The sequence below is a fragment of the Nocardioides acrostichi genome (genome assembly GCF_015319165.1).
GTDB classification, from domain to species: Bacteria; Actinomycetota; Actinomycetes; order Propionibacteriales; family Nocardioidaceae; genus Nocardioides; species Nocardioides acrostichi.
In genome coordinates this window covers 57,158-141,143 of the sequence record NZ_JADIVZ010000010.1, presented here as the reverse complement: position 1 = coordinate 141,143, position 83,986 = coordinate 57,158, and the positions used below count along the sequence as shown (strand labels likewise).

The 83,986-nt window shown below is 72.1% G+C and carries 73 protein-coding genes and 1 tRNA gene (1 of these 74 only partly in view); 29 read left to right on the top strand and 45 right to left on the bottom strand.

The annotated features are described in order from the left end of the window. Positions 1 to 444 precede the first annotated feature (444 nt). The 3 genes from cobF to ISG29_RS16635 form a co-directional block, all read right to left on the bottom strand. On the bottom strand, positions 445 to 1,275 hold the full coding sequence (gene cobF, locus ISG29_RS16645; RefSeq protein ID WP_328829575.1) for a precorrin-6A synthase (deacetylating): 831 nt from the start codon (positions 1,273 to 1,275) through the stop codon (positions 445 to 447). Further along, positions 1,272 to 4,904 carry a cobaltochelatase subunit CobN gene (gene cobN, locus ISG29_RS16640; RefSeq protein ID WP_194504566.1) on the bottom strand — a complete coding sequence of 1,211 codons (3,633 nt, stop codon included), beginning with the start codon at positions 4,902 to 4,904 and terminating at the stop codon, positions 1,272 to 1,274. Before cobN ends, cobF begins: the two co-directional genes overlap by 4 nt. A gap of 171 nt (positions 4,905 to 5,075) precedes the next feature. Further along, a complete protein-coding gene (locus tag ISG29_RS16635; protein WP_328829573.1) occupies positions 5,076 to 5,822 on the bottom strand; it encodes a (2Fe-2S) ferredoxin domain-containing protein in 747 nt (248 codons plus the stop codon). Between the two features lie 148 nt (positions 5,823 to 5,970). Between ISG29_RS16635 and ISG29_RS16630 the strand changes: the two genes are divergently transcribed. Beyond that, positions 5,971 to 6,660, top strand: coding sequence for an SDR family NAD(P)-dependent oxidoreductase (locus tag ISG29_RS16630; protein WP_194504565.1), 690 nt, complete (start codon positions 5,971 to 5,973; stop codon positions 6,658 to 6,660). A 24-nt stretch (positions 6,661 to 6,684) separates the two neighbouring features. On the opposite strand, the gene ISG29_RS16625 is transcribed toward ISG29_RS16630, so the two are convergent. Further along, a complete protein-coding gene (locus ISG29_RS16625; RefSeq protein WP_194504564.1) occupies positions 6,685 to 7,518 on the bottom strand; it encodes a helix-turn-helix transcriptional regulator in 834 nt (277 codons plus the stop codon). Positions 7,519 to 7,619: 101 nt separating this feature from the next. Between ISG29_RS16625 and ISG29_RS16620 the strand changes: the two genes are divergently transcribed. Then, the gene (locus tag ISG29_RS16620) at positions 7,620 to 8,300 is read left to right on the top strand and encodes an SDR family NAD(P)-dependent oxidoreductase (RefSeq protein WP_194504563.1); all 681 of its coding nucleotides are present in this window, start codon (positions 7,620 to 7,622) and stop codon (positions 8,298 to 8,300) included. 97 nt (positions 8,301 to 8,397) lie between these two features. Here ISG29_RS16620 and ISG29_RS16615 read toward each other — a convergent pair whose 3' ends face one another. After that, positions 8,398 to 9,060 carry a TetR/AcrR family transcriptional regulator gene (locus ISG29_RS16615; protein ID WP_194504562.1) on the bottom strand — a complete coding sequence of 221 codons (663 nt, stop codon included), beginning with the start codon at positions 9,058 to 9,060 and terminating at the stop codon, positions 8,398 to 8,400. A gap of 64 nt (positions 9,061 to 9,124) precedes the next feature. On the opposite strand from ISG29_RS16615, the gene ISG29_RS16610 reads away from it, so the two are divergent. Continuing rightward, positions 9,125 to 9,958, top strand: a complete 834-nt coding sequence (locus ISG29_RS16610; RefSeq protein WP_194504561.1) for an alpha/beta fold hydrolase — start codon at positions 9,125 to 9,127, stop codon at positions 9,956 to 9,958. Positions 9,959 to 9,974: 16 nt separating this feature from the next. Here ISG29_RS16610 and ISG29_RS16605 read toward each other — a convergent pair whose 3' ends face one another. Then, positions 9,975 to 10,484, bottom strand: coding sequence for a MarR family winged helix-turn-helix transcriptional regulator (locus ISG29_RS16605; RefSeq protein ID WP_207793245.1), 510 nt, complete (start codon positions 10,482 to 10,484; stop codon positions 9,975 to 9,977). A gap of 41 nt (positions 10,485 to 10,525) precedes the next feature. Here ISG29_RS16605 and ISG29_RS16600 point away from each other — a divergent pair, with 41 nt between their 5' ends. Together ISG29_RS16600 and ISG29_RS16595 are read left to right on the top strand one after the other, a co-directional pair. After that, entirely contained in the window at positions 10,526 to 12,601 is a 2,076-nt protein-coding gene (locus ISG29_RS16600) for an MMPL family transporter (RefSeq protein WP_194504560.1), read from the top strand. Beyond that, a complete protein-coding gene (locus ISG29_RS16595; protein ID WP_194504559.1) occupies positions 12,598 to 13,146 on the top strand; it encodes a hypothetical protein in 549 nt (182 codons plus the stop codon). Before ISG29_RS16600 ends, ISG29_RS16595 begins: the two co-directional genes overlap by 4 nt. On the opposite strand, the gene ISG29_RS16590 is transcribed toward ISG29_RS16595, so the two are convergent. From ISG29_RS16590 to ISG29_RS16580, 3 genes are all read right to left on the bottom strand, one after another. Then, positions 13,058 to 14,287 (bottom strand): multidrug effflux MFS transporter, encoded by a 1,230-nt coding sequence (locus ISG29_RS16590; RefSeq protein WP_194504558.1) that lies wholly within the window; start codon positions 14,285 to 14,287, stop codon positions 13,058 to 13,060. The genes ISG29_RS16595 and ISG29_RS16590 overlap by 89 nt on opposite strands. Positions 14,288 to 14,356: 69 nt before the next feature. Further along, positions 14,357 to 15,937 (bottom strand): aldehyde dehydrogenase family protein, encoded by a 1,581-nt coding sequence (locus ISG29_RS16585; RefSeq protein ID WP_194504557.1) that lies wholly within the window; start codon positions 15,935 to 15,937, stop codon positions 14,357 to 14,359. After that, positions 15,934 to 17,538, bottom strand: a complete 1,605-nt coding sequence (locus ISG29_RS16580) for a GMC family oxidoreductase (protein ID WP_194504556.1) — start codon at positions 17,536 to 17,538, stop codon at positions 15,934 to 15,936. Before ISG29_RS16580 ends, ISG29_RS16585 begins: the two co-directional genes overlap by 4 nt. 109 nt (positions 17,539 to 17,647) lie before the next feature. Here ISG29_RS16580 and ISG29_RS16575 point away from each other — a divergent pair, with 109 nt between their 5' ends. The 7 genes from ISG29_RS16575 to ISG29_RS16545 all read left to right on the top strand — a co-directional run bounded on the left by ISG29_RS16575 (position 17,648) and on the right by ISG29_RS16545 (position 25,376). Then, positions 17,648 to 18,262: a TetR family transcriptional regulator gene (locus ISG29_RS16575; protein WP_194504555.1), complete on the top strand. Its 615-nt coding sequence runs from the start codon at positions 17,648 to 17,650 to the stop codon at positions 18,260 to 18,262. A 96-nt stretch (positions 18,263 to 18,358) separates the two neighbouring features. Further along, entirely contained in the window at positions 18,359 to 19,552 is a 1,194-nt protein-coding gene (locus tag ISG29_RS16570; RefSeq protein WP_328829565.1) for an acyl-CoA dehydrogenase family protein, read from the top strand. Next, positions 19,549 to 20,580: a phosphotransferase family protein gene (locus tag ISG29_RS16565; RefSeq protein ID WP_194504554.1), complete on the top strand. Its 1,032-nt coding sequence runs from the start codon at positions 19,549 to 19,551 to the stop codon at positions 20,578 to 20,580. The genes ISG29_RS16570 and ISG29_RS16565 overlap by 4 nt, the downstream gene beginning before the upstream one ends. A gap of 269 nt (positions 20,581 to 20,849) precedes the next feature. Continuing rightward, the gene (locus ISG29_RS16560) at positions 20,850 to 22,031 is read left to right on the top strand and encodes a sugar ABC transporter substrate-binding protein (protein ID WP_194504553.1); all 1,182 of its coding nucleotides are present in this window, start codon (positions 20,850 to 20,852) and stop codon (positions 22,029 to 22,031) included. A 45-nt stretch (positions 22,032 to 22,076) separates the two neighbouring features. Then, positions 22,077 to 23,642, top strand: coding sequence for a sugar ABC transporter ATP-binding protein (locus tag ISG29_RS16555; protein WP_207793244.1), 1,566 nt, complete (start codon positions 22,077 to 22,079; stop codon positions 23,640 to 23,642). Continuing rightward, positions 23,639 to 24,766 carry an ABC transporter permease gene (locus tag ISG29_RS16550; protein WP_207793243.1) on the top strand — a complete coding sequence of 376 codons (1,128 nt, stop codon included), beginning with the start codon at positions 23,639 to 23,641 and terminating at the stop codon, positions 24,764 to 24,766. Before ISG29_RS16555 ends, ISG29_RS16550 begins: the two co-directional genes overlap by 4 nt. A 13-nt stretch (positions 24,767 to 24,779) precedes the next feature. After that, the gene (locus ISG29_RS16545) at positions 24,780 to 25,376 is read left to right on the top strand and encodes a VOC family protein (protein ID WP_194504552.1); all 597 of its coding nucleotides are present in this window, start codon (positions 24,780 to 24,782) and stop codon (positions 25,374 to 25,376) included. Positions 25,377 to 25,464: 88 nt separating this feature from the next. Here ISG29_RS16545 and ISG29_RS16540 read toward each other — a convergent pair whose 3' ends face one another. From ISG29_RS16540 to ISG29_RS16530, 3 genes are all read right to left on the bottom strand, one after another. Beyond that, positions 25,465 to 26,235 (bottom strand): SDR family NAD(P)-dependent oxidoreductase, encoded by a 771-nt coding sequence (locus ISG29_RS16540; protein WP_194504551.1) that lies wholly within the window; start codon positions 26,233 to 26,235, stop codon positions 25,465 to 25,467. 96 nt (positions 26,236 to 26,331) lie between these two features. After that, complete coding sequence (locus ISG29_RS16535; RefSeq protein WP_207793242.1) at positions 26,332 to 27,123, bottom strand: enoyl-CoA hydratase-related protein; 792 nt, start codon at positions 27,121 to 27,123, stop codon at positions 26,332 to 26,334. A 78-nt stretch (positions 27,124 to 27,201) separates the two neighbouring features. Beyond that, positions 27,202 to 28,086: an SMP-30/gluconolactonase/LRE family protein gene (locus tag ISG29_RS16530; RefSeq protein ID WP_194504549.1), complete on the bottom strand. Its 885-nt coding sequence runs from the start codon at positions 28,084 to 28,086 to the stop codon at positions 27,202 to 27,204. A 96-nt stretch (positions 28,087 to 28,182) separates the two neighbouring features. Here ISG29_RS16530 and ISG29_RS16525 point away from each other — a divergent pair, with 96 nt between their 5' ends. Continuing rightward, positions 28,183 to 30,024 carry a flavin-containing monooxygenase gene (locus tag ISG29_RS16525; protein WP_194504548.1) on the top strand — a complete coding sequence of 614 codons (1,842 nt, stop codon included), beginning with the start codon at positions 28,183 to 28,185 and terminating at the stop codon, positions 30,022 to 30,024. Further along, positions 30,021 to 31,529 (top strand): aldehyde dehydrogenase family protein, encoded by a 1,509-nt coding sequence (locus ISG29_RS16520; RefSeq protein ID WP_194504547.1) that lies wholly within the window; start codon positions 30,021 to 30,023, stop codon positions 31,527 to 31,529. The genes ISG29_RS16525 and ISG29_RS16520 overlap by 4 nt, the downstream gene beginning before the upstream one ends. Positions 31,530 to 31,614: 85 nt before the next feature. Here ISG29_RS16520 and ISG29_RS16515 read toward each other — a convergent pair whose 3' ends face one another. Beyond that, positions 31,615 to 33,273, bottom strand: coding sequence for an FAD-dependent monooxygenase (locus ISG29_RS16515; RefSeq protein WP_194504546.1), 1,659 nt, complete (start codon positions 33,271 to 33,273; stop codon positions 31,615 to 31,617). Between the two features lie 150 nt (positions 33,274 to 33,423). On the opposite strand from ISG29_RS16515, the gene ISG29_RS16510 reads away from it, so the two are divergent. From ISG29_RS16510 to ISG29_RS16500, 3 genes are all read left to right on the top strand, one after another. After that, on the top strand, positions 33,424 to 34,518 hold the full coding sequence (locus ISG29_RS16510) for a Zn-dependent alcohol dehydrogenase (protein WP_194504545.1): 1,095 nt from the start codon (positions 33,424 to 33,426) through the stop codon (positions 34,516 to 34,518). 28 nt (positions 34,519 to 34,546) lie between these two features. Next, positions 34,547 to 36,034 (top strand): aldehyde dehydrogenase family protein, encoded by a 1,488-nt coding sequence (locus ISG29_RS16505; RefSeq protein WP_194504544.1) that lies wholly within the window; start codon positions 34,547 to 34,549, stop codon positions 36,032 to 36,034. 64 nt (positions 36,035 to 36,098) lie between these two features. After that, a complete protein-coding gene (locus tag ISG29_RS16500; protein ID WP_194504543.1) occupies positions 36,099 to 36,767 on the top strand; it encodes a GntR family transcriptional regulator in 669 nt (222 codons plus the stop codon). Positions 36,768 to 36,778: 11 nt separating this feature from the next. Here the strand turns inward: ISG29_RS16500 and ISG29_RS16495 are convergent, their stop codons facing one another. The 16 genes from ISG29_RS16495 to ISG29_RS16425 form a co-directional block, all read right to left on the bottom strand. Further along, entirely contained in the window at positions 36,779 to 37,999 is a 1,221-nt protein-coding gene (locus ISG29_RS16495; RefSeq protein WP_207793241.1) for a CaiB/BaiF CoA transferase family protein, read from the bottom strand. After that, positions 37,996 to 39,093, bottom strand: coding sequence for an acyl-CoA dehydrogenase family protein (locus ISG29_RS16490; protein WP_194504541.1), 1,098 nt, complete (start codon positions 39,091 to 39,093; stop codon positions 37,996 to 37,998). Before ISG29_RS16490 ends, ISG29_RS16495 begins: the two co-directional genes overlap by 4 nt. After that, positions 39,093 to 40,244, bottom strand: a complete 1,152-nt coding sequence (locus ISG29_RS16485) for an acyl-CoA dehydrogenase family protein (RefSeq protein WP_328829556.1) — start codon at positions 40,242 to 40,244, stop codon at positions 39,093 to 39,095. Before ISG29_RS16485 ends, ISG29_RS16490 begins: the two co-directional genes overlap by 1 nt. Beyond that, entirely contained in the window at positions 40,241 to 41,161 is a 921-nt protein-coding gene (locus tag ISG29_RS16480) for an isocitrate lyase/PEP mutase family protein (protein ID WP_207793240.1), read from the bottom strand. Before ISG29_RS16480 ends, ISG29_RS16485 begins: the two co-directional genes overlap by 4 nt. A 94-nt stretch (positions 41,162 to 41,255) precedes the next feature. Next, positions 41,256 to 41,846: a carboxymuconolactone decarboxylase family protein gene (locus ISG29_RS16475; protein WP_194504540.1), complete on the bottom strand. Its 591-nt coding sequence runs from the start codon at positions 41,844 to 41,846 to the stop codon at positions 41,256 to 41,258. A 52-nt stretch (positions 41,847 to 41,898) separates the two neighbouring features. Next, positions 41,899 to 42,624: a GntR family transcriptional regulator gene (locus tag ISG29_RS16470; RefSeq protein ID WP_235960188.1), complete on the bottom strand. Its 726-nt coding sequence runs from the start codon at positions 42,622 to 42,624 to the stop codon at positions 41,899 to 41,901. Positions 42,625 to 42,726: 102 nt separating this feature from the next. After that, complete coding sequence (locus tag ISG29_RS20530) at positions 42,727 to 42,990, bottom strand: hypothetical protein (RefSeq protein ID WP_207793239.1); 264 nt, start codon at positions 42,988 to 42,990, stop codon at positions 42,727 to 42,729. Next, complete coding sequence (locus tag ISG29_RS16465) at positions 42,987 to 44,954, bottom strand: hydantoinase B/oxoprolinase family protein (RefSeq protein WP_207793238.1); 1,968 nt, start codon at positions 44,952 to 44,954, stop codon at positions 42,987 to 42,989. Before ISG29_RS16465 ends, ISG29_RS20530 begins: the two co-directional genes overlap by 4 nt. Beyond that, positions 44,929 to 47,061, bottom strand: a complete 2,133-nt coding sequence (locus ISG29_RS16460; protein ID WP_194504538.1) for a hydantoinase/oxoprolinase family protein — start codon at positions 47,059 to 47,061, stop codon at positions 44,929 to 44,931. Before ISG29_RS16460 ends, ISG29_RS16465 begins: the two co-directional genes overlap by 26 nt. Positions 47,062 to 47,344: 283 nt before the next feature. Next, a complete protein-coding gene (locus ISG29_RS16455; protein WP_194504537.1) occupies positions 47,345 to 48,286 on the bottom strand; it encodes an alcohol dehydrogenase catalytic domain-containing protein in 942 nt (313 codons plus the stop codon). 112 nt (positions 48,287 to 48,398) lie between these two features. Then, positions 48,399 to 49,187 carry an enoyl-CoA hydratase/isomerase family protein gene (locus ISG29_RS16450; protein ID WP_194504536.1) on the bottom strand — a complete coding sequence of 263 codons (789 nt, stop codon included), beginning with the start codon at positions 49,185 to 49,187 and terminating at the stop codon, positions 48,399 to 48,401. Further along, a complete protein-coding gene (locus tag ISG29_RS16445; RefSeq protein WP_194504535.1) occupies positions 49,184 to 49,594 on the bottom strand; it encodes a nuclear transport factor 2 family protein in 411 nt (136 codons plus the stop codon). Before ISG29_RS16445 ends, ISG29_RS16450 begins: the two co-directional genes overlap by 4 nt. 7 nt (positions 49,595 to 49,601) lie before the next feature. Further along, complete coding sequence (locus ISG29_RS16440) at positions 49,602 to 50,198, bottom strand: cysteine hydrolase family protein (protein WP_194504534.1); 597 nt, start codon at positions 50,196 to 50,198, stop codon at positions 49,602 to 49,604. Positions 50,199 to 50,408: 210 nt separating this feature from the next. Further along, entirely contained in the window at positions 50,409 to 51,680 is a 1,272-nt protein-coding gene (locus ISG29_RS16435) for a sugar ABC transporter permease (RefSeq protein WP_194504533.1), read from the bottom strand. Continuing rightward, a complete protein-coding gene (locus tag ISG29_RS16430; RefSeq protein ID WP_194504532.1) occupies positions 51,677 to 52,480 on the bottom strand; it encodes an ATP-binding cassette domain-containing protein in 804 nt (267 codons plus the stop codon). The genes ISG29_RS16435 and ISG29_RS16430 overlap by 4 nt, the downstream gene beginning before the upstream one ends. After that, a complete protein-coding gene (locus ISG29_RS16425) occupies positions 52,480 to 53,598 on the bottom strand; it encodes a substrate-binding domain-containing protein (protein ID WP_328829550.1) in 1,119 nt (372 codons plus the stop codon). Before ISG29_RS16425 ends, ISG29_RS16430 begins: the two co-directional genes overlap by 1 nt. 207 nt (positions 53,599 to 53,805) lie before the next feature. Here ISG29_RS16425 and ISG29_RS16420 point away from each other — a divergent pair, with 207 nt between their 5' ends. Together ISG29_RS16420 and ISG29_RS16415 are read left to right on the top strand one after the other, a co-directional pair. Beyond that, complete coding sequence (locus ISG29_RS16420; RefSeq protein ID WP_194504531.1) at positions 53,806 to 55,008, top strand: ROK family transcriptional regulator; 1,203 nt, start codon at positions 53,806 to 53,808, stop codon at positions 55,006 to 55,008. Position 55,009: 1 nt separating this feature from the next. Beyond that, a complete protein-coding gene (locus ISG29_RS16415) occupies positions 55,010 to 55,285 on the top strand; it encodes a DUF2470 domain-containing protein (protein ID WP_194504530.1) in 276 nt (91 codons plus the stop codon). Positions 55,286 to 55,355: 70 nt separating this feature from the next. Here ISG29_RS16415 and ISG29_RS16410 read toward each other — a convergent pair whose 3' ends face one another. Continuing rightward, entirely contained in the window at positions 55,356 to 56,030 is a 675-nt protein-coding gene (locus tag ISG29_RS16410) for a TetR/AcrR family transcriptional regulator (RefSeq protein ID WP_194504529.1), read from the bottom strand. Positions 56,031 to 56,158: 128 nt separating this feature from the next. On the opposite strand from ISG29_RS16410, the gene ISG29_RS16405 reads away from it, so the two are divergent. Both ISG29_RS16405 and ISG29_RS21870 read left to right on the top strand, forming a co-directional pair. Next, positions 56,159 to 57,667 (top strand): MFS transporter, encoded by a 1,509-nt coding sequence (locus ISG29_RS16405; RefSeq protein WP_194504528.1) that lies wholly within the window; start codon positions 56,159 to 56,161, stop codon positions 57,665 to 57,667. 396 nt (positions 57,668 to 58,063) lie between these two features. After that, entirely contained in the window at positions 58,064 to 58,369 is a 306-nt protein-coding gene (locus ISG29_RS21870) for a Fic/DOC family N-terminal domain-containing protein (protein ID WP_194504527.1), read from the top strand. Positions 58,370 to 58,659: 290 nt separating this feature from the next. Here the strand turns inward: ISG29_RS21870 and ISG29_RS16395 are convergent. Next, positions 58,660 to 58,732, bottom strand: a tRNA-Thr gene (locus ISG29_RS16395). A 324-nt stretch (positions 58,733 to 59,056) separates the two neighbouring features. Between ISG29_RS16395 and ISG29_RS16390 the strand changes: the two genes are divergently transcribed. Together ISG29_RS16390 and ISG29_RS16385 are read left to right on the top strand one after the other, a co-directional pair. Continuing rightward, positions 59,057 to 62,512 carry an SCO7613 C-terminal domain-containing membrane protein gene (locus ISG29_RS16390; RefSeq protein ID WP_194504526.1) on the top strand — a complete coding sequence of 1,152 codons (3,456 nt, stop codon included), beginning with the start codon at positions 59,057 to 59,059 and terminating at the stop codon, positions 62,510 to 62,512. Between the two features lie 55 nt (positions 62,513 to 62,567). Then, positions 62,568 to 63,071, top strand: a complete 504-nt coding sequence (locus tag ISG29_RS16385) for a TspO/MBR family protein (protein ID WP_194504525.1) — start codon at positions 62,568 to 62,570, stop codon at positions 63,069 to 63,071. Between the two features lie 7 nt (positions 63,072 to 63,078). Here ISG29_RS16385 and ISG29_RS16380 read toward each other — a convergent pair whose 3' ends face one another. Next, positions 63,079 to 63,258 carry a hypothetical protein gene (locus tag ISG29_RS16380; RefSeq protein WP_194504524.1) on the bottom strand — a complete coding sequence of 60 codons (180 nt, stop codon included), beginning with the start codon at positions 63,256 to 63,258 and terminating at the stop codon, positions 63,079 to 63,081. Positions 63,259 to 63,359: 101 nt separating this feature from the next. Between ISG29_RS16380 and ISG29_RS16375 the strand changes: the two genes are divergently transcribed. Together ISG29_RS16375 and ISG29_RS16370 are read left to right on the top strand one after the other, a co-directional pair. Continuing rightward, a complete protein-coding gene (locus ISG29_RS16375) occupies positions 63,360 to 64,298 on the top strand; it encodes a LysR family transcriptional regulator (protein WP_194504523.1) in 939 nt (312 codons plus the stop codon). A 4-nt stretch (positions 64,299 to 64,302) separates the two neighbouring features. Continuing rightward, positions 64,303 to 64,719: a limonene-1,2-epoxide hydrolase family protein gene (locus ISG29_RS16370; RefSeq protein ID WP_194504522.1), complete on the top strand. Its 417-nt coding sequence runs from the start codon at positions 64,303 to 64,305 to the stop codon at positions 64,717 to 64,719. 20 nt (positions 64,720 to 64,739) lie between these two features. Here the strand turns inward: ISG29_RS16370 and ISG29_RS16365 are convergent, their stop codons facing one another. Genes ISG29_RS16365 through tmk form a run of 3 tightly spaced genes read right to left on the bottom strand, consistent with a single transcriptional unit; the run spans position 64,740 to position 68,204 of the window. Further along, a complete protein-coding gene (locus ISG29_RS16365) occupies positions 64,740 to 66,374 on the bottom strand; it encodes an alpha/beta hydrolase (RefSeq protein WP_328829543.1) in 1,635 nt (544 codons plus the stop codon). A gap of 4 nt (positions 66,375 to 66,378) precedes the next feature. Next, positions 66,379 to 67,539, bottom strand: a complete 1,161-nt coding sequence (locus tag ISG29_RS16360; RefSeq protein ID WP_194504521.1) for a DNA polymerase III subunit delta' — start codon at positions 67,537 to 67,539, stop codon at positions 66,379 to 66,381. After that, on the bottom strand, positions 67,536 to 68,204 hold the full coding sequence (tmk, locus tag ISG29_RS16355; RefSeq protein WP_194504520.1) for a dTMP kinase: 669 nt from the start codon (positions 68,202 to 68,204) through the stop codon (positions 67,536 to 67,538). Before tmk ends, ISG29_RS16360 begins: the two co-directional genes overlap by 4 nt. Before the next feature lie 104 nt (positions 68,205 to 68,308). On the opposite strand from tmk, the gene ISG29_RS16350 reads away from it, so the two are divergent. After that, complete coding sequence (locus tag ISG29_RS16350; protein ID WP_194504519.1) at positions 68,309 to 70,117, top strand: S15 peptidase family protein; 1,809 nt, start codon at positions 68,309 to 68,311, stop codon at positions 70,115 to 70,117. A 115-nt stretch (positions 70,118 to 70,232) separates the two neighbouring features. On the opposite strand, the gene topA is transcribed toward ISG29_RS16350, so the two are convergent. Next, positions 70,233 to 72,992 (bottom strand): type I DNA topoisomerase, encoded by a 2,760-nt coding sequence (gene topA / locus ISG29_RS16345; RefSeq protein ID WP_194504518.1) that lies wholly within the window; start codon positions 72,990 to 72,992, stop codon positions 70,233 to 70,235. A gap of 220 nt (positions 72,993 to 73,212) precedes the next feature. Here topA and ISG29_RS16340 point away from each other — a divergent pair, with 220 nt between their 5' ends. After that, positions 73,213 to 74,004 (top strand): hypothetical protein, encoded by a 792-nt coding sequence (locus ISG29_RS16340; protein ID WP_194504517.1) that lies wholly within the window; start codon positions 73,213 to 73,215, stop codon positions 74,002 to 74,004. A gap of 53 nt (positions 74,005 to 74,057) precedes the next feature. On the opposite strand, the gene ISG29_RS16335 is transcribed toward ISG29_RS16340, so the two are convergent. The 4 genes from ISG29_RS16335 to ISG29_RS16320 form a co-directional block, all read right to left on the bottom strand. After that, positions 74,058 to 75,566, bottom strand: coding sequence for a DUF7059 domain-containing protein (locus tag ISG29_RS16335; RefSeq protein ID WP_194504516.1), 1,509 nt, complete (start codon positions 75,564 to 75,566; stop codon positions 74,058 to 74,060). Next, complete coding sequence (locus ISG29_RS16330) at positions 75,563 to 76,009, bottom strand: SRPBCC family protein (RefSeq protein WP_194504515.1); 447 nt, start codon at positions 76,007 to 76,009, stop codon at positions 75,563 to 75,565. Before ISG29_RS16330 ends, ISG29_RS16335 begins: the two co-directional genes overlap by 4 nt. A gap of 35 nt (positions 76,010 to 76,044) precedes the next feature. Beyond that, positions 76,045 to 78,351 (bottom strand): sodium-translocating pyrophosphatase, encoded by a 2,307-nt coding sequence (locus ISG29_RS16325; protein ID WP_194504514.1) that lies wholly within the window; start codon positions 78,349 to 78,351, stop codon positions 76,045 to 76,047. Positions 78,352 to 78,505: 154 nt separating this feature from the next. Beyond that, positions 78,506 to 78,844 (bottom strand): anti-sigma factor antagonist, encoded by a 339-nt coding sequence (locus tag ISG29_RS16320; protein ID WP_194504513.1) that lies wholly within the window; start codon positions 78,842 to 78,844, stop codon positions 78,506 to 78,508. A gap of 192 nt (positions 78,845 to 79,036) precedes the next feature. On the opposite strand from ISG29_RS16320, the gene ISG29_RS16315 reads away from it, so the two are divergent. Further along, positions 79,037 to 81,403, top strand: coding sequence for a DEAD/DEAH box helicase (locus tag ISG29_RS16315; protein ID WP_194504512.1), 2,367 nt, complete (start codon positions 79,037 to 79,039; stop codon positions 81,401 to 81,403). 10 nt (positions 81,404 to 81,413) lie between these two features. Beyond that, positions 81,414 to 81,719, top strand: a complete 306-nt coding sequence (locus ISG29_RS16310; protein WP_194504511.1) for a hypothetical protein — start codon at positions 81,414 to 81,416, stop codon at positions 81,717 to 81,719. A gap of 70 nt (positions 81,720 to 81,789) precedes the next feature. On the opposite strand, the gene ISG29_RS16305 is transcribed toward ISG29_RS16310, so the two are convergent. From ISG29_RS16305 to ISG29_RS16285, 5 genes are all read right to left on the bottom strand, one after another. Next, a complete protein-coding gene (locus ISG29_RS16305) occupies positions 81,790 to 82,152 on the bottom strand; it encodes an Rv3654c family TadE-like protein (protein ID WP_328829536.1) in 363 nt (120 codons plus the stop codon). Further along, positions 82,149 to 82,541, bottom strand: a complete 393-nt coding sequence (locus ISG29_RS16300) for a TadE family type IV pilus minor pilin (RefSeq protein ID WP_194504510.1) — start codon at positions 82,539 to 82,541, stop codon at positions 82,149 to 82,151. The genes ISG29_RS16305 and ISG29_RS16300 overlap by 4 nt, the downstream gene beginning before the upstream one ends. Beyond that, on the bottom strand, positions 82,538 to 82,726 hold the full coding sequence (locus tag ISG29_RS16295) for a DUF4244 domain-containing protein (protein WP_194504509.1): 189 nt from the start codon (positions 82,724 to 82,726) through the stop codon (positions 82,538 to 82,540). The genes ISG29_RS16300 and ISG29_RS16295 overlap by 4 nt, the downstream gene beginning before the upstream one ends. Positions 82,727 to 82,894: 168 nt before the next feature. Then, the gene (locus tag ISG29_RS16290) at positions 82,895 to 83,623 is read right to left on the bottom strand and encodes a type II secretion system F family protein (RefSeq protein ID WP_194504508.1); all 729 of its coding nucleotides are present in this window, start codon (positions 83,621 to 83,623) and stop codon (positions 82,895 to 82,897) included. Further along, positions 83,620 to 83,986 carry the 3' portion of a type II secretion system F family protein gene (locus ISG29_RS16285; protein WP_194504507.1) on the bottom strand. Its footprint extends 419 nt past the window's final position, so only the last 367 of its 786 coding nucleotides appear in the window; its start codon lies beyond the right edge, outside the window — the gene reads right to left on this strand; it ends in the stop codon at positions 83,620 to 83,622. Before ISG29_RS16285 ends, ISG29_RS16290 begins: the two co-directional genes overlap by 4 nt.

Genomic DNA, 83,986 nt, shown 5'->3' with positions numbered 1-83,986 from the left:
CAGCGACCAGCGCACCCCCGCCGGTGGTTGAGCCGCGAGGAGCGCCAGCGACGAGCGCGTCGAAACCCCGCAAGACTCAAGACCCCGTCCCCGACGCCCCCGACCGCCTGCGGGGGTTTCGACACGGGACTCGCCTGGCGGCTCGCCCGGCTCAACCACCGGAGCGGGGGTTTCGACACGGGACTCGCCTGGCGGCTCGCCCGGCTCAACCACCGGAGCAGGGGTCTCGACACGGGACTCGCCTGGCGGCTCGCCCGGCTCAACCACCGGAGCGGGGGTTTCGACACGGGACTCGCCTGGCGGCTCGCCCGGCTCAACCACCGGAGCAGGGGTTTCGACACGGGACTCGCCTGACGGCTCGCCCGGCTCAACCACCGGAGCGGGGGTCTCGACCCGCCTCCGGCGTCCGGCGGCTCGACCACCGAGCACAGCCCCACCAGCGCCTCACCCACGGGGGGCGACCGCGCCGTCGTCGGGGGCACACAGCAGGTAGAGGTCCATCACCCAGCCGTCGGTCTCGGCGGCCTGCCGCCGCGCCGCCTCGATCTGCCCCAGCACGTCGCCGACCCGCCCGGCGACGCTGCGCTCCCCGGCCGCGCCGAGGTTGGCCGACCACCAGATCGACCACTCCGCGACGTCGAGGTCGGCCAGGTCGAGGCGGCGGTTGAGCAGCACCACCACGTTGCGCTGCCCCTCCGCCAGGGCCTCGGGCAGCCGCCTCGCGGTGGTGACGTGCAGCGGGCGGGCGACCTCGTGCAGCACCACGCGGTGCCGGGCCGCGAGCAGGGCGAGGCTGCTGATGCCGGGCACCACCACGACGTCGAGACCCTCGCCGGGCGCCAGGTGCTCCCCCAGCCGGTCGAGCATGCGCAGCGTGGAGTCGTAGAAGCCGGGATCGCCCCACACCAGCAGACCCACGTCACCGGGGTGCGCGGCGAAGGCCGCGGCCCAGCGCTCCACCCGGGCGCGGTGCCACGCGGCGACCGCCTCGTCGTACTCGGCGTCGGTGAGGCCCTCGCGGCGGTCGCGGGCGGCGTCCGGCACCACGACGAGCCGGACGCCGTGCTCGGCACAGACCGCGCGCCGTACCGCCAGCAGCGGGTCGCCGGACCCGCCCGCCCCGTCGGCCCGCTTGTCGAAGGCCAGCACCACCTCGACCGACCGGAGCGCCGCGACGGCCTCGGCGGTGAGGTGCTGGGGCCCCATGCCCAGGCCGATCACGTGCACCCGGCGCTGCCCCTGCACACGGTGCTGGGCAGGGGGGCCAGGGCTCACGAGCGCTCCTCGAGGTCGCCCTCGGTGTCGAGGTAGACCTGCTGGAGCCGGCCCATCAGCTCGGGGTCGGGCGCGGCCCACAGCCCGCGTTCTGCGGCCTCGTGCAGGCGCTCGACGATGCCGCGCAGCGCCCAGGGGTTCGAGGTTTCCAGGAAGGCCCGGTTGGTGGGGTCGAGCACGTACTCCTGGGCCAAGGTGGCGTACATCCAGTCCTGCACCACGCCGGCCGTGGCGTCGAAGCCGAAGAGGTAGTCGACGGTGGCGGCCAGCTCGAAGGCGCCCTTGTAGCCGTGCCGCTGCATGGCGGCGATCCAGCGCGGGTTCACCACCCGGGCGCGAAAGACCCGGTTGGTCTCCTCCTGCAGGGTGCGGGTGCGCACCGCGTCGGGGCTCGTGGAGTCACCCACGTAGGCCTGCGGGTCGGCGCCGGTGAGCGCACGCACCGTGGCCACCATGCCGCCGTGGTACTGGAAGTAGTCGTCGGAGTCGGCGATGTCGTGCTCGCGGGTGTCGACGTTCTTGGCGGCGACCTGGATGCGCCGGTAGGCGGCGCGCATGTCGTCGGCAGCCGGACGACCGTCGAGGTCGCGGCCGTAGGCGAAGCCGCCCCAGGCGGTGTAGACCTCGGCCAGGTCGGCGTCGCTGCGCCAGTCCCGCGACTCCACGACCTGCAGGATCCCGGCCCCGTAGGAGCCGGGCTTGGAGCCGAAGACCCGGGTGGTGGCCCGGCGCTCGTCGCCGTGCTCGGCCAGGTCGGCCCGGGCGTGGGCGCGCACGTAGTTGAGGTCGTCGGGCTCCTCGAGCCCGGCCACGAGCCGGACGGCGTCGTCGAGCATCGCGACCACGTGCGGGAAGGCGTCGCGGAAGAAGCCGCTGATGCGCACCGTGACGTCGATGCGTGGCCGGTCGAGCTCCTCCAGCGGCACGACGGTGAGGTCGCGGACCCGGCGGGAGGCCTCGTCCCACTCGGGTCGCACACCCAGCAGGGCCAGCACCTCGGCCACGTCGTCGCCGGAGGTGCGCATCGCCGAGGTGCCCCACACCGAGAGGCCGACCGAGCGGGGGTAGGTGCCGGTGTCCTCGACGTGTCGGCGCAGCAGGCCCTCGGCCAGCGCCTGCCCGGTCTGCCAGGCCAGCCGGCTGGGCACGGCGCGGGGGTCGACGGTGTAGAAGTTGCGCCCGGTCGGCAGCACGTTGACCAGGCCGCGCAGCGGCGAGCCCGAGGGGCCGGCGGGCACGAAGCCGCCGTCGAGGGCGTGCAGCAGGTGATCGAGCTCGTCGGTGGTGCCGGCCAGGCGGGACACCACCTGCTCGGCGGCGAAGCGCAGCACCCGCTGCACCTCGGGGTCGTCGTGCAGGTCGACGGCGACCGCGGGATCCCATCCGGCCTCCTCCATCGCCAGCACCAGGCCGCGGGCCCGGGCCTCGACCTCGTCGACGACGCGGGTGGCCTCGTCGGGCTTGAGGCCCAGCGCGGCCCGCAGGCCCGGCACGGCCTGCTCCTGGCCGCCGAAGACCTGGGTGGCCCGCAGGATCGCCAGCACCAGGTCGACGCGGGGCTGGCCGACGGGCGCCTGCCCCAGCACGTGCAGCCCGTCGCGGATCTGGGCGTCCTTGATCTCGCACAGCCAGCCGTCGACGTGCAAGAGGAAGTCGTCGAAGTCGGCGTCCTCGGGGCGCTCGTCGAGGCCGAGGTCGCGGTGCATCTCGGCGGCCTTCATCAGCTGCCAGATCTCCCCGCGCACCGCGGGCAGCTTGGCCGGGTCCATCGCGGCGATGTTGGCGTGCTCGTCGAGCAGTTGCTCGAGGCGGGCGATGTCGCCGTAGGTCTCGGCGCGCGCCATCGGCGGCACGAGGTGGTCGACGATGGTGGCGTGGGCACGGCGTTTGGCCTGCGCGCCCTCACCCGGGTCGTTGACCAGGAACGGGTAGACCAGCGGCAGCGAGCCGAGCACCGCGTCGGTCGCGCAGCCGGCCGAGAGCGCGGCGTTCTTGCCCGGCAGCCACTCCAGCGAGCCGTGCTTGCCCAGGTGCACGAGCGCGTGGGCACCGAAGCCGCCGTCGCCCGGTGCCGACTCGAGCCAGCGGTAGGCGGCGAGGTAGTGGTGGCTCGGCGCGAGATCGGGGTCGTGGTAGATCGCGACCGGGTTCTCGCCGAAGCCGCGCGGCGGCTGGATGAGCAGCACCACGTTGCCGGCGCGCAGGGTGGCCAGCACCAGCTCGCCGTCGTCGTTGCGGAACAGGGTGCCCGGGGCCGGGCCCCACGCCTGCTCCACCCCGGCCATGAGGCCGGGGTCGAGGTCGGCGGTCCAGTGGGCGTAGTGCTCGGGGGTGATGCGCACGTGCGCGTCGGTCAGCTGCGCGGTGGTCAACCACTCCTCGTCCTGGCCGCCGGCGTCGATGAGGGCGTGGATGAGCGCGTCGCCGGCGGCGGTGTCGTCGTCCATCGCCAGGACGTCGTGCACCACGCCGTGGGGCTCGCCCAGGTCGTAGCCCTGGTCGCGCAGGCGGCGCAGCAGCCGCACCGTCGAGACGGGGGTGTCGAGGCCGACGGCGTTGCCGACCCGGCTGTGCTTGGTCGGGTAGGCCGAGAGCACCAGGCCCAGGCGGCGCTCGGCGGGCGGCAGTCGGCGCAGCCGGGCGTGGTTGACCGCGATGCGGGCCACGCGCGCGCACCGCTCGGCGTCGGGCACGTAGTGCGGCAGGCCGTCCTCGTCGATCTCCTTGAACGAGAACGGCGCGGTGATGACGCGTCCGTCGAACTCGGGGATCGCCACCTGGGTGGCACTGTCGAGCGGCGTGACGCCGTCGTCGTTGGCCTCCCACTCGGCGCGGCTGCTGGTCAGGCAGAGCCCCTGCAGCACCGGGATGTCGAGGGCACGCATGCGCTCGACGTCCCACGCCTCGTCGTCGCCGCCGGCGCTCGCCCCGGCGGGGGTGGCGCCGCCCGCGGCGAGGACCGTGACGACCAGGGCGTCCAGCGTGCCCAGGGCGGCGTACAGCTCGTCGGGCGCCGAGCGCAGCGAGCCGGCGAACACCGGCACGCCCACGGCCTCGCCGGTGGCGTCGACCGCCGCCGCCAGCGCGCGGGCGAAGGCGTCGTTGCCGCTGATCTCGTGGGCGCGGTAGTAGAGGACGCCGACGCGGGGCAGGTCGGCGGTGGTCTCCGGGTCGGGTCCGGTCGCCGGCTCGTGCAGGCCCCACTGGGCGACCTCGACGGGCGGCTCGAAGCCCTCGCCGGTGAGCAGCACGGTGTCGGAGAGGAAGGCGTGCAGCTGGCGCAGGTTCTCCGGCCCGCCCTCGGCGAGGTAGCGGTGCGCCTCGGCGGCCACGCCCATCGGCACCGAGGAGAGCTGCATGAGCTCGGCGCTGGGCTGCTGCTCGCCACCGAGCACGACGACGGGGGTGCCGGCGTCGCGCACCCGCTCGAAGCCGCTGCACAGATCCTGCGGGGAGCCGAGCAGCCGGCCCACCACGAGGTCGCAGCCGTCGATGGTCTCGGCCATCGACCGGTGGCCGGGCCGGGCCGGGTTGGCCAGGACGTACTCGGCTCCGCTGGCGCGCGCGGAGAGCAGGTCGGTGTCGGAGGTGGAGAGCAGCGCGATGCGCGTACGACGGGTCTCGGTCACGGTTTCTCCTCGGGGTTCTCGCCCCTGGTCGGCGGAGGTCCCGTGGCCAGTGTCTGGCTGCACGCCCGGCCGTGGCCGAGCGCTCACAGTGGCGGAACCGCCCCGGACTTGACCTGCTGCGCGAGGCAGCGGGGTCGCACCGGGTTCCTGGACGCCACGAGACGTGTGGGGTCAGCCTAGGGCACGCCTCGCGCGTGGCAGCCGGCGCGCGGCGAGGGGTCGGCCGGCGAGGAGGTGCTCGCGCACCAGCTCACGGACAGCCGCGGGGTCGAGGCGGCCGTACCAGACGTCGTCCGGTTGCACGCAGGCCACGGGCGCCTGGTTGCACGGGAACAGGCAGCCGGTGTGGGCCACGAGCACGTCGTCGTCACCGAGGTCGCCGTCGAGGCCGGCCTCGACCAGGGCGCGGGTCAGGGCCTCGGCGTTGCGCTCCGCACCGCGGGCGGTGCACCGCGGCCCCCGGCACACGAGCACCTGATGCCGGTAGGCCGGCACCTGCTCCCACGCCGTTGACGTCGGCGGCGCCTCGCGCCCGGTCACGGTGCGGACGTCGCCGGCCAGCGCTCCGGCCACCGCGTCACCGACCGCGTCGGTGGTGGTGTCGCGCCCCAGCGTCGTCGCCGCCACCCGGACCTCGGGCCGGTGGCCGGATCGTTCGCGCCACCACTGGGCGGCGACCCGCCGCAGCCAGGACGTGCCGACGCCCGGGAAGCCGAGGTCGACCCCGACCAGGGCGACGCCGGCGGCACCCGCGTCGGCCAGTCGGCTCAGCTCGTCGCTCATCGACGGCGACCCGAGCTGCAGGTGGGCCGAGCTCGCCCCGCAGCCCGCGGCGAGCGCCGCCACGCGATCGGGCGGGCCCACCTCGACCCCCAGCCCCACCAGCACGAGGGCCGAGGACGGTGAGGGATCGGGCACCGCCGCACCCTAGCCCCCGCCTGGGCGGTCGGGCCGCTCGGATGCCCGCAGGTCCGGGGTGCGTCGCGAACGAGGGCCGGCACGGCCCACCGGTCCTAGGCATGACCGTGCCTGGCTACGCCCTGCCACCCGGGACGAGGCTGGACCCATGACCACTGTGCTGATCACAGGCGCCTCCCGCGGAATAGGTGCACACGTCGCTCGCGAGCTCGCCGACACCGGGGCCACGGTCTTCGCCGGCGTACGCAGGCCCGAGGGCCTGACCTCGAGGCTCGGAGACTCCGGCGACCTGCGCCCCATCGCCCTGGACGTCACCGACGACGCATCCGTGGCCGCGGCCGTGTCGACGGTGGAGGAGATCACCGACGAGCTCGACGTGGTGATCAACAACGCCGGCGTCGCCGGAACCTGGGCACCGGCTGCCGACGTCGTGCCGTCGGACTTCGCCGACGTCCTCGCGACGAACCTCCTCGGGCCCGTCCGGGTCACCCAGGCCTTCCTGCCGCTGCTGCGGCGCGGCACGAAACCGCGGCTGGTGATGGTCTCCTCCGGGATGGGGTCGCTGACGCTGCAGGGCAACGACTCGGTGTACGCCGACATCGCCCACCTGCCGTACCCGGCCTCCAAGGCCGCGCTCAACATGCTCACCGTCCAGTACGCGAAGGCCCTGCCCGAGATCCTGGTCACCGCCGTCGATCCTGGGCTGACCGCGACCGACTTCACCGGCGCCGTGGGGCAGACGGTGGCCGAGGGGGCGCAGGCGGTGGTCTCCACGGCGTTGGACACGACCAGACCCAGCGGAGGTTTCGTCGACCGCTACGGCACCACCCCGTGGTGATGGCCGGTCGGGCCTCCTGCCGACTCAGCGAGCCGAGACCTCCTCGAGGCCGGTGACTCGGAGCAGGTCGAGCCGCGAGGCGCTCTCGGTACCGGGGACGGTGGTGTAGACGACGATGCGCAGGTCGTTGTCGGGCACTGCGAGGGTGTCGCAGTCGACGGTGATGGGACCCACGGTGGTGTGCACCGTCTTGCGGCTGGCCCGGTGGGAGGCGATCCGGGCGCTGCCCCAGCGCCGGGCGAAGTCGGGCGAGGTGGTGCGGAGCCGGTCGACGAGCGCGGCCAGCTCATGGTCGTCGGGGTAGCGGCCCGCCGCCTGCCGCAGGTCGGCGACGAGGTCGGCGGCGAAATCCTCGGCGTGCTCGTCGTCGTACTCCACACCGCGCTGACCTTCGGTGAAGTGCCGCCACACCAGATTGCGCTCGATGCCCGTGCGACGGGTCTGGTCACCGGACATCGCCGCCCACAGCTCGTTCCACAGCAGGATGTCGTGGCTGGCGGTGAACACGGCGAGCGGCACGTCGCCCAACCGGTCGATGATCCGGCGCACCCCGGGCGAGACGTGCCGTGGCACGACACCCGGGGAGGGGACCGCCGCGCCCGCTACGCGGAACAGGTGGTCGCGCTCGGCCGAGGTCAGCCGCAACGCGTTCGCGAGCGCTTCGAGCATCTGTGGCGACGGGTTCGTCGCGCGCCCCTGCTCCATCCGCACGATGTAGTCGACGCTGACGTTGGCGAGCGCGGCGAGCTCCTCACGGCGAAGGCCGGCGGTCCGTCGTCGAGGAGAGGTGGGCAGACCGACCTGCGCCGGCTGCACGCGGTCGCGCCAGGATCGCAGCGCCTCGGCGAACTCGCTCATCACTGAAGTCTGACCCATCGGGTGCCTGCGACGGTGGTACTCCCGGTCCCACGGTCGAGCACAGCCTGGTCCCTTCCGTCGGCGAGCCCCAGGATCGTGGCATGACGACAACGCTGATCACTGGAGCAAACCGCAGCCTCGGCCTGGAGACCGCGAGACGACTGATCGAGGCGGGCCACTCGGTGGTCGGAGGAGTGCGCGATCCCGCCGGAGCCGATGTGCTTCGGGCCCTCGGCGCGCACGTGGTGCGCATCGACGTCACCGACCAGTCCTCCGTCGACGCCGCGATCGGTTCGTTGGCCGCCCTGGACGTGCTGGTCAACAACGCGGGCGTGCTGGGGGCGGGGCACGACGTCGACGGCCTCGACGCCACGGCGATGGAGAAGGTGCTGGCCACCAACGTCACCGGGCTGGTTCGCGTGACCCAGGCGGCGCTGCCCCTGATGCGCGCGTCGCGCAACCCGGTCATCGTCAACGTCGCCTCCGGCGTCGGCTGGCCGAGGTACCTGACCACGCCCGGTCACGACGAGTACCCCGTGCCGAGCATCCCCTACCCGGCCTCGAAGGCGGCAGTGATCGCCCTGACCGTCCAGTACGCCAAGAACCTGCCCGACTTCCGGGTCAACGCCAGCGACCCCGGCTACACCGACACCGACTTCAACGACCACTCCGGCCATCAGACGGTGACCGAGGGCACCGACGCCACCGTGGCGCTGGCCCAGCTCGGACCCGACGGACCGACCGGCGAGTTCCACGACCGGCGCGGACGGATCCCCTACTGAGCCTGGATCCACCGAAGGTGGCCGTCGCGCAGCAGACGACATGCGGCGGGTCCAGGCGCAGGCCGACATCGTCACGAGGGGGCCAGGTGTGGCGCCTTCATCGACGCGAGCTCGCGGACGAGGGCGGCGTCGTCCGAGCCTCGATGAGCCACCCGGCCACTCGTCGAGCCCGGGCGACCGGGTCCGGGCCCACGCCGAGGGCGATCTGGTTGTTCATGCCCTCGTAGATCATCAACAGGTCGTCGCGCAGGTCGCGGCAGCCGTCGTGGTCACCGGGCTGCCCCGCGGCGCCGGTCTCGTGGGCGCCGGTCTCGTGGGCGCCGGTGAGCTGGAGACCGGCGCACAGCTCATAGAGACGGCGCGCGAGGTGGTCCTTGTGGGCCAACGCGGTCTCTCGCCCCGGGTGTCCGGCGGGGAGTTGCAGCGCCGCGGCCAGGTGCGCGCAGCCACGCTCGGCCGACGTCGTCGAGCACCACCGTGCCGTCGCGGCGAACAGGGCGAGAACGCGCTCGACGGGCTCGTCGGCGCCGGCTATCGCCCTCTCCCACGTCTCGCGCCAGCGCCGGTCGCGTTCCTCGAGGTAGGCCACGACCAGAGCGTCCTTCCCGCCGAAGTTCGTGTACAGGGATCCGGTCGCCACCCCGGCCCGCTCGATCACCGCATCGACCCCGGTGCCGGCGATGCCTTGCGCGTAGAAGAGTTCCTCGGCCGCTTCCAGGAGTCGCTGACGAACCGTGGGCGGTTGTCTCCTCGCTCCCATGCACCTACCGTAGCCGCTATATGAATAGAACGTTCGTTTCAATTCGTTCCCATAAGGAGGGGCCGTGACCTGGACGCTGGAGAAGACGGCACAGCTCCCCGACGGCGAGGTCCGTTGGACCTCGATCGGGGCCGGTGCGCCCGTCGTGCTGGTGCACGGCACGCCGTACTCGTCCTACCTGTGGCGTGACGTGGCGCCGGCGCTGGCTGCGCAGGGTCGTGAGGTGTACGTCTTCGACCACCTCGGCTACGGCCAGTCCGACAAGCGCGAGGGGCAGGATCTGACGCTGGCTGCGCAGGGTCGCCGTTTCGCGGCGCTTCTGCGGACCTGGGGGTTGGAGCGTCCGAGCGTGGTCGCCTGCGACATCGGAGGCGCGATCGTGTTGCGCGCACTGCTCCTCGAGGGGGCACGCTATGCCGATCTCACGCTCTTCGACGCGGTCACCGGTGGCGCGTGGGAGCACGGTCTGTTCGCTCAGATCCGCGAGCACCACGAGGTCTTCGCGCAGCTCCCGGCCTACGCCCATCGCGCGTTGGTCGAGGCCCATCTCGGCAACGGCACGCATGCCGGCTACCGTCCCGGCGCGCTCGAGGTCTACCTCGAGCCGTGGCTCGGCTCAGAGGGACAGGAGGCCTTCTACCGGCAGTACCGCCAGCTCGACCCGGCCCATACCGCGGAGTACGAGCCGTTGCTGGGCACGATCGACATCCCCGTGACTCTGCTGTGGGGCCGCGAGGACCGGATCCTCCCACCCCGGCACGGGGAGTGGCTCCAGCAGCGCGTGCCCCATCGAGGCCTCACGTGGGTCGAGGGCTCGGGCCACCTGATGAGTGAGGACGCTCCTGCCCAGCTCGCTGCCGCACTGATCGCCTCGACGTCCCACCACACCGTGGCCTAACGCGCCGGGGCGGGACTTAGGCGTCGTCGCGAGTCATCGCGGCGAAGGCCTCGGCCGCGCCGTCGAGGTAGCGCGCCACGACGGCGCGCTCGGCCGCGGAGAACCCGGCGTCGAGCTCGGCGAGCCGCGCGAACATGGGCAGGAGGTGGCCCAGCACCTCCTCGCGCCCACTCGCCGTGATGTGCAGGTCGGTGCGCCGCCGGTCGCGGGGGTGGGCGCGCCGCTCGGCATGCCCGTGGGCCTCCAGGCGGTCTCCGACACCGGTCGCGGCGGCCGTCGAGACCTCGAGGTGACGCGCCAGCTCGGCCAGGCCGACCGGCCGCTCGACCAGCAGCTCGAGCGTCGCGAGCTCGGTGACGCTCAGCCCGCTGCGTCGGGTGACCGCGGGGCGCACCCGCCCGGCCTCCCGGACGGCGCGGCGCAGTGCCTCGAGCGACCCCGTCTGCCGCCAGGCGTCGACGAAGCCGGTGGCCGGCCCGCCCGGGTGACCGGCTGCCTCACCTTCGCTGCTATTTTCGCTAATCAAATTAGCTATCAACTTTCTTCGCTATCAGGATCGAGTCTGCCATGACCACCCCGCCGCGCTGGTCGACCTGGACCACCCGCCGCCGCGTCGCCCCCCTCGCTGCCCTCCTGCCCCTGGTCATCGGCGTCCTGCTCATCCTCGGGCTCGGCACCGCCGAGCAGCCGACCTCGAGCACCGACAGCCTGCCAGCCGGCTCCGGGGCCGCCGAGGCGGCGCTGCTCGCCGACCGCCTCCCCGACGACGCCACCTCGACCGCGATCGTGCTGTGGACCGCCGAGCAGGGCAACCTCGACCGGGCCGCGCTGCGCTCGGTGCAGCAGCAGGCGGCCCGGCTGGTCGACGGCGGGCAGGCGGTGCCGTCGGCCGACGGCACCGCCGCCCTGCTGCCGGTCGAGCTGACCCCGGGCTCGGCGTCCGAGGTGGCCGAGGCGGTGCGTGACCTGCGCGAGCGGCTCGACGCCGACGCCCCCGACGGCGTGCGAGCGCAGGTGACCGGGCCGGCGGCCGTGCAGGCCGACCTCGCCGCGGTCTTCGAGGGCGCCGACCTCACGCTGCTGGCCGCGACCGCGACGGTCGTGGCACTGCTGCTCATCATCACCTACCGCAGCCCGGTGCTCTGGCTGGTGCCGCTGCTGGTCGTGGGCGTGGCCGACCGGCTGGCGGCGGTGCTGGCCACCCACGTGCTGACCCTGACCGGAACGGCCTTCGACGAGTCGACCACCGGCATCCTCTCGGTGCTCGTGTTCGGCGCCGGCACCGACTACGCGCTGCTGCTCATCTCGCGCTATCGCGACGAGCTGCGCGCCGAGCCGTCACGACACGTGGCGATGGCGCGGGCGCTGCACCGCACCAGCGAGGCCGTGCTCAGCAGCGCCACGACCGTCGTGGTGGGCGTGCTGACCCTGTTGCTGTCGCTGACCCCGACCACCCGCGGGCTCGGGCTGGCCTCGGCGGTGGGCATCGTGGTCGCCGCCGTCATGGTGCTGGTCGCGCTGCCGCCGGCCCTGGTGCTGTGCGGCCGCTGGGTCTTCTGGCCTCGCGTGCCAAGGGTCGGCTCGGCGGCCACGGTCGAGACCGCGGCGGTGTGGCGCCGCGTGGGGGACGCCGTCGCGCGGCGTCCGCTCGGCGTCGCGGTGGTCTGCCTCGTCGTCCTGACGCTGGCCTCCCTGCCCGCCGTGGGGCTGCGCACCGGGCTCAGCCCCTCCGACCAGTTCCTCGACAGCCCCGAGGCCATCACGGCCGGCGACCGGCTCGCCGAGTCCTTCCCGGCCGGGGCCGCCGAGCCTGCCCGGGTGTACTCCACCCAGCCGGCCGCCCAGATCCTCGCCCTGGTGCGAAGCTCGGCCGCCGTCGACTCCGCGCAGGTCAGGGCCCGGGGCGACGGCGTGGTGCAGGTCGACGCCGTGCTCGACGCCACCCCCGGCACGGAGGCCGCCACCCGCGCCGTCACCCAACTGCGCCACGACCTCGAGGGCCAACCGGACACCTACGTGAGCGGTAGCGACGCCGAGCGCCTCGACGAGACCGACGCCGCGGCCCGCGACCGCCTGCTCGTGCTGCCCCTCATCCTGGTGCTCGTGCTGGTCGCGCTGGCGCTGGTCCTGCGCTCGGTGCTCGCGCCACTGATCCTCGTGGCCACCGTGGTGGCGACCTACCTGGCGGCGCTCGGACTCTCCTGGCTGGTCTTCACCCACGTGCTCGGATTCGCGGCCATGGACGTGAGCACCCCGCTGATCTCGTTCCTCTTCCTGGTGGCGCTGGGCGTCGACTACAACATCTTCCTCGTCACCCGGGCCCGCGAGGAGGCCACCGAGCACGGCACCCGGGTCGGCATCGGGCGCGCCCTCTGCGCCACCGGTGGCGTCATCACCAGCGCGGGCATCCTGCTCGCCGCCGTGTTCGCCACCCTGGGGGTGCTGCCACTCGTGGTGCTGGCCCAGATCGGCATCGTCATCGGGATCGGCGTGCTGCTCGACACCCTGCTGGTGCGCACCGTGCTCGTGCCGGCCCTCGTGCTCGCGCTCGGGGAGCGGTTCTGGTGGCCGCGCGTCGTGCGCCACCACCCCGACGGGCGTCACCCGGACGGGCGACACCGGGGTGCCACCATCGGGGCGTGACCCCCCGCGACCTGCTGACCCTGGCCGTGCGCGGGCTGGCCGCGGGCGTCGCCGGCACCGCGGCGATGACCGCGACGACGGCGCTGGAGCGCCGCGTGCGTCGTCCGCTCGACCACGCCGTCGACTACGACGCCAGCCCTCACGTAGCCGAGGCGGTGGGCACGGTGCTGCACCGGCCGGCCCGGGGCCGCACCGAGCGCGAGGCGTACTTCCTGCTCGCGCACTGGGGGTACGGGCCCGCCGTCGCCGTCGGTCACGAGGCGCTGCGTCGGCGGCTGGGCCCCGCGGCGTCGGCGGGCGTGTTCTTCGTCGGTTGCCAGGCCATGGCCATGACCCTCTTCCCGACCCTCGGCGGCACCCGGGCGCCCTGGCGGTGGCCCGGCGACGTCGTGGCCTCCAGCCTGGCGCAGCACGTGGTCTACGCCGGGGTCGTCGCCGGCACCTCGCGGGCGCTGGCTAGGCGAGCCGGCGGCGCGAGCGCCATCGCGGGCCGAGCAGGACGCCGACGGCCGCGAGGTAGAGCACGGCACTGGCCGCGGCCATGACCACCACGGTCTGCCGCCCGACCAGCCCGGTGAGCGGCAGCGTCAGCGACCCGGCGAGGAAGGTGAGCCCGCCCTGGAGCGCCGAGGCGGTGCCGCCGGAGTGGCGACCGATCTCCTGGGCCAGGGTGGTGGCGGCCGGGATGGTCAGCCCGTTGCCGGCCACGAGCAGCACGAGCAGCACCCAGGTGGGCGCGAGCCCGGGGTCGTCGCCGGCGGTCAGGCCGTAGACGAGCAGGGCGCAGGCCGCGGGGGCGGAGATCGCGAGACCGGCGGCACGCAGCCGGCGGGCGCCGTGGCGCGCCACCAGGTAGCGGAAGCCGAACGTGGCGGCCGACATCACGGCGGCGTTGGTGGCGAACACCGCGGCGTAGGTCGAGGCGCCGATGCCCAGCTGCCCCTGCAGCACGATGGACGAGCCGCCGATGTAGACGAAGAAGCCCATGGTCGCCAGGCACTGCACGAGCACCGTGTGCGCGAAGGCCCGGTCGCCCAGCATGCGGCGCATGCGCACCGCGCTGTGCCGCAACCCATGCCCCTGGCGGCGCTCGGGCGGCAGCGTCTCGGGGACGCCCAGCCAGACCCCGGCGGTCATGACCACCCCGATCAGGGCGAGCACCGCGAACACGTCGCGCCACCCGCCGACGGCGAGGATCCCGCTGCCCACGACGGGCGCCACGACCGGCCCGAGCAGCACGACCGCGGTGAGCGTGCCGTAGCGCGTGGCCGCCTCGACGCCGGCGTAGCGGTCGCTGATGACCGCCCGCCCCAGCGCCACCCCGCAGCCGCCGGCCACGCCCTGCGCCAGGCGCAGCACCAGCAGCAGTCCCACCTGCGGAGCCAGCGCGCACCCCACCGAGGCCAGCGCGAACACCGCCGAGCTCACCAGCACCAGCCGACGGCGTCCGGTGCCGTCGCTGATGGGCCCGAACACGAGCTGGCCCAGGGCCAGGCCCACGATGAAGGTGGTCATCGACAGTTGCGCCCACGCGTCCGACGTCGCGAGGTCACGCCCCACCTCCGGCAGCGCCGGCAGGTAGGCGTCGGTAGCCAGCGGACCGATGCCGGTCAGCAGCACCAGCGCCGGGAACCACGGCTGGCCCGCGAGTCGCCCACGCGGCGCGACAACCTCCCCCCGGACCACCGGCTCAACCTACGCGGCGCCGTCCCCGGGCCCCCGGCGGGTGCGGGCCGGCCGCCGGGGAGCGGCCGCCTACCGCTCACCACCCCGGGAGCGGCGGGTGCGGAGCGCCCGCAGCGGGCGGCGGGGCAGCTTGGGCAGCTGGGTGGCGCGGCCGTGCAGGGCGAGGAGCATCGTCGCGACGGTGGTGTCCTGCTGCGGGGTGCGCTCGAAGGAGGTGAGGTTCATCGGGGGCTTGAAGCGGGTGCGCGTGACCGCCTTGGCGAAGGTGAACTCGCGCAGCCCGTCGGGACCGTGGATGCGCCCGAACCCCGAGTCGCCGACCCCGCCGAACGGCAGCCCGGGCACGGCAGCGAAGGCGATGACGGCGTTGACCGACGTCATGCCGGTGCGTAGCCGTCGCGCGAGCTCCTCACCCCGCTCGGCGGAGAACACCGACGAGCCCAGCCCGTAGCGGCCGGCGTTGGCGAGCTCGACCGCCTCGTCCATCGAGCGCACGCGGCGAACCGTGACGGTCGGCCCGAACGTCTCCTCGCACACGGCCTCGGAGTCCTCGGGGACGTCGACGAGCACCGTGGGCTGCACGAACCGGTCGCCGACGGCCTCGGCGCCCCCGACCAGCGCGCGGCCACCACGCTCGAGCGCGTCGCCGACGTGGCGGCGCACGACGTCGAGCTGGGAGGGCATGGTCATCGGCCCGTACTGCGCCTCGGCGTCACTGCCGGCGTGCACGTCGCGGGCGCGGCGCGTCAGTGCCTCGAGGAAGGCGTCGGCCACCTGCTCGTGCACGTAGACCCGCTCGATGCCGGTGCAGGTCTGGCCGGCGTTGGAGAAGGCGCCCCACGCGGCGGCGTCGGCGGCGGCCGCGATGTCGGCGTCGTGGTCGACCAGCATGGCGTCCTTGCCGCCGGCCTCGATGACCACGGGCGTCAGCCGCTCCGCGCAGGCGGCCATCACCCGCTTGCCGGTGGCCGTCGAGCCGGTGAACGCGATCTTGTCGACACCGGCGCGGCACAGGGCCGCCCCGGTGTCGCCGTACCCGGTGACGACCTGCAGCAGGTCGTGGTCGGGGCTCACCTCGCGCAGGCTGTCGGCCAGCCACGTGCCGACGCCGGGCGTCAGCTCGCTGGGCTTGAAGATCACGGTGTTGCCGGCACCCAAGGCGTAGGCGATCGAGCCCATCGGCGTGAACACCGGGTAGTTCCACGGGCCGATGACGCCCACCACGCCCAGCGGCAGGTACTCCACCGAGGCCGCCTGGTTGGCCATGAGCAGCCCGGGCGAGACCCGCGAACGGCCGAGCGTCTTCTGGGCGTGCTTGGAGACCCACGCGAGGTGGTCGATGGCCAGCGCCACCTCGAGCTGGGCGTCGCCGTGCGGCTTGCCGGTCTCGCGGTGCACGACGTCGACGAGCTGCGCGGTGCGACGGGCGATGACGCCGCGCCACTGGTCGAGCACCTCGGCACGGCCTTCGAATCCGAGCCCGGCCCACCACCCGGACGCCGCGCGGGCGCGGGTGAGCGCCGCCTCGACCTCCGCGGCGGTGTGCACGGGATGGGTGCCGACCACGTCGCCGGTGGCGGGGTCGAAGGAGCTCAGCACGTCGCCCGGCACGTCGGCCGCCGAGGATCGCGTCTCGTCGAGCTGGGTCATCGGGCGCCTCCTGAGCGCAGCAGGTCGGCGGCTCTCTCGCCGATCATGATCGAGGGGGCATTGGTGTTGCCGCGGGTGACCACCGGCATGACGGAGGCGTCGGCGACGCGGAGACCCTCGACGCCGCGCACCCGCAGCTCGGGATCGACGACGGCGCGCTCGTCGCTGCCCATCGCACAGGTGCCCACCGGGTGGTAGAGCGTCTGCGACTCCGCGCGCACGTGGGCCTCGATCTGGGCGTCGGTGGGGTCGGCGCCCCAGCCCTGCATCGTCGGCAGGGTGGGAGCACCGACGTGCTCGGCGAGCGGGCCGGTCGCCACCGTCTCGAGGCAGCGGCGGACCCCGGCGATCATGGCGTCGAGGTCGGCCTGGTCGTCGTAGTAGCCGGCGTCGATGTCGGGATGCCAGTGCGGGTCGGCCGAGCGCAGCCGCACCGAGCCTCGGCTGGCGACGTGCACCAGCGTGGGCGCGACGGTGACGCACCGCTGCGTCGCCTCGTGCAGGGCGTTGTCCCAGAAGCCGCTGGGTGCGACGTGCACCTGCAGGTCGGGGGCGGGCAGATCCTCGCGGCTGCGGAAGAAGCCGCCACCCTCGCCGACGTTGGAGGTGAGCGGGCCGGTGCCGGTGGCCTTGGCCCGCACGAACTGCACGAGCGTGTTGTGGTCGAGCAGGTCGGTGGTGCCGCGGGTGCCGAAGACCAGCGGGAGCGCGGGGTGGTCGTGCAGGTTGGAGCCCACCGGGGGCAGGTCGACGGCGACCTCGATCCCGGTCTCGCGCAGGTGCGCACCCGGGCCGATGCCCGAGAGCATCAGCAGCTGCGGGCTGTTCACCGCCCCGCCGCACAGCACGACCTCGGCCTCGGCGTACGCCGTCTCGACGCGGCCCTGGTGCTCGTAGCGGACGCCGACCGCGCGGCCGCCCTCGAGCTCGATCCGGTGAGCGAGCGCGCCGGTGCGCACCGTGAGGTTGGTCCGCCCGAGCGCGGGCTCGAGGTAAGCCCGGTAGGTCGACCAGCGGCGTCCCTTGCGGCAGGTCACCTGGTAGAGCCCCGCGCCGTCCTGCTCGGCGCCGTTGAAGTCGTCGTTGGGCTTGAAGCCGGCCGCGACCGACGAGTCGACCCACATCGAGGTGAGCGGGTGGGTGTAGCGCCGGTCCTCGACGTGCAGCGGGCCGTCCTGCCCGTGCAGCGGCGCGCCGAGCCGCTGGTTGGCCTCGGAGCGGACGAAGTAGGCGAGCACGTCGTCGTGACCCCACCCGGTGGCGCCGTGGTCGTCGCGCCAGGTGTCGAAGTCGAGCCGGTTGCCGCGGATGTAGATCATCGCGTTCATCGACGAGCAGCCGCCCAGGGCCTTCATCCGCGGCCAGTAGGCGCGGCGGCCTTCGAGCTGCTTCTGCTCGGTCGTCTGGTAGTTCCAGTCCCAGCGGGTCTTGAAGAGGTTCGCGAACGCGGCCGGCACGTCGATCTCGTCGGCCTCCGCCGGCGGCCCGGCCTCGAGCAGCAGCACCCGTGTCGCGGGATCCTCGGTCAGCCGGGCTGCGATCACCGCCCCGGCGCTGCCGCCGCCCACCACCACGTAATCGAAACTCTCCCGCTGTGCCATCAGACCTCCTCGCCGCCCCGTGCGCCACCGATACGGGGCGTCCCCTCCGAACCTAGGACGACGTGACGTGGATCACCAGGGGCAGTCGGCGCGCCACTAGGGTGGGTCCATGCCCGGGAGCAGCGACTGGCGCACCTACGGCCCGCCCGACCTCGACCGGGTGCTGACCGCGGCCCTGGATCTCTTCGCCCGGCAGGGCTTCCACGCCACGAGCATCCGCGACATCGCCGCCGCCGCGAATCTCTCGGTGCCCGGCCTCTACCACCACTACCGCTCCAAGCAGCACGTCCTCGTCGCGCTCGTGACCGCCGTCCTGCACGACCTGCTGGCCCGCAGCCGCGCCGCGCTGGCCTCGGGCGAATCGCAGGATCCGCTGACCCGCCTGGACCTGCTGGTCGAGTGCCTGCTCCGCTTCCACATGGTCCGACGCGACCAAGCGTTCGTGGCCTCCGCCGAGACGCGGAGTCTCACCGGGCCGGACAGAGAGCCCTATGTGGCCCTGCGCGACCAAGTGCAGGATCTGCTCGAGCAGGCCATCCGCGAGGCAGGCGCCTCCGGCCAGGTCGACGTGGACGACGCTCGTGACGCCGCGCGGGGCGTCGCGACGCTGTGCGTGGGCGTCGCCACCTGGTACCGCTCCGACGGCCCCCTCGCGCCCGAGGAGATCGTGCGCCGCCAGCTGGCTCTCGTGCACGGCATGCTGCACGCGGCACCCCGTCCCTGACCGGGTCTCGAGGGCCCGCGGGCCTTGACCACGTTCTCGCGAGCACGTACGTTCCGCGCAGACCGAGCGAGCGCTCGGTCGGTATGAGGAGGCGACGTGCAGAGAGACCACACGGGCGACACTCACGACCTGGCGAGGCGGGTCCGTGCCTTCATCGAGGAGGTGGTCACCCCGCACGAGGACGCTCACGACGGCGACATCGAGGCCGCCGGCGGCGAGTCCCTGCGCCGCGAGCTGCAAGGGCAGGCCCGCGAGCGTGGACTGCTGACTCCCCACGGTCCCCGCGCCCTCGGGGGCCTGGGGCTGGGCATGGCGCAGCGGGCGGCCGTCTTCGAGGAGGCGGGGCGCTCGCTCTTCGGCCCTCTCGCTCTCAACATCAACGCTCCCGACGAGGGCAACGTGCACCTGCTCGAGCACGTCGCGACCGACGAGCAGCAGCGACAGTTCCTGGCACCGCTGGTGCGCGGCGAGACCCGCTCTGCCTTCGCGATGACCGAGCCCTCCCCCGGAGCCGGCTCCGATCCGGCCCAGCTGCTGACCGAGGCCACGCGCGACGGCGACGCCTGGGTCATCGAGGGTCACAAGCACTTCATCACCGGAGCCGACGGCGCGGCGTTCCACATCGTCATGGCGCGCACCGGCGGCGCACCCGGGCGCGCCGGCGGAGCCACGATGTTCCTGGTGCCCGCCGACACCCCCGGCGTACGCCTCGTGCGCCACCTGGGCACCCAGGACCGCTCCATGCTCGGCGGGCACTGCGAGATCCGCTACGAGTCGGTGCGGGTCGGGCACGACGCCGTCCTGGGCGAGGTCGACGAGGGGTTCCGCTATGCCCAGGTGCGTCTGGGCCCGGCCCGGATGACCCACGTCATGCGCTGGACCGGCGCCGCACAGCGCGCCCACGAGGTCGCCGTCCGCTACGCCGCCGGCCGCCGGTCGTTCGGGTCGAGCATCGCCGACCAGGGCCTGGCCCAGCAGCTGATCGCCGACAACGAGATCGACCTCGCTGCGACCCGCGCCCTGCTGGGCGAGGCCTGCCGCCAGCTCGACGCCGGCGAGCGGGCCTCGCACATCACCTCGGTGACCAAGACCTTCGCCGCGGAGGCCCTGCACCGCGTCGTCGACCGCGCCGTCCAGCTGTGCGGCGGCCTGGGCGTGACCTCCGACCTCCCCGTCGCCCGCATCGCCCGCGAGATCCGCCCGTTCCGCATCTACGACGGCCCCTCCGAGGTGCACCGGTGGTCCATCGCCCGCCGCGCGGTGCGGGCCCACGGCCAGACGTCGCCGTGACCTCCCTCGACGAGCGCGAGGTCGTCGCGGTCGCCGAGGCCCTCGCCGCGGCGGGCGAGCACCTCGTCGGACCGCTGGCCTGCGAGCCGATCGCGCGGGGGCGCTCGAACCTCACGTTCTGTCTGGGCGACGGCGAGAGCCGGTGGATCCTGCGGATGCCCCCTCGCGCCGGCCGCTCACCGTCGGCCCACGACGTCCGAAGAGAGCACCGGGTCACCCGGGCCCTGCACGCCAGCGCCGTCCCCGTGCCCCGGGCCGTCCTGCTCGTCGAGGACCCGGCCCTGCTCGGGGCCGAGTTCGCGGTCAGCGCCTTCGTGCCGGGCGCCACGATCCAGAGCCGCGCCGAGCTCGACGCCCTGGACGACGCCCAGGTCGACGCCGCGGTGGCCGCGCTCGTCGGCGGCCTGGCCGACCTGCACCGCGTCGAGCCGGCCGAGGTGGGTCTGGCCGACTTCGCGCGCCCCGACGCCTACGCCGCCCGACAGCTGCGGCGCTGGAGCGGCCAGTGGGAGCAGGTCGGGCCGGCGCGCCTCGCGGGGCTGGCGGGCGAGGTCGTCGCACGTCTGGAGCGCGCGATCCCTCCGCAGCGACGCACCAGCGTCGTGCACGGCGACTACCGCATCGACAACGCCCTGCTGGGTCTCGGCCGGAGCGAGGTCACCTTGAACGCCGTCGTCGACTGGGAGCTGGCGACCCTGGGCGACCCGGTGGCCGACGTGGCGATGATGTGCGCCTACCGGCACCCGGGATTCGACCTGATCGTGGGCGAGCCCGCCGCCTGGACCAGCCCGCGGCTCCCGGACCCGACGGCGCTGGCCGCCGTCTACGAGGCCCGTGGCGGCCCCGAGCTTGAGCACTGGGACTTCCACACCGCGCTCGCCCACTACAAGGTGGCCGTCATCGCCGCGGGCATCGACTACCGGCGCCGCGCCGGCGCCGGTAGCGGGGCCGGGCACGCCTGCGCCGGTGAGGCCGTCGAGCCGTTCCTCCACGCGGCCCTCGGGGCGCCTCAGCGACGCGCTGAGTGATCCCCGCCCCCGGGCCGTCTCGCCCGGCAAGCCGGCCAGAGGGTTGGCAAGCCGCCCGACCGGGCTGGCCAGGTGCGGCGGCGGTGCGCCATCGATCCCTTGACCCTTGTCCGTAAACTGTCAACATTCAAGTGTTGACTATCGTCGATGTGATGCGCTTCACTGGAGCAGCCGGGACGACGACCACGAACGCGTCCACCACGCGTCAGGTCTCGCCGATCACAGCCATCACTCCTCCGCGCCGAGGACACTCGAAAGGGATCCCCGACATGAGCTCCACCGCCCTTCTCCGACGTCCACGCCGGGCGAGCCGGCACCACGCGCGCGGCGCCCTCGCCCTTCTGGCGGCCGGGGCCCTCGCTCTCGCCCTCGCCGCGTGCGGGTCCGGCTCCGACCAGGGCGGCTCGACCGCCAGCAACGCCTCCACCGAGGAGTGCAGCACCGCTGCGCAGAAGCAGACCGACGAGCACCTCGACGTCCGCGACCAGGACTGGTATCCGACCCAGTCCGCACCCGGCTCGTTGGCGCAGGGCAAGAAGTTCTGGGTCATCCCGCTCACCTCGGCCATCCCGACCCTGGCCGACTACGCCAGCGGGTTCGTCGACGCCGGCAAGGCCGTGGGTGCCGACGTGACCGTCTTCGACGGCAAGGCCACCCCGTCCACGATCCAGCAGGGCATCAACTCGGCGGTCGCCGCGAAGGCTGACGGCATCGTCTTGATCCTCATCGACCCCACCTCGGTCGCACCCGCCCTGGCCAACGCCAAGGCCGCGGGCATCCCCGTCCTGGCCGCCAACTCCGGGGAGAACCCGCCCTACACCGAGGGCATCTCGGCCGCCGCCTCGGAGGACGAGGTCGAGCTAGGTGCGTGGCAGATGTCCGCCGCCCTGGCCGCCACCGACTGCAAGCTCAACGCGATGCTCATCACCAGCAAGGGCAACGCCGCGGCCGACGGCACCTACTCGGGCTTCACCAGCACGCTCGACAAGCTGTGCCCGGACACCTGCGAGAGCTACACCGTCGACATCCAGCCGGCCGACGTGGCCACGAAGACCCAGACGCTGGTCCAGAACGCGCTGCGTCTGCACCCCGACACCAACTTCATCCTGATGGTCGCCGACCCCTTCCAGCCCTACGTGCAGAAGGCGCTCGACAGCCTGGGGCAGGACGTCCCGATCAGCACCTCGTCGTCCATGGGCAATCTGGCCAACCTCTCCGAGGGCTCCTCCATCGTGCAGAACGTGCTCTATGCCCCGGGCAAGGTCCACGGCTGGTTCTACATGACCGGCCTGCTCGATCTGCTCGACGGCCAGAAGGAGGTGCAGGTCCAGTACCCCATCGGCCTGGTCAACGACTCCAACTGGGCCAGCGACGACTACTCCAGCTACGACGGGGAGTCCCCTTACGCCGACTACGAGTCGGAGTTCAAGAAGCTGTGGAAGGTCCAGTGAGGTAGGCGGGCCACCGATGCGCCGCCCACGATTGGAGATCACGTGATGTCACAGCCGACCGGCCAGGGTCTGTCCCTGCGGAACATGTCGAAGAGCTTCGGCAGCGTCCCCGTGCTCAAGGAGATCGACCTGGACCTCCTCCCCGGTGAGGTGCACGGCCTGGTGGGTGAGAACGGATCGGGCAAGTCGACCCTGGTGAAGATCATCGGTGGTCTGCACTCCCCCGACCCGGGTGCGCACCTCTCCCTGTGGGGCCGCGAGCTGAGCTTCCCGCTCACGCAGCCGCAGTCGCACGGCATCGCGATCATCCACCAGGATCTCGCCCTGGAGGACACCATGACGGTGGCCGAGAACGTGGGCATCTCCAGCGGCTACGGCACTGCGACCTTCGGTGCCTATCGCAAGCGGCGCGAGCAACGGGCCGCTGCGGCGCTCATCGAGGAACTCGGGCTCCGGATGAGTCCCACCGCGATCGTCGCCACACTCCCCCCGGCTGAGCGCTCGATGGTCGCCATCATGCGAGCCCTGCGGCTGCAGCGGCTCAGCGGCGCCAGCCAGTGCCTGCTGATCCTCGACGAGCCGACCGCGGCACTCACCCAGGAGGAGTCCCAGCGACTCCTCACCATGGTCCGCGGCCTCGCCGCCGCGGGGGCGGCCGTCCTGTTCATCGGTCACCGCCTCCACGAGGTGATGAGCGTCTGCGACCGGCTCAGCGTCCTGCGCAGCGGCCGGCTGGTCTCGACCCTCGACACCTCACAGACCACCGACGCCGAGGTGGTCGAGCTCATGCTCGGCTACGAGCTGGGCGAGTTCTACCCCGAGCGCCACACCCCGAGCACCTCCGAGGTGGCCCTGTCGGTGCGAGACCTCAGCGCCACGAGCGTGAGCGGGGTCTCCTTCGAGGTGCACAGGGGCGAGATCCTCGGCATCACCGGACTCGCCGGGATGGGGCAGGACGAGCTCCCCTACCTCGTCTACGGCTCGGCCAAGCGGTCGGCCGGCGAGGTCGTCGTCGGCGAGCGTGAGATCGCCAACGACGTGCTGGCCGCCCAGGCCGCCGGCGTCGCCTTGGTGCCCGGGAACCGGCAGCGCGACGCCGTGTGGATGGAGGGGTCGGCCCAGGAGAACCTGACGATCCCCTTCCTGAGCAGCTTCCACAGCGGGGGCATGCTTCGCAAGCGTCGCGAACGCACCTTCTCCGCCGACCAACTCCGCCGCTTCGGTGTACGCCCCCACCTGCCCGGCCAGGAGATGCGTCGCTTCAGCGGCGGCAACCAGCAGAAGATCGTGCTGGCGCGCTGGCTGCACACCGAACCCGATGTGCTGCTCCTCCACGAGCCGACGCAGGGCGTCGACGCCGGGGCCAAGAAGGAACTGTTCCACCTCATCCGCGAGGCCGCCGACCGCGGCACCGGGGTCGTCATCTTCTCCTCCGACATCGAGGAGGTCGTCAACATGTGCCACCGCGTGATCGTGCTTCGACACGGCGTGGTCTCCGCGATCTTGGGCCAACACCAACTGACCGAGCAACGCATCATCAGCGAGAGCCAGGGGCAGCGCGCCGCCGACTCCGCCGTGCGCACCCCTGGACGCCTTGAGGAGTCGTCGTGACCACCACCACCCACGAGCCCGCCCACGACTCGGCGCAGCACGCCGCGGATCCGCCGCCGGCGCTGGGCCTGGGCCACCGGGCCCGGCAGATCCTGCCGGAGATCGCGGTGCCCATGCTGCTCCCGCTGACCTTCGTCGTCTTCGGTGCGCTCACCCCCGCACTCTTCCTGACCACCACGAACATCCGGCTGACCCTCATCGCGCAGGCCATCCCGCTGCTGCTGGCGATGGCGGTCACGCTGACGCTGCGGGCCGGCGACATCGACCTCTCCGTAGCCGGGGTCATGATCGCCTCCGGAGCCCTGACCGGCATCGCCTCCGAGCACGGTGCCTCCACGCTGGTGGCCTGTGCCATCGGCCTGGGTGCCGCGTTGCTGGTGGGCGTCGTCAACGCGGTGTTCATCGTGGCCATCGGACTGGACTCGCTCATCGTCACCCTCGGCGTCTTCACCGCTCTGGCCGGCTTCACGAGCTGGCTCACCGGTAGCAACCTGGTCACGACCGTGCCGCAGTCCCTGCAGACCTTCTCGAACCAGCCGGTGGCCGGACTCCCCGTGGTGGTCTGGCTCGGTTGGCTCGTGGCCCTGGTCTTGTGGTGGGTCTTCGAGTTCACCCCGTTCGGCCGCTACCTGCTCTTCATCGGCGGCAACCGCGCCGCGGGCACGCTGGCCGGGCTGCGGGTCGACCGGTTGCGCGTGATGTGCTTCGTCGCGGGCTCCCTCATCGCCGGCCTGACCGGCATCCTGCTGGCAGGATCGCTGGGCTCGGTCGACCCGAGCAGCGCCAACGCCTACCTGCTGGCCCCCATCACGGCCGCGTTCCTCGGCACCACCTGCATCCAACTCGGACGCTTCAACGTCGTGGGCACCCTGGTGGGCCTCTACCTCATCGCCTTCGGCATCACCGGGCTCCAGCTGCTGGGCTACCAGGGCTGGGTCACCGACCTGTTCAACGGCGTGGCCCTGGTCGTCGCCCTCACCTTCGCGCGCTATTTCGAGGTCATGCGCAACGGTCAGCTCAAGCTGGGGCGCCGCCGGGCGGCCCAGCGCAAGCAGCGCTCGGTCGAGCAGGAGGCCGCCCCCACACCACCATCCACCGCAGGAAGCTCACACCCATCCGAATAGGAGAGAGTCACCCATGACCACGAACACCAAGTTCGACTTCAAGGCCATCGACCACCTGGCCATCACCGTCAGCGACATGCAGCGCGCCGTGGACTTCTACCACGGCAAGCTGGGCATGCCGATCCTCTACACGATGGAGTACAAGAACGACGCCGACGAGGTCATCGGCCAGCACTGGTACTTCGGCATCGGCGACGACGGCTCGCACCTGGCCATCTTCTACTGGAAGGACGGCTACCAGACCCTCGAGGGCGAGAAGCCGAAGGACACCCGCAAGCCGGCCAACCCGCGCGCCTACCCCATCGCCGAGCTCATGCACTTCAACCTGCGTGTCGACGCCGAGCGCATCGAGGAGTACTGCGAGAAGCTCAAGGAGGCCGAGATCCCGTTCACGCACACGGTCCGCTACCGCCACCCCGAACGCGACGGCGTCATGACCGTCGACAGTGTGGAGAACGAGTTCCTCCCGGCCCGCGAGGGCGCCTTGATGAGCTCGGTCTACTTCTCCGACCCCGACGGGATCGCGCTCGAGTTCAACGCCTGGTTCCCGACGTTCGCATCGTGGCCCAACGACAAGACGCCGATGTCCGACGCCACGGTCGGTGCCTGACGCATCCCACGACTCGTCATACCGACGCCGGAGGCCGGCACCCCGCGGGGTGCCGGCCTCCGGCGTTTCGGGCGTCGTCCTACTCGGGCTAGATCAAGGCGCTGATGCCGCCGTCGACCATGAGGTTGGCGCCGTTGACGTAGTGCGACTCCTCGGAGGCGAGGAACAGGGCGGCGCCCACGATCTCCTCGGGCTCGGCCGCGCGCCGCTCCGCGGTGCGGTCGACCATCGACTGCACGAGCCCCGGCGCGGCGTCCATGAGCTGCCGGACCGCGGGCGAGGCCACGAGCCCGGGGCTCACGCTGTTGACCCTGATGCCGTGCGGGGCACCCTCGGCCGCCAGCTGGCGCGTGAGGGCCATGACGGCGCCCTTGGCCGCCACGTGGGCGCTCTGCGGGAGGTCACGGGAGCCGTTGACGCCCCCGATCGAGCCGCACATCACGATCGAGCCGCCGCCACGCTCGATCAGGTGCGGCCAGGCCGCCTGTGAGCAATGCCAGCTGATGCCCAGCTCGTTGCGGATGGTGAAGTCGAAGTCGTCGGGGCTGGCCTCGGCGAAGGGGCCGAAGCGCGTGCCGCCGGCGTTGTTGTACAGCACGTCGATGCCCCCGTGGGCCTCCAGGGCCGCCGCCACGAAGGCCCGGGCCCCCTCGGGGCCGCTGAGGTCTGCGGCCGGTGCCAGCGTCATCGTGTGGCCCGCCTCCTCGACCAGCCGTGCGGTCTCCTGGTTGGACTCCTCGTCGATGTCGATGCCCACCACACGTGCCCCGCGGGCCGCGAAGCCGAGCGCGGCGGCTCGGCCGATACCGGTCCCCGTCCCCGAGATGAGCACGACCTTGTCGCGCAGGCTGTCCGTCATGTGTCCTCCTGGTGCGTCGGTGGCGGCTCGCGTCGCGAGTCACCGTCGGTCGGTTACCGCTGGTGGGGTCGGGGAGGCGAGCCCCGACCCGAGATCTCAGCCGCCGCTGCGCGAGGCGGTCCAGCCGGCCTCGCCCTTGCGGCGCAGCGACCACATCTGGACGCCCCGCTCCAGCTCGACGGCTGCGGCCCAGGATGTGGCGTTCGGGCCGAGCTCGAGGTCGGCGCTGTGCTTGATGCGCCGCGACAGCTCGGGGTCGCTGCCGGCGCGAGCCGCGAGCGATCGCGCCTGCTGCTCGATCTCGTGCTCGTCGTAGGTGGCCCATACGAGACCCAGCGACACCGCCTGTTCCCCGCTCACGGGTGCGCCGAGGGCGCCCATGGCCATCGCCTGCGACCGGCTCAGACCCCGACCCAGGAGGCTGAAGTGGCCGCCACCGGGGTGGATGCCGCGCGCCAGGAAGCCCGAGTCCAGCACCGCGGTCGGGGTGGCCAGGACCACGTCGCAGGCGAGGGCGAGGTTCATCCCGGCCCCGACCGCACCGCCGACCATCACCGCCACCGTGGGCACCGGCAGGCGCCCGACGCGCACGAACGACGAGTACACGCGGGTGGTCCGTAGCATCGAGTCGGTGGTCGCGGGGTCGTCCGAGGCGGCTCCCAGGTCACGCGTGTCGGCGCCGCTGCAGAAGTACCCTCCCTCGCCGGCCACGACGACGGCCCCGATGGTCTCGTCGGTGTCGACCCGCTCGCAGAACGCCACAATGTCGGCGGCCATGTCGGCCGTGATGGCGTTCTTGCGGCGAGGGTTCCTCAACCTCAAGGTGGCGACCCCGTCGGTGACCGCGACCTCGACCGAGGGCGCGCCGGCTGCTGGCTGTTCTTCCACGTGCACTTCTCCTCTTGTTTCTCATCGACGTACTCGTCGAGTGGTGGTACGGGTGCTCGACCGGCCCCAAAGGGCCGGTCAGCGTGCGGCCGGATCCAGCCCTGAGACCGCGAGGCCCGGTCCCGCGCCGGGAACCATGAAGAGATCCCCTGCGTGCGGCTGGGCGGCCGCCTCCTCCTCAGTGAGTCCCGCTGCGGCGGTGGTGACGTAGAGGTCCGCGAGCCCCGGGCCGCCGAAGCAGACGCTGGTGGCCTTGGCGACGGGCAGGTCGACCACGGCGAGGCACTCACCCTCCGGGGTCAGCTGACGGACGGCCCAGCCGGCGTACATCGCGACCCACAACGAGCCGTCCGCGGCCACGCACAGGCCGTCGGCGAAGCCCCACGCGGGGTCCACCGCCAGGCTGCTCAGTCGCCGCTCGCACCGGCCGGTGGCCGGGTCGTAGGCGAAGCGGAGGATCTCGTGCGCCCGGCTGTCGACCAGGTAGAGCGTGCGCGCGTCGGGGCTCCAGGCCAGGCCGTTCGCCAGCTGGAAGGGACGGTGAGCTGCCACCGCACCCTGCGGGCCGACCCGGTAGAGGGTCGAGACGTCCGGGGAGAAGTCGCTGGCCATCGAGCCCACCCACAGCCGGCCCCGCGGGTCGCAGCCGGCGTCGTTGAGCCGCTCCACCGGGCTGTCGGACGCGACCTCCACCCACGGGTGCGGGTCGGTGGCACCGAAGCACCCGAGCAGGACGCTGCGTCCGCGCGTGACGGCGAGCTCGTCCTCGCCACCCCGGGAGGTCAGAACCGCCGAGACGGTGCCGCCCAGGTGCCACCGGTCGGTCGCGCCGGTGGCGGGATCGAGCCGCCAGACCTCCCCGGCCGACAGGTCGACACCGAGGAGTCGCGAGGATCGTTCGTCCCAGAAGGGGCCCTCCCCGATGGCACAGCGCAACTCGGCCACGACGATCGCGTCGTCCATGGGTCACCCCGATTCTCGGATCGTAGTCTGTCGCCAGTTGACAATACACGGTTGCCCGCCGATCCTGAGACGTAGGACACAACAGGAAGGACCAGGGTGACCACCACGGCATCGACGTCGACCGACTCGAGCAGGCTCGCGCACTCCGTCGAGGAGTGGGCGAACTGTCTCGACGAGGCACTTGCAGGACCGAACGCAGACCAGCTGCGCGAGCTCTTCCTCGAGGACTCCTACTGGCGCGACCTCGCGTCGTTGACCTGGGACGTCCGCCAGTTCTGGGGCCGCGAGCCCCTCCTGGCCCACCTCGTGGAGCACGCCAAGGTCGCCACGCCCACCGGCTTCACGCTGCAGGCCGACCGCTCGGCGCCGCACCTCGTCGACGAGCAGACGTGCGAGTTCTACCTGACCTACCGCACCGCGACCGGCACCGGCAGCGCGTTCGTCCACGCCGTCCTCGACCCCGAGGGGCCCGGCGGGCTGCGGGCACAGGTGTTGGCCACCACCATCACGAGTGTCGACGGCCAAGCCGTGCCCTCCACCCAGCGCCGCGGCTACACCGCCGCGCGGCCGGGCCAGACCTGGCACCAGCACCGTCGCGAGTCCCAGGGGTTCGAGGACACCGAGCCCGACGTCCTGGTCATCGGCGGCGGCCAGACCGGACTCATCATGGCCTCCCGCCTGGAGCGGCTGGGCGTGACGTACGTCGTCGCCGACCGCAACCCCCTGCCCGGCGACGGGTGGCGATCGCGCTACGACTCGCTGGCACTGCACACCCCGACGGTCGCGAACAATCTCCCGCACGTGCACCAGCCCGAGACCTTCCCGTCGTTCGTCTCGAAGGACGAGTGGGGCAACTATCTCGACGCCTACGCCACGTTCATGAACCTCAACCGGTGGGGCGGCACGGAGGTGGTCTCGGCCGTCTTCGACGAGACCGACCGCCGCTGGGACGTCACGCTCAGCGTCCCGGGCGGCGCCACCCGGATCCTGCGACCCGCCCACGTCGTCACGGCCGTCGGCTACACCGGCACGGAGCCCTACATTCCCGATCTCCCGGGCCTCGACGACTTCGCGGGTCAGGTGATGCACTCCTCGGAGTTCGTCTCCGGCTCGGCTTTCGCCGGCCAGCGCGTCCTCGTGGTGGGCACCGGCACCAGCGGGCACGACATCGCCTTGGACCTCAGCGACCACGGCGCGCAGACGCACCTGGCCCAGCGCGGCCCGACCTGCGTCGTCCCCATCGAGGAGGCCGAGCGCTACAACCTCGACTACGGCGCGCCCGGCATGTCGGTCGAGGAGGCCGACCAGCGTCGCAACTCCATGTTCATCCTGCCCTTGGTCGAGGAGAAGGCGCGGGCCGAGACCCAGCGCACCGAGCGCGAGTACGCGGAGATGTACGACGGGCTGCGCAGGGCCGGCATGACCCTCACCACCGGCGAGGACGGCGGCGGCTGGGTGCTGCGGCTGGTGAAGTCCTTCAGCGGCTACTACCTCGACGTCGGTGCCTCCGCGGCCATCATCGACGGTCGCATCGCCATGGTGCAGATGGCCGACGTCGACCGCTGGGTCGAGCACGGCCTACGCCTACGCGACGGGACCGTCATCGAGCTCGACGCCGTCGTGCTCAGCACCGGCTACCGCAACGTGCGCCACAGCTTGGAGCGCATCTTCGGCTCCGAGGTCGCCGGCCGCGTCGGCGACATCGGCGGGGTGGCCGAGAACGGCGAACACCGCAACATGGCGCGACCGACCCGCCAGCCGCACCTGTGGCTGCTGTTCGGGGGCATCATGGACGCCCGCAAGATGAGCGAGGTGCTCGCCCTGCAGATCGCGGGACAGATCCTGGGCGCCACCCCCACGCTCGTCCGCGACGATCGCGACGAGCTGATCTCCTTGCCCCCGCTGGACGCCGCTGGCGAGGAGGTGGCCGCACGATGAGCACCACCCCACTGCCCACCTCCTTCGCTCCGCGCACCGGCGAGCAGGTGACGGCCCACGAGGCCAGCACCTCCGGGCAGGTCGCCGCTGCCGCGCAGCGTGCGGCCGAGGCCTTCACCGCCCTGCGCACGACCAGTCCGGCGCAACGACGCGACTGGTTGCGCGCGGTGGCGGACTCCCTCGAGGCACACCGCGAGGAGTTGGCCCACCTGGCCGACGAGGAGACCGCCCTGGGCCTGGACCGGCTCACGACCGAGATCGAGCGCACCGTCGGCACGCTGCGCTTCTACGGCGACGTCGCCCGCGAGGGCTCCTTCCTCGAGCTCGCCATCGACGACCAGCCGCCCTTGGCGCGCATCAACCAGGGCATGGGTCCGGTCGCGGTCTTCGGGGCCAGCAACTTCCCGTTCGTGCTGGGCGTCGTGGGTCACGACACCTCCTCGGCCATCGCGGCCGGCTGCCCCGTGGTCGCCAAGGCGCACGACGCGCACCTGGGCCTGAGTCTGCGTCTGGCCGAGCTCGTGGAGAAGGCACTCGCCGACGCGGGGGCGCCGACCGGCACCTTCGGCATGGTCGTCGGATTCGACGCCGGCGTAGAGCTCGTGCGCCACGAGGCCATCAGCGCCGTCGCCTTCACGGGCTCCGAGGCGGGTGGCCGCGCCATCTGGCGCGCGGCGCAGGAGCGCGAGATCCCGGTCCCGGTCTACGCCGAGATGGGCACCGTCAACGCCGTGGTGGTCACGCCCGCCGCCGTGCCCGACCTCGCCTCGATCGCGGAGGGCTTCGTGAACTGCTACACGAACTGCTCGGGTCAGTACTGCAGCAAGCCGGGCCTCTTCTTCGCCCCGCGGGGATCCGACGCCGCCGCGCACGTCGCCCGGGCCCTCGAGGCGGCCAGCCCTCAGCCGATCATGCTGACCGAGGCCATCGCGGACTCGGTGCGAGCCGGCCTGGCGGCCATGTCCGAGGAGGGCGCCGAGGTCGTGCTCAGGGTCGGCGACGACGACCGGGGCTGGTCTGCCCCCGCGGCGGTCCTCTCCACCCCCAGCTCGGCCATCTTCGAGGGCAGCCGACTGCTCGAGGAGACCTTCGGTGCCGTCGCGGTCGTCACCGAGTACGACGACGAGCAGGAGCTCTCCCGTGCCCTCGAGGTCATGCAGTCGGCCCTCATCGCCGCGGTATGGACCCCCGAGACGGGCCCGGACGACCTGGCCCCCCAGGTGATCGAGCAGCTCTCCCGCAAGGTCGGCCGCGTCGTGACCAACGGGTGGACCACCGGCGCCAACGCCAGCTGGGGCATGCAGCACGGCGGCCCCTGGCCGGCGACGTCCAACCCCCAGGGGACGTCGATCGGCGCCGCGTCGCTCAACCGCTTCGTCCGCCCCGTCTCCTTCCAGTCCACCCGCGAGGAGTGGCTGCCCGAGGGGGCCCGCCGCGAGAACCCCTGGCAGGTGACCCGTCGGGTCAACGGGGTGCTGGAGCCCTCGCCGCACGTGGCCCGCTGAGCCCACGCCCACGACACGAAGGGGCCGCCGCTGGTCGTCAGCGGCGGCCCCTCGTGTTCTTCGGCGGTCGTTCGGCAGTCGTTGCTCAGGAGACCGCCGGTTGAGACTGCGCCGAGGACGTCGCGTCGGAAGCGCCGACGGCGTGACCCGTGACGACGCGCCACACGGCAGCGGCGTCCGCCGGGCTCTCGTCGCCGCGCCAGGCCACGTGACCGTCGGGACGCACCAGCGTGAACCGGGTGCGGTAGAGGTCGGCGAGCTCCTGGCCGAGGGCCTCCCGCCGCACGGGTACCCCCATCGCGCGTCCGGTCTCGAGCAGCTCGGCGCTGTCGGCCTCCTCGCTGCCGAGGTCGACCAGGACGAAGCCCTCGCCGTAGAGGTCGAGCACCGACCGGCCGTCGGGCAGCCACGCGTGCGGAGCCCGGTGCCCGGGTCGGTTGGTGGGCTCGTAGACCCGGTAGTCGTCGGCCGGCGCCGGGGATCCGTCGCTCACGCAGATCGGGGAGTCCTCGTAGCGGTAGCCCAGGATCACGCCCTTGGACTCCCACTCCGCCCGCGTGGCCGCCATCAACTCCTCGCCGACCTCTCGGCGCAGCACGTCGCCGTCCTCCCCGGGTTCGAGGAGCCCGCCGAGATCCTTGGTGCTGTACCACCCACGGAAGTTCGAGGTCGCGGCCTGCGTGTTGCGCAGCGCGATCGGTCGGCGCTCGACCTCGTAGGACTCCAGGAGCCCCTGACCGCCCCAGCCGCGCAGGACGGCGTCGAGCTTCCAGCCGATGTCGACCGCCTCGCCGATCCCGGTGTTGGCCCCGAAGCCCCCGGTGGGGGACATCGTGTGGGCGGAGTCGCCCACCAAGAACACCGGCCCGGCGCGGTAGCTGTCGGCCACCAGCTGCGAGCGACGCCACGGCGCGATCGAGAGGATGTCGAACTCCAGCTCCTCCCCCAGCACCCGGCGCATCACGGACTCCACGTCGAGCGCCTCGAGATCGAGCCTCTCCTTGCCCGCCATGTAGGTGAAGCGCCACAGGTCCATGCCGTCGACGACGGTGAGGTTGCCGACCGGACCGTCGGGCGAGATGAAGATGAAGCGGGCAGCCTGGTGCTCGCCGACCTTCTCCAGCAGGCCCGGGCAACGGAAGAAGACGCCCACCGAGTAGTTGAGCAGCTCGATGCCCGACATCTCGATGCCCAGCCGCGTGCGGGTCGCACTGGCCGCGCCGTCGCACGCCAGTGCGTAGCGGGCGGTGACCTCACGCTCCTGCCCCGTCGCGGCGTCCGCGTAGCGCACGAGGACCGTGCCGTCGGCGGCCACCTCGACGTCACCCACCCGCGCGCCGTAGCGGATCTCGACCGACTCCTGGGAGGCCGCGGCCCGCGCCAGGATCGGGTCCATCCACATCTGGGGGCACCGCTGGCGCCGCTCCGGGCTCTCCGGGGGCGTGCCCATCTCGCCCAGCGGCGGGTAGTGCTCGCGGATCAGCTGGTAGCCGCCGAACCCGGTGCTGAACACGATGTCGAGGTCGTAGTCGTCGGGGAAGCCGCAGTTGCGTACGTCCTCGACCGTGCCCCACCGACGATGGAACTCCATGGTGCGCATCGAGATGCCACCGGCTCGGGGGTGGTCCACGGTGCCGTCGCCCTCGTCCAGCACGACGACCGACTGGCCGCGCACCCCCAGTTCCACGGCGCTCGCGAGACCCACCGGTCCCGCGCCGATCACGACTACTGCGGCGTCGAGCATGTGCCTACCCTCCTGAGCGATGTCTGTCTCTGTTGACAGTAATCAGTAGAATGTTTACTGTCTAGGGCGTCACAATGTCGAACGTCACATGCGTGCGCTCGAGTCAAGCTCGCGCCGGTCGGTGACGCAATCAGGAAGATGGCGATCTGCATGAAGGCAGCCCTGTTCACCGGCGACACCGCCAGCCTGACCATCGAGGAGGTCGAGCTGGACGCCGACACGCTGGGCGAGCACGACGTCCGCATCGAGGTCGGCGCCACCGGCGTGTGCCACAGCGATCTCTCGGCCCTGCACGGAACCTTCGGTCCGATGCACAACCCCTCGATCCTGGGTCACGAGGGCGCTGGCCGCGTCGTCGCGGTGGGCTCGGGCGTCTCCCGCACCCGGGTCGGCGACCGCGTCATCACCACCTTCATCCCGGCCTGCGGCGAGTGCTTCTTCTGCGTGCGCGACCAGTCGAACCTGTGCGAGCTCAACGCGGTGCTCCGCGGCCGCGGCATCGGCCGCGCGATCCGCGAGGACGGCAGCGCCGCGCGGGCCTTCTGCAATCTCGGCACGTTCGCCGAGGAGATGATCGTGCACGAGGCCAATGTGGTCACCGTGCAGACCGACCTCCCCGACGAGCAGCTGGCCCTGGTCGGCTGCGGCGTCACGACCGGCGCCTGCGCCGTCTTCAACACCGCGCAGGTGCGTCCCGGCAGCACCGTGGCCGTCATCGGCTGCGGCGGCGTCGGCCAGGCGGTCATCCAGGCCGCCCGCATCTCCGGGGCCGCGCGGATCTTCGCCGTCGACCCGGTGCCGTTCAAGCGCGAGTCGGCCCGTTCCTTCGGCGCGACCGACCTGATCGACCCGGCGGCCGCCGACCCGGTCGAGCAGCTTCGCCAGGCCACCGACGGGCGCGGCGTCGACTACGTCTTCGAGGTCGTCGGACGCCCCGAGACCGTCGTCCAAGCCCACACCGCCGCCCGTTTCGGCGGTGCCGTGGTGCTTATCGGCGCCGGTCTGCCCGGCCAGCAGGTGGCCTTCGACCTGTTCGCCCTGCACCGGGAGAAGAAGCTCCTGGGCTGCGGCTACGGCTCGGCGCAGGTACGCCGCGACATCCCGCGCCTGGTGGCGTTGGCCGAGTCCGGTCAGCTCGACCTGGGCTCGATGGTCTCGCGCACGATGACCCTGGGTCAGGTCAACGAGGCCTTCACCGCGATGTCGTCGGGCGACGTCGTCCGATCCGTTCTCGTCGGCGCCTGAGCGTCGACTCCCCCCGGGAGGAGCACACATGAGCACGCACGAGGGATCCGTCGCCTGGGCGCGCGAGTACGCCGGCCGCGGGCACGGCCACTGGATCGATGCGGCCTGGGTGCCGGCGACCGGAGCCACGCTCGACGTCGTCGACCCCGGTCGGGGCGAGGTGATCGGGGCCATCGCGGCCGGGGACGCCGCCGTCGTCGACCGGGCCGTCGCCTCCGCCCGCGCCAGCTTCGAGGCCGGCTCGTGGGCCGGTCTCTCCGGCACGGCGCGCTCGACGGTGCTGCTGGGCATCGCCGACGAGATCGCCGCCGACGCCGAGAACCTGGCCCACCTCGAGGCGCTCGACAACGGCATGCCCCTGGCCTCGGCCCGGGGCCACGTGGCCAACGCGGTCCAGGCGTTCCGCTACTACGCGGGCATGGCCGACAAGATCTTCGGCCACACCAGCCAGATCCAGGCCCGCGGGCACCAGTTCCTGGGCTACTCCCTCAAGGAGCCGATCGGCGTCGCCGCCCTGGTCGTGCCCTGGAACGCCCCACTGCGCCAGACCGTCTACAAGGTGGCGCCCGCGCTGGCCGCCGGCTGCTCGATGGTGCTCAAGCCCGCCGAGGAGACCTCGCTCTCCGGGCTGCGGCTCGCCGAGCTGCTGCACCGGGCCGGCGTGCCGTCCGGGGTCTTCAACGTCATCACCGGCGAGGGCGTCCCGGTCGGCTCCGGCCTGGCCGAGCACCCCGGCGTCGACAAGCTCTCCTTCACCGGCTCCACCGAGGTGGGTCGCAGCATCGTCGCGGCCTCCGCCGGGAACCTCAAGAAGCTGACCCTCGAGTTGGGCGGCAAGTCCCCGCTGATCCTCTGCGCGGACGCCGACCTCGACCGAGCGGCCCCCACGGTGGCGATGTCCATCTTCGGCAACAGCGGTCAGGTCTGCAGCGCGGCTTCGCGCCTCATCGTGCACCGCTCGATCCACGACGAGGTCGTGGAGCGCGTCTCCGCCTTCGGTCGCACGCTCCGGCTGGGCTACCACGACCAGGAGGTCGACCTGGGGCCGCTGGTCTCGGCCAAGCAACTCTCCCGGGTCAGCTCCTACGTGGACGGCGGCGTGGCCGCCGGAGCCGAGATCGTGGGCGGGCGCCCCGAGGGCGTCCCCGGTGACGGCTACTTCTACGCCCCCACCGTGCTCGCGGGCGTCGAACCGACCATGGCCGTGGCCCGTGAGGAGATCTTCGGCCCCGTCCTCGCGGCATTGGCCTTCGACGAGGTCGACGAGGCCGTGGCCCTGGCCAACGACACCGCCTTCGGCCTCGCCGGGAGCGTGTTCACCCGCGACGTCGGTCGCGCGCATGCCATGGCGGCACGGATCCGCGCTGGCCGCGTCGGCATCAACGTGCACGGCATCACCGACTTCACCATGCCCGGCGGGGGGTACAAGGAGTCCGGCTGGGGCCGCGAGAACGGTCCGGCCGCCCTCGACCCCTACCTCGAGACCAAGGCCGTCTTCACCGCGTTGGACGGCTGATCGTCACGACTCGCGTTACACTCCGCTGACTGACAGGAGTTGATTGTCGACAGCGGAGGTCTGCATGTCCCTGGGTTCGGACGACGTGACGGCCCCCCACGGCCGCCTGACGCGCATGCCCTTGCGCGAGCAGGCGGTCGGGGTGCTGCGCGACATGGTGGTCTCGGGGGTTCTCGGCCCGGGTGACCGCATCAACGAGGCCGACCTCGCCTCCCAGCTCGGCATCAGCCGCGGGCCCCTGCGCGAGGCGATCCAGCGCCTCGGCGCCGAGGGATTCGTGGAGTTCCGCCAGAACCGGGGCGCGTTCGTTCGTTCGTTGAGCCCCGAGGACGTCCGGCACATGTACGAGGTGCGCGAGCTGATCGAGGTCAAGGCCGCCTCCCTGGCCGCCCAGAACGCGACCGAGGAGGGCGTCGAGGAGATGCGTCGACTCATCGCCGCCACCGACGAGGTGCTGCGCACCGACACCACCGGCGCCTACCCCACCGAGTACGACCTGCACGCCTTGGTGCTGGAGCTCTCGGGCAACCCGCAACTCCAGCGCATCGGCACCGACCTGCAGGTGCAGGTGCGGCTGGCACGGGTGCGCTCCGGGCGGTCGCCCGAGCGGGCCCGCGAGGCGCTCACCGAGCACCTGCAGATCATCTCGGCGATCGCCGATCGCGACCCACGCCGAGCCGGTCGCGAGATGCGAGCACACCTGCGGCGCGCCCTGGACACGCTCACGGCCTAGGTCGGTGCCCCTCAGGCAGGCTCCTCCGCAGCGGTCTCGGCCAAGCCCATGGCCCGTAGGACGCGCTCGGTGTCGGCACCTTGGGGCACCGGTGGCATCGGACGCCGCGGCACCGATCGACCGAGGTGGATGGGCACGCCGATGCCTCGGTAGACGCCGTCGTCGATGAAGAGGTCGCGGTGCACCACCTGCGAGGCGCTCATGGCGTCGGGGATCGGGTTGACCGGGCTCGCGGGCACTCCCACGCCGTTGAGCTCCTTGGTCAGCGTCTCGGGATCCTGGGCCGAGATGAGCGGACCGATGATGTCGGCCAGCTCGTCGACGTGCTGCAACCGCGCCACGTTCGAGTTGAAACGGGGGTCCTCGACCACCTCGGGCCGGCCCAGGATCGTCATCAGCGAGCGGAACTGCCGCTCGTTGCCGGCGCAGAGGAAGAACTCGCCGTGCTCGGTCTCGAAGGTCTGGTAGGGAGCCACCGCGGGATGCGCGTCGCCGGTCCGCTTCGGTGCGATGTCGTCCATCGCCCACATGACCGAGTGCGGCAGCAGCAGCGAGACCACCGAGTCCAGCAACGTGATGTCGCAGAACTGACCCCGCCCGGAGGTGTCGCGCTCGCGGAGGGCCAGCAGCACCGCGCTGAAGGCCATGTTGGCCGCCACGATGTCGACGATGGGGACGCCCACGCGCAGGGAGCCCCTGTCCGCGTAGCCGTTGACGCTCATGAGCCCGCCGTAGGCCTGCAGCACGGCGTCGTACCCGGGCAGCCCGCCCATCGGCCCGTCGCCGCCGAACCCACTGATGCGGCAGTACACGAGCCGGGGCGCGCGTGCGGCCAGGATCTCCTCGTAGCCGAGCCCCCACCGCTCCATGGTGCCGACCTTGAAGTTCTCGATGAGCACGTCGGCCTCGTCGATCAGGCGCGCGAGCACCTCACGGTCGCGGGGCGTGCCCAGGTCGAGGACGACATTGCGCTTGTTGCGGTTCAGCCCGTAGTAGTAGCCGCTGGAGGCGCCGTCCGGGGACAAGCGCCCCCACAGCCGGGTGTCGTCGCCCGCGGGGCTCTCGACCTTCACCACCGAGGCCCCGTGGTCGGCCAGCATCTGCCCGCAGTAGGGCCCGGCCACGATGCGGCTCATATCGAGCACCTTGACGCCTTCGAGGATGCCCCGGGCGTCCGGGTCGTCGGGCCAGGCACTGACCCCGGTACGGGTCGCTGCTTCGTCGATGGTCACGTTGCTCTTCCCTCCTGCTCGGGCTCGTCGCTCCCGGTGATCACGGTCCACACGTCGGGACCGGCGGCGACCGTCTCGGCCACCACCTGCGCCCAGGCGGTCTCGTCCCCGTACTCGTCTCGCCACGACCACAACCGCGTCGTGGCCCTCCCCAGCGGGTATTCCGTGGTCCAGCCCATCGCGCCGTGCAGCTGGTGCCCCGCGGCGGCCACCTCGCGCACGGAGGAGGACGCCTCGCAGGCGGCGACCGCGCACAGCAGCGCGGCCCGCGAGTCCTCCGCGTCGAGCGCGGCCGCGGCGGCGTCGGTGACCACGCGCGCCCGGGTCACCTCGCCGGCTACCAGGGCGGTGCGCTGCTGCACGGCCTGCAGAGCGGCCAGAGGCCGTCCGAACTGGATCCGTTCGCGGGTGTAGTCGAGCGTGCGGCTCAAGACAGCGGAGGCGGCACCGGCGATCTGCGACGCCCGGGCCAGACCCGCCAGCCGTCGGACCTCGTCCGGGCCGAGGTCCGGCGCAGGCGCCCAGGCCGTGGCCCGCACGGCCTCGAGGTGCCAGGTGTCTCGGGGTTCTCCCGCCAGGTTGCGACCCTGCTCCAGGTCGTCGGAGGCGGGACTCGCCAGGACGGCCACCAGGCCCCCCGTCCCGGCCTCCCCGGCTACCGAGACCACCACGTGGTCGCTGTCGCGCAGCCAGGGCACCCGCCGCAGTGGCCCGCTCAAGCACAGATGCTCACCCTCGACCCGGACGTCGAGCTCGACGCCGGCGATCGTGGCGGTCACCACTCCCCCGGGCCAGGGCAGTGAGCCCGCGGCCAACAGCGGGGCGGCCAGCATCGCCGCGTCGGCGAGAGGCATGGGGAGCAGGGCACCGGCCCGGACCACGGCCGCGGCCTCGCGCAGGCCGCCTCCCGACCCGCCGAGCGACTCGGGCAGGGCCAGGGACACCAGGCCCAGGTCGCACAGAACCTTCCACGACGACGCGTCGAGTCCGTGCTCGCCCACGGCGGACGGCTGAGCGGGGCCTGCCTGCCCGGAATCGGACCTGGACACCACGTCGAGGACGAGATCCTCGATCTCGAGGAGGTGGTCGCTCATCAGCGCAGCCCCTTGACGATGATCGAGCGGAGCACCTCGTTGGCGCCACCGCGCAGGGTGAAGGCAGGGGCTCGTAGCACCGCCTGCGCCAGGAGCCCCGTCAGGCCGGCGGCATCGGGGTCGAGCTCGGCGTCGACCGCCCGACGCACCTCGTCGACGAGGTGTTGTTCGAAGAGCGTGCCGGAGTCCTTGACCATCGCCGCGGCCACGGCCGGGTCACCGCCGTCTTGGATCACCTCGGCCACCGCGCGCGACATCTCGCGCAACGCGATCACGCGACTGACCACCGGCCCGATCGCGTCGCGAGGGCCTAGCGACGTCGCCTCCCGGCGGCGAGCGGCGTCCCAGGCGCGCAGCAGGGGCATGGTGGTGAGCAGGCGCTCGGGGCCCGACCGCTCGTAGGCGAGCTCGGCGGTGACCTGGGCCCAGCCGGCCCCCTCCTGGCCGAGCAGGGCTGCCTCGGGGATCCATGCGTCGTCGAGGACGACCTCGTTGAAGTGTGATCCGCCGTCGATGGTGTGCAGCGGCTTGACGTGGATGTCGGGGTGCGGCAGGTCGACGACGAACTGTGAGAGACCGGCGTGCCGTGTCTCGGAGTCCGCGGTGCGGGCGAGCACCAGCGCGTTGGTCGCCCGGTGGGCGCCGCTGGTCCAGACCTTCGTCCCGCGCAGTCGCCAGCCGCCGCCCTCGCGACGGGCCCGGGTGCGGATCGAGGCGAGGTCGGACCCGGCATCGGGCTCGCTCATGCCGATGGCGAAGAGGCGCTCGCCGGCGGCGATGCCCGGCAGCAGGCGTTCTCGCTGGGCCGGCGTGCCGTGCTTGAGGATGGCCGGCGCCATCTGTCGGTCGGCCACCCAGTGCGCCGCCACCGGCGCGCCACTGGCCAGCAGCTCCTCGAGCACGACGTACCGCTCGGCCTGGGTGCGCCCGTGGCCGCCGTACTCGACGGGCACGGTCATCCCGACCAGGCCCCGGCCGCCCAGGGCGCGACTGAACTCCGGGTCGATGCCCGACTGCCAGCCGTCCACAGCCGGCACGAACGCGCCGGCCCGGCGCTGCGCCTCGAGGAACGAGCGGACCTCGAGGCGCAACTCGCGCAGTGAGCCCTCCTCGGCCCCGGCGGCCGCCAGGCGTGTGGGTGCGATGCTCACGCCTCACCCAGCCTGAGTCCGGGCTCGTCGGAGAGCAGGCGAGCCGGGCCTCGTGCGTACTCGTCGCTCTTGGAGTCGAACCAGTCCTTGCGCACCAGCGACTGGCGCTCGGTCCAGGAGACGAAGGGCCCGGCCTCGTCGGCACTCCCGTCGGCCAGTGAGGAGAGTGCCGAGCGCACCGCACGGATGCTGACGATGAGCGGCAGGTTCGCGTAGAGAGCGATGCTGAAGCCCAGCTCCTGCATCTCGGCTCGCGTCGGCTCGGGCGTCTTGCCACCCTGCACCAGGTTGAGCACCTTGGGCCCCGGCACCTCCGCGGCGATGGTGCGGATCTCGGCCTGCGACTGGGGTGCCTCCACGAACACGATGTCGGCGCCGGCGTCGCGGAAGGCGTTGCCCCGCTCGATGGCGTCGGCGAGCCCGTGGGTGGCCCGGGCATCGGTGCGGGCCACGATCAGCAGGTTCGGGTCCGAGCGGGCGTCGACCGCCGCCCCCACCTTCTCCAACATCTCCTCGAGCGGCACGATCGACTTGCCCTCGAAGTGACCACACCGCTTGGGGAAGGTCTGGTCCTCGATCTGGATCGCGCTGGCCCCGGCGTGCTCCAGGGTGCGCACGGTGTGCCAGGTGTTCATGGCGTTGCCGAACCCGGTGTCGGCGTCGACGATGAGGGGGATGTCGACGACATTGCTGATCGCCTGCACGTGCATGGCCAACTCGCTGAGCGAGAGCAGGCCGATGTCGGGCATGCCGAGGTAGGTGTTGGCGATGCCGGCTCCGGTGACGTAGCTGGCCTCGAAACCCTCCTCCTCGATCATCCTCGTCGTCAGGGCGTTGGGCCCGCCGGGGACCACGACCGTGCGTCCGGAGTCGACGATCTCTCGCATCCTCGCGCGCATCTGCGCGTAGCTGCTCACCGACGGCTCCGGCCGTGGTCCAGGACGGGGGCTTCCTGGTGGTATCTCATGGTTCGCCTTCCGATCGAGCTGGGTGTGGACGGCGAGCAGCCGCTCAGGGCTGCTCCTGCACGGGCTCGGCGATGTCGTCGTACTCCAGGCGCAGGGCGCGGCACATGGTCGCGGACTGCACGTAGGTGGTCACCATGAACGTCAGCTCGAGCAGGGCAAGGTCGCCCAGCTCCTCGCGCAGCGCCTCGAAGCGGGTGTCGGTGACCCGGCCACCGTTGGCGACCAGGTCGTCGGTGTAGCCCAGGACCATCCGCTCCAGGCGCGAGTAGCACTCGGCCTCGCCCCACTGGCGGACGGGATCGATGCGCTCCTCCTCGACGCCGACGCGACGCAGGAGCTTGCAGTGCTGGGAGTAGACGAAGATCGAGCCGCACAACCAGCCGGTGCGGGCCAGGGCGAGCTCGCGCAGCACCGGGTCGAGGGCGCGGTCCTCACTGAACTGCCAGGCGTGCCTGTCGAGCATCAGCTCGAAGAGCTGCTCGTCGAGGGCGAAGGTGGTCCACCAGGTGCCGGGTGTGCCGCCCTTGGTACCGGGCTGGGCGACCGGGTCGCGATCCTCGAAGTGCTTGGCGTAGGTGGCGAGGACGCGCTCGGAGGTGATGTCCGCACGCGAGGTCTGCTTCAGTCTGGGCATGGGTTGCCTTTCGTCGATCGTGGGTGGCCGGGCACCGGGCCTCGGACACGTCTCATCGGGCGGCGTCGCTCGGACGCGCGCCGAGGTCCGTCTCGGCGGCGCCGAGAGGAAAGAGTTGGGCGAACGAGGCGCGGAGGTGCTTGCGCATCGCCCGGTTGGCTCGGCGGCTGTCGCGGGCCGTGATGGCCGAGAGGATCTCGCGATGCTCGGCCAGCGCCTGGCGCGCCCGGTCGGGGGCTCGTCCCGCCGTCATCCGGGCCAGCTTGACCTGGTTCTGCAGATCGCTGCCGATGCGTCGAAGCTCGGAGTTGTCGGCCATCTCCAACACGAGCTCGTGTAGGTCGAGCTCGGGCGGGTACGCCGCGTCGGAACCCTGACTCAGCAGCTCGTCGGTCACCTGCAGCATCTCCCGCAGGCGCCCGATACCCGTCTCGCTGGCCCGCGCCGCGGCGAGCTCGGCCGCGCGCACCTCGATCAGCTCGCGCACCTCGTAGAGATGCCGGATCTGTTCGGGGCTCATGGTGCGTACGAACGCTCCGCGGTTGAGCCGGAACTCCACGAACCCCTCGGCTCCGAGGCGTTGGATGGCCTCGCGCAGGGGGCCACGACTGATGCCGAGCCGGGCGGCCAGCTCGGCCTCGTTGATGCGCTCACCGCCTCGCAGTGCGCCGGTGACCACCATGTCGCGCAGGACGCCGACGGCCTGGTCACGCAAGGGCAGACGATTGAGCGGCTCGGTCAGCCGAGCCGCCCCCGACCGCTCCTCGTCGAATTGCATGACCACGTCCTGAATGTAAATCGCTGGCACTCATCTGTCAACAGTTTGCTATCTGGTCGCGGGCTCGGGCGACCGTACGGGACCGGGCGTACCCCGCAGCGCTCACGCCGGGACCACCTCGCTGTGGAACGCGGTCCAGCAGTGCGGGCAGTAGGACTGCCGGAACACGACCTTGCTGTCGATCCACGCCGATGCGTCGGCGTAGATCCGCGGGCCTCCCTCGGTGGCCGCCCCGACGTACGCCGGCAGGTGCTCGAGGTAGTCGTCGGCCGTGCCCTCGAGGGCACCCTGGCAGTGGGTGCACCACAGTGCGCCCGCGTCGTCCTGCCGGGCGTTGCTGCTGATGGATCGGGCCTGGGTGCTCATCGCGCTGCCACCGCCTTCTCGCGTCGCTCGTTCTTGATCTGCTCTCGTCGCGCCGTCGTGCCGGCCTCGTCGAGTTCGCCGTCGACCAGCACGACTCCGTAGATGTCGTGCGCCGCCTGCGGTGAGACGCGCAGCTCGGCGACGTCGTGGACCACGAGTCCGGGGTCTCGCGAGACCGGGTCGCCGTAGCCGCCACCGCCCTGCCAGAGCATCACGTGGACGTCACGCGGGCCCAGCACGGTCTCCTCCTCGCAGCTGAGGATCTCGGTGGTGCCGCCCATCTCCTCGACGGCCGCGGGGATCCGTCCCTCGGCGAAGACCCGGGCCAGCTCGCCCTCGCGCACGGCGATGTCGAGCTGGGTGTTGCCCGGGTAGCCACCGGCCAACCCCGTGTTCTGCGAGACCGCCTTGCCCGACCCCGAGACGACCTGCCCCATCGGCACCTCGGTGTTGTGGGGGATGATCGCGAGCGACGCGGTCACGCCGCCGCGGTAGCGCCCGGCGCCACCGGTGTCGGTCTCCTCGCGACGCCACAGGTAGAGGATGGGCGCACTGAACTCCATCATCTCCACGTCGGGCATCCGCCCCATGGGGATGCTGAGGATGCCGCCGGAGTCGGTGCCGTCTCGGTCGACGCCCGCCCCGCATCCGGCACCCATGGCGTCGGTGAGCATGGTGGCGAAGGGCTGTCCCGCGCCGTCGAGCCCGGCCAGGACGCACAGATCCCAGGTGCCGCAGCCCTTGGCGGTCGTGTGGTCGTGCAGACCCTCGGAGCCATCGGTCATCTTCGACAAGCACTCCTCCACCACGTTGATGGTGCAGAAGCTCGCCGCGACCGACGCCTTGCCCACGGCCGCCGGGAAGTCGGCGTTGTTGAGCGTGCCGGGCTCGGAGGTCACCGTGATGGCGCGCCACATACCGCCGGTCGCCCACGGGATGTCGTGGCCGAGGTTCATGATGATGCCCGCCACCAGCGCCCCGTGCAGGCCGGCGTAGGTGCAATTGATCATGCCCGCCTCGGGCGAGGTGCCGGTGAAGTCGAAGTGCATCTCCGTGCCGGTCTTGGTCAGCGTGCACCGCACCTCGTGCAGGTTGCGGTCGCCGGTGTGGCTCTGCTCCTGGAAGCTCGAGGCGGTCCAGGTGCCGTCGGGGGCCAGCGCCAGCTTGGCGCGCAGCTTGGCCTCGGCGTCGTCGAGCTGGCGGGCCATCGTGGCCTTGACCGTGTCGGCGCCGTAGCGCTCGACGAGCTCGAGGACGCGCTCGCGCCCGACCCGGTTCGCGCCGATCTTGGCGCGCAGGTCCAAGGCGACGACCTTGGGCATCCGCGAGCGCCGCAGGTAGACGTCCTCGACGTCGTCTTGGATCTCGAAGTTCCGCACGATGCGCACGGGCGGCGTCGGCAGCGACTCCATGAAGACGTCCTCGGCGCGCGGCGTCCAGCTGCCTGGCGAGGCCCCGCCGAGGTCGATCTGGTGGGCCATCGAGGCGGTCCAGGCGAACAGCTTGCCGTCGTGGAAGATCGGCGCGATCACGGCCACGTCGTTTTGGTGGATCGCCCCGCCGATCCACGGGTCGTTGCACAAGAACATGTCGCCGTCGCGGATGCCGCTCGGGCCGCGGTGCTCCAGGATCCAGCGGATCGCGAGGTCGATGCTCGTGGCGAGTGAGAGCGAGTAGGGACCGACCTGCACCACGTCGCCGATCTCGTTGGTGATCACGACACCGATGTCGTTGCAGTCGGTGACGACCAGCGAGCCGGACATGCGGTTGAGCGCCTGCCCCATCCGCTCGGTGGTCGCCCACAAGCGGTGGCGCACGACCTCGGCCGTGAGCGCGTCGAGCTCGTCGAAGGACGGGTCGTGCTGGTGCAGCTCCAGCGAGTCCGGCAGCGCGGCCAGGACCGCCTCCCGCGAGGCCAGACCTCGCTGGGTGAAGACTTCAGAGCCCGGAACCGGGAACGCCATGGTTCTTCTCCTCGCGGTAGGTGATGACGACGTTGCCGAGGCGGTCCACCGTGGCGGTGGCCCCTCCCGGGACGACGACGGTGGTCGAGGGCGCCTCGATGATGGCGGGCCCCTCCAGTACGTGGCCGGCAGCCAGCGCGGTGTAGGCGTACACCGCGACCTGCTGCCAGCCGGCGCGGGCGTCGAGCATCGCGCGCCGGTGGGTCTTGACCTCCGGGGAGTGCGACTGCGCCTCGGCGGCCTGGGGCAGGTCGGGCTTGTAAGGCAGCACGCCCACGCCGTAGACCCGGTAGGTGATGGCCTGGACGCCCGCGTCGGCGAAGCCGGTGCCACTGCCGTACAGCGTGCTGTAGCGGTCCTCGAAGGCGTCGACGATGCCGCGGACCGACTCCTCGGTCAGCTCGCCGTCGGGGATCGGGGTCGGCACCTCCCAGATCTGGGCCGTGTACCGGACATCGGCCTCGCGGCTCGTGCGGATCTCCTTGTAGGTCAGCCCCTGGGCCTCGAGCTGCTCGCGCACCTCGGCCTCGAGCTCTTGCAGGTGCTTGGTCAGCCGAGCCGGGTCGGCGGGCAGGGCCATGGGGTCGGAGCGTTCCGCGGTGACCAGCACGTCGGCGTTGGCCAGTCCGTAGGCGGAGAAGGTGGAGCTGGTCGGGCCGAGCGGCACCAAGATGCCCTGGGATCGCAGGTCGCGTCCGTAGGCTGCGCAGTGGATCGGGCCCGAGCCGCCGAAGGCGTAGATCATGAAGTCGCGCGGGTCGAAGCCGGCGCCCACGACCTCGGTGCGTACCAGGTCGGCGGTCTGGGCGTTCTGGATCTCGAAGATGGCGGCCGCGGCGTCCTCGACCGAGAGTCCCAGGGGATCGCCGATGTGGGTCGCGATCGCCGCTCGCGCCTTCTCCACGTCGAGGGTCTTCGCGCCGCCGAGGAAGTAGTCCGGGTTGAGGATGCCGAGCACCAGGTTGGCGTCGGTGACGGTGGGCTCCTCGCCACCCATCCCGAAGCACGCCGGGCCCGGCTTGGCGCCGGCGCTGCGCGGACCCACGTGCAGGTTGTTGTTGGCGTCGAGCGAGGCGATCGCGCCACCACCGCTGCCGATCGTGGCCACCTTGGCCATCGGGGTGCTGATGCGGTACTGGTCGAGCACGGTCGAGGACTCCATGACCGGCTCGCCGTCGACCACCATGCCGACCAGGAACGTGGTGCCCCCGATGTCGGTGGAGATGATGTTCTCGTGGCCCAGCTGCGAGCCCAGCTTGCGGGCACCGGCCACGCCGCCGGTCAGCACCGAGCCGATGGTCGTGATCGCCACCTTGGGCGCCTCCGCGGCCGCGATGGTGCCGCCCGAGCCCTGCATGATCAGCAGTGGCCCCTCGAGGCCACGGTTCTCCAGCTCCGCCTGCAGCGGGGCGAGGTAGTCGCGCAGCATCGGCCCCACCTGGGCGTTGAGCAGGGTGGTCACGCTGCGTGGGTACTCGCGGATGCGCGGGCTGATATCACTGGAGAGCACCACGAAGACCTCGGGCGCCATCTCCTCGATGATCTCGCGCACGCGGTGCTCGTGGCTGGGGTTGCGGAAGGACCACAGCAGCGAGACCGCGATCGAGGTGACGCCCTGCTCGAGCAGATCGCGCACGTCGGCGCGCAGGGCCTCCTCGTCGAGCGTGACGACCACCGAGCCGTTGAGGTCGATGCGCTCCACGGCCTCCTTGACCTGGCGCTTGGGAACCAGCGCCTTGGGCTTGCGGGTGCGCTTGACCGCCTGGATCTCCTCGGCGCCCTTGCCGGCGTAGCGACCCTCGATGTTCATGATGAAGATCGCGTCGCGGTGGCCCTTGGTGGTGATGAAGCCGGTGGTGGCGACCGCACCGGTGACCAGGGCGTTGAGGGTCGAGGTGGTGCCGTGGGCGATGTAGCTGGTCTGCCCCAGCAGCTCGGCGGTGCTCACCCCCATGCTGGCGCTCAGGGCGTCGATCGAGTCGAGCACCCCCTGCCCGAAGTCCGGCGGGGTCGACGGCGCCTTCGCCGAGTACAGATTGCCGTCGAGGTCGGCTGCGACGGCATCGGTGAAGGTGCCTCCGACATCGATACCTAGAACGTAGACCACCGGGAGCTCCTCTAGCTGGGATGGTTGTGCCGCTGACTGACGCGCGTGGGGCGCGATCGGAGCCTGATGTGTCCGGCGCCACACGCCAAGGATTTTCTACGCGGTCAACTGCTTTCTGTCAACAGTCTGCGCAACACGTAGGGCCGGGCGTGGTCGACACCTTCTACCGGCGGGCCGACCAACGCCCCCCACCACCCGGGGCCGGGGCCCGCCCGCTGGCGCGCGGGGCGCCTTGTGGCCGCCCGCCACGGCCGGATGGGCGGGGCTCCCTCCCCGCGGTGGGTCAGCCCCGGGGAACCGCCACCAGGCGCCCCAGGATCTCGTGGCGGCGCAGCCGCTCCAGTCCCTCGCCGATCTCGTCGAAGCCGATCTCGGTCACGACCGGGTCCAGGCCCTCCTCGAGCAGCCGCCAGTAGGCCTGCAGATCCTCCGTGGTCGCGCCCTGGTGGCCGCGCAGGGTCACCTTGTAGCGCGTGAGGTGGCCCGTCTTGATCGTGGCCTGGGGCTGACCGGCGCCGATCAGGATCACCGTGCCCTCCTCTCGGACCGTCTCGACTGCGGCCTGGACGGTGCTCTCGAAGCCGGCGAAGTCGCAGATGACGTCGAGGTCGAGGCCCGCGAAGCTGCGCGCGTCCTCGAAGACCTCCGTGGCGCCCCAGCCCGGTGCCTTCTCGTGCAGCACCGTGCGCGGCTCGGCCGCGTAGACCTCCGCACCGAGCCGCTTGGCGATCTGGAGACCGCTGATGCCCAGTCCACCGAGCCCGATGATGCCCATCCTCAGCCCGGGCGCGGCGCCGCCCTTCACCGCCACGGCGTGGTAGGCGATCATGCCGGCGTCGCCGCCGACCGCGAGGTGGCTGAACGGCACGCCCTCCGGCGCCTTGGCCACGTGCTCCACCGGCGCCGCGAGATAGGGCGCAAAGCCGCCCTGGTAGGCGAACGAGGGGCCGAACGCCCCCGAGCGCAGCCCGACGCTGTCGCCGACGGCGAGGTCACTGACACCCTCGCCGACCTCGGTGATCACGCCGGCGATCTCATGGCCCAGCGTCATCGGGATCTCGGCGAGCAGCCCGGCGTCGATCGAGCCGTCGAGGAAGCCCACGTCGGTGTGACAGAGCCCGGAGCCCTTGACCTCGACGACGACCCAGCCGGGGCCGGCGGTCGGCTCCGGTACGTCCTCGTGCGAGATGGGCTCGCCGGGGGCGGTGAAACGCCATGCCTTCATGTTGTGCTCCTACCTTCGGTGCTGCTGGGACTGTGCTGCTGGGAATGTGCTGCGGGTGAGCGTGCTGCCCAGGTCTCGGATTCGCTGCGGGGCCGGCGCTGCGCCGGGTCGGTCACGCGCGCAGGCTCGGCCACACCGGCGCGCGCTTCTCGGCGAACGCCCGGGCGCCCTCGAGGCGGTCCTCGCCCGTGAGGAGTCCGGCGAAGTGCTGGTCCTCGATGTCGAGGGCGAGCTCGAGGGGCCGCCCCCACCCCTCCACCATGGCCCGCTTGGCTGCGGCCAGCGCCGTGGGCGCCCCCGCGGTGAGCTCGCGGGCCAGCGTCCAGGCCCCCTCGCGCGCGTCGTCGACGAGGCGATCGACGACGCCCAGGGCGAGCGCCTGATGCGCGTCGACGCGCCGGCCCGTCATGACGAGCTCGGCAGCCGGGCCCCAGCCCGTGCGCCGGGAGAGCAGCTGGGTGCCCCCGCCGCCGGGAATGATCCCGACCCTCACCTCGGGCAGACCGAAGACGGCCGTGTCGTCGCAGACGATGAAGTCGGCGCCCAGGGCGAGCTCGAAGCCGCCCCCCAGGCAATACCCGCTGACCGCGGCCACGACCGGGATGTCCGCGCGCAGGAAGGAGCGGTAGGCGGCGATCATCGCCGGCCGCGCCGCCTCGAACTGCTGCGCCGTGAGCGCGCCGCGCTCCTTGAGGTCGGCCCCCACACAGAAGGCGCGGGTCGAGGACGACGTCAGCACCAGCACCCGAGCCCGAGTTCGGCGGGCCTGGGCGACGGCATCGGCCAGCGCGTCGAGCATCGGCAGGCTCAGCGCGTTGAGCGCCTCGGGGCGGTCGAGGGTCACCTCGGCGACGCCGTCGTCGACCTCGGTGACGCGCACCTGCGCGGTGCCGACGCTCACATGTCCGCCAAGGTGAGCACGCGTCGCGAGAAGAGCCAGGTGCCCTCGACCCGGACGAGCTCGTCGGCGTAGCCGCCGGCCGCCATGACGACCGCACGGTTCTCGGCGTCCCGGCCGGTGAGCGCCAGGTCGCAGGTCGACTCCGCGCCCTGCGTCGTGGCCACCGGCGCGATGGCGGCGTTCCAGTGCCGACGCCCGTGCACGCCGGCCCGCTGGCCCGCGGCCTCGCGCGCGTGCACGAAGTCGGCGAGCGCCGCTCGACCGGCGACCGTGTCGTCGCCACGAACGAAGGCGCCGTCCTCGACGAAGGTGGCCGCCCAGGCATGGCCGTCACCGGCGTCAATGGCCGTGTTGTACCGGGTGTGGAGATCGATGATCTCCACGATGTCGTCGCTGGAGAGCGCCATGGCGGACTCAGCCGACGGGCTGGTGGAGGGCGAGGGCCTCGCGGGCGGTCATGACGGTGCCCTGCTTGGGGAAGATCTGCTCGACCAGGAAGTCGTGGACGCTCTGGTCGGGGTCGCCGCACAGATCGGAGAGCACGACCACCTCGTAGTCGAGATCGTGGGCCTCGCGGACGGTGGTCAAGACGACGCCGCTCGTGTGCACTCCGGCCAGCAGAACCCGGGTGACCCCCTTGTTGGCCAGCCGCGTGTCGAGGTCGGTGGTGGAGAAGGAGCCGACGCGGACCTTGCGGACGGCCACGTCTTCGTCGGTGGCGCCGAGCTCGGCGCGCACCTGGGTGGTCGGCGCGTCGGCGTGCATGGCCGGGCCGGCGGACTTGATGCGGGCCCCCATCGCGCTGTGGCTCGGGAACCCGTCGAGGTCGGATTCCTTGAAGGCCACCCGGACGAAGGCCACGTGGATGCCGGCGGCGCGGGCGCTCGCCACGGTCTCGGCGCACCGACCTACGAGCTCGTCGGCGTCGGAGAGGCCGCCGAGGATGGAGGGTTGGTAGTCCATCACGAGCAGCGCGGTCTGCTGGGCCTCGAGTGCTTCTGGGGTGGTCATGACGTCCTTCCGGCTCGAACTGCTCACGTGGTCGTGGACCCGGGTCATGGATCACCCCGGGAATGACCAACATAACACTCAACAGTCAACAGTTGTCACCTAGCGGAACCGACATCCGTGCCGCGCTCCCCGTCGGACCGCATGCCAGCGCCGGCGGGGCCACGAGGCCGCGCCGGCGCTGGGGCGCGCGTTGCGGCGCCGCGCAGGGGGCTACCCCCGGCCGCTCGACGACCGCGCCTTGCGCGAGACCGAGTCGATGGTCACCGCGAGCAGCAGCACGGCGCCGGTCACGATGAACCGGATCGAGGAGTCGACGTTCATCAGGTTCAAGCCCGACTGGATCGACTGGAGCACGACGATCCCGAGCATCGCGGAATACGCCGAGCCGCGACCGCCGAAGAGGCTGGTGCCGCCGATGACCGCCGCCGCGATCGCGGTGAGGTTCGTGTCGGTGGTCCCCGAGGCCTGCGAGACGGAGGTGAGCTGACCAGCCAGCAGGATGCCGCCGAGGGCAGCGAACGAGGAGCAGAGCACGAACACCGAGACGTAGATGCCCTGCACCCGGATGCCCGCCCGACGTGCCGCCTCGACGTTGCCGCCGACGGCGAACACGTGTCGTCCCCAGGTCGTGCGCCGCAGCAGGATGTCCATCACCACGACGAGCAGCGCGAAGAGCACCGGAAGGTAGCTCCACCCGCGGGCGATACCCATGTAGTAGGTGAGGTAGCCCAGGCCGATGGCCAGCGCGACCGCCTTGATGCCCAGCAGCACCCCGCTCCCGGGCGTGAGGCCGGCGGCCTTGCGGCGCCGCGCCGTCAGCAGCTGCGACCCCACGAAGAGGACCACGACCAGCGCCACGAGCACGTAGGCCTGGGTGTCGGTGAGGAACTTCTCGCGGGCGAACGCGCGCAGCCCGGAGTCCTGCGGCAGCACGATGGTGCCTTGGGTGCCCAGGACGTAGAGCAGGGCTCCTTGGAAGGCCAGCAGCCCGGCCAGGGAGAACACGAAGCTCGGCACTCCGACGCGCGTGAAGAGCATCGCGTAGACGAGGCCGATCACCGAGCCGACGAGGATCCCGACGATCAGCGCCAGCCAGGGCGAGACGCCCTTGTCGACGATCAGGACGGCCATCGACGCCGCGGCAAAACCCGAGACCGAGCCCACGGAGAGATCGATCTCGCCGAGCAGCAACACCAGCACGATGCCGAGCGAGATGACACCCACGGGCGCTGCGAACTGCGTGATCGAGACCAGGTTGCGCGAGGAGAGGAAGGTCGGCTGGAGCGTTTGGAACACGATCGCGATGACGATCAGCCCGACGACCACGGGCAACATGCCGAGCTCACCGCCGCGCACCCGGTTGACGAACGAGCGCAGCGCATCGGCGAGGGTGACGTTCTGGATCAGCCGCTCGTCGACGGCGTCGGCCGCCTGGCTGCTGGCCGTGGGATCCACTGCGGACTCCTGGGAGAGCTGGGTCATGACAGGCCTCCGGCCGTGCGTTGGGCCCGGGCGGTCACGACGTTGTCGGACGCGCCGGTGATGGCAGCGACGAGCTGCTCGGTACTGGTCTCGGCGGTGCGGAACTCGGCGGCGTTGCGCCCCAGGCGCAGCACGACGATGCGGTCGGCGACCGCCTGCACGTCGGCCATGTTGTGACTGATGAGGATGACGCCGAGCCCGGTCTCACGCAGCCGCTCGACCAGGTTGAGCACCTCCGCCGTCTGCGCGACGCCGAGCGCCGCCGTCGGCTCGTCGAGCATCACCACCTTCGGTGAGCCGACCAGCGATCGGGCGATGGCGACGGTCTGCCGCTGCCCACCGGAGAGACCGGCGATCGGGATCCGCACCGAGGGGATCTTCGCCGAGAGGGTGCGCAGCAGGCGCCAGGACTCCTTCTCCATCTCGATCTCGTCGAGCAGCGCGCCGCGACTCCGCTCCTGACCGAGGAAGAGGTTGGCGACCACGTCGAGGTTGTCGCACAGCGCCAGATCCTGGAAGACCGTGGCGATGCCGAGATCCTGCCGGGCCGACGGGCCGCTGGCGGTCACCGGTGCGCCGTCGAAGCGAATCTCGCCGGCGTCGTGGGCGTAGACCCCCGAGATGATCTTGACGAGGGTCGACTTGCCGGCGCCGTTGTCGCCGACGAGGGCGACGACCTCCCCGGCACCGACGTCCATCGAGACGTCGGTGAGGGCCTGGACGGCGCCGAAACGCTTGTGGATCCCGGTCAGGGAGAGCACGGAGCCCTCCCCGACCGGGCGCTTGGTGAGCTGGGTCATCAGGAGATGCCGGCGGCCTGGCAGGCGTCGGCGTAGTCGCCGGTGCAGATGTCGGAGGCCGAGTAGAAGCCGTCCTTGATCACGGTGTCGGCCACGTTGTCCTTCGTGACCACGATCGGCGTGAAGATGAAGGACTTCACGTCCTGGTAGGTCGACTGGTCGATGCCGGTGTCGCTGGTGGTGGGCACGTCGTTGCCCTGGGCCAGGTCGACCGCGACCTCGGCGGCGGTGTCGGCCTCGATCGGGATGGGCTTGTAGATCGTCATGGCCTGCTCGCCGGTGAGGATGCGCTGGATCGCGGCGATCTCGGCGTCCTGGCCGGTGATGGGCGGTAGCGCGTCGGACTTCACGCCGGCACCGGTGAGGGCCGCGACGACGCCACCGGCCTGGCCGTCGTTGGCGGCGTAGACGCCCTGGATGTCGGCGGGCTGGTACTTGCTCAGCTGGTCGCTGGTCCACTGCTGGGCGTTCTCGGGGCTCCAGTCGGGGTTGTCGTACTCCTCCAGGATCTTCACGCCGCTGTCGTCGAGCACGCTGTGGGCGCCGGCCTTGAACTGCGCGGCGTTCGGGTCGCTGGGTGCCCCGTTGAGCATGAGGATGCTGCCCTGGTCGCCCATGGCCTTCACGAGCGCCTCGGCCTGCATCTTGCCGACCGTCTCGTTGTCGAAGGACATGTAGTAGTCGGCGCCTTGGATGAAGCGGTCGTAGGCGATGACCGGCACGTCCTGGCCTTGGGCCTCCTGCACCATGCCGGTGGCGCCCTCGCCGTTGACCGGGTCGAGCACGACGACGTCGGCGCCGGCGTTCAGCGCGGTGGTGAGCTGCTGGGCCTGCTTGGACTCGTCCTGGTCGGCGTTGTAGTAGTCGACCGTGCAGTCCGAGCAGGCCTTCGAAACGGCATCCTCGAACAGCGGCTTGTCGAACGCCTCGTAGCGGGTGGTCTTCGACTCCGGCAGGAGCAGCGCGATGGTGCCGCCCGAGGCGGAGTCGCCGGACGAGGTGGAGTCGGAGCCGCTGTTGTCGGCCGCTTCGTTGGCGCCGCAGGCGGTGAGGAACGACCCGGCCACGAGAGCGGCTGCCGACCACGTAGCCAGGCGGCGGGAGAGAGAACGGTTCACGGTGGGCTCCTTCGTGGGAAACCGGCGATTGTCGGTGCCGTGATGCCAGTCACACACGGCTTTCTGAGGCCAGATTCTGAAACGACTGCGTGTTATTCGTCAAGAGTTGAATGCCAAACGGTGCAAACTCGTCGTTGACCGCCACTTTCCTTCGTTACTTGTGTTCAACCCTTGACGGTTCATCGCCCGTGCGTCACAGTTCGCCGCATGAGTCTCACCGAGCCGGTGCATGGGCAGACCGCCCTCCGTGCTGCCAACCGGCGCCGGGTGCTCGATCTGCTGCGCGGGAGCTCCGAGCGGCACCCCGTCGTCGCCCCCGGGGCGCCGTCCGGCCCCGACGACACCGGCTTCACCCAGGCGGAGATGGCCAGGATCTCCGGCCTGGCGCCGGCCACCGTCTCCAGCATCGTCAAGGATCTCGCCGGCAGCGGACTGGTCGAGGTGAGCGCGGGCGGCGGCCGCCGCGGCAGCACGGTGCGCCTGGCCGCCGGAGCCGGTCATCTCGTCGCCGTCGACTTCGGCCACAGCCACCTGGCCGTCGCCGTGGGCGATGCGGCCGGGCGCCCGCTCGCCGAGGCGCGGCGTCCGATGCCGCCCGCCCACCCCCACCAGCAGGCCCTCGCCGAGGCGCGCACCATGCTCGACGAGCTCCTCGAGTCCGTGGCGCCCGCTCCGCTGCTCGGAGCGACCCTCGGCCTGCCCGCACCGATCACCGACGACGTGGTGGGCTCCGCCGCGATCTTCCCCGGCTGGGAGGGGGTCAACGCCCGCGAGGTCGGCGAGGCCGCCCTCGGCGTGGCCGCGGTGGTCGAGAACGACGCGAATCTCGGCGCCCTGGCCGAGCAGCGCGTGGGCGCAGCCAGCGGCTCGTCGTCCTGCGTCGTCGTCAAGATCTCCTCGGGCGTCGGTGCTGGCATCGTGCTCGACGGGCACATCTGGCGCGGCGCCACGGGTAGCGCCGGCGAGCTGGGCCACCTCACCTTGGACGAGCAGGGGCCGCTGTGCCGCTGCGGATCTCGCGGCTGCCTCGAGGCCTACGCATCGGTCACCGCCGTGCGGGCCCTCATGGCCGAGCAGCTGCCCGACGCCGACATCGCCCACATCGTCGAGGCCGCCCGTGCCGGTTCCGTGGCGGCTCGCCGCGCATTCGAGGACGCCGGGCTCCACCTCGGCTGGGGCCTGGCCGGCATCGCCACCCTGGTCAATCCCGACGTGCTGGTGATCGGCGGCGACCTCGCCCGCGCCGGGGATCTCGTGCTCGAGCCGGCCCGCACCGGGCTGCGCCGTCACGCCATCGACGCCGTGGCCGGCACCCCCGTGCTGGCCAGCAGCCTCGGTGGCCGCGCCAGCCTGCTCGGCGGCCTCCTCCTCGCCGCGGAGTCGACCGACCTGCTCGCGCTCGAGGGCTGACGTGACGCTGGACCCGAACGCGGCCGCGGCCATCCTCGCCCACATGAACGACGACCACGGTGCCGACAACCTGGCGATCGTCCGCGCGCACGGTCACCCGCACGCGAACGGGGCCGACATGATCGGCGTCGACCTGGTGGGCGGTACCTGGCTGGTGCACGGCCCCACCGGGCAGACGACCGTGCGCGTCGAGTGGCCGGGCGGCTCAGCGGCCGACCGCGCCGAGTTGCGGGCCAAGGTGGTCGAGACCGCGGTGGCCGCCCGGCGTGGCCGATGATGAGGCGGCGATGGCCCGATGACTGCCCCGACGCCTCCCGCCACCGTCCCGGAGCTGGCGAGCTGACGCGCTAGCGACCGAGCCGCGCCTCGAACCCGCGGCAGAGGTGCTCGACGCCGCGCTCCAGCATGGTCAGCGGGTCCGTGAGCCCCGACTCCCCGCCCCGACCCGCGAGCGCCGCGAGATGGGACGGCGGCGTGACGCGATGGATGCCGGCGAGCAGGTCGGCCAGCCCGCCGGCGTCCTCGGCGTCGGAGCGGGTCTGCATGAGCTCCTCGCTCACGGCGGCCAGCGCCGCGCCCTGGATCTGCACCCACACCGTGAGCGCCATCTCGGTGGCCACCTCGACGTCGTCGGTGAGCTCGAGCAGGCCCGCGACCAGCCAGTCCAGGCAGGCCAGGCCCATCTCGCCGAGGCCCAGCCGGGGCGAGGCATAGGCGAGCACGATCCAGGGGTGGCGACGGTAGATCTGCCAGTCGACCTCGACGGCGATCCGGATCCGCTCGCGCCAGGCAGGTGAGGTGTCGAGCGGGTAGGGGAAGCGCTGCCCGACCTCGTCGGACATCGCGGCGAGCAGGGCGTCCTTGTCGCTGATGTGCCGGTAGAGCGACATCGCGCCCACGCCGAGGGCGTCGGCGAGGCGACGCATCGAGAGCGCGGCGATGCCGTCGGCGTCCGCGAGGTCGATCGCGGCGTCCACGATCGCCTCCCGGCTCAGGCCGGGGCTGGTCTTCTTGGCGGCCATGCTCGCGTCGCTCCTCCTGCCTCGATACCGAATTGCGTACACCGTACTCACGATGCTCTACTCGGGTCGTGCGTACGCCGTACGCACCCTGCGCGACCCGCAGCCATGACGAGGGAGGAGTACCCACCATGACCATCGACCAGAGGCTCGAGGTGCGTCGTACGCCTCCCCCGACCTCCCGCGCGCCGTGGCTCGGCGTCGGGGTGCTGACCCTGCCGGTGTTCCTGGTGTCGATGGACGCCTCGGTGCTGTTCCTGGCCACGCCGCGCCTCACCGCCGCGCTGCGGCCCAGCGCGGCCGAGCAGCTGTGGATCCTCGACGTCTACGGCTTCCTCATCGCCGGCCTGCTCATCACGATGGGCAACCTCGGCGACCGCATCGGACGACGCCGCCTGCTACTCGCCGGTGCCACGCTGTTCGGGCTCGCCTCGGTCGTGGCGGCGTTCGCGCCGTCCCCCGAGGTGCTCATCGCGGCCCGGGCGGCGATGGGCGTCGGCGGCGCGACGCTGATGCCCTCGAGCCTCTCGCTGCTCACCAACCTCTTCCCCGACCCCGCCCAGCGCGGTCGAGCCATCGGCGTGTGGACGGCGGCCTTCGCGGGCGGCTCGGCGCTCGGCCCGGTCATCGGCGGGGTACTGCTGCACCACTTCTGGTGGGGCTCGGTGTTCCTCATCAACGTGCCGGTGCTGGCGGTCCTGCTGGTGGCCGCTCCCCGCTGGGTGCCCGAGTTCCGCACCGGCGGCAGCGACCCCTTCGACCTGGTCGGCATCGTGCTGTCGATGCTCGCGATCCTGCCGAGCGTGTACGCAATCAAGCACCTCGCCACCGAGGGCGCCGACCTCTCCGCCATGGCCGTCGGGCTGTTCGGTCTGACGATGCTCGCCGCGTTCGTGGCCTACGAACGGCGCACCCTGTTCCCGCTCCTCGACCTCGGTCTCTTCGCCAACCGCGCGTTCACCGCCGCGATCCTCGTCGCCCTGCTCGGCATGGTCAGCCTGGCCGCGATGTTCTACCTCACGGGCATCTACCTTCAGTCGGTGCTCGGCCAGGACGTCCTCGCCGCCGCCCTGGCCGGCCTGCCCGTCGCCGTCACGGTGGCGGTCGCGTCGATGGGCGCCTCACGCGTCGTGGCCCACCTCGGGGTCGGCCGCGCGTTCGTCGTCGCGCTGCTCGCGGCGGCCGCGGGCAACGGCGTCCTGCTCGGGCTCGGTGTGACACACGGACTCGTGCTTTACATGGTCGGTACGTCGATCGCGGGCGTCGGGTACGGCGTCATGTTCAGCGTCGTCTCCGAGGTCGCCGTGGGGTCGGTGCCGGCCGAGCGGTCCGGCGCCGCCGCGGGCGTCAGCGAGACCTGCTTCGAGCTCGGCAGCGCGCTCGGCCTCGCCGTGCTCGGCTCGCTGGCCGTCGCCGTCTTCCGCAGCCGCGACGACGGGCGCGGCTTCGGCGACACCCTCTCCGCCACGCTGCTCTCGACCCACGACCAGGCGCTCGCCGACGCCGCCCGCGCGGCCTTCGTCGACGGCCTGCACGCCGCCACGCTCGTCGGCGTCGTCCTGCTCGTGCTCAGCGCGGTGCTGGTCGGGCGGGCCCGGCTGACGCTCGCGGGTGCCGCAGAGGGGCACCACGAGGGGTGAAGAGCGGGAAACCGCCCGTCGGGAAGCGATTCAGGGAACGACTACTCAGTGACTACGGACAGCCCGAGCAGTATCCACATGAGCAAAGCCTGGGGCTGCCGCACCAACGGGTAGATTCTCCGCCCAGTTGGGCCAAGAGCCCGAACCAACTTCCTACTGACTCGCCGGCTTCTTTGGAGTGTCCTGAAACGAGTCCAACCAAGATGGGGGTCACGAACGCCATTCCAAGTCGACCCCCTCTTCAGTTGGATCTAAGGGACGAACATCCAAGTCGCGTGGGATCCCGAACACCGAACTTCCAACTCAAACGTCTTTCGGTTGTAGCGTGACGCGGGTGGACCCCCCAAGGTTCGCGGCACCGCAGTTCGGCGAAGCCAGTCGCGAGCCCGGCAACAAGTGGGCGTTCTGGTCCTCAAACCAGCCGCCCTACCGCGCTCGCTCGACCTGACGACCGCGACCATCAAGGCCTTGTCCGAAGCAGATGCCAGTCTCGGGCGCCTCTCGGGTCTCGGCGCTCTCGTCCGCGACCCTCAGCTTCTCCTCGGCCCCTACCTCAGACGTGAGGCAGTCGCGAGCTCGCGCATCGAGGGCACGCAGGCATCCCTCTCAGACGCTCTCCAAGCAGAGGCCAGCGGCACTCCTTCGCCGAATGAGGACGTGGCTGAGGTGGAGCGCTACATCCAGGCGACGCTGCAGGGGTAGGAACTGGTCAAGTCTCTTCCGATAACGCAGCGCCTGATCCTGAACCTCCATCGCACCACCGTTGGCATCACCAACCAGGGGGCACGAAACCTGATCAAGGACGCAGCAAAGCGTGGCTGGCTGCGCGAGGTCGGCGCCATCGGACGCGGCGGGCGCATGTACCGGGTGGCGCAGGATCTCTACAACATCATCGAGGATCCGGTCACCTACTAGCCCACGCTCCGCCAGAACTGTCGAATGCGCCGGGCTCGTCACCGAACTCGCGGATCACACGAGATGGAAGAACGGGGAGCCGCCTGTCGGAATCGAACCGACGACCTAGTCATTACGAGTGACTCGCTCTACCGACTGAGCTAAGGCGGCGTGCTGCTTCGGACGTCGTCCGGGCAACCCGAGGAAGTATAGGGACGACGACCGGATGCGGCGAAACCGGCAGCGAGCGGCGTCGTCCGAGGGCGACGAGGGAGATTCCCGCGCGCCTGGTGCGTGCGAATCTCCCTTGCCGGCGCGCCGGATGGTGGTCGGGTGGGCGACGTGCTTCGGCAGCCGCCGTCCCCGACCCCTCGAGGGACGATTCGCGACCCCTCGCGGGACGATTCGCGACCCCTCGCGGGTGATGGTGAGTGTCGGTACTCATGACCGAGCGGCAAAGGGGGTAGGACGCTGGGCAGCACGCTGCCCAGCCGGGTGAGCGAGACCGACGACGAAGGACCAGCCGTGCCACGCTTGCTCGCCGATCCGACCCGGTGCCCCGAGTGCGACTCCCTGCTCGAGGGAGCCACCACCTGCCGCCGGTGCCGGCTGCCGCTCGACCCGCCCGCGGCGGTCGACCTGTTCGCCGCCCTCACCGAGGCCGACCGGCACCTGGGGCTGCTGCGCGAGGAGCGCACCCGGCGCGACGACCTCGCCCGCGCGCGGGCAGCGGGCGACCCGGCGCCCACCGCCGCCCCGGCACCGGTCGCGGCTCCTGCACCCGCGCCGCTGCCGGTCTACCCCACGGCGACGCCGACGCCCGTGACACCTCGGGAACGTCCCGGCCTGAGCGGGCTCACCGTGCCGCGCATCCTCTTCGTGCTGGCCGCCGCCTCGCTGCTGGTCGGTGCGGCCGTGTTCATGGCGGTCACCTGGACCCACCTCGGGGTCGGCGGTCAGACGACCATCCTGCTGGCCGCCACCGCTGCCGCAGGCTGGGGCTCGCACTTCACCGGACGCCGCGGGCTGCGCGGCGCGGCCGAGGCGCTCGCCGCGGTGACCAGCGGCCTGGCCTGCTTCGACGCCCTCGGTGCCGTCTCGGCCGGGTGGCTCGGCAGCCTCGACGCCGCCGGCGTGGGTGCGGTCGTCTCCAGCGCTCTGGCCGCGAGCGGACTCGTCCTCGGCGCCGCGCAGATCCTGCGTCACACCGGCGACGTCCTCGTCACCCACCAGGTGAGCACGGGCGCCGGCCTCTCGGCCCTGGCGGTGAGCGTCGTCGCCGGCCTCGACACCTACGCCGGGCAGGTGACGACCACGGCCCTCTCGTGCGTGGCGCTCGCCGCACTGTCGAGCCTCGTGGCCGGACGACGCCTCGTCGTCACGCAGACCATCTGGCTCCTCGCCACGACCTGGGCCGGACTCGGCGTGCCGGCGTGCGCCGCCTACGAGCTCGCGCAGCAGCCGTCGTGGACCGGCTGGGCCGCCCGCGGTGGACTCTGGGGACTCGGTGTGGCGGTCGCCGCCACCGTGATCGCCGCGACGCCCCGTCAGCCCCGCGCGCTGCGGGTCGTGGCCGCCGGCGTCGTCGGCGTGAGCGTCGTCCCGACGATCACCGGACCGCTGCTCGCCCACTCCGTCGCGACCTTCGCAGCCGCCCTCGGCGCGACCGTGATCGTCACCGGCGGGCTGCTGCGCGTCGCCGGCGGCCGCGTCCTGGTGACCGCCGGCGGCCGCGCCGCGCTCGCCTGCTGGAGCGTGGTCGTCGCCCTGCCGATGGTGCTGCTCACCGCCGGCACGGCCGCGCTGACCCTCTCGTGGACCACGTGGTGGTCGACGACCAGGATCACCACCCTGCCTGCCGACGACCGCCGCTTCGACGGCCTCACAGCCACCGACCTGACCCTGCTGCTCGTCGGCGTGCCGGTCGCGCTCGCCGTCGGCTGGCTGCTCGTGCTGCCGCGCCGCCGCGGCTGGCTGGTCACGGCGGCCGCCGTCATCGTGCTGCCGCTCACCGCATGGGCGCTGCTCCTGGGCGCACCGTTGCTCCTGGCCTCAACCGTGTGGGCCGTGGTCGCCCTCGGCGCGCTGGCCCTCCAGAGCCGCGGCACCCCAGCCGCCGACCTGCGCACCGCGGCATCCGTGGCCGCCTCGGCCGCAGCACTCGGCATCGGTGTCACCTCGCTCCCGGCGACCCTGCTCGCGAGCTGCGCCGCGCTGCTGGTCGTCGTCGTGCCGCTGCTACGCGGTCGCATCGGTGCCGGGCGCCCCGGGCTCCTCGCGGGCCTCACCGTCGTCCCGCTCACGACCTGGGCGAGTGCCGCGCTGCTCGCGACTCCGGACTCCCCTGCTCCCGCGCCCCTGCATCCCCTGCCCGCGTTCGTCGCCGTCACCTTGGCCGCCGCCGTGCTCATCGGCGTGGCGACGGCGAGGATCGCTCGCCGGCGCGACGGCGAGCGGCGCCGTGGTGCCATCGCGCTGGGCGCCAGCCTCGCGCTGCTCGCGTCGTCCGTCGTCGGGGTGCTCGCCCTGGCCAGTGCCGACCAGTCGCTGCTCACGCTGGCCACCCTCGGCGTCGGTGTCGCCACCGCCGCCGGCTGGGCGGGACGCCGACTCGCGACGTGGGCCTCCCTGTCGATCGCCGCGATGGTGCCGGCGCTCACGCTCACCCGCTTCCTGGTCGACCTGCTGGCGGTCGAGACCTTCGGCTCGGGGCTGGGCGACCGCCTTGCCGTGGCGACCCCCGAGGAGTTCGGGGCGCTGCCGCTCGCGGCGCTCGCCGTGGCTGCCGCGTGCCTGCCGGGCGACCACCTGCGGCACGGCGTCTCCGGCCTCGCCGGTCGAGCCCGGTCCATCGCCGTGCCGACCGTCGCAGTGCTCGATGGCGTCGCCCTGGCCGGCGTCGGGCTCCCCCGTGCGCTGGTCGTGGCCGTGCTCGCGACGACCGCCGTCGCGCTGACCGTGCTCGCGGTGCGTCGCACCACGGGAGCCGCGCTGTTGATCGGCAGCGGCGTGCTCGCCGCCGTCGCCCTGGTGGGTGCCAGTGCCGACCAGTTGCTGCTCACGCTGACGCTCTCGGCGCTGACGGCCGGCGCCGTGGGCGCCGCGCTCGTGGGCGAACGCGCCGTCACCCTCGCGACCGAGGTCGCCGGGGCCGCGGGCGCCGCGTTGGTCACCGCGACGACCCTGGCCTGGTTCGCGCAGGCCGGGCTCCCCGCCCGGTGGGCGGCGCTGCCGGTGCTGGTGCTCGCGGCGGTCGTGGTCGGCGTCGGCGCGACGCGCGGCGGCACCCGGCTCTCGCTGGAGCTGGCCGTGGGCGCGTCGTCCGCCGTGGCCGCGTTCTACTCGATCACCTCGGCACTCGACCTCGGCGGCGAGGCCAACCTCGTCGCCAGCGTCTACCTGGCCGTGGCCGGTGCTGCGCTCTCGGCGCATGCCCTGGCGCACGTGGAGCGCCACGTTCTCGGCTGGGTCGCATCGGCGATGCTCACCGGCTCGACCTGGCTGCGCCTGGTCGACGCCGACATCACCACGCCCGAGGCCTACACACTGCCGGCTGCAGTGGCGCTGCTGGTCTTCGGCGTGCTCAAGATGCGCCAGGACGCGGCGCTCTCCACCCGCCGGGCCCTCAGCGCCGGGCTGGTGCTCGCCACCGTGCCCTCGCTGCTGCTGACCTGGACCGATCCGCTCTCGCTGCGCGCCCTGCTGCTCGGCGCGGCCACGTTCGCGATGGTGGTGCTCGGCGTCCAGAAGCGCTGGTCGCAGCCACTGGTGGTCGGCGCCCTGGTCGGCGGTGCCGTCGTGCTCCGCGAGAGCGCACCGTGGCTGGGCGCCGGTCCGCAGTGGATCCCGTTCGTCTCCGCCGGGCTCGTGCTCGGCGCGCTCGCGATCACCTGGGAGGCTCGCCTCGCCGACGTCCGGCGCGCGGCCGCGTACGTCGGCCGGCTGCGCTGACCGCCGCGCCGATCGGGTGAACGGATCGGTTCCGCCTCGGGGCAGGCTGACGAGCATGACGACATCGCCAGCAACGCCCGTCCGGTCCGGCCCTTCGCGCGACCTGCTGGCCCTGGGCGGTTTCGGCCTCGCGGTGACCGTCGCTGCGGGTGCGGGCGGGCTCGCGGCCGCCAACGCGGGCGCGCAGTACGACCGGCTGGAGCAGCCGCCCTTCGCCCCGCCGTCGTGGCTGTTCGGTCCGGTGTGGAGCGTCCTCTACGTTCTCGTGGCGGTCTCCGGATGGCTGGCCTGGCGAAGCGCCGGCCGCGTCGAGGCGGCCACCTGGTGGTGGATGGCCCAGATCGTCCTCAACGCGTGCTGGACCCCACTCTTCTTCGCCGCGGACCGCTACGGATTGGCGCTGGTCGAGATCGTGGTGCTGCTGGGCGCCGTGGCCGGCACGACGGTGGTGGCCACACGACGCCGCAGGCTGGCCGGCCTGCTGCTCGCGCCCTATCTCGCCTGGGTCGGCTTCGCGACCCTGCTCAATGCGTCGATCTGGTGGCTCAACCGGGCGTGATCCCGCTTCAGGCAGCGGTGAGCGTGCGCGGACGACGCGCGCCACGGCCCGTGACGAGCTGCTGCTCGGCGCCGCACCAGCAGTCGAAGTGCACGACCAGGCCGTGCTCGGTGTTGTCGATGCCTCGCACCATGCTCGAGAAGATGAGCTGGCGCTTGGCGCACGCGGTGCAGACGTGGTCGAACATGGTGGGGAACCTCCCTACGAGCGGTGCGGACTCCTCCATGGTGACCTGCGGGTAGGTAGAGGGGTAGCCTCACTTTCCAGCCGCCGCCCTAGGAAAGACCTATGCTTTCGCTGCACCAGCTGACCTGCTTCCTCGCCGCCTACGAGCACGGTTCGTTCACGGCCGCCGCCGACGAGCTGGGCTACGCGCAGCCGTCGGTGTCGGAGCAGATCCGAGCGCTCGAGAAGTCGCTCGGCGCCCAGCTGTTCCGGCGAGCCGGGCGCGGCGTCGTCCCGACGACGGTGGCCGACACGCTGCGGCCCTACGCCGAGCGGGTGCTGGCCTCCGTCGACGCGGCGCGCTCCGCAGTCGCCGGGGTGACGTCGTTCGAGAGCGGCACGATCCGGTTCGGCATGTTCGGCATCGCCCGGCTCTACGCCGGCGCCGGTCTCATCGCCGACGTGCTCGATCGCTACCCCGGCGTGCGGGTCGAACTGGTGGGCCAGAACTCCACGGAGGTCGCGGAGGATCTGCGCCGCGGCCGGCTCGAGGCCGCGATGCTCGCCGTGCCCACCATCGAGAGCGAGGGCCTGGCGGTCACGCCGGTCGCGCGCGAGGAACTGGTCTACATCAGCGCCGACCCCGCACACCTGGCCGCGCCGGTCACGGCCCATCGGCTCTCGCTGGCGTCGCTGGTGATGCCCGAGACCAGCTACCGCACCGAGGACTCCACCCGACAGACCTTGCGACGGATGCTGCACGGGGCAGGCCGCAACCCCTCCACCCGCATCGAGGTCGAGGATCTGGAGACCGCGGTCGAACTGGTCGGGCTCGGGTACGCCGACAGCGTGATCCCCCGGGGCGCCGCCGAACAGCTGCTGCCTCGACTGGCGCCGTCCGCTGGCTTCGTCTCACTGCGGCCTCGCCAGTTCGACACCTTCGCCATCGTGCATCGCGCCGGCGCCGTGCTCTCCCCCGCCGCTCGGCTGATGATCGAGCTGGCCACCCGGCGCATCCGCGAGATCGCCCTGCCGCTGGAGGGATCCGCCCACCTATCGTGACGCCATGAGCGCTCCCACCGACCCCGTCGCCGTCGTCACCGCGATGCTCGACGCCCTCGTCGCCGGCGATGCCGAGGCGAGCATCGACCTGCTCGACGCCGAGGCCGAGTGGCGCAACACCGGCCTACCCACCCTCCGCGGCCCTCGGGTCGCCAGCAGCCTGCGCGGCATGGTCGAGCGGGGCGTCGGGTTCGAGTACGTCATGCACCACGCGGCCGCCGACAGCGAGTCCCCCGACGCAGTCGTGCTCACCCAACGCACCGACGTGTTGACCTGGAAGCGGTTCCGGGTGGAGTTCTGGGTGCGCGGCACCTTCACGCTGCGCGGGGGCAAGGTCGTGGTCTGGGACGACGCCTACTCCACCGGGCAGTTCGCCGTGCGGTCGATCCTGGGCGCGGTGCGCGCCCTGCTACCCGGCTGAGCCGAGCAGGGTGACCGGCCTCAGCACGAGGTGCCGTCGGCCGGCACCTCGTCGTCGATGAGATAGCCCTCGACCGCCTGGTCGATGCACTGGTTGCCGGAGTTGTAGCCCGTGTGCCCGTCGCCGTCGCGGGTCAGCAGCACCCCGGAGTCGAGCTCCTGGGCCAGCGCCTGCGCCCACTCGTACGGCGTGGCCGGGTCACGCGTGGTGCCCACGACCAGGATCGGCGCCGCGCCCTTGGCCTCGATCGTGGGCGGCTTCTCCTCCGCGCGCAGAGTGAAGCCGCGGCACCCGATGAGGCTCCACGCGAACACGTCGCCCAGCGTCGGTGAGACCTTCTCGAACTCGGGGATCTTGGCGGGGATCTTGCTCGGGGCCACGCTCGAGGGGTCGTCGAGACAGTTGATGGCGTAGATCGCCTCGGCGGAGTTGTCGGAGTAGGTGCCGTCGTCGTTGCGCGAGGCGTAGAGGTCGGCGAGCTTCATCAGCGCGCTGCCGTCGCCGCCGAACGCCTGCGAGAGCGCGGTCGTGAGGTAGGGCCAGTAGTCGCGCACGTACAACGGCGTGATGAGTCCGTAGAAGGCGTTGCCACCCTCGAGTTCGCGACCGTCGGACGTCGGCAGCGGCTTCTGGTCGACCTCGGCCAGGAAGCTCTTGATGCGCGCCAGGCCGGCATCGACGGTGTCGCCGAGCACGCAGTCGCCAGAGTCGACGCAGTCGGTGACGTAGGCGGTCAGCGCCCGGTCGAAGCCCTCGGCCTGCCCCAGCGTCAGCTGCTCGGAGGTGAGCTCGGGGTCGACCGCGCCGTCGAGCACGAATCGGCCGACGCGCTTCGGGAAGAGCGAGGCGTAGGTCGCGCCGAGCTTGGTGCCATAAGAAGCCCCGAAGTAGGTGAGCGTGGACTCACCCAGGGCCGCGCGCAGCACGTCCATGTCGCGGGCGGCCTCGGCGGTGGAGACGTGACTGACGAGGTCGTCGGAGTTCTCGATGCAGCCCTCGAAGAAGTCCTCGAGCGATCCCACCGAGGACCGGATCTCGGCTTGGTCGTCGGGCACCGGGTTCTGGGAGAGGAAGGCGTCGAGCAGGGAGTCGGAGAGGCAGTCGACGGGGTCGGAGGCGCCGGTGCCGCGGGGGTCGAAGCCCACGAGGTCGAAGTGGTCGAGGATCGGCTGGCGGAACACGTTGCCGCGCGCCGCTGCGTAACTGGTGCCCGGGGCACCCGGCCCGCCGGGGTTCACCACGAGCGAGCCGATGCGCTCGCTCGGCTCGGCCGCCGGCACCTTGAGAAGGGCGAGCTGGAAGGTGGCCCCGCCGGGATCCTCGTAGTCGACCGGCACCGTGAGCTCGGCGCACTCGTTCGACGAGCCGTCGTCGCACGAGCCCCAGTCGAGGCTCTGGGAGTAGAAGGGCGCGAGGTCTGCGTCGGGTGCCTCGGTGGCGTCGGGGTCGGCCGAGGTGGGTGCCAGGGAGGGTCTCGACGTAGAGGAGCTGGAGTCTTGGGAACCACCCGTGAGGCCGAGCACGGCGAAGCCCACGCCCGCGACCACGACGGCGAGTACGGCGAGAATCGCGATGAGGACCACCGGCCCCGGCCGAGTCGGCGGACGATTCGAGGGATCGCCCTCACTGAGGTGGTGGTAGAACGGGTCCGTCACGACCTCACCTGTTCTGCTCGGGAACCATCAGGGCCACCATCATGGACTCCAGCGCCAAGGCCGGGGGCACGTTCGACTCCATCATCTGCTGGCGCGCCTCGAAGACCCACGCGATGCGACGCAGGTTGAGTTCGGGGGTCGAGGCGTCGACGACGGCCTGCACGTCGGGCCGGATCTCCTCGTTGACCAGCTCACCGGGCGCTCTCGTGGCCAGCGCGATGGCGTCGCGGTACACCGACACGAGGTCCATGAGGCTGCGGTCGACGACGTCGAGCACCCGGCGGCGCGCCCGCCGCTTCTGGCTCTCGGCGAGATCCTTGAGGGCCGAGGCGTACTCGCGCGGACGACGCCCCTTGTCCTCGTAGCCGAACGCCTGGTCGAGGTCGGCCTTCTCGCGGGCGTCGAGGGCCAGGGTGAGCGCCTCGGCCTCCTCCTTCGCGCCCTCGGCGAGGTTGCTCGCCGCGAGCAGGCACGCACCGAGGCCGGTGAGCTGGGCGGGCAGCGTGACGACCTCGTGGCGGTGGTTGCGGGTGGTCTCGTCGAGCGCGAGCGCCTTGGCGCGGCCGATGTGACCTTGACTCGCGCGTGCGGCGTACGCGGCGAGTGGCGGGCTGACGTCGGCGGTGCGGGTGAGGAACGCGGCGACCTCGGGGGCGGTAGGTGTGGTGAGCGTGACCAGCCGGCAGCGGGAGCGGATCGTGGGCAGGACGTCTTCGACAGTAGGGGCGCACAGCAGCCACACGGTGCGTGGCGCGGGCTCCTCGACCGACTTGAGCACGGCGTTGCCGGAGGAGTCGTTGAAGCGGTCGGCGTCTTCGACCACGATCACCTGCCAGCGATTCGTCACCGGCGCCATGGCGGCCTTGCGCACCATGTCGCGCGCCTCACGCACCAGGAACTGCACCGACTCGGTGCTCACGCGAGTGACGTCGGGGTTGCTGCCGGCCATCGTCGTGCGGCACGGCTCGCACCGCCCGCAGCCGGCGTCATCGGACGGCCCGCGCTCGCACTGGAGGGCGGCGGCGAAGGCGAGCGCGGCGTTGGAGCGACCCGAGCCCGGGGGGCCGGTGAGGAGGAACGCGTGGGTCATGCCACGCCCGGCCGCGGCGGCGCGCAGGGTCTCGATGACCGGCGCCTGGCCGACCAGGCCCTCCCACACGGTCACGACGGCCCCGCCTGGGCGAGCAGCGGCGTCACGCGATCGCGCACTGCGGCAGCGATCTCGTCGACCGGACGTCGGGCGTCGAGCACCAGGTAGTGCGCGTCGTCGAGCCGGGCGAGGTCGAGGAACGCCGCTCGCACCCGCTGGTGGAACCCCAGGGACTCGCCCTCGATGCGGTCGCGCTCGGCGAAGCGGCCCAGCCCCTGCTCGGGCTCGAGGTCGAGCAGCACGGTGAGGTGCGGACGCAGGTCGCCGGTGGCCCACCGCCCGATCTGCTCGACCTCGTGCGCAGGCAGCGTGCGCCCGGCACCCTGGTAGGCCAGCGTGGAGTCGACATAGCGATCGGTGACGACGACCGCGCCGCGCTCGAGAGCGGGCCGCACCACGGTGTCGACGTGCTCGGCCTTGTCGGCGGCGTAGAGCAACACCTCGGCCTTGGGCGCCAGCGCGCCCGTCTCGGGGCTCAGCACGATGCGTCGCACCTGCTGGCCGACGGGGGTGTCGCCGGGCTCGAAGGTGAGCACGACCTCGTGCCCGTGCTGCTCCAGGTGCTCGCGGAGCAGGCGGGACTGGGTCGACTTGCCCGAGCCCTCACCGCCCTCGAAGCACACGAAGACGCCGCGGTCGGCGTACACCCCCGGGTACGGCGCGGGCGGCGGGCTGGTCACGCGTGCAACCTACGGGGCCGGACCGACAAGGGCGAGCGTGGGTGCGGCCTCCCGCGTGGCTACTCGCCCGTAACCCGCCCGCCTCCTCGAGCGTTGGACTGCTCATGCGCCGCTCTGTGATCGCCGTCACCGCCATTCTCGCCGGGGTGCTCCCCGCCGTCGGCCTCTCGCCCAGCCCGGCCCTCGCCGTCCAGCCGACGGATCGGGCGCAGGCGCAGCAGGTCGAGAAGACCCCACTGTGGTTCTCGGTGAGCGTCGGCGGCACCAACGACACGCAATGCAGCATCGACGCCGACATGTACCTTCCGGCGTCGGCCAGCCGCTCGCACCGGGTGCCCGCGATCCTGACCACCAACGGGTTCGGCGGCTCCAAGGACGATCAGGCCGACTTCGCGCAGTACTTCGCCGGGCAGGGCTACGCCGTCCTCTCGTACTCCGGGCTCGGCTTCGGCGGCTCCTCGTGCCCGATCTCGCTCGACGACCGCGCCCACGACGGCAAGGCCGCACGGTTCCTCGTCAGCTACCTCGGCGGGCAGACCGGTCACGCGTTCCTCGACTCCGACCTCACCGAGCCGGCTCCGCGGTTGAGCGTCGTGCAGCGCGACCGCCGCGACCACGAGGGGCACCGCTCGAGCCACGACCCGCGCGTGGGCATGTGGGGCGGCTCCTACGGCGGCGGCGCCCAGTTCGCCGCGGCCGCCGTCGACCCCCGCATCGACACCCTCGTGCCCCTCATCACCTGGAACGACCTCAGCTACTCACTCGCTCCGAACAGCATCGGCCAGCCGTCCCCGAGGAGTGTCACGAGCACCGTCACGGGGGCGCCCAAGCTCTTGTGGGCCGGTGGCTTCTCGGCGCTCGGCGTGGCCGGCGGGCTCACCGGCATCCAGACCGACCAGGCGCGACTGCTGCCGTGCCCCGACTTCCAGCCGTGGGTGTGCCCCGGGTTGGTGAACGCGGTCGCCACCGGCACCATCGACGCCGACACCCGGGCCCGGCTGCACCGCCGGTCGGTGACGTCGTTCATGCGCAAGATCCGCGTACCCGTGTTGCTGGCCCAGGGCGAGGGCGACACCTTGTTCAACCTCAACGAGGCGATCGCCACCTACCGCGCACTGCGACAGCAGGGCAACACCGTGAAGATGATCTGGTCGCTCGGCGGCCACTCGCACGACTACGACCCGGGCGAGATCAGCGCTCCCTACGACCCGAGCACGCAGTACCTCGTGGCGCGGTTCAAGCGCTGGTTCGACCACTACCTCAAGGGACGTCGGGTCGGCACCGGCCCCGGGTTCGCCTACTACCGCGACTGGGTGCCCCACACCGGCAACGCCCGGCCCGCGTACGCCTCGGCCCCCCGGTACTCCGACTCCCGGCGCACCCGCCTCTTCCTCTCCGACGGCACGCTGGTGACCGACCGGGCAGAGGTCGCCGACTCGTCGTCCTCGTTCGTCACGCCGGCCGCCGGACTGCCGACGTCCTACGACATCGCCGACCTCGTCGGCGCCCAGGCGCCCGTCGACAACCAGGATGCCCCGGGCACGTTCGCGTCGTGGACCTCGGCCCCGCTGGAACGTGCCGTGCGCGTCGTGGGCTCGCCGAGGCTCCGGTTGCGACTCCAGGCCCCCGACCTCGACGCCGCCGGCATCACCGTGTTCGTCAAGGTGCTCGACGTCGCCCCCGACGGCTCCGAGAGCCTGATCCGCGCGCTCGTCGCACCCACCCGCGTGATCGACCCGACCGCGCCGCAGTCGATCGTGATGCCCGCCTTCGCCCACCGATTCGCCGCCGGGCACTCGATCCGGCTCAAGCTCGCCGGTGGCTCGATCAACTACCGCGGCAACCTCCAGCCCTCCGCCGTCACCATCACCACCGGTGGCCCGGATCAGGTGCTCGCCCTGCCCGTGCGGTGAGGTCGGCATCCGGGGGAGTTTTATCGGGGAGCCGATGAAACTGCGGGTGCACCGATAAAGCCTCATCGGTGCACCCGAACATTCATCAGGCCCCCGATAAAACTCCCCCGGACGGCTAGGACTTCTTCGCCGCGGACGTCTTGGCGGTGGACTTCTTGGCGGCCTTCTTCGCCGTCGTCTTCGCTGCGGACTTCTTGGCGGTGGACTTCTTGGCGGTGGCCTTCTTGGCGGTGGCCTTCTTCGCCGTCTTCTTCGCGCCCTTCTTGGCCGGACCCCGCTCGCGGCGCTCGGCGAGCAGCTCGGCTGCCCGCTCAAGAGTGATGGCCTCGACGGAGTCGTCCTTGCGCAGGGTCGCGTTGTACTCACCGTCGGTGACGTACTCGCCGAACCGACCCGACTTCACGACCACCGGCTGACCCGAGACGGGGTCGTTGCCGAGCTCCTTGAGCGGCGGCGCCGCGGCCGCCCGCCCGCGCTGCTTGGGCTGGGCGTAGATCTTCAGCGCCTCGTCGAGGGTGATGGTGAAGAGCTGGTCCTCGCTCGCCAGCGAACGGGAGTCGGTGCCCTTCTTCAGGTAGGGCCCGTAGCGACCGTTCTGTGCGGTGATGTCGTCGCCCGATTCCGGGTCGGCACCCACCACGCGCGGCAGCGAGAGCAGCTTGACGGCGTCCTCGAGCGAGATCGTGTCGAGCGACATCGACTTGAACAGCGAGCCGGTGCGCGGCTTGGTGCCCTTCTTCGCGTCGTCGGGCAGCAACTCGGTGACGTACGGGCCGAAGCGGCCGTTCTTGGCCACGACCTGGAGTCCGGTGTCGGGGTGCGAGCCCAGCTCGATCTCCTCACCGGCCGGGTTCTTGAACAGCTCCTCGGCCTTGGCCAGGGTCAGCTCGTCGGGAGGCAGGTCGTCGGGCACGTTGGCCCGCTTGCCGGTGGCGTTGCCGTCGTCGTCCTCGCCGTCCTTCGACACAGTCTCGAGGTAGGGCCCATAGCGCCCCACCCGCAGCTGGATGCCGGAGTCGGCGCCGCCGATCGGGAAGGTCGCGTTGTCGCGGGCGTCGATGTCGCCGAGCTCGTCGACGAGGGTCTTGAGGCCTTCGACGTCGCCGGTACCGAAGTAGAACTTGGCCAGCTCGCTGTTGCGGTCCGCGCGACCGCCGGCGATCTCGTCGAGCACGTCCTCCATGACAGCGGTGAACTCGTAGCTGATCTGCCGCGGGAAGTGCTCCTCGAGCAGCCGGATCACCGAGAACGCCAACCACGCCGGCACCAGCGCGGTGCCCTTCTTGTACACGTAGCCGCGGTTGAGGATCGTGCCGATGATCGAGGCGTAGGTCGAGGGGCGGCCGATCTCGCGGTCCTCGAGCTCCTTGATGAGCGTGGCCTCGGTGTAGCGCGCCGGCGGCTTGGTCTCGTGCCCATCGGCCGTGACGGACGCCGCGGTGACGGCCGCGCCCTCGGCCAGCTGCGGCAGCCGGGTCTCGGAGTCGTCGCTGCGCTTGCCGTCGTCGGTGCCCTCGACGTAGGCCTTGAGGAACCCGTGGAAGGTGATGACGCGGCCGGTGGCCGAGAAGACGACGTCCTCACCCGTGGCCGCGGCGCCGCCGAGCCGGATCGTGACCGACTGGCCGGTGGCGTCCTTCATCTGCGAGGCGACGGTGCGCATCCAGATGAGCTCGTAGAGCCGGAACTGCTCGCCGGTCAGGCCGGTCTGACCGGGCGTGCGGAAGGTCTCGCCGGCGGGTCGGATCGCCTCGTGCGCCTCCTGGGCGTTCTTGACCTTCGAGGCGTAGGTGCGCGGCGCGTCGGGCAGGTACTCGGCGCCGTACAGCTCGCGCACCTGCGAGCGCGCCGCCTCCACCGCCCCGCCCGAGAGCGTGGTCGAGTCGGTACGCATGTAGGTGATGAAGCCGTTCTCGTAGAGCCGCTGCGCCACCGACATCGTGACGCTGGCGCTCATGCCGAGCTTGCGGCTGGCCTCCTGCTGGAGCGTGGTGGTGCGAAACGGCGCGTACGGCGATCGGCGGTAGGGCTTCGCCTCGACCGAGCGGACGTCGAACCTGGTGTCGGCGAGCGCCGAGGCGAGCGCCTCGGCCCGGGGCCGGTCGAGGTGCACGACCTTGCCGGCGGCGGAGTCCTTGAGCACGCCGGCGTCGGTGAAGTCGGAGCCGCGAGCCACGCGCAGCTCGTCGACCGAGTAGACCTTGGCCGGGAACATCCGCACGTCGGCGCCCGACCCGGCGTCGAAGCTGCCCTCGAGATCCCAGTACGAGGCGGCCTTGAACGCCATCCGCTCCTTCTCGCGGTCGACCACGAGCCGGGTCGCGACCGACTGCACGCGGCCGGCGGAGAGGCCGGACATGACCTTCTTCCACAGCACCGGAGAGACCTCGTAGCCGTAGAGGCGGTCGAGGATGCGACGGGCCTCCTGGGCCTCGACGAGGTCCATGTCGAGCTCGCGCGGGTTCTCGGCGGCGGCGAGAATGGCGGGCTTGGTGATCTCGTGGAACACCATGCGGCGCACCGGGATGTTCTTGGGCTTCAGCTCGTCGAGCAGGTGCCAGGCGATGGCCTCGCCCTCGCGGTCCTCATCGGTGGCGAGGTAGAGCTCGTCGGCGTCCTTGAGCAGCGTCTTGAGCTTGGAGATGTGGCTCTTCTTGTCGCGCGGCACCACATAGAAGGGCTCGAAGCCGTTGTCGACGTCGACCGCGAGACGGCCCCACGGCTTGTCCTTGATCTTGGCCGGGGTGTCGGCCGCCGACTGCGGCAGGTCACGGATGTGACCGATGGAGGACTCCACGACGTACCCCTGGCCGAGGTAGCCGCCGATCGTGCGGGCCTTCGCCGGTGACTCGACGATGACCAACTTGTGTGCCACTGGTGCGCTTCCATCCTTCGTGGGTGGGTGCCGAGAGGCCCCGAACAGGGCTCACGGCGAGTCACGGTAGCGCGTGCCCGTGGCCAGCGCTCGCCGGTGTGCGCGTCGGCTGGCTCACAGTGAACTCTCCGGAGCCTGTGGACGACGCCCGCGCGATCGCCTCGGATCGTGGCACCGTGAACCGGTCCTGACCGCACCGAAGGCCGATCTCGGAGGCCCCGTGACGCTGCACGATCTCCTGACCCCGACCCCTGCACCACCTCCCTACGGGGAGTGGGGCGAACCCGAGCGGCTCCGCCACCTCGTGTTCCTCGACGGCCGACTCATCGACTCGTGGTCCGAGCCCGTCGAGGGCACGAGCTGGGCCGCCGAGGCACGTCGGCTCGACCGGTTGGCGGCCCCGGCTCCCGAACCGCCCGCGCCCCCGAGGTGGCAGTTGGCCCTGGACTGGCTGGGTGATCGGGTCGGCGGGGCCGAGGCGGTGGCGCGGCTGCACGGCGAGGCGTTCGACGAGCCCGAGCTTCCCTCCGACTGCCTCCGCCTGGCCCAGCGCGAGCGCATCGGGCACGTGGCCGAGCTTCTCGACGCGGTCGCCGCCCTCCGCCACGACGCCGACCTCGGGGTCGCCCTGCGCCAGGCCTTGGTCGCGCTGTGGCGCAGCGACCCCGACCTCGTCGACCACGCGGTGTCGGCTCGCAGCGTCGCCGGCGGGCTGGCGTGGGCGGTCGGCAAGGCCAACGGACTGCTCCACCCGCAGGGCACCTGGCGGTCCGGGGAACTTCGAGACGCGCTCGGCCTCACCAGTTCGCCTGCCGCGATGGGGCGCTCGGTGCAGGCGGCCCTGTTCGGCCTCCGCGAGCCGGCCCGATGCTCGTGGTGGCGCCCTGAGGGGGAATCCGACCTGCTCGCCCTGGGTCACGCCGAGGTGCTGTTGCCCGAGGTGCGTGTCCGCCTGGTGCGGCTGCGCGACCGGGCGTACGCCGTCCGGGCCGAGGAGGGTGCGACCTCCTAGCAGGTCGCGTGAGAGCCGGCGCCGGTCATCTGCCGACTCGCGGCAGGTCGGCGTCAGATGAGGAAGCCTTGGCGCACCAGGTCGCTGACCACCGGGAGGTAGTCCTCGTGGATGGCGACGGGGTCGAGGTCGAGGAGCTCGGCGAGGGCGTCGAGGATCTGCCCGACGGTGAGGTCGCCGCCGCAGGCACCGACCAGCCCCGCCACCACGGTGTCGGCGGTGCGCGCGCGGCGCAAGCCGGTCTGCTGTCGCAGCACGATCGTCTCCGGATCCTCTGCCCCGGGGGCGCCGAGGGTCTCCTGCACCAGGTCGGCGCGGGCACTGAGTCGGGCGGCGAGCAGGGAATCGTCGTCGACACGACGCTGGGCGGCGCGGCCCCAGTCGGCGATGGCGGGGGCGATCGGCTGCTCGACGTCGTAGGGCCAGGAGATCAGCTCGTGCACGGGGGCACCGGGCTCGGCCCCGGTGCGACGGCGCAGGTCGATCCAGCCGAAGCCGATGCCCTCGACACCTTGGGAGTCCAGCCACGACAGCCAGGTGTCGTAGCGCCGGTGGTACTCCTCGAGGGCGATGGCGCCGGTGGACGGGTGGTGGCCGGAGTCCTTGAGCCACAGCTCGACATAGGCGGCGGGGTCGAGCACCTCGCGCTGCACCGCGAGCGCGTCGCAGGCGTCCTCTCCCTCGGCCGGGAGCCAGGAGCCGAGCCGCTGCTCCCACGGTTGGTCGCGGGCGATCACCCAGTTGGCGAGCACCTGGCACCAGCCGCCTGGGGCGAGGTGGCCGGGGGCGGCTCGCACGATGTGCTCGACCACCTGGTCGCCGGGCAGCCCGGAGTCGCGGTAGACCAGCCGTTCGCCGGTGCCGGGCGAGATGACGAAGGGCGGGTTGGTGGCGATCAGGTCGAAGCGCTCGCCGGCGACGGGAGCGAAGAAGGAGCCGTCACGCACCTCGACCACCGACTCGACGTCGTTGAGAGCCGCGTTGAACCGGGCCAGGCGCAGGGCACGCGCGTTGACGTCGGTGGCCACGACCCGCTCGGCGTGCCGGGCCAGGTGCAGCGCCTGCACGCCGCACCCGGTGCCCAGGTCGAGGGCCGTGCCGACCTGCTCGCGGATCGTCAGCTGGGCCAGGGACGTCGAGGCGGCGCTGATGCCGAGCACGTGGTCGGCGCCGACGCGCTGAGCGGTGCCGTCGAGACCGGGTGTGAGGTCGGAGCACACCCAAAGGTGCTGCTCGTCGCTGGCGTAGGGCCGGACGTCGAGGGCGGCGGCGACCTCGCCGACGCTCTGCGTCAGCAGACCCTCGGCACACATCCGGTCCACGAGCCGCGGCAGTGCCGCCTCGGCGGCAGCGAGCGACACCGGCACCTGGAGCAGGAAGAGTCGGGTCAGGGTCGCGAGCGGCGAGGCCTCGCGGGTGCGGGTCAGGCCAGGCACCGTCTCGTTGCGGGCCAGCGCCTGGTGGGCCAGTGGCCCGAGCAGGTCGGCGACCGCGTCGTAGGTGAAGTCCGCAGCGGTGAGGGCCTCCCGCAGCGCGTGCGGGAGGGGTACGCGAGCGTTCACCGCTCGGCGTCCGCGGCTGCGAGCAGCCCATCGATCAGACCGCCCATGAGCCGGATGAGGAACCGGCGGTAGGGTGCCCCGGTGAGCGGGATCCGCTCGCTGAACTCGCCGGTCCAGCGCACCGTGAGGAGGCCCTGGTCACCGGGCTGGAGCTCGACGAGCGAGGAGTAGTCGCGCACCGGCCACCCGGAGCGGATCACGTAGCCGTGCCGGTGCGGCGGCTCGTCGACCGTGACCTCTTCGCGCATCAGCACCGGCGGCTGGCCGGCGACGCGGACCCGGCCGACGTACGCCGGCCCCTGACCGCCATCGGCCCAACCGGAACGAGGGATCATCCTCCCTGCCCAGCGAGACCACTGGGTGGCGTCGCTGAGCAGGGAGAAGGCCGACTCGACGTCGGCGTGACCGGTCCGTTCGACCGCATAGCTGAACCGTCGTGGCATGGCGCCCAGCCTAGGGTGCGGGCCGGGCGATTGGCTCAGACCTTGGCGGGCTCCTCGTCGGAGATGACGGCCGAGCGCTGCTTGCTGATGTAGACCGCCACCACGATCCCGGCCGTGGCCACCAGACTGACCAGGATCGAGAGCCCGCGGTGCGAGTCCTCGCCCACAGTGAGACTGATGACGGCGCCCACGATGAGCAGCGAGACCAGGTTCATCACCTTGATCAGGGGGTTGATGGCAGGACCCGCAGTGTCCTTGAACGGGTCGCCGACCGTGTCGCCGATGACCGTGGCGGCGTGAGCCTCGGAGCCCTTGCCGCCGTGATGGCCGTCCTCGACCAGCTTCTTGGCGTTGTCCCACGCGCCGCCGGCGTTGGCCAAGAAGACGGCCATGAGCGTGCCGGAGCCGATCGCACCGGCGAGGAAGCCGGCCAGCGCCCCGACCCCCAGGCCGAAGCCGACGGCGATCGGGCTCAGGATGGCGAGGATGCCCGGCGTGGCGAGCTCGCGCAGGGAGTCGCGGGTGACGATGTCGACCACGCGCCCGTACTCCGGGCGCCCGGTGCCCTCCATGATGCCGGGGATGTCTCGGAACTGGCGGCGCACCTCGAAGACCACGGCACCGGCCGCGCGACCCACGGCGTTGATCGCCAGGCCGGAGAAGAGGAACACCACGGCCACACCGATGAGGAGGCCGACCAGCACGTCGGGGCTGAACACCCAGAAGTTCAGGCGGTCGCCGTCCTTGGGCGTGATCTCGTCGAGCTTCTCCACCACGGTGCCGATGTAGGAGCCGAACAGCGCGGACGCCGCGAGCACGGCCGTGGCGATCGCGATGCCCTTGGTGATGGCCTTGGTGGTGTTGCCGACCGCGTCGAGCTCGGTGAGGATCTGTGCGCCGGTCTCGCTCACGTCACCGGACATCTCCGCGATGCCCTGGGCGTTGTCGGAGACCGGGCCGAAGGTGTCCATCGCGACGATGACGCCGACGGTGGTGAGCAGGCCGCAGCCGGCCAGCGCCACGGCGAACAGCGCGATCGACAGCGACCCGCCGCCGAGCAGGAACGCTCCGAAGACGGCTGCGCCGATCACCAGCGTCGTGTAGACGGCCGACTCGAACCCGACCGAGAGACCGGAGAGGATGACGGTCGCGGCGCCGGTGAGCGAGGTGCGGCCGACGTCCTTGACCGGACGGAACTCGGTGCCGGTGAAGTAGCCGGTCAGCGCGAGGATCGCGGCCGCGAGCACGATGCCGATGAGCACGGCCAGGGCCGCGATGAGGGCCGGGTTGCCGTCGGGGGCGGAGTACCCGAAGGTCGAGTCCAGTGCGTCTCCGCTGGCGCGGTTGGCGAGGTCGGCGAAGCTGGTGGGCAGGTAGACGAACGCCAGCACGATGCTGGCCACGGCAGCGATGGCGGCCGAGATGTAGAAGGCCCGGTTGATGGTGGTCAACCCGCTCTCGCCGGCGCGGGGCTGGCAGAGGTAGACGCCGGCCACCGCGGTGAGCGCGCCGATGGCCGGGATGAGCAGCGGGAAGACCAGGCCCTTGTCGCCGAAGGCCTGCGAGCCGAGGATCAGCGCCGCGACGAGCGTGACCGCGTAGGACTCGAAGAGGTCGGCGGCCATGCCGGCGCAGTCGCCGACGTTGTCGCCCACGTTGTCGGCGATCGTGGCAGCGTTGCGAGGGTCGTCCTCGGGGATGTTGTTCTCGACCTTGCCGACCAGGTCGGCACCGACGTCGGCGGCCTTGGTGAAGATGCCGCCGCCCACGCGCATGAACATGGCCAGCAGGGCAGCACCGAAGCCGAAGCCCTCGAGCACCTGGGGCGCCTTGTCCTGGAAGAGCAGCACCACGAGGCTGGCCCCGAAGAGACCGAGCCCCACGGTGAGCATGCCCACCGTCGCGCCGGTGCGGAAGCCGATGTTCATCGCGGGCTCGCGGCCCTCGGTCTCCGCCGCGGCGGCCACGCGCAGGTTGGCCTGGACGGCCAGCGACATGCCCAGGTAGCCGACCGCGGCCGAGAAGCCGGCCCCGCCGAGGAACGCCACGGACCGGAAGATCCGCACGACGGTGTCGTCGGCCGGCAGCAGCAGGAGTGCGAAGAACGCGACCGCGGCGAAGATGCCGAGCGTGCGGAACTGCCGGGTCAGGTAGGCGTTGGCGCCCTCCTGCACAGCTTGGGCGATGGTGCGCATGCTGTCGGTGCCTTCACCGGCGGCTATGACCTCGGAGCGGAACTTCGCCGCCATCGCCAGCGCGCCGAGCGCGATGAGCGCCACGACGATGACCAGCACGAGGTTGCCACCGGAGACCTCAACGACCTCGGGAGTGATCCCCGCCATCTAGTGCCTCCTGGGAGCTAGGGAGAGGAGAGGCGACACCCTGATGTGACGCACATCTCACGCAGACGAGCCGGAGTCTACGCACGGAAGGGCGCACAGCAAGGACCGACGTGACCTCGGTCACGTCGGTCGGGTGGGAAGCGTCAGCGAGCGGTCAGGAGGCCGCGAGCGCCGCGTCAGCGGTCTCGTGGATCACGAAGACCTTGGCCAGACCGGTGATCCGGAAGATCTTGAGCAGGCGGTCCTGGGTGCAGACCAGGCTCAGCGAGCCGTCGTGAGCCCGGACCTTCTTCAGCCCGCCGACCAGCACGCCCAGGCCGGTGGAGTCGAGGAACTCCACGGACTCCATGTCGATGACCAGGTCGTAGGTGCCGGCCGCCACCAGCTCGGTGATCTTGTCGCGCAGCTTGGGAGCGGTGTAGACGTCGATCTCCCCGCCGACGGCCACCACCATGGTGCCGTCGATGTCGCGGGTGGAGATGGTGAGGTCCACGAGTACTCCTTGCTCGGACGCCGGTCGCGGCTGGGACGTGACCGGGGCGGATCGACACGCGAGGCGCCACGGCCGCGCACTATGAAACCACGGCCGAGTGTGCCGCGCACCCGAAAGTGAAGAACCTCCCTCACCGGGCCGCGCGACAGCACGGTGAGCGCCGCTGTGGGTGGGGTTTGCCAGGATCGCCCCATGCCTGCCGACGACCTGGTGCGTGCCCTCGCGGCGCCTGCCTCCCGCGCCGACCGGCTCACCCACGTGCGCGTCGTGCCTGCTCGCGAGGCGCAGCCGGTCGAGTGGCCCGAGTGGACGCCGCCCGAGGTGCGCGCGGCCTACGAGCGACGGGGAGTGCGGCGTCCGTGGTCGCACCAGATCGAGGCGGCCTCCGCGGCGTGGCACGGGGAGCACGTGGTGCTGGCGACCGGCACGGCGTCGGGCAAGTCGCTCGGCTTCGCGCTGCCGGCCCTGAGCGCCGTGCTGGCCGGGCGCGGCGCGCGCGGCAGCCGCGGCGCGAGTGTGCTCTACCTGGCCCCCACGAAGGCGCTGGCCCACGACCAGCTCGGCGCCCTCGGCGACCTGGGGCTCTCGGTGCGCGCCGCGACCCACGACGGCGACAGCGGGCACGAGGAGCGGGACTGGAACCGCGACCACGCCGAGTACCTGCTCACCAACCCCGACATGCTGCACCGCAGCCTGCTGCCCCAGCACGAGCGATGGGCGGGCTTGTGGCGTTCCTTGAGGTTCGTCGTCGTCGACGAGTGCCACCACTACCGCGGTGTGTTCGGGGCGCACGTGGCCCAGGTGCTCCGCCGGTTGCGCCGGGTGGCCGCCGCACACGGCGCCTCGCCCACCTTCGTGCTCGCCTCGGCCACGGTCGCCGAGCCCGAGCAGGCGGCGTACCGGCTCACGGGGCTTCCCGTGCGGGCCATCACGCGTGACGGGTCGCCCCACGGTGCGGTGGCCGTCGGCCTCTGGGAGCCGCCGCTCACCTCGTTCACCGACGACTTCGGTGCACCGGTGCGCCGCTCCGCGGCGTCGGAGACCGCCGAGCTACTCGCCGACCTGGTGACCACCGGAACCCGCACCCTGGCCTTCGTTCGCTCCCGGCGCGGCGTCGAGCAGGTCGCCGCCTCCACCGCGCAGATGCTCGCCGACGTCGACCCCGGGCTGCCCTCGCGGGTCGCCGCCTACCGGGGCGGCTACCTGCCCGAAGAGCGACGCGAGATCGAGACGCAACTGCGCTCCGGCGCGCTGCTCGGCCTGGCGGCCACCAACGCCCTCGAGCTGGGCATCGATGTCAGCGGGCTCGACGCCGTGCTGCTCGCCGGCTTCGCCGGCACCCGGGCCGGCTTCTGGCAGCAGGTGGGCCGTGCGGGGCGCGACCTCCAAGACGCGACGGCTCTGCTCGTGGCCCGCGACGACCCCCTCGACACCTACCTCGTGCACCACCCGGAGGCCCTCTTCGACCGACCCGTCGAGGCGTCGGTCTTCGATCCTGCGAATCCGCACGTGCTGGGGCCGCACCTGGCCGCGGCCGCACAGGAGATCCCCCTGACCAGCGCCGACCTCGAACTGTTCGGCGCGACCGCGGCGAACGTCGTCGACGCACTGGTCGGCTACGGCCTGCTGCGCCGGCGACCGCGCGGGTGGTTCTGGACCAGCCGCGACCGTGCCTGCGACCTCACCGACCTGCGCTCCACCGGGGGTACGCAGTGCCAACTCGTCGAGGAGGAGACCGGCCGGGTGGTCGGGACCGTCGACGGCGCACGCGTGCACTCGACCGCCCACGAGGGCGCCGTCTACGTGCACCGCGGTGAGACCTACGTGGTCACCTCGCTCGACCTCGACGAACACGTCGCGGTGCTGCGTCGGCGCGACCCCGGCTACACCACCTCGGCGCGCGAGAGCTTCGACGTCCGGCTGGTCGAGGAGCGCGCCCACCAGATGTGGGGCGAGAGCCGACTGGCCACGGGTCGGGTCGAGGTCACCTCGCAGGTCACCTCCTTCCTGCGGCGTGCTGTGCCGGGCGGTGAGGTGATCGGCGAGGAGTTGCTCGACCTGCCCGAGCAACGGCTCGAGACCACGGGGGTCTGGTGGACCGTGCCCGACGACGCCTGGCAGCGTGCCGGGCTCGATCCGGCCGATCTGCCGGGCGCCGCCCACGCGGCCGAGCACTGCTCGATCGGGCTGCTGCCCCTGTTCGCGACCTGCGACCGGTGGGACATCGGTGGCGTCTCCACCGCCCGACACCCCGACACGGGGCAGCTCACCGTGGTGGTGCACGACGGTCATCCCGGCGGCGCCGGGTTCGCGGAGCGCGGCTACGCCACCGCGGCCGCGTGGCTGCGAGCGACCCTGGAGACCATCCGCGCCTGCGAGTGCGTCGACGGCTGCCCCTCGTGCGTGCAGTCGCCGAAGTGCGGCAACCAGAACAACCCGCTCGACAAGGCTGCTGCCGTCCGGCTGCTCGAGGTGCTCCTGGCCGACGCTCCCCCTGCCGCGCCCGAGGCGGCGCTCGGAACACAGGCGGATCTACCGCTGGCCCCGGCGACCTCCTAGTCTCCCCTCCATGGTCGTCCTCGGGATCATCCTCATCGCGCTCGGCGCTGTGCTCGTGCTCGCCTGCGTGTTCACCGCCAAGGTCGTCGGCACTCACGTCGAGGTGCTCGGCATCGGGTTCTCACCGCTCGTCGTGTTCGCGATGGGCGTCTTGGCGACGTTGCTGGTGATCGTCGGTTGGGGCCTGATGAAGTACGGCACGAGGCGCGCCCTCCGAGCCCGGCGCGAGCGCAAGAAGCTCGGCGAACTGTCCGAGAAGCTCGACGCCGTCGAGGCGGAGCGCCGCCGCGAGGGCGACGACGCCGACGCGCACTGACTCGCACTGACTCGCACTGGCCTCGCACCGGCCTCGCACCGGCCTCGCACCGGCACCCTGGGTGCCGAGGTCACGCGGGGCCGGCTCGCGCGGACGCGTGCAGGCTGACCTCGGGGCCCCACCAGTCCGGGCCGGCCACCACGACGTCGACCAGGACCTCGCGGCCGTGCGGCTCGCAGGACTCCAGCGTGGCTCCGTTCGCAGACGCGATCTGCGTGGCTCGTCGGCAGTCCGGCCCGCCGGCTGCCGACGCCGCAGCCAGCGCCGCCAGGTCTGCGGCCGCCTGACTGCGCCGGTGGGCCGCGACCAGCGCACCCACCTGGGCCAGTGCCATCCCGATCACGAGCAGGACGCCGAGAGCGGCCACCGCGGGCGGGACCGCCGAGCCGCGCTCGCCCCGGTGCGCGGGCCCAGCCCGACGGCCACGGATCACGGTGTGGCCACCCCGACCGGCTCGTGCACCGCGACGGCGCTGGAGGAGACCTCCGCCCCGGGGAGGTGCGCCAACAGACCACCTGGGCCGCGGACGTCGCTGGTGACCACCACCCGGACCCGATCGCCATCGGTCAGCACCTGCACCGTGCTGCCCACCGGTGCCACCTGAACGGCCAGTGCCTCGGCCGCGGCCGGGTCGTCGCCGCGAGCAGCTGCCCGCGCGGCCTCGCGGGCGGCGTCGGTCACCCGCATCTGGGCCAGGACCAGGGTGAGCATCCAGACCAACGCCCCCGTGACCGCCAAGAGCAGCGGCAGCACCATCGCCAGCTCGGCGGTCGCGGCGCCACGCTCACCCTGGCTCCCCCCGGCGCGCGGAGCAGGGCTCACCCGACGCCCAGCAGGGAGAGCACGTGGTCGAACAGCGTGGTGAGCAGCTTCTGGCCGAACCCGCCGGTGAGCATCGTGTAGAGCAGCCCGGCCAGTCCTGCGCCAGCGGCCGTGCCCACCGCGTACTCCGCCGTCGTGATGCCGCGCTCGGCGGCCGGAGCGTGTGCCCTCAGGGGTGCGTGCATGGGTGTCCTCCTCGTCTCGCGGCCGCCTGGTGCGGCCGTCGGCGTCCACGCTCGCCGTCCTCGTGCTCCCGTTGCCGGGCCAGAGGCGAGGCTGTGGATGAACTCGACACGAAGTCCCGCTGTGGACGCCGATCGCCACCCGGCGAGACGAGCCAGCTCTCGCCCTGCTCAGAGGACGGCGGAGAGCAGGCCGGCGGCCACCGGGACGATGCCGAGCAGGATGAACGACGGCAGCAGGCACAGTCCGAGCGGCACCGCGGCCCGCACGCCGACGCGGCGCGCCTCCTCCTCGGCCCGGCCACGGGAGCGACGACCCAGCTCGTCGGCCAGGCGGGCGATCACGTCCGCGACCGGAGCACCCGAACTGCCGGCCCGCTCGAGAGAGCGGCCGAGCGGGCCGAGGGCGGGGTCGGCGGCCAGGCCGCGCCACACCTGCGCCGGATCCGAGCCGAGCTGCACCCGCGCGACCGCGCCGCGTAGTCGGGCCGAGGCCGGCCCGGGCAGGGCGTCGCTCACGGCCAGGAGAGCGCTCGGTACCGCGGCGCCGGTGGCCAGCACGCTCCCCACCAGCGCCACGACGTGCGGTAGGTCGGCGACTGCCTGGGCCTGCTCGCGGCGGGTGGCGGCCGCCTGCTCGGTGCCCGCCAGCCGCCAGACCACGACGGCGCCGGCCAGGCCGAGGACGGCGCCCACCGGCGGGCCGACCAGCAAGAGCCCGGCGAGCACGGCGCTGGCCGACCACCAGGCCCGGTACCGGCGCACCCAGCCCACATCGCTGTCGACCGGAAGGGGCCCATCGGACGACGGGGGCGAGGTGCCGACGATCGCGGGCGCCGGGCGCCACCACAGCAGCCGGAGGACGATGGAGCAGGCCGCTCCCACCACCAGGGCACTCACGGACCCACCTCGGCATCGCTCGCGAGTCGCTCTATCCACGCGAGACCGAGCAGTCCGACGCCGAGCCCCGCGCCGAGGCAGCACCACCCGGCGGCGGTGCCCAGCAGGAACTCGAACGGGTGACCGCCGGACGCCTCACCCATGAGCAGCGCCCCCAGCGGGAGCGCCGCCACCAATCGGCCGGTCGAGCGAGCCGAGGCGAGCTCGGCATCGACCACCCGGGCCGTGGCCAGGTGGCGTCGCTGCTCGCGGGCCACCGCCTCCAGGGCTGCGGCGAGCCCCGACCCGGTGCGGTGCGCCACCTGCCATGCGGCGGCCACGACGCGCAGACCCTCGGCGCCGTCCAGGTCGGCACCGAGACGA

What these genes read in the sequence shown, in the direction of transcription:
- ISG29_RS16475 (WP_194504540.1), bottom strand. Translation starts at nt 41,846, where the DNA reads ATGCCCAGACTGAAGCAGACCTCGCGTGCGGACATCACCTCCGAGCGC.
- ISG29_RS16500 (WP_194504543.1), top strand. Translation starts at nt 36,099, where the DNA reads ATGTCCCTGGGTTCGGACGACGTGACGGCCCCCCACGGCCGCCTGACG.
- ISG29_RS16375 (WP_194504523.1), top strand. Translation starts at nt 63,360, where the DNA reads ATGCTTTCGCTGCACCAGCTGACCTGCTTCCTCGCCGCCTACGAGCAC.
- ISG29_RS16580 (WP_194504556.1), bottom strand. Translation starts at nt 17,538, where the DNA reads ATGGCACAGCGGGAGAGTTTCGATTACGTGGTGGTGGGCGGCGGCAGC.
- ISG29_RS16555 (WP_207793244.1), top strand. Translation starts at nt 22,077, where the DNA reads ATGTCACAGCCGACCGGCCAGGGTCTGTCCCTGCGGAACATGTCGAAG.
- ISG29_RS16585 (WP_194504557.1), bottom strand. Translation starts at nt 15,937, where the DNA reads ATGACCCAGCTCGACGAGACGCGATCCTCGGCGGCCGACGTGCCGGGC.
- ISG29_RS16505 (WP_194504544.1), top strand. Translation starts at nt 34,547, where the DNA reads ATGAGCACGCACGAGGGATCCGTCGCCTGGGCGCGCGAGTACGCCGGC.
- ISG29_RS16325 (WP_194504514.1), bottom strand. Translation starts at nt 78,351, where the DNA reads ATGGCGGGGATCACTCCCGAGGTCGTTGAGGTCTCCGGTGGCAACCTC.
- ISG29_RS16435 (WP_194504533.1), bottom strand. Translation starts at nt 51,680, where the DNA reads ATGACCCAGCTCTCCCAGGAGTCCGCAGTGGATCCCACGGCCAGCAGC.
- ISG29_RS16520 (WP_194504547.1), top strand. Translation starts at nt 30,021, where the DNA reads ATGAGCACCACCCCACTGCCCACCTCCTTCGCTCCGCGCACCGGCGAG.
- ISG29_RS16625 (WP_194504564.1), bottom strand. Translation starts at nt 7,518, where the DNA reads ATGAGCGAGTTCGCCGAGGCGCTGCGATCCTGGCGCGACCGCGTGCAG.
- ISG29_RS16315 (WP_194504512.1), top strand. Translation starts at nt 79,037, where the DNA reads ATGCCTGCCGACGACCTGGTGCGTGCCCTCGCGGCGCCTGCCTCCCGC.
- ISG29_RS16410 (WP_194504529.1), bottom strand. Translation starts at nt 56,030, where the DNA reads ATGGCCGCCAAGAAGACCAGCCCCGGCCTGAGCCGGGAGGCGATCGTG.
- ISG29_RS16465 (WP_207793238.1), bottom strand. Translation starts at nt 44,954, where the DNA reads ATGGCGTTCCCGGTTCCGGGCTCTGAAGTCTTCACCCAGCGAGGTCTG.
- ISG29_RS16430 (WP_194504532.1), bottom strand. Translation starts at nt 52,480, where the DNA reads ATGACCCAGCTCACCAAGCGCCCGGTCGGGGAGGGCTCCGTGCTCTCC.
- ISG29_RS20530 (WP_207793239.1), bottom strand. Translation starts at nt 42,990, where the DNA reads ATGAGCACCCAGGCCCGATCCATCAGCAGCAACGCCCGGCAGGACGAC.
- ISG29_RS16600 (WP_194504560.1), top strand. Translation starts at nt 10,526, where the DNA reads ATGACCACCCCGCCGCGCTGGTCGACCTGGACCACCCGCCGCCGCGTC.
- ISG29_RS16470 (WP_235960188.1), bottom strand. Translation starts at nt 42,624, where the DNA reads ATGCAATTCGACGAGGAGCGGTCGGGGGCGGCTCGGCTGACCGAGCCG.
- ISG29_RS16420 (WP_194504531.1), top strand. Translation starts at nt 53,806, where the DNA reads ATGAGTCTCACCGAGCCGGTGCATGGGCAGACCGCCCTCCGTGCTGCC.
- ISG29_RS16405 (WP_194504528.1), top strand. Translation starts at nt 56,159, where the DNA reads ATGACCATCGACCAGAGGCTCGAGGTGCGTCGTACGCCTCCCCCGACC.
- ISG29_RS16295 (WP_194504509.1), bottom strand. Translation starts at nt 82,726, where the DNA reads ATGCACGCACCCCTGAGGGCACACGCTCCGGCCGCCGAGCGCGGCATC.
- ISG29_RS16540 (WP_194504551.1), bottom strand. Translation starts at nt 26,235, where the DNA reads ATGACGGACAGCCTGCGCGACAAGGTCGTGCTCATCTCGGGGACGGGG.
- ISG29_RS16370 (WP_194504522.1), top strand. Translation starts at nt 64,303, where the DNA reads ATGAGCGCTCCCACCGACCCCGTCGCCGTCGTCACCGCGATGCTCGAC.
- ISG29_RS16560 (WP_194504553.1), top strand. Translation starts at nt 20,850, where the DNA reads ATGAGCTCCACCGCCCTTCTCCGACGTCCACGCCGGGCGAGCCGGCAC.
- ISG29_RS16380 (WP_194504524.1), bottom strand. Translation starts at nt 63,258, where the DNA reads ATGTTCGACCACGTCTGCACCGCGTGCGCCAAGCGCCAGCTCATCTTC.
- ISG29_RS16440 (WP_194504534.1), bottom strand. Translation starts at nt 50,198, where the DNA reads ATGACCACCCCAGAAGCACTCGAGGCCCAGCAGACCGCGCTGCTCGTG.
- ISG29_RS16490 (WP_194504541.1), bottom strand. Translation starts at nt 39,093, where the DNA reads ATGAGCGACCACCTCCTCGAGATCGAGGATCTCGTCCTCGACGTGGTG.
- ISG29_RS16630 (WP_194504565.1), top strand. Translation starts at nt 5,971, where the DNA reads ATGACCACTGTGCTGATCACAGGCGCCTCCCGCGGAATAGGTGCACAC.
- ISG29_RS16530 (WP_194504549.1), bottom strand. Translation starts at nt 28,086, where the DNA reads ATGGACGACGCGATCGTCGTGGCCGAGTTGCGCTGTGCCATCGGGGAG.
- ISG29_RS16310 (WP_194504511.1), top strand. Translation starts at nt 81,414, where the DNA reads ATGGTCGTCCTCGGGATCATCCTCATCGCGCTCGGCGCTGTGCTCGTG.
- ISG29_RS16510 (WP_194504545.1), top strand. Translation starts at nt 33,424, where the DNA reads ATGAAGGCAGCCCTGTTCACCGGCGACACCGCCAGCCTGACCATCGAG.
- ISG29_RS16330 (WP_194504515.1), bottom strand. Translation starts at nt 76,009, where the DNA reads ATGCCACGACGGTTCAGCTATGCGGTCGAACGGACCGGTCACGCCGAC.
- ISG29_RS16455 (WP_194504537.1), bottom strand. Translation starts at nt 48,286, where the DNA reads ATGAAGGCATGGCGTTTCACCGCCCCCGGCGAGCCCATCTCGCACGAG.
- ISG29_RS16615 (WP_194504562.1), bottom strand. Translation starts at nt 9,060, where the DNA reads ATGGGAGCGAGGAGACAACCGCCCACGGTTCGTCAGCGACTCCTGGAA.
- ISG29_RS16445 (WP_194504535.1), bottom strand. Translation starts at nt 49,594, where the DNA reads ATGGCGCTCTCCAGCGACGACATCGTGGAGATCATCGATCTCCACACC.
- ISG29_RS16620 (WP_194504563.1), top strand. Translation starts at nt 7,620, where the DNA reads ATGACGACAACGCTGATCACTGGAGCAAACCGCAGCCTCGGCCTGGAG.
- ISG29_RS16575 (WP_194504555.1), top strand. Translation starts at nt 17,648, where the DNA reads ATGCCCGGGAGCAGCGACTGGCGCACCTACGGCCCGCCCGACCTCGAC.
- ISG29_RS16545 (WP_194504552.1), top strand. Translation starts at nt 24,780, where the DNA reads ATGACCACGAACACCAAGTTCGACTTCAAGGCCATCGACCACCTGGCC.
- ISG29_RS16350 (WP_194504519.1), top strand. Translation starts at nt 68,309, where the DNA reads ATGCGCCGCTCTGTGATCGCCGTCACCGCCATTCTCGCCGGGGTGCTC.
- ISG29_RS16385 (WP_194504525.1), top strand. Translation starts at nt 62,568, where the DNA reads ATGACGACATCGCCAGCAACGCCCGTCCGGTCCGGCCCTTCGCGCGAC.
- ISG29_RS16515 (WP_194504546.1), bottom strand. Translation starts at nt 33,273, where the DNA reads ATGCTCGACGCCGCAGTAGTCGTGATCGGCGCGGGACCGGTGGGTCTC.